Below are 115,343 nucleotides of genomic sequence, written 5' to 3'. Positions count from 1 at the left end.
GTTCCTGTGGGTCTGGCACGATTGGCTCGTGATTGTACGAGCCGATGCCGTAGGAATCCCCGTGGTTCCGGTAGTACATCGCGTTATCCTGGTCGCGGAGAATCGGCCGGTCTGGCCCGACGAGAAGTCGCTTCGCCTTCTCTCCGGAGACGTTCTCGTAGTTCTCGAACAGCGGGTGGTCAGTGATGTCGACCGCGCTGTCGGCCAGTTCATCCAGCGACTCCGTCATCGTGTACTGGTGCTCGACCGGCGTCACCGGCAGGTGGACGCCGAGCTTCTCGCCGAGCTGGCGGGCCCAGATGTTCGTCGCCACGACGACCTCGTTACACTCGATGGTGCCGTTCTCCGTGACGACGGCCCGCACCGAGCCGTTCTCGGTCTCCACGTCCTCGGTGCGGGTATGCGGGACGAATTTCGCACCCCGGTCCATCGCTTCCCGGGCCAGCGCGTCACAGGCGACGACGCCCGAGACCTGGCCGTCCGTCGGGGAGTAGTAGCCGCCCTTGATCTGGTCGGCGTCGACCAGCGGGAGGTGGTCGGTGACTTCCTCTGGGGACAGCAACTGCGGGTTTTCGATGCCCCAGGCCTTCGCGTATTCGACGCGGCGCTGGAGGAAGTCCATGCGCTCCTCGCTCCGGGCCACCTCGATGCCACCTGTTTCGTTGTACGCCTGGTGTCCGTCAGCCCCTTCGAGGTCCGAGTACAGCCGACGGCTGTAATCCGCAAACTGGCTGAGGACCTTCGGTTCCGCGGTCTGGAACATGATTCCGGGGGCGTGCGTCGACGATCCACCCGTAGTCGGCATCGGCCCCTGGTCAACCACGACCACGTCTTCGCGGCCGAGGTCTGTCAGCTGGTACGCGATGTTACAGCCGACGATTCCAGCACCGACGATAACGGTATCGGCATGGGTCGGCAGGCTATCGGTTGGCTCCATGGCTCTGGATAGAACGTGCTATGGCGTGGCAATATAGTTACCGCCTAACCCCTCTCCTTTGCAAAATAAAACCGAATTGTCACGTAGTGTTTCAGAATAACAGGAGTACCATTGTTAATAGATTTGGGCCCCCTGTGGTGATTGTCGCCGTCGTTCAGAGACTCCAAGTCGCGTCCGACAGACAGATTGTACTGTCACGTTATGTATTCATAATCCAGCAGAGTGTCCCCAGCGGTGCGTTCACCCCATCGACGGCAGCGTATCAGCCAGCGCTTCTGTCCTGAAAGAGAACCACAGGACCGCGCTATCGGCCCGGTGCAGCGCCCACTCCCAGCGTTTTTGTCCGCGCGCCGCCGGCCCTTGGTATGGACTACGCGCCCGTCACGCACACGACGACTGACCGACAGCTCGGACGATTGCCGTCAGGGCGAGACGTGTCTGTGACTGTCCACCGGTACGTCGGCGGTTCCGGACCGACTGTGTATATTCAGGCGGCGCAACACGGCATCGAACTCAACGGTCCAGCCGCGTTGCGACGGCTCCACGACCGCCTGACTGACGTGGCCATCGCTGGGAGGGTGCTTGTCGTCCCAGTGGTGAACCAGCTTGCGTTCGACCACCGGTCATACATGACCCCCGGTGAGTACGACGTGATGAACCCGAACCTGAACCGCGTGTGGCCGGGCGACGAGTGCGGGAGCTTACAGGAGCAGTTCGCCGCCCGACTGTGGGAACTCGTCAAAGGCGCCGACGCGGCAGTCGACCTCCACACAGGCACGGCAGATATGCTGGAACACGTCAGATGCCGGGCGGGCGACCCGGCCGCCGAGCGCCTCGCCGAAGCGTTCGGTACGTCCTACAGGCTCACCGACGTACCCGATGACACAGACGATGACGGGTCCGGAAGGACGTTCCGGGCTGCGACTGCAGCAGCCGGGATTCCAGTTATCACTGCAGAACTGTCGAACAGTCGTCGGATTGTACAGGACGCGGTTGCAGCGGGTGTCGACGGGATACAGAATCTTCTACGCGAGCGTGGCGTTCTCCCTGAAGAACCCGAGTCGAGAGCGTCACAAACGGTACTCCGAAACGATGCGGAGCCGGTCACCGCGTCGGAATCGGGGCTGTTCGAATCCCGGCCAGACATCACCGTCGGCGACACTGTCGACGCCGGGGAGCGACTGGGAACTGTATACGAACCAGCCTCCTTCGAGCAACAACAGGTCGTTCCAGCGACAGAACGAGGAGTGATATTCTCGATTGCCAGGGAGTCCGTCGTCGTGAAGGGGGAGCGTCTCGCGGGTATCGCGATACCGGGATAACCGGCTCACCACGAGGGCGCACCGACGAGTTCTGTTTCAGAGATGTGGTGGTAGCCGTAGTTCTGTGGGAGTTTATAAATGGGTTCGGTATTCCACACCCATCTCTACACCATAACGTGTCATAGTCACTCAATGACATGGGACTCCACACCGCTTTCACGGCGCTCGCGGAGGTTATCGATGCGTACGAATCCCGCGGTCGGTCCATCAAGACCGTCGAAGCATCGCCTGCCGACATCGGTGGTGCAGTCCTCGATGTGACGGTGGCAATGCCGGTCTCGTTGCGTTCCGGTGGCGGCGCTGACGAGAGTCTCACGCCGGAGACTGCGAGGTTGACCGAGAGTGGTGACCTCGAGGTCACGTTCTCCCCACCGGCTGCCGAACTCCCGTCGACTTCCGGTGTCTCACTGTCGATATGCGACGCTTCGGCGACGGTCACCAACGATGGCCTGCTCCTGACGGTGCATCTAACAATCGACGCCACGGATGCACCAGAGGGGGCAGCCAGCGCCGACTGCGGGCCTGACCGGGCAGGCTCCAGCGACACAGCGACCACCACACCACGTTCGGCCGGGACCGTCGAGGGTGACGATGACCCGGTCGATGGGTCGGCCGTCTCGGCTGCAGAGTCTACCAGCGACGGAGAAAGCGGGTCACAGGAAAACTCACTGGCAGGCGACGCGTCTACGGCGGATGCGCAGTCGGGTCACGACACCGACTCTGAACCCGACCCATACGCCGCCGTCCGCGACGACTCCGTGCCACCGTACGAGGACACCGACTACCTGCAAGCACTGTACGACGGATGCGACAACTTCAGAGAAATCGCCGACAAAATACAGATGGACGTGTCCTCCGAGACAGTCCGACGGTACATGATAGAAGCGGATATCCACGTCCCGAACACGTACGACACCTCCAGTGACGACGAGGAAGACCCGTCGACCGAATCAGGTGCCTCGGACGAGGACGCGACTCAGTCCGGAGCTACGGATGAGGACGAACAGGTCACTGTGGTCAAGCCTGTCTCGGCTGAGTCATCCGGTCCCGCCGACGAGTCAGTCGGAGAACTTCCCGACGAACAACTGGTCACCGACGGGATCGGACTCCCGGCTGAGGTCCAGTTGCGAGACGTCGCGGACGCGGTCGTCGAGTCAGACACGGTGTATGAGGTGCAGCGATGTCTGGGGCTTGACCGCAGCCAGGCCCGGGACCTGCTTGAGGAGCTCAATCTGTTAGACCTCGTCCTGTGCCGACTGGCAGACGAACCGGAGCATACTGTCTCCTACAGCAGAGTGGCGAGTCGAATCCGGCAGTGTGCGCCACATAGTGCGTGATGACCGCGGTTTCTTATAAATGGGTTCGATGCCCCACCCACAGAGAAAAGTACGGGTATGTGTTATATATGGCAACACATGGCCCTCGGAACTCACGCAGTCTCAAACAGTCAGGGTGTCCAGACGCTGCTGACGAGCGCCCGATTCGAACTGATGCCGTTCGAGAGCTTCGACGAGGAAATCACCCACCTTCCCGACGACGCGACCATCGCAATTACGACCTCGCCACAGCTCGGTATCGAGAAGACCGTCGAAAAGACGGAGCAAGCCGCTGCAATGGGGTACGATGTCGTGCCGCACGTCGCAGCCCGCTATGTGGAAGACCGGGCGCAACTCGAAGCAATAACCGAGCGACTGGACCAGGCAGGCATCACGGACATTTTCGTCCCTGGCGGTGACCGCGAAGAACCGGCCGGCGAGTTCGAGTCGGCGCTCGACCTGCTCGAAGCGCTCGCGGACACCGAGTACGACTTCGAGGAGGTGGGCATCACGGGCTACCCCGAGGGGCACGACTTCATCGACGACGAGACGCTGGCGGAGTCGATGGCACGGAAAGCACCGTACGCAACGTACATCGTCACGCAACTCTGCTACGACCCGGATGCTGTGTTGGAGTGGGTCGAAGAGATCCGTGCTCGCGGTATCGAACTCCCGGTCGAAGTCGGCATCCCGGGGGTAATGAACTACCAGCGACTGATGCAGATCTCCCAGAAAGTCGGTGTCGGTGACTCGATCAAATTCCTCAGAAAGACCACAGGCATTCTCGGATTCGTCAAGCAACTGGTCGGTTCTCGCGGGACCTACGAACCAGACGAACTCATCGACGGCCTCGCGCCATACGTCGGAGACAACGACTACAACATCCGGGGCATCCACATCTACACTTTCAATCAGACGCCCGACACGGAGAAATGGCGGCACAAGCGTCTCGATTCCTGACCCCGACTGATTGCCCGGACTCGGACGGCCTCCCGACAACCACCTGTTTCCGACCGTATTGTAGTCTCTGACAGCGGATAGTGGTGTGTCCCGATAACCACACCGCAGTACAACGAGAGGCGACGTGGATATTCAGCAGACACATCTGTCCAGCGACAGCAAAGCAGGACTGAGTGACGTGTCAAAGCAGCGTAGCGCTACGACAGTTTCAGTGAGCACCGGGACGGCAGTCAAAGAATAAAATCGGCGGACGACAGCGAAGTGCGCTGGCTGCCGGGACAGGCGGAGTCCGGGAGTTAGTCGTCGCTTTCAGCTTCTTTGCGGGCGTTGAGCTTCGCCTGCTCACGGGCGCTGGGATTGACCGACTCCTTGAACGGCACCTTCGCGGCGGTGGCGAACACCGGTTCGCCGGGTTCCTCTGCGTACTCGTCTGGGAGATGAACCTGGAACTCTAAGTCCAGTTCCTCGTCGTAAATCTCGTCGTTGAGCGGCGTATCTGTGACTTCCTGAATCTTCTCGGCCGGGACGAACCCCATCCCGATGTTGGTTTCGAGGTCCGGGTTCCACCACGGGGACGTGAGGTAGCCACACTCCTCGCCCGTGTCCGGATCAGAGATAAGCCAGAAGTCGGGGGCGTAGTCGCGGATCGGCTCACCGGCAATCTTCAGACCGATAAGCTTGTGCTGGAACGGGTAGTTACCGTTCTCGATCTGTTCTTTCTGCTCTTCAAGCACCTCTTTCCCGATGTAGTCGGCCTCCTTATCGTCGGGAACGTGATAGCCGAGATTGACCTGAAACGGAGAGGTCTCGTGGTCGAGGTCCTGACCCCAGGACATGATGCCAGCGGCAATCCGGCGGTGGTGTCCCGGCGCGATCTGGCGACCACCGTGGTCTTTGACGGACTCCATAACTGGGTCCCATACCTTCTCAGCGTCCTCGTGGGCGTTTCGGACGTAAATCTCGAACCCTTTCTCACCGGAGAAGCCGGTCTGGCTGATGAGCACGTCGGCCCCGTTGATTTCGCCGTCCATCAGGCCGTAGTACGGGACATCTTTGACCTCGTCGCCGACGACATCGACCATCACGTCAAGCGCTTTCGGACCCTGTATCTGCATCGGTGCGACGTCGATCTCGTCGATTTCGACGTCGAAATCGTTGTCGACGTTGACACCTTGGAGCCACTGCATCAGCGTCGAGTCCGAGATGGAGAACCAGAACTCGTCTTCCTCGGGACGCAGGAGGACGGGGTCGTTCAGGACGCCACCGTCCTCGTTACAGAGGATGACGTACTTCCCGTCCATGGCGTCCATACCTGTCACGTCGCGTGTGACGACGTAGTTCGTTAGCGCTTCGGCGTCAGGCCCTTTGACACGAATCTGGCGCTCTACGGCAACGTCCCAGAGGGTGACGGTGTTGGTCAGTGCGTCGTACTCCTTCATCACACCGCCATCTTCGGGTTCGATGAGGCCGCGCGGGTGATAGAGACGGTTGTAGACGGTTGCCCGCCAGGCACCCTCCTCATTGAATGACTTGTGGAAGAACGGAGACTTTCGAACGCGCGTCGACACTAACATCTCGATGTTGGGGTCACCAGTCTGGCGGAGGTTACGTGGGACGGTCCGGTCTGACTGGTCGACACTGGGATGGTTAGGATGTTCCTCGTTACCGGTCATGCCTCTGAAAGAAGATGTGAAATGCTAATAAAAGATACTGTTACTTGCTTCTGGGATTTATATACGGGGTAGAGTTGACTGGCAGCGACGATGCTCTGAGCCGTTGTTTTACACCTCCTGAGCACGAAACCGTATAATACGGCTGAGGCTGGAAAGTACGGGACGAAACGCCCGGCACAGCGCAGTCGTTGTGACTGCTCAGACAGAGATCATTCCGAGCAACTGCTTGTTCGAGTGTAGCTCACGATAGCGAACTCGCTGTGTGTCGTTCGGTCGGTCTCAGTCCAGCACGACCAGTCGACTGTCGGAAAGACGACATCGCCATCGAAAGGGGCTGATACTTCCGTCAGAACTAGCTCGTCAGCCCGTTGGAGAAACTGTTCGTACACTGTCGCCCCGCCGATGACGTACGTCGTAGATGCACCACTATCGGCCGCTGCTGACAACGCCGACGTCGTCGAGGTAACGGCCGTAACACTGTCCGGAAGGCGATTCGGTGTCGTAGTCAAGACGATGTTCAGTCGCTTCGGCAGCGGGCCACCAAGGTCACGCTGAATACTCTCGAAGGTTCGCCGCCCCATAATCACGGGATGACCGACTGTTGTCTGCTTGAAGTGTGCCAGGTCTTCGGGATACTGCCACGGAATGTCGCCGCCAGCGCCGATCACGCCGTTAGCTGCGACGGCAGCGATCAACGAGACTTTCATACATACCACTTTGTCGGGCTCCTAGGAATAAGTCCGTCCCGGTCGATGAGTGAGGTCACCGCTCGGAACTCACGCATCAGTTTCGCTGCCCGAGTTGGAGACACAGATGCAAGAATTCTACCAGGTCTTGAGTATCGTACTTCCACCGTTTGTGACCAGTAAGATGCTGTCACAGCAGTGCTAGCCCGGACCGTGATAGCGCATCTCGCGCGCCACTTATGGGGGTCAGCCATATAAAATGTTGCATGGATACGATTCACCTGTCGCCCGGACCCGCCGCTGCTCAGGCGTTTCGCCTGGGAATCGTTGCGAGCGCTGTCGGTGGGCTCGCCGGAATCGCGACCCTGTACTGGCTAGACGTTCTGACGCCACTGTTTGCTGGATACGTGCTCGTTCTCCTGTTCCCCGTGTATCTCGTCTTCGCCGCGACAGCGTTGAGCGTGTGGTTGGGATACAACAAAGATGCGACAGCGTTACGGCCAGTCTATCGGCAAAAAGATTCGAGCAGGCAATCGAAGTAGCTTCTAGCAGCTAAAGGGATCTAATATTCGCCCGATAGATGTCTTTTTGCTGTTTTTAGACAGAAACTGTCGGATTTGCTTTCAGATGTGAGTCGATATGAACAGCAGAAGTTGCTACTGGCAAAGCCGCGGGAAGCCCTTTCCGAGCACCCACTGATCTCCGACTTTCGAACTCACTTCTCTCGGTCTATTAACGTCGCCGCAATGAGGTTCCGCATCCCACGGCGGAGTCTGCCGCTCATCGCTGTCGAGGATAGTCCGATTTCGTCGGCGACTTCGTTCAGCGAGATATCTCTGGGCTCTCCGAAATAGCCGTTTTCGTACGCAGTTGTCAGGGCGGTCCGCTGTTCGTCAGTCAGTCCGTACGACGACTCGCCTCCGGTGTCCGTGTTTCCGTATATTTCGATTATATCGAGTGAGATATCGTTCTCGTTTGCATATTCCCAGATCGTATTGAGCGCGTCGCGGTCCGGGAGCAGGAGTCGGACGAGCCACCCGTTGCCCTTCGTCTCTGTATGAACGAGAAAACCGTTGACATCGGTAACAACGGAGCTGATGAGTTTCGTTTCAGGAGTGTGTTCGATGTAGTATATACCAGTCTGGTCGGTCCAGTCGACAAGATCGTAACTCTGGACTGTCGGGTCGGCATCGAGCATCTCCTCGAGTCGTTCCCTGTCGTGATACTCGATAAGGAACGGAAACACAGTGGATCCCGGGTCGGTGTTCCCCTGTGTAATAACGCGGATGGTTATCTCTCCAAGGTTCTGTAAGGTCGGAACCAGCGCGAGGCGTTCGTGTTCGATGTGTATTTTGGTCGTTATCGACATTGTGTGGGACGGGACTGCTCTCGAGGCGTCAAAGATCAATACGAGCTGGACGGCTGAACAGCAGCATCGGTGAGTTACTGTGTATATGCTGGGTCTCTACGTCAATGTTTACATACACAGGTGCACACACGAGGGCAAAAATATAAATCTGACTGTACTCCGAGCGAGGACAGGCCGGGCTGAGTAGTGTGTTTTCACCGTTGAGAACGGACATGGAACCTGTCCTGGGAACAGACCGGACGGAAACTGGTCGAAAACTGTGTGGCACAGATTTACTCAATGCAGCGACAGCCGCTCTACTGACAATATATATTAATAATCATGTTAAACCGTCCGTAATAAATGCCCGTGATTATCCACCAAGGGCCTTAGGATGTTGTGGCCAATATAGTATATTGAAATGAGCACCCAACAAAACAGGACAACAGAGAACAGCAAGTTCTCCACCGACGATTTCTATCTGCCGGCAGTCGCACTGCCACCGAACTTCGGGCGCATCGAGTCGGTCGTTTCCGACCTCTTTGATTTCCACGGTGTCGTGTTGATTCCGGACAGTTACAATAAGTAATTCCCCAACCCACCGGTTTGCATTCTATCCGAAAAAGAACCAGCTACGACTACTTAGTCTGCCAGTTCGTCGGCGACCGCTTCGACAACTCCGATGGGAACGTCGTACTCGTCGGCTACCGCTTGTGCCTGGGCTGCCGAGAGCGAACCGTCCCAGCGACTGCCTCCGTGCCGGATTCCCGAGGCTGTGACGGCATTAGCGTTTTATCACTGATGGACAAGCTGACTGCGTCCCATCGGGTGTAGTGACCCATCGCATCGAAGTATGCTTTCGTCGCCCGTCGTTCGTCGTCCCGGAACTCGGCAGTCAGAAGCCCCTCCTCACCGATCAGCGGGCCGGCTTTGACAATACCAGCCGGGTTGATAAGCATACTCCCGCCCGCAGCGACGTTGAATCCGAGTTCCTCCGCCGAGAACCCGTCCGGCACGGCGTCGCTCATGTACGCCGAACACGCGGCGACGAACGACTGGGTTTCGAAGGCATACTCACGCATGGCGGGATAGATATCACAGGTATCCACAGCGTCGCTCGTCTCCGCTCGGGTCTTGTCCCCCGGATGCCCGTGCTGTTCCCAGAAGCCGGGCCAGACGGCGGCGTGTATCTCCTCACCCATCGCGGTTAGCGCCGCCTTCGAGAGTGTCATGTGGTTCTCATAGCAGATGAGCCCACCGAGTCGGCCGACAGCTGTTTCGTACGTAGCCAGACACGACGGATCGCCACGGCCCCAGATGGCACGCTCCTCGTGGGTCGGCATGAGTTTCCGGTGGCGACCCACCAGCTCCCCGGTACTGTCGAAGTAAAACAGCGAATTGTAGAGCGTCTCGCTCCCCTGCCGGTCGCTGATTTCGTTCGTCCCCAGCACGAGCGTGAGGTCGGCTTCCGCGACGGTCTCACCGAGGATATCAATCGCCTCGTCGTCGACGTGGAGGCTATTCTTCTGAAGATCCACCATCAGGTCAGTCCATCTGGGGATGGAAACACTGCCCCGCCAGTATGGATACCCTGGGAAGTACGTCTCCGGAAAAACGACGATGTCTGCGCCGTCCCGACCCGCCTGCTCGATATACCGACACGTCTTGTCCAGCGTTCCAGCCTTATCATGGTAGACGGGCTCTACCTGTGCGGCCGCAAGTGTGAAAGACTCAGATGGCATTCGTCTGTGATGTGTCTTCCAGTGACAAATCAATTGAGCCGACAGCCCGGAACGCGGGCCGCGAACGGCGGAGTGCATCAAGTCGTAGCCTACTGGCGTCCGGGCTCCGGGGCCTGCCATGCAACGATGATACCGGCGACAGCGACCACGCCAGCCAGTAAAAACGCCGACGCAAATCCGGCTCTGTTCACCACGGCGCCGCCGGCAATCGGTGCAACGAACGCACCCGCGAGGCCGATACTCGTCTGGAATGCGACCGCCGTTGCAGCGACCCGCAGGTCAACGACCTCTCGGACGTACGTAAACGAGAGGCCAAGCGTCAGTTGGACCGCAAAGCCGATCAACAGAAGGACGGTGACAAGCAACGCCAGCGAGCGAAGCTGCGTGAACCCGAGGAGCAGCGGCGCAGCAAGGCCGAACGAGCACAGCACAACCGGTCGCCGCTTGCCATCGAAGACCCGATCCGATATGAGTCCACCGCTGATTCGAGAGAGCACCCCCACAGCGGGGAACACGGCAACAACGAGCCCACTCACGGCCAGCGAGAAGTTTAGTTCTTGCGTGAGATACGACGAGCCCCAGCTGTTCACAAACAGGTATAGCGCGTAACCGAGGAAGCCGAGAGCCCCGACGAGCCAGACACTCGGGCTCCGCAACACTGCCCCGAATTCTCGCAGAGACGGGGCATCACCCCGACTTCCGCCGTGCCCGCGACTCGCTGGCCAGAAGACGGCCAGGCCGGCGATTGCAGGGCCAATGAAGGCCAGAAGGACAGTCGGCCAGCCGAACCGCTGGGCGATGAGCGGCCCAGTTCCCTGTCCGAGTGCGAAGCCAACCGGGCCGCTGGCGGTGAAGATGCCGACTGCTGTCGCGCGGTGAGAGTCCTCGACAGCCCGGCTCACCATGTCAATACCGGCGTTCCAGACGACGACGTAGGCGGCTCCGCCCAGTGCACGGGATGCGAGGATTGACTCGTACTGGCCGCGCCGGCCGGCTCGCCATCCCCACAGCCCGGCGATGACCAACATGCCTACCGCAATGGCCATCGCGGTTCTCGAATCGGTCCGATCCAGTACAGCACCGGCAGGAAGGCTGACGACGACAGCAGTTCCGAACATGACTCCGACGAGGAGTCCAGCGGCTGTCGGTCCGACCCGCAGTGATTCCTGAATGAGCGGCGTGACGCTTGCAGGGACGATCTCGTATGCGGCCAATCCCATCGAAATCAGGCTCGCACCTGCCACAAGCCACCACGTCGAGTTGGCTGTTCGGACGGCTGTCTCAGCAGTGGGATCCGACATATCGGAGTCAGTCGCCTGTGGTGTCATGCTATCGGCAGAGCGCGTTTTGTCATCGCGGTGTAGTATCGGTATCGGAACTGGCAGTGAAAAAGTCGGGGCAATTCGAATAGCGAACAGTTAGCAGGCGATTCTCGGGCAACACGGGAAGACCTGCTCTGAAGGAGCAGTACCAACGAAGACTCACTATGTGCGGATGAGAGAACGGGCGTATTGAACTATACGACTTGAACTAATCGAGACAAGGCAGTGTTACCTAATGCGGCGGATTATGAGTCTACGGTCCGCATACCGCCAGCGTACACACGGTAGTAATTTATGTTATTTGCCCACATTTAGTTCGAGAGAGAAATATTACCTGGAGAAGTTTCGATTGGTTTTGGGGCGAACTCAGGAATTAAACCAGAGAAGGCATCTATTATGCCGGGTTTAGGAATAAAGTTGCCGCCGAAAGGGCATCGATACCAAGTATTTGTTTGTATCACTGAACGAGGCAGTATTGTATTTCGGGCTATCCGTCTATCGTACTGTACTCGTAGTATTGACTTCGAACTTCGATCTCGTTTTTCGTATATCTGAGTATTTCCAGCAGGTTTGCCATATATCTGGACGTGAATCTATCTCTGGGACCAGTAATACCGAGGGACACCATAACATCCTGTTCGTCGTTGAATATTGGTACAGCGACACCTCGAACACCTCGGAGATGCTCCTCGTCGTCTATCGCATAGCCCTGGTCGCGGATTTGCTCAAGCGCCGCTTCAAGCTCTGACCGGGATGATAGCGTGTTATCAGTCCCTCTCGGAAGCCCATGTTCGGCAACGATTTCGTTTCGTTTGTCCACCGGAAGATGCGCCAGAATGGCTTTGCCCAGCGATGTCCAGTGCATCTCTGTGTGGTTCCCGATAGGGATTTCGTCGCCCGCAGCCTTTCCGCCAGAACTCCTGTAGAGGATGACCCGCTGGCCGTTCTCCTCGATGCCGGCACCAGCAATCTCACCCGTTTCTCTGCTGAGTTCTTCGACTTTATTACGGAGCAGCCGACCAATATCCAGCCGCTGCCGAACACTGCCACCGAGCTCCAGAAAGCGGAACGACCGACGATACTGCCCGGACTCCTTAACGACGTAATCGCGTTGAACTAATGTGTTGAGATGAATGAAGACAGTGCTCGTGGGGATATCGAGGTGAGACGCCAGATCGGAGAGACCGACCGGTTCAAGTTTTCCGAGAGCACCGAGGATGTCCAGCGTCGTCTCAACCGCGCTGATTGTTTTATTGTTCTGTGAAGGCATAGATGCGCTTTTTTCTGCAGAATAAAATAGGTTCCGGCGAGCGGCAAAATATTTCCAATGGTGTTGGAAGCCAGTACTGCACCCCGAAGCGATCCAGTCTAACAAGGGTACGGATGTTATTTTCTACAATTTCTCCCATTGCGAAGAATGGCAACATACCACACGACCACAACGGTTGTGATATCCAGCACCCGATTTCAAAGTTACAGGGTCTCTGGCGTTGGTTTATCACACCAGCCTGCTCCTGGCGAGCACAACAGGTAGTTTTCAATCTCATTGAAAGAGAGTGGCAGCGCTCCGAGGTCCCATTTGCTCCGACGGAGTAGCTCTCTACTCCGTGTTCCGCGTTACGGTACGAGGTCGCACTACCGAGTATCCATTTGCAGCATGACTCAAAACCGCTAGCTACGCAGTCATACCGGATAGTACTCCACAGTGCTCGCCAGGTTTCGATGTGATTGGTCTGCCTGCCCCTGCCGGTACTACCAACATTTATTAATGATGATTGCGATGCTTATGTTACTCGGTATGAGCGAAGTTACACTATCAAGCGTCAGCAAGGTATACGACGACGACGTCCTTGCAGTCGAGGATCTTTCTCTGACCGTGGAGGACGGGGAGTTTATCGTCGTTGTCGGGCCGTCCGGCTGTGGGAAGTCGACCACGCTTCGGATGATTGCGGGGCTCGAAACGGTCACCGATGGTGAGATTGCTATCGGCGGGGACGTAGTCAACGACGTTCGTCCACAGGACCGGAACATTGCGATGGTGTTCCAGAGTTACGCGCTGTACCCGCACATGACCGTGCGTGAGAACATGTCCTTCGGGCTACGACTGTCGGGTGAATACGATGATCAGATCGAACAGCGCGTGACCGAGGCCGCCGAACTGCTGGAAATATCGGACCTCATGAACGATTTACCGAAGCAACTCTCGGGTGGCCAGCAACAACGTGTCGCGCTCGGGCGGGCTATCGTCCGGGACCCGGAGGTGTTTCTGATGGACGAACCGCTGTCGAATCTCGACGCGAAGCTCCGGACCCAGATGCGCACCGAGATCCAGCGAATCCAGGAAGAGCTGGACGTGACGACGATTTACGTCACGCACGATCAGACGGAAGCGATGACGATGGCCGACCGGATCGTGATTCTCAATCAGGGTGAGCTCCAGCAGGTTGCGCCGCCGGAACGCTGCTACGATAAGCCCAACAACAAGTTCGTCGCGGGATTTATCGGCTCACCATCGATGAACTTCTTCGAAGTGAGTGTGACGAACAGCGGCGGGCGCGCGACGGTCCACTCAGGAGCTGTCGAATTCACAGTCGACGTCGACATTCCGGATGGGGAGTACACGCTGGGCGTCCGCCCCGAAGATTTCGTTGCCGAGGACGCCGGCACGTACATCGAGACAGCCGTCGACGTCGTAGAACCCATGGGGTCTGACAATTTCCTCTATCTGGAGACTGAAGGCGGGTCGAAAGAAATCGTAGCCCGAGTCGATAGCGAATACCGCCCAGAACGCGGCGACGAAATCGCGTTAGGGTTTCATACAGAGGATATGCATCTGTTCGATTCCGATGGCGAACGAGTGGAACTGACTCAGCTTCAGCGGACAGAATCAATCTAATATGTTGTACGATACTATCGGCCGGAAAGAGAGCGAGTGGGCCGGAATGACTGCGAGTCAGATCCGCAGAGTCGGTGAACAGTCGGGGTCTGTTCTCGTTATTCCCGTTGGCAGCGTCGAACAGCACGGGGATCACCTCCCGGTCGTCACCGACACACTTCTGGTCGAGGCGATGGTCGACACTGCCATCGAGCGTCTGGACGACGTTCCTGTCGTGATGACACCGCCAGTCTGGAGCGGGTTCTCACCACATCATCTATCGTTCGGTGGGACCCTGTCACTCGAGTTTGCGCACTTGCGGGCGACACTTGAGGATATCGCGCACGCCGGCATCCAGAACGGATTTGATGCGGTGCTGTTCGTCAACGGTCACGGCGGGAACAGTCCGCTCATCGATGCCGTCGTGAGTACCGTGGGCATCGATACTGATGCGGAAGTGCTCGGGACGACGTACTTCCATCTGGCATCAGAGAGAATCGAGGAACTCCGGACGACCGAGACGGGGGGAATGGCCCACGGCGGTGAGTTCGAGACATCCCTCATGCTTGCGCTCCGACCAGACCTCGTGGGCGACCCGGAGGTCCGCGACGGTATGCCGCTGGACGAACACTACAGATGGGGCGGACAAGACCTGCTCGACGGGGGTACCGTCGCCGTCTATCGGTCGTTCGACGAGTATTCCACATCCGGAGCCATCGGGACGCCGAAGCAGGCGAGCGCGGAAACAGGCGAACGAATCCGCTCAGTTATCGGCGAGGAACTCGCGGCCCTCATGACGGCGATTCACGAACACAATGCGTAACCAATGATGGACACAACACAAAGAATTATGTACATGGAAATAGGTGACATTAATGATGCAGCCCGATAACAACGACAGGTCTGTCGAGGACAGTATCGACCGTCGACGACTTCTTCAAGCACTCGGCGCAGGCGGTGCCATCGCCATCGCGGGGTGTAGCGGTGACGGTGGGAGCGGCGGTGACAGCGGTGATGGTGACAGTGGAAGCGGTGGTGACGGCAGCGGCGGCAGCACGCAGAGCGTGCAGTTCCTCACGATGGGCGTCGGAGACAACATCAAGCAGTTCTTCGAGGAGAACAACACGGCCTTCGAGGACGAGCATGACGTCGACGTGGAATTTACAAGCGTTACGTGGGACAACGCGCGGCAAACCGTGAACAACCGTGTCGACGGCGGCGAAGCGCCCGATGTCAGTCGCTGGCCGGCGCGCTGGATCCCACAGCTCGTGGGGAAAGACGCGCTCGAACCGCTTGACGACATGATGGACGGGGAGTTCGGTGAGCAGTTCTACGACGGCGTGGCCGAAGGGACGATGTACAACGGCTCCCACTACGGCGTGCCGTGGGCCGCCTCGAACAAGTGCCTGTACTACAACAAAGACGTCTTCGAGACGGCTGGGCTCGACCCCGAAGACCCGTCGCTCGATTCGTGGCAGGATATGCTGGATGCCGCAACGCAGATTCGCGACAGTGATGCGAGCGTCCCAGCACTGGGCCTTGCGGGGGCGGACGCAATCGAAACTGGGTCGCAGTACTACCACTACCACTGGTCACACGGCGCCGACCTCGTGAACGACGACGGAATGCCCGTCGTAAACTCAAGCGGCGCTGTCGACGCCCTCTCGTTGTACACCGACCTCCACCTCGAACACGGCGTCACTCAGTCGTCACCGCTTTCCTCGACTCGGCAGGACATCCGGCAACTGTTCGAAAACGGGGACCTCGGGATGGTTATCGGGCACGTGTACACGGGACTCAACATCACCTCCGCGAAAGAAAACGGTGATGTCGACTTCGACTACGGTATCGTGCAGGTGCCGCGTGGCCCAGAGGGCCGGTACAGCCTGTTCACTATCGACACGCTCGCCGTCCTGAGTCAGAGCGAGCACAAGGACCTCGCCCGGGACCTGATTCGGTTCTATTTCGACGAGGAGCGGCGGTTCCAGTACTCGAAGCAGAAAGGGTTCCTTCCCGTCGTTGAGGCCGTTGGCGAGCGCTCGTACTTCTCAGAGTCGAAGAACTGGGGACCGTTCGTCGAGGCGGGGCAGTACGCCCGCGCCCGACCGAAGCTCGGTAATTTCAGCGAGTTCAACGACCGGATGGTCCAGGCCATTCAGGAAGCACTGGCGGATCGGAAGTCACCGCAAAAGGCGCTCAACGATGCCCAGAGTGATCTCGAAGATGCTATGGAGTGACAGACAGGGATGAGTCTGGCAGAGGAATACACCGAGGCGTCCGATGACTCACGGCTCGAACGAGGGTTGGCGTACGTTCAGCGCAACAGCCGCGCGTACCTCCTCATCGCTCCCGCAGCGGTGTTCCTGCTAGCCGTCGTGGGGTACCCGATTATCGAGACGTTTCGGCTATCGCTGTACCAGTCGCCGGCTGACTCGAACATTGAGACGTTCGTCGGGCTCCAGCACTACGTCGAAATATTCAACAGCGATATCTTCTACCGCCTGCTCTGGCAGACCGGGCGCTGGGTCGTCGTCGGCGTCGCGGGCAAGACACTGCTGGGACTGCTTATCGCCGTTCACCTCAAGGGCGACATTCGCGGTCGGAAGTTCTTCCGAACGGCGTTTCTCATTCCGTGGGGCATTCCCTATGCGATCTCTGCCGTGGTGTTCCGGTGGATAGAGCACCCGCAGTTTGGCTACCTCAACGCGATCTTGCTGAAACTCGGCGTCGTCGAACAGGGTATCGGTATCCTCGGGAACCCGAGCATCGCGTGGCTCGGCGTCGTCGTGGCTGATATCTGGATCGGGACGCCGTTTATGGCGATTATTTTCCTCGCGGGGCTGCAGTCGATACCGCAGGAGCTGTACGAGGCAGCCGCCATCGACGGGGCCGAGAAGTGGCATCAGTTCCGGTATATCACGCTCCCACAGCTGAAAAGCGTCGTCCTGATTGCCACGCTGCTGTCGACGATATGGACGTTCGTCAGTTTCGACGTCATCTGGACGATGACCGGCGGGGGCCCGATCAGTTCGACGGCAACGCTCGTTATCCACATTTATCAGGTGGGCCTCCAGAACGGGAACCTCGGCCGCGGAGCCGCTTACAGTGTCATCGGATTTCTGTTCCTGTTCGTCTTCGCCATTATCTACCTGCGCATCTACACGCGCGGAGGTGACGAGCTATGACGATGGCAGGCCACGACCGGAGCAGTCTCCGCAAAGTCCGGCTGTACGGCGTGTTGATCGGACTGCTCGGACTCATGATGTTGCCGTTCTACGCGATGTTCTCGAGTACGCTCAAGCCGGAGTCAGAGATATTCGCTGCGCCAGCGACGCTGGTCCCCAGCGATCCCAGCTTCCAGGCCTATCTGCAGGTCTGGACACAGACCGACGTGTTGCTCTGGGTCGGGAATAGCTTCATCATCTCCGTGGGGACGGTCGTGCTGACGCTTCTGCTGGCGATACCGGCCGCGTACTCGTGTGCCCGGAACGACTTCGTCGGGAAGCGAACCTTCCTCCTCTCCGTGCTGGTCGTGCAGATGTTCGCACCGGTCGTGTTGATCGTCGGCCTCTTCGACGTTATTACCCAGATGGGGCTGTTCAACACCTATCTCGCTGTAATCGTCCCGGCAGCGGCATTCACGCTACCGTTCAACGTCTGGATGCTGTACGGGTATTTCAAGACGATACCCGTCGCGCTCGAAGAATCTGCGCGTATCGACGGCGCGAGCCAGGTACAAATCCTGACGAAGATTGTGCTCCCGCTCACGAAGCCGGCGCTGGTCGCCAGTGTCACCTACACCTTCCTCTATGCGTGGAATCGGCTACTGTTCGTGCTCACCTTCCTCACTGACAGCGCGAAGTACAACATCCCACGTGGGGTCTTCTCCATGGTCGGGGCGCTGCAGACCGACTGGCGGATGATGCTCACTGTGTCTGTCATCGGCATTATCCCGCTCTTGATTCTGTTCGCCTTCCTGGAGGAGTATATCGTGGCTGGCATGACGGCTGGCGCGGTCAAGGAGTAACCGCCTCTACTTTTATTATCGCCGCGATAGTTGTCCGTGTATGGAATTTGCGATGTGGGCCTACCCGTGGGACCTTCTGGACGAAGGGCCAGCCGAAGTGGAAACACGACTGCGCGGCGTCGGCATTGACGAACTGAACCTCGCCACGAACTATCACACGGTGCAGGCGTTTACGCCGCACAGTCCGGAGCGGCGGACGCTGTTTGCCCGGGCGAGTTCGTATTTCGAGCCCGGCTCAGAGTACGAGAACCTCGAACCGGTTCCGTACGAAGGGATGGACGGAGACTGGGTTGCGGACATCGCCGCCGGTTTGTCTGACCTGACGCTCAATTCCTGGACAGTCGGCTGCCACAACTCCCGGCTCGGGATGGCCAACCCCGAATACACGCTGGAATCTGCACACGGTGACGACCTGATCTTCGGCCTGTGTCCCTCCCAGCCCGCGGTCCAGACGTATCTCTCGGCGCTGGTTTCGGATCTGGCGTCCCGCGATGAGTTCGCTCGTATCGAACTGGAAACGTTCGATTACTTCTACGGAACGGGTTTCGGCTGGCATCACCAGAAGATCCACGCGCAACTGGGCACACTCGGCGAGTTCCTGCTTGGGTTGTGTTTCTGTCCACAGTGTCAGGAGAATGCGACGGCCGAGGGCGTCGATACTGAACGAGCGCGCGAGACGGTAGCCGACGCGCTGGACGATATCGTCGCCGGCGACGTGTCACACGAGCATCCACCGGAGGAGTGGCTCGCGGACCACAGCACCGTCGCCGCGTACGTCGATCTCCGCGAACGGACGCTGGCATCGCTGTACACCACGCTGGCTGACGCCGCGGGAACGACACCGCTTGGCTACTACGTCGGCGCACCGGAACCCGGCCGCGAGTGGATCGTCGGGGCCGACCTGCAAGCGCTCTCGAACCACGTCGATTACTACTGTCTGCCGGCCTACGAATCCACAGCTGACGCAGTCATAGAGGCGTACAACGCCGTTGAGACAGTAATCGATGACGTGCCACTCCACGTCGGTCTCCTGCCGGGCCACCCGGCCATCGACGACGAGGATACCGTGGTCGATATCGTGGAGACCCTCGACTCGAAGGGAGTGCCGCGGCTCTCGTTCTATAACTACGGACTGCTTCCGGAGCAGTCACTGGAGTGGGTCGGAACCGCTGTCGAGGCGGCGCGCGGATAGGGGCAAGCGGTACTTTGATATCGGTTCCCGAACGACTGGAGTGCATGGAGATAACCGGCGTGTCAGCGGTCACTGTAGATGTACCGTTGGCCGACTTGGATGAGCATCTCGGAATCGGGCCGTACGTGACAAATCACGGGAAACTACACTCGATGGAGCGCGTCCTCGTCCGTGTCGACACGAACGAAGGGATTAGCGGCTGGGGTGAAATGCGTGTCTTCCTGTCACCGGCGGCCACCGAGTCGATTATCGAAGACGGCGTCGGACCGATGATTGAGGGCCAGTCGCCGTTCGAGATCGAGCGACTCCGTCGACAGGTGTTCGTCGAGTACACGAACGTGGATATGTTCTTTGCGGCGGTCGAAACAGCCTGCTGGGACATTGTCGGCAAAGCCCTCGATAGACCGGTGTATGAACTGCTCGGGGGGTGGACAGCACCGACACAGGGTACTCAGCAACACCGGCAGAGCGTCGACGGCAACAGTCCTGCACCCGCTGACGTCCCCGTCGCGTTCTGCCTCGGCATCCTCTCGCCCGAGGAGTCCCGTATCAAGGCACGAGAAGCGCTCGAAGCTGGCTTCACGGTTCTCAAAACAAAGGCGGGGCGGGACTGGCGACAGGATGTCGAGCGAATCAAAGCGATGCATGACGAAGTCAACGGGCAACTGGAGTTCCGACTCGACCCGAATCAGGGCTGGACGCTCGACCAGGCAGTTCGAGTCGGCGCGATGCTTGAGGATACGGGAATCTACCTGCAGTACATGGAACAACCGATTCGGGTCGATGCACACACGTCACTAGCTCGGCTCCGGCAACGACTCCGCCAGCCGATCGCGCCGAACGAGGACACCTATATCTCGCATAATCTGCAGTCGCTCGTGGAGACTGGCGCGATGGATGTCGGCGTTATCGACCTGACTCCGGCTGGCGGTATCAGCGGGATTCGACAACAGGCAGCAATCCTCGAAGACGCTGGAGTCCCCTTCACGCACCACTGTGCGTTCGACCTGGGGATTCGGACTGCGGCGATCCTTCACGCGTTCACCGGTATCCCGGGCTTTTCACTGCCCCCGGATTCGACGTATTACGGCTGGGAGGCAGATGTCATCAAGGCTCCGTTCAGCGTCAGCGATGGCTGCCTCCCAGCCCCGGAGGGTCCTGGCCTCGGTATCACTGTGGATATGGCCGCCGTCGAGGAGTATCGAATTACATGAGCGGACAAGAGCAACATTCAAGAGGACAGGTTACGTGGGAGTTCATGTCATGGTAGAGTTATCACTAGCGGACCGACCGGCCATTGTGACCGGCGCGTCGCGGGGTATCGGGCGCGAGATCGCGGCTCGATTCGCCGAAGCGGGTGGCAATGTCGTCGTCTGCTCGCGCACCTACGAGGACGTTGAAACGGTTGCAACGGACCTCACCGACACACACGAGGGCCGCGTTGTTCCGGTCGAGTGTGACGTCACAGACCGGGGGGCAGTGCGGGACCTCGTCGACACGACCATCGAGGAATTCGGGGACGTTCGCGTTCTTGTGAACAACGCTGGCGGCGCAGACGAGTCCGCCAATCTGTTGCACCGGTGTGACGAGGAGACCTTCGAGTCGATGGTCGACCTGAACCTGAAGAGCCAGTTCATCCTGAGCAAAGCGGTACTGCCGGCGATGGTCGCCGCTGGCGGCGGGTCGATAATCCACATGGGCTCGGTCAACGGCCTGTTCGGTATCGGGCTCTCGGGCTACTCAGAGGCGAAAAGCGGACTGCTGGCGCTTTCCCGAAACATCGCCGCCCATTACGGCCAGCACGGGGTCCGCTCGAACGTTATTTCAGCGGCGACCATCGAAACGGCGAACAGGCGGGCAGAGATGGCAAACACAGAGGAACGGACCGGAGAGACGAGCGCACGGGAGCGCTGGCTCGACCAGTATCCGCTCGGTCGGTTCGGCACACCGAGGGAGGTCGCTGATGCGAGCCTGTTCCTCGCCTCCGAGATGTCGAGTTTCGTTACCGGTGAGAATCTGGTGCTTGACGGCGGATTGACGACGAGCCTGCCGACATCATTCATAAATGAGATCTACGACGCGGACGACCAGCCGACAGCTAAGTAACAGCCATGGAAGAACTAACAACTGACGACGCACCCGAGAGTATCGGCCCGTATTCACAGGGAATCGCTAGCGGCGACCGCATTTACGTTTCCGGACAGGGCCCAGTCGACCCGGACACTGGCGAGGTAATCCAGGGCACGCCCGGCGAACAGACACGACAGACACTCCAGAACGTCGCGGCGGTGCTACAGGCCGGTGGCGCGTCGCTCGACGATGTCGTGAAAGCGACGGTATTCGTGAAGGATATGCGGTACTACGACGAGGTGAACGAGGTGTACGGTGAGCTCATGTCACCACCCTATCCCGCTCGCAGTGCCGTGGAGGTCGTTAAATTGCCAGTGGATATCGACGTCGAAATAGAGGTTATTGCAGAACGGTAGTATGTCGCATCTGGTAGTGTTCGACCTCGATGGGACGCTCACTCGGCAGCGCGGTGGGTTCGAGCTATTGCACACCCTCTATGGAACGACATCCGAGGCCGAGGCGCTGATAGACCGGTTCGAGGCCGGAGAGATTACGTTTGCAGAGTGGTGTCGAGGAGCGGTCGATGTGTGGCGTGCGAACGATGTCACCAGGTCGGACATCGAGCGCGCGACCCGGGCAGTTAAGCCGAAAGCGGGTGCTGTCGACCTCCTCAAACACCTCCAGCAAACGGATTTCGGGTTTGGAATCCTCAGTGCTGGCGTCGCAAACCTTGCGACACGGTTCGAACCATATGACCCGGCGTTTATTCGTGGAAACTGGCTTCGATTCGAGGATAACCGGATTTCGGGTATCGACGTCGGTGTCGGACCCACTCAGAAAGGAGAATTATTGAGAGAGATTCGAACCAAGCAAAAACCCACGTCGATCACCTATATCGGCGATTCCCACACCGATACTGAGGCATTCGTCGAGGCAGATACCGCGGTGTTGTTCGACCCCGACGAACGCGTTCCCGAAACAGCAATCGACGCAGCGGATACAGTCATCGAAGACTCGGATATGAATACGGCACAGAGGCATATTCCTAGCGTGTAGGCTTATACCCTCCTGTGAGAGATGTTTATCTCCAAATATTCATATTCTGGATTCAATTTTACAATATTTGATTCTGCAGCTGCAGTATGCCGTTCCATAGGGCATAGTACACAGCCAGAGCCTCATTCAAAAGAACAAATCGGGTTCGGCGTAAAATCGGACCGCTGTCGACGTTACTCACTGTGGGACGTGACTCAATCAGCCGGCTCCGGGCAGATGCCACCCAACCAGTAACATCGCGTCAGGTGTTCGCTGTCGCAGTGCCAACATCTAGCAATTTGGAACGGGTTTCGACGGTCCTTTTACCGTCGGGTGGTGACCGACAGTCGAATGAGTCGCTATCGAACGACCGGTTGCTTTCTCCTTCTGGCTGCGATCTGGGGCACCGCCTTCATGGCGACAGACGTCGGCCTCGCCGACCTGCCGCCGGTACCCTTCGCTGCCGCACGCTTCGACATCGCCTCCGTTCTCCTGTTTGCCGCGTTGGCTGTCACAGGGTCCCTCGAACGGCCACAGACCCGCGACGACTACGTGTACGTCCTCGCTGGCGGAACACTTATGATCGGAATACATCACGTATTCCTGTTTACCGGGCAACAGTACGTCACCGGGGCTGTCGCTGCCGTGCTGCTCGGCCTCGTTCCCGTCGTGACCCCCGCGTTGACGAAGCTCGCGTCCAGCGATGACACGTTCACCGCAAATACCGGTGTCGGGGTAGTACTTGGGTTCGTCGGCGTCATCGTCATCGCTGACCCTGACCCGGCGAATCTTCTCAGCAGCACTATCGGAATCGCACTCGTGTTCGCGTCGGCGCTGGCGTTTGCCATCCCGGCCGTCGTCACGCACGACACCAGCCCGTCGATGTCATTTCTGGCCACGCAGGCGTGGTTGATGGCTATCGGGGCCGTTGTCCTCCATGTCACCGTGCTCGCGCTTCCCGGGCAGTCGTTTGCAGACGCATCGTGGACGCCGTCCGCATTCGCAGCGCTGTTGTATTTGGCTGTTGTCGCTGGCATCGGTGGCTTCCTGCTGTACTTCCGCTTACTCGACCAGCTGGGTCCTATCGAGATGAGTTTCATCGAATACGTCATTCCGCTGTTTGCTGCGCTTGCCGGCTGGATCGTGCTCGACCAGCAGGTCACGCTCGCTACCGTCGGCGGATTTGCGTGCATCCTCATGGGATTCATTGCGGCAAAGTGGACGGCGTTGCGAGCGGAGCTTCGTCGGGTCGTCGAGCCGAAAACCAGTCGACCGGCCGACTGACCGAGACCAGTCTGCTGAACAGCACTGACTGGGCCATACTGCTGGATCGAGAAAATCGACAGCGAAGCGGAAAACGGTAAGTATGGCCGTCAGACAGGAGTGGCAGCGGCGTCGCACTTCTGAAAACAAGCGAACTACAATCGGTATTCTGCTATCTTTTCAGCGATTCAGCAGTAGCACTTGCCGTTTGCCGATAAACATGCCTGTAAACGGAATGTTCTAAGCGAAGACCGCATCATAGCCGGTTGCACATACTGGCGATGCTGACGGGTTTTTATAAGATCGCCCGTTGCCGTATGATATGATACGATCCGCTCGGACACTGTGGAGCCGGTATCGATCCATCCCGCTCATCTGGCGCATCTTCGTCGCTTTCGTGGTGGGAACAGGTGCCGGTATCGCGTTCGGGGAACAGATGGCCGTAGTCAGACCAGTGGGCGACCTCTTCCTGCGGCTGCTCAATATGCTGGTCATCCCGATTATCGTCTTCACACTGCTGACCGGCATTCGCCAGCTCTCCCCCGCGAAACTTGGGAAGATTGGTGGTGCGACAGTCGCGCTCTACGCCCTGACGACGACCCTCGCAGGCATCATTGGCCTTGCGGTTGCAAACGTGCTTCAGCCGGGCCGTGGGGTCGAGTTCGGCGGCGGTGAAGCGCAATCGAAAGCGCCGCCGTCACTGCTGGATGTGATTCTCGGTATCGTGCCGAACAATCCCGTTGCGGCGCTCGCAGAGGGGAATTTGCTGGCGACGGTTTTCTTCGTCATCGTGTTCGGAATCGCGCTGACGTACGTCCGCTCTCAGCAAGACGCGCTCGCAGAGCGTGTCGATTCAGTGTTCGAGGCCTTTGAAGTGGGTGCTGAAGCGATGTTCGTCATCGTTCGAGGGGTGCTCGAATTCGGCGTACTCGGCGTATTCGCGCTGATGGCGTCCGGAATCGGCACTGAAGGCATCGGCCTGTTTTCTTCGCTGGGCGAGCTCGTGTTGGCAGTCACAATCGCAATCGTCATTCATATCGGCTTCACCTATCTCGTTTTCTTGATGGGCGTGGTCGCAGATGTCTCCCCGATCGCGTTCCTCAGCGGGGCAAGAGACGCGATGGTGACCGCATTCGCAACTCGGTCGTCGAGTGGAACGCTCCCTGTCACGATGCGTAATGCGGACGAAGACCTGCAGATCGCCGAGCGGGTGTATTCGTTTACGCTTCCAGTCGGTGCAACGGCGAATATGGATGGGGCCGCCATCCGACAGGCAATCACCGTGATGTTCGCTGCAAACGTCGTCGGACAGCCACTGGTACTTACTGAACAGGTCTTTGTCTTGATAGTGGCTGTCCTCATCAGTATCGGAACCGCTGGCGTTCCGGGAGCAGGCATTGTCATGCTCACTGTAATTCTCACACAGGTTGGCCTCCCGCTGGAGGTCGTTGGGTTCGTCGCCGGCGTGGACCCAATCCTGGGGCGGATTGCGACGATGAACAACGTCACCGGCGACCTCGCGGTTTCGACCGTTGTGGGGAAGTGGAACGACGGACTCGACCGTAGTGAGGGCGTCTGGTCACAAAACCTGAGCGGCGTCGCTGAGTTCGTTCCCGGCGACGATTAGGGCTCCGGGGAGAGCGATTGAAACAGAACCTAATGCTGGTACAGTTGTTATTCTAATCTATACGCCCCGCGACTGGACTGACAACAGCAGTATGAGCGTTGCTCGGGCCGGATACGCATTTCAGAAGCGTTTGTCGGACCGATTCGTAGTATCACCGCAGTCTCGGAAACCACGCCGTAACAGTTGCAGTTTACTTTGTTCGTTTCCGTTCCTGCGTCGGGTGGTCTGTGACGTACACTTTCGTCTCGTCCGGAACGTCGTCAGTGACCCAGGAGTTCGCCCCGATGCTGACGTGGTCACCAACAGTAATAGCGCCCAGTACTTTCGTGCCAGCGCCGATGACGACGTGGTCGCCGATGTCCGGGTGTCGTTTGTATCCCTTCTTTAATCTGTGTTCGTCGCTCTCGTCTGCTTCGAAGTGGAGTGCGCCAAGCGTCACGTCCTGATAGAGGCGGACCCACTCCCCCACGGTGGTGGTTTCACCGATAACGACGCCGGTTCCGTGATCGATGAAGAAGTGATCGCCGATCTCGGCGCCGGGGTGGATGTCGATGCCGGTCTCAGTCTTGGCGTATTCGGTGAGTTCGCGAGCGTACTCGGAGGCCTCGGCCTCGTAGAGGGTATGTGCGACCCGTTGTACGAGTATCGCCATGAAGCCCGGATAGGACCGGATTATCTCCATGTACGTCTTCGCCGCCGGGTCGCCTTTGAACGCGGCCTCGACGTCTTTTTTGAGTCGCCTGCGAACCGCCGGGAGTTGCTCGATGACGGCATCGACTGTTTCAGCGGGGTCCGATCCGGAGTACGGTCTGATACCGGCAAAGAAGAGACCGCCCAGGGTGTCGAGTCGGTCCAGAACGGCGAGTTCGTCCCGGACCAGTTCAGCGGCGTTCCAGCAGGTCGGGAAGAATAGTCGTTTGAGGATGTCGACTTCCGGCCTTCGGTGTTCCCGTCGCGGGAACTCCATCTGTGTCTGGGTCGGGAACGGGTCTTCATCTGCCCGATACGCTGCGAACAGTTTCTCGTGCGCGTCGCCCGTGTAACAGTAGTCCATATCGAGTTGTTGCCCTGAACCACCTTAATCTTGAAACAACAGCTATCTTTTCTCATACATGTTGTGTTCTCGCTTGCGCAGTAACACCAGAACTAACCAGAATCCCAGACTGAGAGGTAACTATTTGATACTGGCTTATCATCGACTCTGTATGAACGGCGAGTGCTACTTCTGTCATGGCATCGTATCAGCACCCGAAGAAGGCCATATCTGGCTGCGTGAGCACGGCAGCCACGAAGTGTACATGCACGAACAGTGTGCCAGTGGCCACAACGCCATCGAAGGAGGGCAGAGCCCGGCCGGTGAACTCCTGATTACGTGCCCGGAATGTGGCGAAGTCGAGACAGTGTAACAGCCCACGCGGACACCCTGTAGATGGACATCTGTCCTACGGGAGTGTAATATCGACGCCGGACTGGAGGCTAGCTGCTTTCACTGTATTGTACATCAACATCGCAATGGTGAGCGGGCCGACCCCACCGGGGACCGGCGTGATGGCGTCCGCCTTCGCTTTGGCGCTCTCGAAGTCTACGTCCCCGACAAGTTTGTATCCCTTGTCCGTGTCAGCATCAACCCGATTGATACCGACATCGATGACTGTCGTGCCCTCCGAGAGCATCGCTCCGTCTATCATTTCTGGAACGCCGGCGGCGGCGATCACGATGTCGGCGTTGCGAGTCTTTTCGGCGAGAGCGTCGGTCCGTGAGTGACACACGGTCGTCGTCGCGTTGCCGCCCGGTCCGTACTGGATGAGCAGGTTCGCCATCGGTTTGCCGACGATGTCTGAGCGGCCGACGACGACAGCGTCTTTCCCCGCCGTCTCAACGCCAGTTTCGGCCAGTATTTTCTGTATTCCGTGGGGCGTGCAAGGCTTGTATCGTGCGTTCCCTGCGACGAGCCGGCCGACATTTTCGGGGTGGAACCCGTCGACATCTTTCATCGGGTCGATGCGCTCCAGCACGTCACGCTTGTGCACGTGGTCGGGGACCGGCATCTGGACGAGGATTCCGTGAACAGCCGGGTCCGCGTTCAGTTCGTCGATAGTCGCAAACAGTGTCTCAGCCGGTTCGGCCGGACCGATTTCGTGATGGAACCCCTCGATGCCGATTTCCTCGCAGGCCTGTTGTTTCATCGAGACGTACGTCTCACTCGCGCCGTCGTCGCTCATCAGCACAGTCGCCAGCCCCGGTGTGACGCCCTCGCTGACGAGCGTGTCAGCACACGCTGCCACGCCCTCTGTGATCTGGTCACCGATCTCGTTACCGTCGATTATCGTTGTCATTATTGCTGTGTTCGTTCTCAGCCCGGAATCTCCCGGGAAGGTGTTCGGGAGTGGAATCGCTGCTGTCAGTCAGCAGCTGGAGACCGGGCAAGCGTTCGATATCCGTCTCAAACCCAGCGGGTATAGTGGGTGATGTGGAATAGTCCAACCGTTGAAATACCATCGGCTATTCGTCCAGCGACCAACCACAATCGGTCGACGATTCAACAGCATATCGGCCGGAGGGGCAAGGGACCGAAAGTTTTTGTCCTGACCCATGCTTGGTCTAGACAACCATACCGGGAGGCATGTGCCTCTCGTTCGGGAAACTGCACTATGACTGATATCCGGTTCAGCACCGACAGAGAATCGTTCCTCGAAACTGCAGAACGGGCCCCCGACGGCGCTCGCGTGCCGGTCGAAGCTCGCCTCACAGTCACCGATCCGTTCGAGGCGTATCGCCGCGCCCGCAGCGGGACCACAGACGGGTTCTATCTCGAAACGACCGGCGGGCAGTCCGGCTGGGGGTATTTCGGCGTCGACCCGGTCGAGCAAATCGAGGTCTCCGCAGGGGCGACATCCGCACAGGACGGCAGCAGTCCGAGCATCGACGCCATCGACGAGCTACTCGACCGCGAACACCTAGAGCGGGGCGACTGTACGGTTCCATATCCGTGCGGCGCGTTCGGCTGGCTGTCGTACGACGTCGCACGGGAGCTCGAAGATATCCCGGAGACGACTGTATCAGACGGTCTCCCACGGCTCCAGTTGGGCGTCTTCGAGTGTGTCGCCGCGTGGGAGGAGCCACATGACGGAGAGATCGAACTGTACCTGACGGCCTGTCCCGTCGTCGACGAGTCGGCCGAGACGGCGTACGAGCGTGGCCGCGAGCTGGTCCGCGAACTGGCCGAGGCCGCCGTTCACGGCGAGGGGCACGTCCAGCCCCAGCCGACTGCGGCAAGTCAGGCCACGTTCGAGAGCGAGTGCGGCGAAGCGGCGTTTGCGGACCGCGTCCGGCAGATAAAACAGTACGTCAGGGACGGCGACACGTTCCAGACAAACGTCTCACACCGGCTGACCGCCCCGGCGGCCGTCCACCCGGTCAATACCTTCGACGCCGTCCGCCGGGTGAATCCGGCCCCGTATTCGGCCCTGCTTGAATTCCCCGGAGTCGACCTCGTCAGCGCCAGCCCGGAGCTGTTGCTGGACGTCGACGGCGACCGGCTGCTCACGGAGCCGATTGCCGGGACGCGCCCGCGCGGCGCGACGCCGGCTGAAGATGAGGAACTCGAGGCGGACCTCTGCAGTGACGAGAAAGAGCGGGCCGAACACGCGATGCTGGTCGACCTCGAACGCAACGACCTCGGAAAGGTCAGCCAGTACGGAACTGTGGATGTCGCCGAGTACCGCCGCGTCGACCGCTATTCGGAGGTGATGCACCTCGTGTCTCTCATCGAAGGGGAACTGCGCGACAGCGTAAGTATCGCCGACGCGGTCGCTGCGGTGTTCCCCGGCGGAACCATCACCGGCGCGCCGAAGCCGCGGACGATGGAGATTATCGATGAGGTGGAACAGACCCGACGGGGGCCATACACCGGCAGTATTGGGGTATTCGGCTTCGACGACCGCGCGACACTGAACATCACCATCAGGACACTGGTCCATTACGACGGCGAGTACCGGCTCCGCGTTGGGAGCGGTATCGTACACGACTCGGAGCCGGAGGCGGAGTATCAAGAAACGCTGGACAAGGCCCGGGCGCTCGTCACCGCCGTCGACGAAGCGCTGGGCGAGCAGGGGTCCTTTGCGGTCGAGTCCGGGACCGAGCCGATGGAGAAGATGCGATGATACTCATCATAGATAACTACGACTCGTTCGCCTACAATCTGGTCCAGTACGTCGGCGAGTTCGACGAGGTAACCGTCCGCCGGAACGACGCTATCGACGTGGACGGCATTCACGAACTCGACCCGGACGGAATCGTCGTCTCTCCCGGTCCCGGGACGCCAGCGGAGGCCGGCGTGTCAATCGACGTTTTCGCTGCGACAGAGTATCCGGCCCTAGGCGTTTGTCTTGGCCATCAGGCGCTCTGTGCGGCCCACGGAACCCCCGTCGGCCATGCACCGAGTGTGGTCCACGGGAAACCTTCCGAAGTCCGTCACGACGGGACAGAGCTGTACGACGGGGTCGACGACCCGTTCGAGGTCGGGCGGTATCACTCGCTGGCCGTCGAGACTACTGCGCTGCCGGATACGCTCGAGGAGACGGCTCACACTAACGACGAACAGGGGGTCGTGATGGGCGTCCAGCACACTGAGAAGCCACACATCGGCGTTCAGTTCCACCCCGAAAGTATCCTCACCGACGCGGGGAAACAGCTGGTTGAGAACTTCTGTACGGGGATCGCTGAGGGGTGACCACACGGCGGGAGTAGGGCCTACTTCTCTTCGGGCGGGTCCACGTCGTGATGGGTCTGAATATCAGGCAGTTTCCTGACGGCACGTCTGAGGAGTGACGTGTGGCCACGCTCGTCTCGAAGCCAGGTCACAGTCAGCCCGCCGGCTGCCACGAGTGAAATGACGGCGAACGGACCGCCGGTTAGAACAGCCAGCGCCTGTAACGTCTCAGCGCCACCGAGAAGCAACACCGAAACGGCGACCGCTCCCTGAAAAATCCCCCAGAAGACGATATGCGTCGTTGACGGTGCCACGCCCCGTCGCGTCGCCAGTACTGAGACGACGAGTGTCGAGGTGTCCGCTGATGTGGCCATGAACACGATGATGAGCGCGAGAAACAGAAACAGCAGGAGCAGACCCAGCGGCAGCGAGGACAACAGCGGGAATCCAGCGACGGCTTCTGAACCCCCGCGCTGTGCGATAGCGGCGAGAATATCGGCCCGACCCGTTTGCTGGATGAACAGGGATGTGCCACCGAGCAGCAGGAACCAGACCATCGTCGCCACCGAGGTCGCGACGACGCTGGTGAACACGACAGTCCTGACCCGTCGACCGCGGGAGAGGGCGGCCACGAACAGCCCCGCAAACGGAGCCCAGGAGAACCACCACGACCAGTTCCAGACAGTCCACTCCGCGACCCACGCCCCACCGGTGTGGAGACTCAGCGGAACAAACTCCACGATGTAGGTGCCGAGTGCCTGTGTCCCTTGTTGGAGGACGAACGACCGTGGCCCCACAGCCACGATGAGGAGCGTGAACAGACCGAACAAGACAACGTTGAGGCCGGCAATCCGACGGATGCCGCGGTGAATCCCGGTCGCACTGGAGACGACGAATATCAGCGTCAGTCCGCCGACGAACAGGACCGGTCCGACCTCGCCGGCCGCCACACCCCACTGGTAATTGATGCCAGCGAGGAACTGCTCGCTCACGAGTGCGACGGAGGTGGCGATGCCGCCAATAGTGGCAAAGACGGCCAGCGTATCGACCAGTTTGGTCCAGACCGAATCCAGCCCGTCAGTTCCCAGCACCGGTGCCAAGACCGTCGAGACCCGGAGCGGTGCGCCTCGCGTGAACGCGAAGTACGCTATCGGAACGCCGATGACGGCGTACGCGCTCCAGGCCGAGACGCCCCAGTGAAAGAGGGTGTACACCAGCGCACCGTTGATAGCGTCCTGCGACCCGGCGGCGGCCCCGATGTACGGCGGCGGTTGGGTGAAGTGAAACAGTGCCTCCGTCGGCCCCCAGAACACCAGTCCGGCCGCGATGCCGGCCGTAAACACGAGCGTGAAATAGGTCGGATAGGTGTAACTCGGCTCCGTCTCCGGACCGCCGAGTTTGATATCGCCCCAAGGCCCCAACAGCAGGAACAGGCAGTAACAGACGGAGAGAAAGACGGCAGCGAGAAACAGTGGGCCGCCGCCGCGAAGGGCTGTGGCCGCAGCAGCATCAACAGCACCTGTCGTCCGTGCGGGGAATGCGACCTGAAGCCCGAAGAACGCGGCGAACACGAGCACCGGGAACGCGAGGATGGCTGGTTCGTGCTGGGTGAGAAATCCCCGGACAGCCTGCCGGACGTCGGTCTGTCGGACACGCAGGAAAACATCGGCTGCGGCTGGCGCAGTCGTGTCTTCGGAGTACGGGAGCAGCGCAATGTAACACAGCCCCGAGGTGAAAAACACGAGGGCGACGGTCAACCAGACCGGGCCGGTCACGGCTTCGCCGACGAGCGTCGGAAAAAAGAAGCCCGCAAGCACGAGCGCCCCAGACGCGGCACACAGTGGGATCAGTAGCCGGCCGACTATCTCCGCAATGCCACTTGCGTCCGAGGTGGCCATGCCTCGATATTCAGTATCGAAAACATATATTACTATCCCAGAACGCTGTCGAAGCTGTCGACCGTACCGGTCGAGACTATCGTCGCTGGAGTGGTGGCCGGGTCACTCGGAGTTGGCAGGGTCGCTGTCGTCGGTCCCGATGCTGGTCAGCAACGAGTCCGTTGACCCGCGGCCCAGCACCGACTGTCCAAGAAGCCGTCCGCCGATGGAACGGGGATTGATAACCTCGTCAGCGCCGACGGCGCGGAACTTTTCGACGTGCTTCTGGTCAGTCGCCGCTGCGACCGTACGGATGTCCGGATTGACGTTCTTCGTCGCGATGACGGCCAGTACATCGCGTGCGTCGTCGTTGCTCCCCACCACAACACCACTTGCAGTTCCGACGCGGGCATCTCTGAGAACAGCCTCGTCGGTGGGGTCGCCGGTGAGCAGGTTCACACCTTCGCCCTGCAGCGACGCGACCGTGTCCTCGTCGGGCGTAACAACGACCACCTCAGTTTCGTCGCCCAGTTCCTTGAGCAGCGATGCCGTAACGTCTCCGTGTCCGAGAACCACAACGTGGTCCTCGAGGAGTGTGAGTTCTGATGCGGTCATGACTCCGAACGCTGTCGCCATTCGTGATTCGATAGCTGGCCCGATGAGCGCGCCCACGGCGACGGTGAACGCGCCGGTCCCGAACAGAATGATCGAGAGCGAGAACCACCGTGCCTCCGCCGTTACGGGGGTGATGTCGCCGTAGCCGACCGTCGCGATGGTGACGATGACGTAGTAGACGGCGTCCCCCCAACTGTCGAGTTCGAGAAACTGGCCCCGTAGCCCGTAAGCGCCCACAGTTCCGTAGAGAATGACCCCGAAAATCGCTGACAGCGACGCAATCTGAATCGGCGAGAGGTCGAGCGGCTGGTCGAACCGGTGTCGGTTTCGGAGTAACAGCGGGTACGTGACCAGCGTCATCACCAGCAGGGGGATGTCCGTGGGCTGAAACGTGGCAAGCGGCAAGAACGCCAGCCCGAGAAGCACGACAGCTGCCACACGCCAGGCAAGCCGTTTGCGCCGCTGGAGTCCGACTGTCAGGATGCCGAGTAGGAACGCGAACAACACGCCGCCGAACCGGACGGCGGGTAACGGAAGGGTGGCGACTGTGCTCAGTGGACCATGCATCGCAAGCGACGCCCGACTGAGATTCGAAAGCCCGGTCACGAACGCGAGGAGCGCAACCATGCCGGTCAGGACGACCGTCGGCTTCGCACCAGATAGCTCGTCCCATTCGACGAACGGAACCCTGTCGGCCGGATAGAACACGTCCTCAAGTGTCCGGTCCGACGAGTCTTCTGGGACGTTATCCATTGTCACAGTGTTCTCGGAGTCGACATAAAAAACACGCGGCGAGTGGACACCGAACTCAAGGCAATGGGCTCCGTACGATGGTGTCAATGCGTCGATTGTACGGTCCCAGGTGTCGCTGTTCGTCAGGAGTACGTAAACGGAGTTGGAACCGACGCACGCGGAGGTCGGGCAGATGAACGCCGCCGTCCTGTTCGGACTGGGGACGATGATAGCCTGGGGGTTCTGGATCGCGTTTGGCAACGTCGCATCGAGCACAATGGACCCGGAAACCGCGGCGTTTGTCTCCTATGCAGCCGCGACGGTCGTCACAGGCATCTACGTCGCGGTCTCTGACGCGTCGCTCGTCGTCACGAATCGAGGGCTGTTGTTCGCCGGCGCGGCCGGTGTCGCGGCAGCCGTCGGCGTGGTTTCGACGTTCGTCGGCGTAACAGTGGGATCGACATCGGTGGTCTCTACCATCGGCGGGATGTACTTCATCACTGCTGCAGTCATCGGCGTCATCGCCTTCGGAGAATCGATGACCCTGACCAAAGCCGCGGGCATCGGGCTGGCGCTGACCGCGATTATCGTCATCAATCAATGACGGGACACAACTGGTAAGCGCCCGAGAACGTTGTGTGAGCGTGACCTACAACGGCAGGGATTTATACAACGAGGGCAGGTTTGTCCGAGTATGAAGCGAACAATCAGCACCGACGACGCACCGGCCGCAGTCGGCGCGTACAGTCAGGCCACGTCGAACGGCGACCTCCTCATCACCGCCGGACAGCTCCCGCTAACGACAGACGGCGAACTGCTCGACGACGAACCAGTCGCCGACCAGACACGGCAGTGTCTCCACAACGTCGAGGCGATTCTGGAGTCGGACGGGCTCTCGCTCGACGATGTGCTCAAGACCACTGTCTATCTCGACGACATCGACGATTTCGACGCATTCAATGAAGCCTACAGCGAGTTCTTCGAATCGGACCCACCAGCGCGGAGCGCCATCGGCGTGGGTGCGGTCCCGAAGGGAGCAGCGGTCGAAATCGAGGCTATCGCCACCACCGACTAGCCAAGGGGGCCGGTTCGTATCTTACCGTAGCTCCATCTGCTCGGCCCGCTCAGTAGCCAGCGCGGTCAATTCGTCGACACTGCTGTCCGAGCGGTCCGCAAGGACGCGGAGCAACATCCCGAGCTGTATGGCCGCTGCCTCGCGGAGTTCCGCGGCCTCCTCGGTGTCGTTGCCGAAGTAGTACTCGTGGCGGCCGTCCTCGTGGATGATACCTGTGTACACCGAGCGCAGGTCGGATTCGGTTATCGCGGCTGACGCCTCCGTCTTGACTTCCTCGAATCGCGGGTTCATGGTTTCGCTTGTGACACCGTTCCGCTCCCTCATTGTTTCGACGGACTGAACTGACCATCGCTCTCTCATCAGTCAAGAGATACGTAATGTTTTGAAGCGGGAAACGATCCCAGTGTATCCGATCACTCGGCCGGGGTTTTTAGTCGTTCAGCACGACGCACAGAGTATGACACAGGAAACCACGGCCCTCGCTCATTCGACCGTCGTCCGCGTGTCGGCGGAGAGCCAGTCACAGAGCGGGAACCGGGTTCGCTCCGCGGCACGGGCGGCGGCGGACTCGGTCCCGGTCGTCAGGACGGGGCCGACGGGCATCACAGCGGCCACACCGCTGGTGATGATTACGAGTGACGGGCAAACAGCCTTCTACGGCGACCCGTCGCCAGCGACCGTCCGCGACCTCGTCGATGAACTGGAAGCGGGGACAGTACCGACAGCTGCCGCAGACGCGGTCACCGAACACGACCCCGATACGACGTCGCTTCCCGTCCCGGAGCGGGGGCCGCTCTCTGTCGGCCGCCGTGACGTGCTGGGGCCCTGTGGCTGGGTCGCCCCGCTGGACCCGGCCGACTGGTCGTTCGTCTCGACTGAGCAGACCGCCGACGCTGCAGCGGGAGCCGGGCTGCTGGGCCGAGGCCGCGGGGACGCCGCCGCCGATGAACCGATTGCCGAGACGTGGGAAACAGCCAGCACAGCCGACGGTGACCCGGTGGTCGTCTGCAACGCCAACGACGCCAGCGGCCTCCCGACGGGCGACGGCACCCTCCTCTCTGGCGCACCAATGGCGGTCCTCGACGGTATCGCGGCGGTCGCCGAGCACGTAGCCGCCGAGGACGCTGTCATCTACGTAAACGAAGCGCAGACGGCCTTGCAAGCGGACCTTAGAGAGGCCATAGACGCGGTCGCCGACACGCTGCCAGTCGTTCCGCAACTGGTGGCCGGCCCGGACGAGTTCCGCGCCGGCGAACCGACTGCGGCGCTCGAAGCGCTGGAAGGGGCCGACCGCATCGAGCCGCGGCTCCAGCCGCCATCGCCAGCCAAACACGGGCTGTACGGCCGCCCAACGGTCGTCCACACCCCGCGGACGGTCGCGCAGGTCCAGCGGGCCGTCGCCGACCCCGGAGGCCTCGACGCCGACGCCGCGGACCCCGGGACGCGGCTCATGACCGTCACCGGCGACGTGGCCGCACCGGCGACGGTCGAACTCGGGTCCAGCGCCAGCCTCTCGGCGGCCCGCGAGGCAGTCGAGATGGACGGCTCGTTCAAGATGGCCTGCGTCGGCGGCGTCCTCGGTGGCATCACCCGGAACCTCGATGTCCCGCCGACTGCCCAGTCGCTACGGACGGCCGGGCTCGGAACCGACGGCGTCGTCGAGCTGTTCGACACCGACCGATGTGCTGTCGAAACGGTCGGGAAGCGGGCCCGGTTCGCGTCAACGGAGAACAGCGGCCGGTGTGTCCCCGGTCGCGAGGGGACAAAACAGCTCGCTGAACTCCTGCGTGACGTGTACGATGGTTCCTTCGAGAGCGACAAAATACGCGAACTGGGCCGGGTGATGCGGCAATCGAGCAACTGCCAGACCGGCGCACACGCGCCGCGGCCGGTGACCACCGCCATCGACGAGTTCGAACCCGAGTTCCGCGCCCACACGAACGGCCGCTGTCCCAGCGGCACCTGCACGGAGAAACTATGAGCACAGACAGATCGATTCCACGAGTGCCCGACCTACACGACCCACAGCCGGAGACGCCAGTCACCCGCGAGTTCGAGACCGGAACCGCCAACGACCCCGACGTGGGGACCGACGCGGACGAGCCGACGACGCTCACCGTCGACGGCGAGCCGGTCACTGTCGACCCCGGCTCGACCATCATCGACGCCTTACAGGACCTCGACGACGAGGTCGTCAGCGTCGACCCCGGTGCCGAGGGCGTCGAAGACGACGCGGACGTGCCGGCGCTGTGTTACTACGACCGCGACGGCGACTGCAGCGACGAAATCGGCCCGCGCAGCGAGTGTCGCACCTGCATGGTCGAGACCGAGCAACACGGCCTCGTCCCGTCGTGTTCGTTCCCCGCCGAAGACGGCCTCACCGTCTCGACGGACACTCCAGACGCCGAGGAGGCCCGCAGCGTCAACCTCGACCTCGTGCTGTCGAACCACAACCTCCGGTGTACCACCTGCAACGGCAACGGCCGCTGTGAGCTGCAGGACGCCGCCATCAGCGAGGGCGTCGATCACCCCCGGTATGGCGTCTTCGACGAGCGCGACCAGTACGAACCCATCGACGACACCTCCTCGTTCATCCAGATAGACCGCAACAAATGTATCCTCTGTAACCGCTGTGTCGACGCCTGCAACGACGTGCAGGTCGAGGGCGTCCTCCGAATCGAGGGCCACGGCGAGGACACCCGCATCGGCTTCCAGTCCGACGCCGAGACGATGCACGACTCCGAGTGTGTCTCCTGTGGCCACTGCGCGACGGTCTGTCCCACCGGCTCGCTGACCGAGAAGGGCATCGACGGCGCGGCGACGCTCCCGCTGCCGGGCTTCACCCAGCGCAACTCCATCGGGACCGTCATCGAACACGAGGACGCCGAGACCATCGACGACACCACCGCCCCCAACCGCGGGTTCGAGCCCGGCGACCCGAGAGCAGAAGAGAAGACAGGCCTCGCCAAGTTCGCCTCGCAGGCCAAGCGCCGGGCCGGCGACATCGCCAAGGACTACGGGAAGAAAGCCTTCCTCGCCGGCGAACACACCGCCGAGAGCATCGCGGCGAACACGATGCCCGAGGGCCGCCTGTTCGACATCGCCAGCGCGGTCAGCGATTACCGCCTCTCGAAAATAGACAAGGAAGAGACCACCTGTGGGTTCTGTGCCGTCGGTTGCCGGTTCGAGATGTGGGGCAAGGACGGCGACTCGCTCGGGGTCGTCCCGGTTGAGGACCCCGACGACGCGCCCGCGAACAACTTCTCGACCTGCGTGAAAGGGAAGTTCGGCCACGAGTTCGCCAACAGCGAGCGGCGGGTCACCGAGCCGCTGGTTCGCAACGACGACGGCGAACTCGAACCCACGAGCTGGGACGAAGCCCTCGACTACGTCGCCGAGCGCTTCACCGAGATTCAGGACGACCACGGCATCGACGCGCTGGGCTGTCTGGCCTCCTCGAAGGGGAGCAACGAGGAGGCGTACCTCGTCCAGAAGTTCGCCCGGCAGGTGCTTGGCACGAAGAACATCGACAACTGCGCGCGCCTCTGTCACTCCTCGACGGTCGCCGCGCTCCAGCAGACGCTGGGCTACGGCGCGATGACCAACCGCATCAACGAGGACATCGGCGAGGCCGACGCCTACCTCATCAGCGGCTCCAACACCACGGAGTCTCATCCTGTGCTCGCCACGCGCATCAAGCAGAACGTCCGCGACGGGGCCGACCTCGTCGTGTTCGACCCGCGGAAGGTCGGCATCGCCGAACACGCCGACCAGTACACCCGAACCAACCCCGGCTACGACGTGGCCTGGCTCAACGGCCTGATTCGCTACATCATCGAGAACGACCTCCACGACGAGGACTTCATCGAGCGCAACACGAAGAACTTCGAGGAGGTCAGGGAGAAAGTCCAGGCCTTTACCCCCGAGAAAGTCGAGGAACTGGCGGGCGTGTCGCCGGAGGAACTCGCCTCGGCGGCTGAGACGCTCGCCGCGGCCGACAGCGTCGTGTTCGGCTGGGCGATGGGGATGACCCAGCAGAGCCACGGCACGGAGAACCTCATCGCGATGGCCGACCTCGCGCTCGTGCTTGGTCAGGTCGGCAAGCCGGGGGCCGGGCTCTCACCGTTCCGCGGCCAGAACAACGTGCAGGGCGGCGGTGGCGACATGGGCACGCTGCCGGGGAGTCTCCCGGGCTATCAGAACCCGGCCGACGACGAGGTCGGCGAGAAGTTCGCCGACGCGTGGGGCGAGCGACCGCCCGAGGAACCCGGACTGAAAGTGCCGGAGATGCTCGCCGAGGCCCACGCGGGGAACCTCCGCGGGATGTACGTCGTCGGCGAGAACCCCGCGCTCTCCGAACCGGACATCCAGCACGCCGCCGAAGCGCTGGAGGACATGGAGTTCCTCGTCGTCCAGGACATCTTCATGACCGAGACGGCGGAGTACGCCGACGTGGTGTTGCCGGCGGCCACCTCACCGGAGAAACACGGCACGTTCACCAATACGGAGCGGCGCATCCAGCGGGTCCGTCCCACGTCCGAGCCACCGGGCAAGGCCCGTCAGGACTGGGAAATCACGCAGGCCTTGGCCCGTCGGCTCGGCTACGACTGGGACTACGACCACCCGCGGGAGGTCATGGACGAGATCAACTCGCTCGCGCCCATCTACGGCGGCGTGACGTACGACCGGCTCGAATCCGGCGAGAAACACGGCCTGCAGTGGCCCTGCTGGGACGAGGACCACGAGGGCACGCCATACCTCTACGATTACGAGGAGGGGAACTTCAACTTCGAGGACGGGAAGGCCCGCTTCGTCCCGGCGGACGGCGGCCACCCCGGCGAGATACCGGACGAGGAGTACCCGCTGACGCTCACCTCCGGGCGGGTGCTGTATCACTGGCACACGGGCCAGATCACCCGCCGCGTCGAGGGGCTGATGAGCCACGTCGGCGAGAGCTTCGTCGAGGTGCATCCCGAGACGGCCGATAAGCTCAGAATCGCTGACGGCGAATACGTCCGCGTCGAGTCCCGCCGGGGCGACATCGTCGTCAAGGCCCAGGTCACCGACCGCGTCGGCCCGGGGACGCTGTTCATCCCGATGCACTTCGCGGCGGGGGCGGTCAACAAGCTCACCGGGGAGACGTTCGACCCGACCGCCGGCATCCCCGAGTACAAAGTGTCGAGCGTGCGGGTGGAAGTGCTGGGGCCGGAGACGGACGAGACGGTGCTTCGGACGCCAGATGCCGGCGGAAAACAGGTCCGGAAGCGAGGCGCTGGCGACGACTGAGGCGGCGCGGCTGCTTGCAGCCAACACATTGAGATGTGCGTGGTGTTGTGACATCCCCCGACAGGTGCGGCAAATACAATAGTACTTAGTCCGTATCTGGTTCTATATTCTTCTTTTGAATATAATTTGTCCTGTAGTAAACCCAGTACCGATATTTGCTAAGTAAATAAGCAAGGAATGTTTTGATGTGTGTCCAGATAGTGTTACTTTAAGAGAGTTTATTTTCTTTTGCCTCACCACTTACTCACGCGGTCCAACAGGTCGGTCCGCGATTTCGTCAAGGAGGTCGACGAGCGACTCTGTGGCCAGTTCCAGCAGCGTCTCCCCGCGGCCGGCGCTGCCCTCGCGCGGGTCGCCGACGACGCCGTTCTCCGTGAACTCGTCGGAATCGAACGCGAGATTGACGCCGCTTTGCCACTCTCCCCAGCGGTCGCTGCCGCCGTCTGCGGCCTGGTCCAGCCGATCCTCGTGGACAGTCTCCGGGTTCGTGTGCTGGAGCAGCGAGGTTTCCAGCGGTCCACCGTGGCCCATGTCGGCGCTGTGGTCGCCGACCGCGTTGAACCACGTGAACGGGACAGCGAAGGCCTCGTCGTGGCGGGTTATCCGACCCGACACTTCACGCAATGCGTCGATGTTGCCGCCGTGGCCGTTGACCAGCACCACGCGGTCCCAGCCGTGGCTGGCGAGGCTCCCGACGATGTCCCGGACGTAGGACCGGAACGTCGATTCGGAGGTCCATAGCGTCCCTGAAAAGGCCCGATGCTCCTCGGCGACACCGACGGGAACTGCCGGTGCGACGACGACTGGGTTGTCGTAGCGCTCGGCACTACGTTCGGCCACCGCCTCGGCGTCGAGCGTGTCCGTTCCGAGCGGGGCGTGTGGCCCGTGTTGTTCTGTACTCCCGACAGGAAGCAGCGCCAGATTCGTCTCCACATCCGCCACATCAGTCCAGGTCTCCGTCTGCAGTTCCATGGTCACATCTCTACTCGGGGCGGAATAAAGCCATTCTCTCAGAGGGTGGTCCAGCCGGGCAGCCGACTTGCGTATCCGGTTGACATCCGGACACGGCGTTAATAGGTGTTGTCACAGATGTTGTGGTAGCACGGCTATCAGGGCTCGGGTTCGATTCCGATGGCTATCATCAGCGGTCCGCCCGACGCATGAAGAGCCGGCAGGACCACATGCAGAGACCCCAAAACGCCCGGGGGATCTACTCCCCAGACGACGCAGACAGCTCTCTCTGTGCCTCGGTAAGTGGTGTGCTATCGTACCCCGACAGACGGAGAGTCAGGTAGACCAGCGAAACCATGACAGTGTTTTCGAGCACACTGACTCCCAGATGTAGCTCGGGTGGGAAAGTCACTGTGACGAGAAGGGGCGGGTGATTCATCGAGGCATGGAACAGGGCGACGAGCCAGAGGTTGCCCGTCAATGCGTACACGCTCCCGTAGGCCAGCCCCATGAGCGTCAATCCGATGAGTCTGCCTGCGAGCGCCGAGCTAACACCGTGCCCCGATGCGAGGAACCACCGCGGGAGGTGAAACAGGGCGAACAGGGCCGCGGCGAGGCCGATGCCAGACAGCACCGCGCGCACAGTCGTCCCGCCGACCAGCCTTGTGAATTTCTGTTGCAGGTACGCACGGAAGAGAAATTCTTCCGGGATAGCGGTGAACAGAAGCGAACTGAAAAGCGCTGCGAGATACAGCAGCGGGTGGGCAGCGGTTCTCGACAGTGAGGCTTCGAACCCGGAGACGCCACCCAGTGCGAGGGCGAGCGCAACAAGGTTGTACAGTCCCCAGAACGCGGCGACGACTCCAATGGCGGGACCGAATGTGCGAACAGGCGGGAACAGAGAGCGCGGTGAGACGGACTCGATACTGAGCGCACCGGCCGTGAGTGCAACGAGACCGACACCCCACATCATTCCCAAGATAGGGGGCGGCGATGCGCCGGGGGAGATGGTCACCAGTCCGGCGAGGACGGTAATCACAAGGAAGTACGTTGCAACGGGAATCAACGGCCCGCCGCTGAAGCTCGGCAGGCCAGTATCAGGGCGCAACATCAGGTCGGCATCTGATGGCCGAGCCAAAATGAACTTCTATCTCGGATTCCGGTGCGAATTCGTCGAGCATAACTGTTCAACGTGTGAATTGGTCGCGGCCTGTGAGGCTGACGTTTAAAACTGGTTTTTAGTCTCTGATAGCTTTAGTATGCTCCCGCTCAACGGATCAGACGCCGGCGACCGCCTGCGACTGGTCCCGGCTGCCAGCGCCCTCCCCCCTATCGGTTTCCGAGGATCGGAATCCGTCCAATCCGGTTGTCCACACGACAACGGACATAGCCCGTCGACCCCGTTGTCAATTGCGCGACTCACAGTGCGTTTGGAGTCCAGTTTGGAGCCACACCACAGACCGAACGCAATCATGAAACGACGTGTACACCGGTTAGACTTGTTCTGTATGAATTTTCGTCTGTCTGTTGTCACAGCCGACGTGTGCTGTGATATGTCGCACCGAGTAGCCGAGCAGTTCCGTACGGCGCTCGATACTGTACCAGTGTTCCCTAAGCGCCCGGCGCTCCACGTGCCGGCGGTACTATCGCGACAGGTGGTCCGCGGTGCGTGATCTGACTGTACTGCTGTTGGCCGTCGTCGCAATCGCGTCGCTCACTGGTAGCATCGCAGTTCTCGCAGTAACAGGGCCGACGGACGCCCGTCCGGATAGGGGAGGTCTCAAGTCAGTATCGATGGCAAACGGTTCCGCCGGCCAGTTCACCGAGCTCCACGCGGCCGGTGTCACGGGTTCGAACGTCTCGGTCGGGATTGTCGACCCAACTGGATTTGATACGGAGTCGAAAGCGATCGCCGGGCACGTCGCCGAGACGCGGGCCTTCGGTGCCGGTCCGGCAGACGAGACCGGCGAGGCCCATGGGACCGCGACAGCTGTCGTCGTGTCACGGACCGCACCGGACGCAGACCTGTATCTCGCCCGGGTCGACAGTGTCGACAGTTATCAGCAGGCAGTCGACTGGCTGGTCCGAGAGGACGTCGATGTGGTCGTCGCACCTGTTTCGTTCTACGGACAGCCGGGCGATGGAACCGGCCCCGTCGCTCGGAGCGCGACCCAAGCGACGGAGCGTGGGACAGTGTTCATCGCCCCGGCCGGTAATCTCGCGGAATCCCACTGGTCAGGGCAGTACGCCGTCGATACCGTCCAGAATCAGACGGTCGCGTTTACCAACGGGAGCAGACAGAATTACATCCGAGGTGGGACCAAAATCGCGGTCTGGCTCTCGTGGGAACAGGCCCACACAGACGAGGATTACACGGTCGAACTGTATCGAACGAACGGCACCGACGCCCGTCTCGTCGCGCGCTCACAGCCCTACCGCGGCGACGACGTACCAAACGAACGAATCGTTGCTGATGTCAGACCCGGCGACTACTATCTCGCGATTCGCGGGCCGGCATCGCCGACTGGTGCACGGTTGCGGCTCGTTTCACCGACGCACGAGCTCCAGCACGCGTCTACTCGAAACAGCATCGTCGCTCCGGGGACGGCCCGCAAAGCGATTACTGTCGGGGCATACAACAGCCGAGTCGAGCAGCTCGAACCGTTCAGTTCCCGAGGCCCGACGGTCGACGAGCGGACCGGTGTCGACATCGTGGCCCCAGACAGGAAGTTCGCCGCCGCCGCACCTGACGGCTTTGTCGGCTCTTCGGCCGCAGTCCCATACGTCGGCGGGACAGCGGCCCTACTGCTTGAGGCAAACAAGTCGTTAACGCCCCACGAAACAGAACGCCTACTGGAACGGACCGCCAGAGACGTGGGACAGCCGGGACTCGACAACGAAACCGGCCACGGGGCGGTCCGTCCAGTTCGTGCAGTCCGAACTGCACAGAACCGCACTGACGGTTAAATATCGTTTTAACCCAGCCACAGGCCTTTGAGCGTCCCGTGTCATATATCCGATAGTGGCGTTATGTCGAGCCTCATCGAAAGAATACAGGAGCGGACCGGTACAGCTGACGAGTCACCGCGAGTACTCGATGTTGCAGAGAACGAAACCGACGACGTACTCGATGCGCTCGCCTCGGACACCAGCCGGTCGCTGTTCCGTACGCTGTACGACGACCCCGGAACGCCGTCGGAGATAGCGGACCGGTGTGACACGTCGGTTCAGAACGTCCACTACCACGTCTCGAACCTCGAAGACGCAGACCTCATCGAGCCGGTCGAAACGGTGTATTCGTCGAAGGGTAACGAAATGACCGTATACGGTCCCGCGAGCGACCCGATTGTACTGGTCGGTGACCGTGACCTAGCGCCGCGCATCCAGCAGTCGATGAGCAATGTCGTCACGGGGATAGGACTAATCGGCTTTGCGAGTCTTTTCGTCCAGTGGGGTGCAGAACGACTGGCAGACACAACCGCCGGAGCCGAGGTTTTGGCTCCGGCAAGTCCGAATGCAGGGCCAGTCGGTGGAACCAGCACGCTCGCATGGTTCGTTTTCGAAGTCGTCGAGCCGGGCGTGCTGTTTTTCTGTCTCTGTCTCACCGTTCTCGGTATCGCTGCGGTACTGGCTGACAAATAACTCTGGGCGAACTGTGTCGTAAGAAATCCACTCCCGCTGTGGTCGGTTTGAGCGCAGGGACCCATAGCTCACCGGCACTGCTGTCAGAGTCATTTCAGTGGGAGCGAACGTCCGACCAGAAACGTCGCCTCGGACAGTCTCGATATCGTTTCAAAATCAGACGGGGAGACGACTGTTGCGGCGTCAGTTCATGATGGACCGCAAGCACAGCCCCACGCCGGCGATGGCGAGGACGCCGCCGACGGCGATAGCGCCGGCACCGATTTCGAAGTCCCCGTCCTGTGACTGCTGTGCGGCCGTGTCACCGGTAACTGAATTAACCCCATCGGAGGCCGCGTCCGTAGACGAGTTGGCGCCATCGGTAACCACCAGCGTTCCGATTGCGTCGGGCTGGCCGGTCGCGTCAGTCCCACGGTACAGCGACAGGTCGTAGTCGGTTGCAGCGAGTTGCGAGTAAAGGGCGACCTCCGAACCCGACTCGACCGCCACGGCATCGGCATCCGCCGCGGTTTCGAGAGTGGGTTCGTCGTGTCCGGCCGCCGTAGTGTCAAACAGGAGACCGACACGATCATCCCCGTTCCCGTCGCGGACGGTCGCGTTAATCTCGTAGTTGCTGGCCGGGCTGCCAATAGAGATAGTGGCCGCGTCAGCGCTTGTGAGAACGATTGAAATCCGACCGGTGTCGCCCTGCTGAACGTTCGATACCGACTCCTCGAAGCCGAATTCGGCAGTCTCCTCGACCTCGAACTCTTCGGTTGCCGTCTCGTTTGCTTCGATGAGGAGGGTCCCGGTGGTTGGCGTGGCGTCGGTTTCTCGGCTCTCGAACACGCGATAGGTGTACGCTGCGGGAGCAAGCGTCGACGAGAGGTCAGGCTCTGTCGCAGTTACGGTGAGCGAGTCGCCGTCGTCCGCGACACTGAGGGTCTCTGAGTCTGTGCCGGCGGCCGCGGTGTCGAAGAGAACCAGCACTTCACCGTCATCATCCTCATCACTAACAGTCGCGTTGATCTGATAATTGACCGCCTCACTGCCGACGGAGAGCGTTTTGTCGCCGCCGTCACTCATCGAGATCGGAATTTCGGCTGTACCACCCTGGGGGACCGTGACGACCTTGTCGTCGGAGTCAGTCTCTGTCGGAGTCTGGATGTCCGGTACCGGGTCGGTGCAGTTGCCGTCGCACTCAGCGACGGTTCCAGTCCGTTCAAACAGCGTATCGCCGTCGACATGGGCAGAGAGTTCGTAGGACGTGTTCGCCGGCACGTTAGACATGTCGAACTGGGCGACGAACGTCCCGTTGGGCTGCACGCTGACCTCTCTTTGTTTAAGAAACGGGGACGACGCATCTTCCGACACAAGTCTGACCGTCATCTCCGTCCCGGATTCCAGCGTGGTCTCCCCGGTGACCACCTGTTGTTCGTCGGCGTACAGCGGCAGGCTGTCCTCTGAGACCGTGGCTTGCTGCTCCGCAGCGGTAAGGCCTGGACCCGTCGCCGCCACGGCAATAAGCATCGCGGCCAACGCTACCGACCGAACGCTCACAGAATCACCTCCCGAGGTCTGAGCATCTCTGCGTACGTTTGAAAGCGATGCTGCCAACAGTACCGCATCGCAGGTGGAGGGCAATTCGCTGGCATACGGTTAGCAATTATGAGGGGATTGAAAAACTGCCTTCGATAGCTTAAACTCGCGTTGAATTCGGCAGTGCCGGTCCGGACCGGTAGCCCATCGAGGCCGTCCTGATACGAATAGTACTATTTCTGACGGCTCCTCGGCGGCGATAATTTGCGTGATATTCACAGACACACTAGTTTTGTACTATGAGACGGCAGGACGCGGAAAGTTCTGATAGATTCAGTATTTTTATGGTAATTTCGGTATTGTTGACTAGTATGCGAACGGTCCTCGCAAACCAGCTCTCCAACGTCCGGGTCGTGAGTACCGATGGCCGCGAAGTCGGCACACTGCAAAACATTACCGTCGACACGGCCACGGGAGAGCTTCAATCGATCGTCATCGACAGCGACGTGCAGGAGATATTCGGCGTTGAGCGGGATCCTGACGGGGATGTTCGATTACCAGCATCCCTCATCGAATCGATGCGGGACCACCTGACCATTCAGCCGCCTGCACAACAGGGTGTCGCAGGTAGCGGGACTGTGGACTCGTAGGCAACCCGTCAACTGTTTAAACAGTCCGGAACGAATGCAGTGTTAGCCGACTGTATTCAACTGTCGTTGGCTGATGGGGAGGCGTGCCTACGGGACTTAGAGTTGATTTTGCGAGTTCGATACGCTCTGTGCTGTGATTCTATAGAATGGGCAGTCAGCGACTTCGATACGTAGCGACTGGCATCGGTGAGACAGGCGACAGGTCACCGTAACATCGCGTCAGCGTACTCACCCGCCGTCTGTCGGGCCGTTTCGAGTTCCGCAGTGTCATCCAGCATCACCGCGCGGGTCCGGGCACCGTCGATGATCGTCAGCAGCGAACGGGTAACGTGTTCCGCGTCGACATCGTTGAATACACCCTCGTCGATGCCGTGGTTGATGACCGCCTTGAGCAGGTACCGAATATACTCGTCGTTCTGGCGGAACCGGTCGCTGAACGCTTCCTTGTACGGTGCTTGACTCCGCATTTCTAGCAGTGCGACCGAGAGGTCGGGGTTTTCTTGGAGTTTGACCAGTAATTCATCAAGCAAGATGTCCAGTCGTGCTTCGGGGTCCGTCGTCTCGACATCGTGAATCGAATCAACGAACTGCTCCAGCAGATAATCGAGAAAGGCCGCCAGCAGGTCGTCTTTCGTGTCGTAGTAGTAGTGCACTGCAGCCGTCGATTTGCCGTACTCGTCCGCGATCCGTTTTATTGTGAGGTCAGCGTAGCCGTGCTCACGCAGCGCGCGGTAGGTCGCTTGCATTATCTCCTCGGTCTGGTCCGAGAAGGTCCGGTCCGATGGTCCAACCATTGTGTACCGGTTTCTCCTAAGGTTGGATAACCGTTGTGACCCGCATACTATTGCGCGGATGGATTATTAACTAGTTAATCTGATTGTCCCTTTTCTGTCCCTGAGAGTTGTTTATATCTCCATTTTCTGGCATCACAGCGTTTTTGACTAATCGGTTAGTAAGCTCAATCACAGCCGCCATGGATGACGATACAGCTACCGAGATTCTTGGGGCGACGTTCCGCGCCCTCTGCCAGCACGGGTGTGCCGCGCTCACGGTCAAAGACATCGCTGCCGAGGCAGACCGGAGCAAAGCGACGGTTCACTACTACTACGACAGCAGAGAGAACCTCTGTGGGGAGTTTCTGGATTTCTTGTGCGAGCGGTACACTGCAAGGATACTTGACGTGGACGGGAGTACACCGCGGGAAGAACTCGACTCGCTGTTGGATACAGTTCTCACTGATGAGCGACAGACGCCCGGTCAGGAGTTCAGAACGGCAATACTCGAAATAAAGGCACAGGCCCCGTACAACGACGCCTTCCGGACACAGCTCGCCAAGTTCGATGCCGTTCTCTTCGACCGGTTCCGTGAAATCATCGCGGCTGGCATCGAAACCGGTGAGTTCGATAGCGCGGTCGAGCCGGCCGTCACAGCGCAGTTCCTCGTGACCGGGATTACCGGAGCGCATGCTCGACACGTCGCTACGGACCGCTCGATAGACCAATTCAGCGAGGCAATTACGCGATGCGTTGAGACCGATTTCCGAGCGGAGACGCCAGTGGAGGCGACCCGCTGATGGGTGTTCGAAGTCGCGTTAGTGCCCTATTCAAGGGCCCCGAGGAGTTCGATCTCACGTCGGGTGGCATCGGGAAGCCGCTGTTCTTCCTCTCGATGCCGATTGTGATTACTAATCTCTTCCAGACCGCGTACAACCTCGCAGACACGTTCTGGCTCGGCCAGTACAGCACGGACGCGCTGGCGGCGATTAGCTTCGCGTTCCCGATGGTGTTCCTCCTCATCTCGCTTGGGATGGGGATATCCGTCGCCGGCAGCGTCCTCGTCGCGCAGTTCACCGGCGCGGGCGAGGAGCGCGACGCCGAGTACGCCGCCTCACAGACGGTCACGTTTGCCGTCATCGTCTCGTTCGTTCTCGGCATCGCGGGCTATCTTGGCGTCGATACGTTTCTGAGTCTGATGGGGGCGTCCGCAGACGTTCTCCCCATGGCGACCAGTTACATGGAGGTCATCTCACTCGGCCTGCTGTTCATGTTCGGCTTCTTCGTCTTCGTCGCGCTCATGCGGGGCTATGGGGACACGATAACGCCGATGCTCGTCATGTTCGGTTCGGTCGTGCTCAACATCATCATCGACCCGTTTCTGATATTCGGCTGGACAGTCGTCGAGAACGCGCCGCTCGTCGGGACGATTTCGTTCCCCGAACTGGGCATCGAAGGGGCCGCTATTGCGACCGTTTTTTCACGGGCGCTGGCGCTGGTTGTGGGGCTGGCGATCATGTTTCGAGGGAACCGCGGCGTCCAGATTCACCTCCGCGATATGGCTCCGGACCTCTCGTATCTCCGCCGCCTCGTTCGCATCGGTCTGCCCGCGTCCATCGAGGGGACGGGCCGGGCGCTATCGATGAACCTGCTGCTTGTCATCGTCGCGATGTTCCCGGACACGGTCGTCGCCGCCTACGGCATCGGAACGCGCGTGTTCTCGGTCGTTTTCCTGCCGGCGATCGCAGTTGCTCGTGGCGTTGAGACGATGACCGGGCAGAACATGGGGGCCGATAAACCGAACCGGGCAGCGAAAGCGGCCGGCCTCGCGGCGACGGTGCTGTTCGGTGTGCTCACCCTGGCTGGCGTTCTCGTTTGGTTCACTGCCGCACCGATAGCAGACCTGTTTACGACGGACGCCGAGGTCGTCGATATCACGACGCAGTTCCTCCGCTACGTTGCGCTGTCCTTCGGGTTTATCGGGATTATGCGGGCCTACACCGGAAGCTTCCGCGGTGCCGGAAGGACGCTCACCGCCGCAGCGATATCGGTGGTGATGCTCGGCGTCATCCGCTTCCCGATCGCGTGGTTCGCCGCGGCCCCGATGGGTGAATCCGGCATCTGGCTGTCGTTCGCTGTCTCGAACGTCGCAGGGGCGCTCATCGCCTACGGCTGGTATCGGCGCGGGACGTGGCAAGACAGCAACCTCACCGAAGCCAAGGTGGATATTGACGAGGCAGGCATGGAGATATCAGCGGACGGAGACTGACAGTCAGAGACGACAGGCCGTGTGACACCGCGCAAGTGAACCAATGCTTTCAGGGGGGCAAGCGTTACTGCTGCTATGCCCGCAGAATCGAATCCCAACCAAGGCCCCTCATCTCCGCTGTTCGCGGCTATCTACGACCCTGTCACGGCGCTCGTTGAGCGGACGCTCTTACGGCCACATCGTGAGTACCTGGTGGCGAATATGGATGGCACAGTGCTGGACCTCGGCGCGGGAACCGGCGCGATGTTTCCATATTTCGATCGGATTGCGACCGACTCGACAGCGTTTCACGCTATCGAGCCGGACCCGCACATGCGGCGGCAGGCAGAGGAGAAGGCAAACGCGCTGGCCACGCCGATTCGTATCGAGTCGGCACCAGCAGAAGCCCTCCCGTACGACGAGGGCACGTTCGACGTCGTCATCGCCTCAATGGTGTTCTGTACGATTCCGGACATCGAATCCGCGATGAGCGAAATGACCCGTGTACTCAAGCCCGGCGGCGAACTGCGGTTTTTCGAGCACGTCATCGACGACGGATGGCGCGCCCGGATACAGTCGGCCCTCGCACCGCTCTGGAAACGACTCGCTGGCGGTTGTCATCTCACCCGGCAGACGGGGTCGCGACTCGCCGCGGCCCAGTCGTTCGATGTCGTCGAAATCGAGCGGCTCAATCTCGGTGTCACACCGGTCCGCCCGTTTGTTCGGGGACGGCTCCGCAAGCGCTCGGTGTCTCCGGCGGAGTAACTCGGCGGCGATTAACTCTGGCTCTGTGTGACAGACCCCTCCTCGTTCGGCTGGATAACGACGAACCCGTCGTCGCCGGTGAACTCCATCTGTATCGATTCCCCGGAGGTCTGTCCGATTTCGAACGTCTTGTTCATCTCGATAGACGGCGAGAGGTTCGAACTCCACGCGACGGTCGCGTCAGGGTCGGTGAACACCGGCGGTGTCATCACCAGCGGGTCGCCGTGTGTCGTCAGCGCGACCTCGCCGGGCCCGGTGAGGTAGACGTTCGTCAGGCCGCCGGCAGCCATGCCAGAGAGACTGCCGACAGTGTTGATTTCGTAGTCGACAGTTGATTCGAACGCGAGCACGTCAGTGCCGTTGACCGATATCGATTCTCCGTCATCGAGGGTCAGCACCTGTACCTTCTTGCCGTTCTCGGCTACGTAGAGGTGCCCGCTCCCCTCGGCTTCCATGACCGGCGTCCCTTCACCGCTCACGGCCTCCTTGACAAAACCCGTGATACCGCCCTCCGCCGAGGACTTGCCGGTGAACGTGACCTCACCGGTGTACGCGACCATCGATCCGGCTTTGACCATCACTGTGCCGTCAAGCGGGATATCGAGCAGCCTGTTGTTCTCTTTCTGGAACCCATCGCCGCCGTCTGCAGGGGCGTTGGAGCGGACGAATTCCTGTAGATCCATAGCTACGTCGAGACACTGAATAGGCCAGACTCATAGGCTTCCTGAAAGATTAAAACGCATTTTGTGCGAAGAGGTACCACATAGATGTGGGCAGACAACACTCGAGAGGGGCGGAGCCGAATAGCGGTATATCCGAATAGCTATTCCGTATCGCTATACAGACGTTTGAGGAGGTCAGTAACGCCAGCTTTGGTTTTGAGATAGCGCCGCTCGCCATCGGGCGTCCGGACAGCGTAGTCGTACACGACGCTGTCCGGGACGTACCACCGGTCGCCGTACTTCGAGAGTATCTGGTCGGTCTCCCCACCATCTGTGACTTCAGACGGTTCGCGGCCGGGTGTCTCGTCACTGGTGGCCGCGTACTGACCCTCGGTTTCGACTTCAGATTCAGACGGCGTTTCCGCCGCCGTCTGTCGAGTGCTGTCGCCTGCGATACAGAGGTCGCTGGACAGTGGGTAGTCACCGGGCATCCCGGCAGCGTGGTCCTCTGAGCGACCGGCCTTCAGCGCTTCGCGCATCAGGATGTCCTGTGCGCTTATCACGCGCTCGCCGTCAGCCGGATAGCGCTGGTGGTACTCGCCGTCGCTATCCATCTCCCACAGCTTGCGGTTATCCGCGAGAACGAGTTCGAGATTGAAGCGGAGCTGTCGCTGGATTTCGGGATTCGCGACAGGTGTGACGGCTTCGACACGGTAATCGAGATTGCGAGTCATCCAGTCGGCACTGCCGATGTAGTATTCCGGCTCGCCCCAGTCGTCTTCCGGGCCTGGCTCGGCCCGTGCGCCGTTCTCGAAATAGAAGATACGGGAATGTTCCAGAAAGCGGCCCACGAGCGAGTAGACAGAGACGTTTTCGCTAATGCCCTCCAGTCCGGGTCGGAGGCGACAGATGTCGCGGACGATGAGGTCGATGTCGACGCCGGCCATCGATGCGCGGTACAGTTCGGCAACGATGGCAGGGTCTTCGAGGCCGTTGACCTTTGCGACAATACGAGCAGGGCGACCGGCCTGCGCGTGCTGGGCCTCCCGGCGGATACACCGGGTGAACTCCCGGCGCATCGTTACCGGCGCGATGAGGAGTTCTCGAAACTCCTCGTCCAGCGACGGGCCAGTGAAGAAATTGAACACTTTGGTCAGGTCGCGGCCGATATCCCGGTCAGCAGTCAACAGCCCGAGGTCGACGTAGCCCTTCGCGGTTTCTGAGTGGTAGTTCCCGGTCCCGATGTGAGAGTACAGCTGGACGCCGTCATCTTCCTCGCGAACCACGAGCGCAGTCTTCGTGTGTGTTTTCAGACCAACCGTCCCGTAGGCGACGTGGATACCGTTTTCCTCAAGTTTCCGCACCCATTCGAGGTTGTTCTGTTCGTCGAAGCGGGCCTTCAATTCGACCATCACCGCGACCTGTTTCCCGTTTTCGGCGGCCGTTATCAGCGACTGGATTATCTGTGAGTCGCTTGCCGTCCGGTAGATAGCCGCTTTCACTGCCAGAACATCGGGGTCCTCTGCCGCTTCCGAGAGGAATCGCTGGACGGTGTCGGTAAAGTCGTGGTACGGATGATGCAGCAGGATATCCCCGTCGCGAATACGGCTGAACACGCTCGCACCAGTCGACTCGGACGCGTTGCTCGGTTGCTGTCGGTGGCTGTCAAGCCGAGGATGGGGCTGTGGCGTCCACTCGTCGAGCGAGAGGTCCGGCCGGTCGAGGTCGGTCAGCTCAGCGAAATCTCGGTAGTCCAGCGGTCCCGGGAGGTCGTAGATTTCGCGTTCGTCGAGACCGAGTTGTGTGGCGAGCGTCGAGCGAATCCGGGAGTCCGCGTCTTCGGAGATCTCCATTCTGACGACCGACGCGAAACGCCGCTGTTCGATGACATCCTCGACCATATCAATGAGGTCCTCAGCGATTTCCTGATTTCGGCGGACCTCCGCGTTGCGAGTCAGTCGGAACAGAGCCGTGTCGACGATTTCGACGTTTGGTAACAGCAAATCGAGGTTCGCGCGGATGACCTCTTCGAGTGGGACGTACCGCGTTTCGTCCCCAAGCTGGACCAGACGGGGTCTGTTCGGCGGAATCTTGATCCGGGTGAACGTCGGGTCCTCGGCGTTTGGCTGTCTGGTGAGAACAGCGAGTGACAGCGACCGGTTTGAAATAAACGGGAACGGGTGCGCCGGGTCGAACGAAAGCGGGGTCAGTGTCGGTAGCACAGACTCCTCGAAGTAGGTGCGCAGCTCCGACTGCTCCGCGGCAGTCGCGTCATCGTAATCCAGAATTTCGATGCCTTCCGCGGCAAGCGCGGGGCGAATCGCATCGCGGTAGCAACGGGCCTGCGTCGCAAGCATCGGTCGGAGCGTCTCGTGGACTTCCTCCCATTGCTCTCGTGGCGTCCGCCCGTCCGGCGCTGTCTCGGTAACGTCGGCCTCTATCTGTTGTTTGAGGCCGCCGATACGTTTCATCGTGAATTCGTCGAGGTTGCGGGTGACGATGGCAAGGAATCTGACCCGTTCCAGCAGCGGATTCCGTTCGTCCAGTGCCTCGTGAAGCACGCGCCGCTGGAAGGCGAGCGCACTCAGTTCACGGTTGAGATACAACGACGAGTCGGTCAGATCGACATCCGCCGGCTCGTAGGCAGGAACATTCAGTCCTGAATCTGGGTCCATGGATTACACAGACGTGGGTGGGGCGCGTTCCGGATCGACAATACTGTCGGCCGAGCGGTCTTCGTGAGTTGTTTCTGGGTCGACAGTTATGAAGTCGCCTGTGGAACACTGGTACGCCGTCAGTTGCCCGCCGTACACGCACCCGGTGTCGAGACCGACCGCGTTGGGTGTCTCGAACGGCTCGGAAAGCACCGTGTGACCGAAAAATATGCGAGGACGGTCACGGCGCGTTTCGAACCAGTACGGGCGGTCGTAGCTCCCGTCGGGGACAAGAGACCGCATGTTCAGCAGTTCGGTCAGTTCGTGTTCCGCGATGGGCTTGCGATGGTCGACGCCGCCGTGGACCACCAGCGAATCGTCCCACGATATCGCCGCCGGGAGCGAGGCGATCCACGAGAGGTCGTCGTCAGTCAGCGACGGTATCGATTTGCGGCCGTCGATGAGTTTCTGTTCGTTGTTTCCTCGAACCGTACGGAAGTTCGGCGTTTGCCGGACGATATCGATGACACCGGCGCTGTCCGGACCTTTTCGAACGAGGTCACCGACAAAGACGACGAGTTCGTCCGTAGTGGGGTCCAGCCGGTTCAGGAGTCGTTCGAGCGCCGGGCGGCAGCCGTGGATGTCGCCGACAACGTAGATTTCCTCCCATTCATCGCTGTTGATTCGCTGGTGTGATGCGTCGAGATCCGGGTGAAACGTCGGTGATGCGACCATCTATATGGAGCCGTTGGTGGTACGTCAGTGAATCTGGTATAGGTACTTTATATGTTGTCTATATAGCTGTACGGGAGCGAATATATGCCCGCTACCTGCTGAGAAACTGACCGATTACCCCTCAACAGCATCTTTTGTGTTTTCGGCGTCCAGTCCGAACAGTAACCCGGCTAGAAACAGCAGTTCGTTACCCTGATAGTACTGTTCGAGCACGAAGTTTACCAGCCCGATATCCGGCGTGGTCGCCCCCAACAGTACCAGAACGAGCGCGAACGCCGCGGCGAGGCCGGCAATCAACCGGACGACGATGCCTGAGAGCAGCCCCACCACGAAGACGACAACAGCTGTGAAGAGAGTCATAGCCCGCTCCAGCGTGTCAAAACCGTTGATCGGACTGGGATTCGCATAGAGCACACAACGCTTCCGCCGTACTTAGTTCTACCAGCGGCAGGCAAAACAGAGCCGCGTCGCTCGATTTCGGCAACGATAGACGCCAGACAGCCCTCGCCCGGGTCGAAGTATGAGTCGTAGTCAGCAACGAGAGCAGAGACGGTCACGTCTTGCTAGCCGTCGGGGAGCGGCCCAGCGTCACGAACCCAGCGTGGCCGACGGCGTGCGTCCGGCGCGGTATGCCCACAGAAGTCGCCCTGCAGCAACCAGTACTCGTGGGTACTACCACCACCGATCAGAGTGAAGAGACGTCGTCGACCGACGAGTAGCCGCGTCTGGTCACATCTGTTTGCCCTGCCGTAGCTGGTCGCCTGCGGCTGAGTCACAGGTGTACCGATAACTCCGTCGGGAGTAACGCGCTCGAAAGCGGGTCTCGGCGGAGCCTGTGCCACAGCCCGTAGGCTTCATGTCTCGGCCACAAGTAGCAGAGCTATGCCGACCTGGGACGAGCGATACCGAACGGGCACGTACCCGCAGCGCCCGGACCCGCATCCGGTGTTAGAACGATACTTGCCGACCTTGCCACCGGGTCGGGCACTTGACATCGCGACCGGGACTGGGCGGAACGCGGTGCCGGTCGCAGCAGCCGGGTACCGCGTCGATGCGGTCGACCAGTCGCGTGCGGGGCTACAGATTGCCCGCGAAAACGCACACGCCGCGGGCGTCGAAGACAATATCGAGTGGATACAGGCAGACCTCGAGTCGTTCGCATACCCGGCGTCGACGTACGACCTCATCACGGTCAGCTTCTATCGCCCCGTCGACCGCCTCCCCGATATCATCGAGGGGCTGGCCGACGGCGGCTGTCTGTTCATCCAGCACCACCTCCGGACGACCGACGACGTGGACGGCGGCCCCTCTGGGGACCGATACCGGTTTGCTTCCAACGAACTACTAAGGGCCGGACTCGGATTGACTGTGTTACACTACGACGAGCGGACCACGACGACGGACGGAACGACTGCCGCCACCGCGCAACTGGTCGCCAGAAAGACACAGGGCAGTCGACAGTCGTATCCAGACATCGCGGAGTGAGTTGGGAAGCGACCGCCGCCGACAGGACACGGACGCAGGGCGGACGAAGCCGTTCGGGACCGACACTTTCCGTGGTGCGGTCGACCCCACTCGTATGGACTCACAGCGAAGGGAAGCGAGGCCCCCCAGTCGGCACGAACTGTATCGAACCAGTGTACCGAGGCGTCCACAGTCAGTCATAACTCCACGCACGGAGAGTGAGCGATGACGGCGACTGACTTCGACGCCGTCCGGGACTACGACGACGACCAGTTTTCGGCCGTCGAGGTGTTCCGCAGTGACCGACTGAAAGTCGTCTGTGGCTACTTCGAACCCGGACAGTTCATCCCGGTCCACGCGCCCGGGAGCGACGTAGTGATACACGTCCAGTCCGGGACCGGTGTCGTTCGTGACGGGGACACGAATCGGACAGTCGAACCGGGCGACGTGGTAGTCGTCGAGGCTGATACCGACCGCGGCGTCAAAGCGGACGTGGACAGTCGGCTGGAAGCGTTGCTGGTGACCGCGCCGCCGCCGAGCGACGCCGAGCACGAACCGGTTCGGAGAGGGCTCAGGCAGAACGAATTCGACCCATAAGCCAGATCAGAGGGTGGTGCTATGGACGCCCCACCAGAATGCGCCAGTCGGTGGGAACGACGGCAGCGTCACCCGCCGCGGGGTCCACAGAAACGGCATCGACGGCATGCGTCACAACTCATCGATGATTTCACTGGCGAACGTCGTTATCGCCGCCTGTGGCTCCGCCGCTCGAAGGCCAACGATAACGTGGTCAAGGCCATAGTCATTGAGCCGCCTGAAGTACTCCCGGAACCATTCGACGCCGGCCCGGTATCCCAGATGGAGCGGTTCGGGTTCGGCCGTCGGGTCAGCAGCGAACGCAACCTGAACGGCAATCGTGAACGGCTTCTCGGGTGCGTGACTTCGCCACGTGTCGAGATACGACTCCAGGGTCGACTCTGGGAGGTGATAGAATATCCAGCCGTCGCCGTTCTCGGCAATCCACTCCGTGGACTGTCTGGCGTTCCCGGTCGGAAAGACCGGGAGCGTGTCCGTCGTCGGCTTCGGGAGGACATCCAGTTCGCCGTCGATGTGGCCCCAGGAGCCGTCGAGCGTGGGGTATTCCTCACGCCAGAGGGCACGAAGCGCGGCAACGCTTTCGCGGACGAGATGCCCCCGGTTGTCGGGGTCGACACCGAACGCCGGATACTCCGGGTCGCGGTCGCCCGAGGCAACACCAAGCACGAGACGGCCGTCGGAGAGCCGGTCGACAGATGCGGCCGACTTCGCCACGTGGATGGGATGGCGAAGCGGGAGCACGATACTCGCGGTACCGAGCGCCACCGACTCAGTGTGAGCACCGATGTGAGACAGCAGCGACCATGGGTCGAAGGCCCCGCCTGCGTCCCCAAATCGCGGCCAGTACGTCGGCACATCTCGTGCCCAGAGCGCGTCGAAACCAACCGCTTCGGCGTGGCTTGCGAGCCGGAGTTCCGCGTCGATATCCGGCGTCGACTCCTGTTCGCCTGTGAGCGGGAATCCGAGACCGAACGAGAGTCCATCCTGCTCGTACAGTCGGCGATAGCCGGCGTTCGCGTGGTCCACAGCAGTCATCAGGGTCCTTTCACGCTGGAGCCGTATTTGCACACGGGTGGGTTGCCCACTACGGCCCGTCGTCAGGGGTATCAACCGTCACTGTTCCGCCCCGTTCGTTTCGTGGGAGCTGCCAGTCGATATTTTCCGCGCGCTTCGGGAACGACGGCTTCGCAACGACTTCCAGCGTGCGGTCGGCGGCCGCCGACGTAACGGGCGCAGCAATCATCAGTCGGGCCACGTCGGCCCGCGAGACGCTGCCCCAGAGCTTCGCTCCGGGCTCGGCGACGGAGACGGTGTCAGTTCGCGGCCCGTTCGTGAGCAGGCCCGGTCGGAGGACCGTGTGCCGAACCGGGGCCTCGCGGATCGCGGCCTCGGCTTCTGCTTTGGCTCGTTGAATCGGCTGAATGACGACATCAAACGCCGCTGCGAGCGGACTGGCTGGCTCGTCACCGACGCCGATAGCGGATTCCATGACGAACGCCTCGACGCCGGCGTCGACAGCCGCATCGAGCAGATTGATCGTCCCCGCGCCGTCGACGTACTCGTCCCGGGACCAGACGTCCGTGATGTTCGAGCCGACCGCGCTCAGGACGACATCAACGTCAGAGAGCGCATCGGTCAGCGCAGTCGGGTTCAGCAAATCGTCGACGACAACCTCGTCAGCGCCGGCCGCCTGCAGGTCGTCTGTTTTTGCCGGTGTGCTGGTCAGTGCCCGGACCGTCGGCACGCGCGAACTGAGCAATCGGAGCGTCGCTCGCCCGGTTCCGCCGCTGGCTCCGGCGACAAACACGGTCTGCACATCAGAAGGGTCCATGTCACAGCTAGGGGCTGCCCGTACATGATTGGCCGGGCCTGTGTCACCTGTCGACTTGCTCAGTCGTCACACGGCGGCGTCTGCTTTGGGGCGGTGTCCTCGAACCGACGATAGAGCCTGCGCAGTTCCATCCGAATCGTCACACGCTCGATGAGAGCAAAGCCCGCAACGACGACGAGGAAGCCCACGAACGTCCACAGCGACACCGACGAGCCAAGTAGTACCCATCCCATGAGCGCGGCGAAGATCGGGACGACATACGCGACCAGATTCGCGCGAACCGGGCCGATGCGTTTGATGAGGCCGAAGTAGATGGCGTACGCGACCGCTGTCGACGGGATGCCCACAGCGACGATGCTCGCAATCGTTGCAGGCCCGATGCCGATCACGGCTGTGGGCGGCTCCCCGACCAGCAGGCTCGCAATGTGGAGGAGTACCGCACCGACGGCCATCGCCCACGCCGTCAGCGGTGTACTGTCCATCTGCGGGCTGACACGCTGGAGGAGGACGCTGCCCAGAGCAACGGCCGCGGCCGCACCGAGGACCAGAAGTTGCCCGATAGCGCTCGCATCAGTGAACGTCGACGGCGACGGCTGCACGATGATGATGACGCCGCTCAGCGCGATTCCGATACCGACCGCACCGAGCCACGACAGGCGGTCGCCCAGCAGCCACCAGGCGAACACGGGGGCAAGTATCGGGTTCAGGCCGTACATAACAGACGCCGCCGCGGGCGTCGTCGTGCCTTGACCGAGGAACAACAATCCGTTGTTGAGCGCGATGAGGAACAGCGCCGCCATCCCGATGCCCACGAAGTCGCCGCGAGTCTGCGGTAACCACGTCGACCGGGGCCGGGTAGCGACGATGTAGCCAAGCAGCGTCACCGCTGCCAGGTCAAACCGGAGGCCGGCAAACAGCACCGGTGGCAGCTCACGGAGTCCGGTTTTTATCGCGACGAACGAACCGCCAAACAGTACCGCAAGCAGGACAAACAGCGCACTGTCACGATAGCGGGCCGGGATTGAGGGGCGCTCAGTGACCGCGGACCGCAGCATAGGCCAGGTCAGTTGGACCACCCATTAAAACGAAAATATCTCATTACCTGTTCAATGGGTCGAAATGTGAAGAGGGCTGTGGGAGACGTGGTGTCACGGACCGACAGCCGATTTGGACTTCCCGACCAGGAAACGCCGGCGTCGACTCAGTCCCACGCGGCCGGCGCGAAGTCCGGGTCAACGCGTCGGTCGACAGTATCGATACTGTCGATACGGTCGATTTCGGCGTCCGTCAGCGACAGGTCGAGGCTCGTCAGGTTGTCGGTGATGTGAGCTTCGCTCGTGGCCTTCGGAATCGCCGTCACGCCCTTCTCGCGGAGCCAGGCGAGGCTGACCTGCGCCTCGCTGGCGTCGTGGTCGTCGGCGATGGCTTCGATGACATCGTGGCCGAACACCTCACCGCGTGCCAGCGGGGAGTACGCGACCAGTTCGTAGTCCTGTTCGGCCGCGTGCTCGCGCAGCTCCGACTGCTGGAGGAACGGATGGACCTCGACCTGATTTGCGAACACCGGCGCGTCGAGGACGTCCATCGCCGTTTCGACGTGGTTCGGTTCGAAGTTCGAGACGCCGACGTTGTCGATGAGGCCGCGGTCGACGAGTTCATCGAACGCCGGGAGTGTGTCCTCAGGTTCGTACTCGCGTGCCGGCCAGTGGACGTACAGCAGGTCAACAGAATCGACACCGAGTTTGTCGAGGCTCTCCTCGGTCGTTTCTATCACGTCGTCGTGTGAGAGATTCGAGATCCATACTTTCGTCGCCAGAAAAATATCGTCACGCTCGACGTCAGCCGCGGCAATTCCGTCACCAACGGCGCTTTCGTTGTCGTAGACCTGTGCAGTGTCGATATGTCGGTAGCCGGCTTCCAGAGCCGTCCGAACGCTCTCAGCACACTGTTCTGCGTCGTCGTTCTGCCAGGTGCCGAGACCGAGCATCGGCATGCCGCTCGCTCGCGGGCCGCCTGTCGGGGACTGTTGTTTCGTCATATCCGATATCCGGTGCTTGCGACTTTAAGACGTTTTGAAGACGGCGTGGAAAACCGCCTGTGTAACGGGGGCGCGGGCATTCAGAACCCATAGGTCCCGAACAGCCAGAGCGCGGCGACGGGCGACGCAGCGAGGAGAACGCCGAGGACCACCGTCCCGAGGACCGCGTTCAGCCCTATCTCGGCGAGCGGGCTGTCGTATCGCCACAGCTGAACGACGACGTAGACGGCGGCGACGGCCGCGCCGCCGAGCGTCAGGAACGGCGGAACCCCGAGCCCCGGAAACTGTACCGCCTGTAGTGGGTTCGAGCCGCTCGAAACCGCGAAGTCGATGCCGACGGCGACAGCGCCGACGGCGGTGGCTGCGACGACGTACGAGACGCCGGCGACGGCGTGGCGGAGCGCCGCGGTTGGCGAGAACGGCTCGCCGGCGGCCGGAGCCGCGTAGCTCCCCAGTCCGGCGTAGGGGAACGGAACGGTCAGGACGGCAACGGCGACGGCGTACGGGAGGACCGACGAGACGGCGACGATGAGTACTGCTACGGTCAGCGCGTACGTGCGGGCGGTCGCTTCCCCGAGCACCAGCGGCGGGACGAGAGTTACGGTACCCGCAACCAGAGCGAACAGACAGGTGGGGAGAGAGTAGGGCCGGAACCGTCCGACGTAGCGCTGGAGGGACACGTCGGAGCGGTTCCGTACCCAGCTGTATAGGTGTTGCTACCCCACGTAGAAAGCGGAACGAGGCCCCGGCATCATCAGCCAGACTGTTTATACGGCCGGGCAGATTTGACCCTGTATGACAGACTTCGGACTACAGGTGCGGATGCTGGTGGTCGGTGCGATTCTGTTCGCGTTCTACGTGTTCGCCGGCACGGCGCTGTCGGTGCTGTTGGGCCTGCCGCTCGTCCCGGTGCTTCTCGTCGGCATCCTCGTCGTGCCAGCGATCCAGTACAAGCTCGGGAAGTGGCTGGCGCTCCGTGGTGCGGAGGATATGCCGGACGACCAGCGGTTCGGCTACGTTCACCAGATGGTTCGCCGGCTCTGCAGAGACATGAATGTCGAGGAGCCACGGCTGATGGTGATGGACATGGGCGTCCCCAACGCCTTTGCGGTTGGGCGGAAGGGTGCAGGCGTCGTCGTCGTGTCAAGCGAACTGATGCAACTCCTCGACGATGACGAACTGGAAGGTGTCATCGCACACGAACTGGCCCACATCAAGAACCGGGACGTCATCACGATGGTCGTGGGCCAGTCCATCGGGATGCTCGTCGGCTACGTCGCCTACTTCGCGGTGCTGTTCGGCGGCGAGCGCAACATCGGCTCCTGGCTCCTGGCGATGGTCGCCTCCTCGCTGGCGAACGGGCTGGTCGTGGTGTTCGTGCTTGCCATCTCCCGCTACCGCGAGTACGTCGCCGACGCGGACGCTCGCCGCGCTATCGGCACCGGCGAGCCGCTGGCCCGGGCGCTCGAAAAGATTTCTCGCGGTGCCGAAGGACGCGAATCGACAGTCGAGGACAGCATGAACGCCCTCTGTATCTTCAACGCCGACAAGGGGCTGTTCGAGCGGCTGTTCTCGACCCACCCGCCGACGGAGAAGCGCATCCAGCGGCTCCGCTCTTGAGCGCTGACGGGTCTACCGTCTTCTTCGAATCACCGACACTGTCTCGGAGGTCTCGCGGTCTGATTGTGTTAGCGAATGTCGACAGAGAGATAGCTGCTAACTGGCCGTTTATCAGCATCGAGCCGAAAGTAACGCTATGTCCGACACGATGCAAGCGGCGGTTGTGCCTGAGCCAGGGGCAGACTTCGAGGTCGTCGAGCGGGACATCCCCGACCCGGACGACGGCGAGGTACGAGTCGCAGTGGACGCCTGTGGCATCTGTCACAGCGACGTGTACGCGAAAGAAGGGACCTATCCGGGCGTCTCCTATCCGCGGGTTCCCGGCCACGAGGTGGCGGGTCGCATCGACGCCGTCGGCGACGCTGTCGACGCCTGGGACGTGGGCGACAGGGTCGGCGTCGGCTGGCACGGCGGCCACTGTTCGACGTGTGATCAGTGTCGCCGGGGGAACTTCCTCCAGTGTGAAAACGGCGACATTACCGGGCTAAGCTACGACGGTGGGTACGCGGAGTACATGACCGCACCATCGGAGGCGCTCGCGAAGATTCCGGAATCACTTGATGCGGCGGCCGCGGCACCACTGCTCTGTGCGGGCGTGACAACGTTCAACGCGCTCCGAAACAGTGATGCGAACGTCGGTGACCTCGTCGCCGTGCAGGGTGTCGGCGGCCTCGGTCACCTCGGCATCCAGTATGCACACGCAGCCGGCTTCGAGACGGCCGCCATCTCCCGGACGCCGGAGAAGGAATCGCTAGCGAAAGAGCTGGGAGCCGACCACTTCATCGACGCGGCGGAGACGGATGCCGGCCAGCGACTGCAAGAGCTGGGCGGGGCCGACGTGGTGCTGGCGACGGCACCATCGAGTGACGCGATCAGTTCAATCGTCAGCGGAGTCGGTGTCGATGGCTCTGTCGTCGTCGTCGGTGTTCCCGGCGAGCCAGTTGAAGTGAGCGCACAGCAACTCGTCCAGAGTCGGGGCGCTGTCGAGGGCTGGGCCTCCGGACACGCACGGGACTCACAGGACACGCTGGAGTTCAGTTCGCTCCGCGACATCGCGCCGGAGATAGAGACCTACCCGCTCGAGGACGTTAGTGAAGCGTACGGGCGGATGATCGACAACGAAGCGCGGTTCCGAGCCGTGCTTGAACTGTAATCAGGCAGGTCCAGTACCGGCTGGAGCGGGGCTCTGGCGTACGGTCATAGTTACGATCCCGCTTCCCGTCGTGATTTACCGGAGAGCAACGCCTTTGTCCGTGGGTCAAGAACCCGTATTCAATGGACGGCACCGCCGACGACCGCGTCTATTACGTCATCAGCGACCTTCACATCGGCGGCGACGAGCAGCTAGAGGAAGTGGAATTTCTCGACGAACTGCTCGATTTTCTGACCCGGTTAGAAACCACCGACGAGGACGCCGAGTTGCTCATTAACGGAGACGCGTTCGGGCTATGGGAGTTTACCGGTATGTCGGGACTGGAGAAGTTCGACGCCCTCGAAGAGACCTATCCGACCCTGTTCGAGCAGTTGCGAAAGACCGGCGAGAACATCGAAATAACCCTGATTCCGGGGAATCACGACCACGAACTCGCAGCCTACGACGAGTACGTGGAGCGGTTCGCGGCGTACAACGTCACTCTCGTCCAGTCGAAGTCGGTTACCCGGCCGGTTGGTGACAAGGCCATCCACCTCGAACACGGTAATCAGCAGGACCCAAACAACCGTATCGAGGACTGGGGCGACACCAACGTGACGCCGCTTGGCTACTACTACAACACACTTGTCACGAGCCGGGCCGGTCAGCTCTCAGACCGGGGCCGGTACAACTGGCTCAAGGATGTCCAGGCTGTGACGCCGACGGAGCGGGTTCCGGTGTGGATGCTCTCGAAGTACTTCTATCGCGAGATGAACCCCTTGCTTCGGTATGCGCTGGTACCGTTCCTCTTGCTGTTCAATATCAGCGCACTCCTGGCGATTCTGGCAGCGCTGAATCTCCTCGGCGTCTGGTCCGCGCCGGTCGAAACGACGACATCGTTTCTGGGCCAGTTCGGTACGGTCGGCACCGCCATCTGGGTGCTGCTTGTCGTGAATGCGTCGCTCGCCGGCCTTCTGCTGCTCGTTGGCATCCCGTTGTATCTGCTGCGCCGGGACATCAAGAAGACAATCAACCGCTTCGGGGTCTTCGAAACTGACCTGACAGTCGACACCCAGACGCCATACAGGGAAGCCGCCCAGGAAGTGTTCGAAGAAAAGGAAGACGTTGTTGTCTTCTGCTACGGCCACACACACCGGCCGAGCGTACAGTCGGTCGACGGCGGCTTGGTCGTCAACACCGGGACCTGGCTCAAACGCCTTCACCGTCGGGACGGCATTATCGGGCTTCTGCCCCCGGTGTTTTACCCCTCCTACCAGCTCTGTGCGGTGCGCATCACCGCCGAAGGCAGGCAGGTGGTCGTCGATTACGAGGAGGTTCAGAAACCGAGTCCCAGCCCGGAGGAGTTGACACTCACCGAGCGGCTGCTGACAGTCGGTCGGAGACCCAACCCCGAGCTTCCGGAGCGTGCGGTCGTAGAAACCGAGCAGTCGGTGCCTCCGCCGGAGCCTGCTGAGTGAAAATTAGACCGAACGAAGCGCGATGGCTGCGGCAGTGAACCGATAGAGCGGAGTCTCGGCACCGCATTGTTGCTGAGTCTACTGAGAGGGGTCGTTCATACCTTCGTGTGTGATTGAGACCTATCGAGCGTCTGACGCCGGGTAAGCGTTCGCTCCCGAAACGGAGATTCGTGCAGAAAAGTCTATTACATACGACTGTAATGGCTACGTATGAGCAATACCGCGGACGATGGTCAGGCTGACGGGTCGCCACCGTCCACGGCAGAGTTCACACCGGAGCGAGTGCTCTCGGTGTTTCAAGACCGGACGGACCAAGCGAAGCCGTTGACGGCAACCGATGTGATGGACGCGCTCGGCTGTTCCCGGAAGACGGCACACAACAAGCTCGACATACTCGTGGAGCGAGGGGAGCTGGAAACGCGAAAAGTCGGCGCACGGAGTCGGGTCTGGTGGATCCCGTTCTCCCAGCTCGTCGGCCCAGGCACGGAACCACAACGGGACCGCGAGCCACCAGTCGAGCACAGTATCGCCGATGCGGACCTACCGGGGACGGGGGATACACTAGACGACCGACGTACGGCGTTGCGGGCCGCGTACGATTATCTTCGTGAAAACCCTGATACCGATGCCGGAAAACTCATTACCGAGGTGTTTCAGGAACACCCGGCGGGCTACAAAACCGCTGACGAGTGGTGGGACGCAATCGGACCCGCTCTAGAGGACCTCCCACAGGTTGACCTGGCTGCCGACCACGAGCACGTCTGGCACTACGTCGGTGGGTGAGTTCATCGATGCCAGAGGAAAAGCCGACGGAACAGTCGGACGTAGCAGACGAGACGGAGTCAGAGACAGAGGAGGTGTACGCCTCTCGCAAAGAGCAGCGGTATCCTATCTCATCGTACACCCCGGTCGCATACGACAATCTCGAAGCGGCACCGGAGAGTGATGCCCATCCGGACACGGGAACAGGCGGGCGGTTCAGAGAACTCTCGTTGCCGAAGGTGCCGAAGCTCCGCCACGTCGTCGGCCCCAGCGCAATCATGCTCGGGGCGTCGCTCGGGAGCGGTGAAACGCTGTTCTGGCCGCATCTGGTCGCCAGCTACGGGTGGGGACTGTACTGGCTGTTCCTCGTGGCTGTCAGCCTCCACTTTATCATCAACACCGAGATACAGCGGTGGACACTTGCGACCGGTGAGAGCGTGTTTCGGGCGTTCGAGCGGGTTCATCCGGTCCTCCCGCTGGCCATGCTACTGGGCGGGTTCGTCAGTCTCGGCTGGCCGGGCTGGGCCGCAAGCGCCGCACGAATCGGGGCCGAAGGGCTCGCACTCGGTACGTATGACTTCGCCGGCGTCGACATCGTCGGCTGGCGACTGTTCGGTATCGGGCTCATGGTGTTCATCTGGATTACCTACCAGGTGACGCCGCTGATGTACAATGTCGTCGAGAGCCTCCAGCTTGTTCTGGTGGCACTGTCCATCGCGTTTACACTGTTGCTGTTCGTGCTCATCGGGTCAGTGGACGTGCTGTTTGGCGTTCCAGGAAGTCTGACAGAAGTCGGGGACTACTCGCCGGTCGGGACCATCGCCGTGCTGGTCGGGGCGCTGGCCTACGCCGGGGCTGGCGGCTACCTCAACCTCTCACAGAGCCTCTGGATACGCGAGAAAGGGTATGGAATGGGCCGGTATCAGGGCCGGATCAAGAACCCCTTCGCCGGCGACGACCCCGAAACCGTCCACGAAGACGGGTTCACGTTCACCCCGGACACGCAGAACCTCAAACGCTGGCGGGGCTGGTGGCGCGTGACACAGCTCGAACACCTCTTGACCTTCCTGCTTGGTCTCCTTCTGGTCACGACGATACTGGTCGTCATCGCCGTGTCGCAGGCACCGGGGACGACGAGTGACGCAGTAGATATGTGGCTCATCGAGATCGCGCCATCGGTCGGCGGGGTCACGACGAGCGTCATCTACGTCACGCTGTTTCTCGCCCTGTTCACAACCGAATACGCGATCATCGAGTCGTTCGTCCGGAACAGTTCCGATATTATCTACGAGCTGTACGGCCGAGAAGCGGGCTGGAGTCTGCCGCGGCTGTTCTGGGGATTGCTGACTGTCTTCTGTGGCTGGGGCGTGCTCATTCTCAGCCTGCCGATATCGATATCCGACCCCTTCGGACTCCTGGTCGTTGGGGCGGCGATGTCCGGGTTGTTGATGTGGCCCTACATCGTCATCGTACAGCTCGTCAACACGGTCCGGCTCCCGGAGCATACGATTCCGGGCTGGGGGCGCATCGTCGCGATGTGGGTCGCTGCCGCGTTCTTCGGCTATTTCAGCGTCCTCTTGATTGGCACGGGGCTGACGACACGACTGGGATTGCGGGTGTTCACCGTCCAGCCAGCCGTACTCGGCAGTGGACCGGGAGGGTACGTCCTCTGGGCAGTCTTCCTGCTCGTCCAGCTGTACACGATGTATCGAGTCGGACGTGCGAAGGTCGCGGCAGACGGAACGGTCGCTGATGCGGCCGCTGCGAAAGGGTGGTTCTCGTGACCGACGAACTCCGCGTCCACTTGCACTATACGATGCGAGGATCGTACCCGCTTCGGCTGGTCGACGTGTTGTTCTGTACGGAACGAGCCTACTTCGTCGAGTACGATTATCTTACCCCCGTCGACCTGGTGTTCGGATCGCCGGGTCAGCGGGCCGCCGCGTTCGCCTCACGGGTGGTCGAAGAGGGCGTCCCGGCGGCCATCGAGACAGCCGAACAGGTCGACACGCAGTCATACGACACACTCGACAGTGTCGATATCCACACTGGTGGCCGAGTCGGTCGGCCGAAAATCACAGCACGGCCCCGAACAGACTCCGCAACGACTCTTCGCGTCCACGGCCAGTTCGACGCCGAACCGTTCACACAGGCGCTTCGGTCAACGGTAGACGGGCACGACGTCACCGTCAGACAAAGGGACGGTATCGGGTTCTGACTGCAGACGGAGGTATCACCAGGCACCCGGTTACCGTATCGCCGCCGCGACCATCTCGATTGGGTGGGGCGGTTCCGCGTCGCCGTCGCCGAAATCGTCTATCTGAGACCGACAGGACGCGCCGGGTGCGACGACCTGTTCGGCCGGCGAGTCATCTATCTGGCCCAGCAGGAGGTCAGCGATGGCCTCGCTCATTGAGTAGTGTTCGGCCTCGTAACCGAAGGAGCCGGCCATGCCACAACAGCCCGAATCCAGCGGGTCCACATCGTAGCCGGCCCGCCGGAGGACGCCGACGGCGTGATGGTCCTTCTTCGTCGCCTTCTGGTGGCAGTGGCCGTGGTACGCTAGCGAGTCGCCAGCGTCACCGAAGGAGATAGCCTCCCCTAGCCGGTACGTGTCGATGTACTCGCAGACGCCGTACGTGTTCTCTGCGACGGCGTCGACGTCGTCGCCGGAAAGGAGGTCCCGATAGTCGACCTGGTACATCACCGCGTCGGAGGGTTCGATAGTGACAACGTCCCAGCCCTCACGGATTCGCGGCGCGAGCGCGTCCACGTTTGCCCGTGCCGTCTCGCGAGCGTGGTCCAGCATACTCTTGGAGAACGCGGGCCGACCGCTGTCTGTCACGTCGTCTGGCATGACGACGTGGACGCCCGCCGCCTCGAGCACTTCTACGGCCGCTTTCCCGACATCGGGGTGGCTGTAGTTCGTGTACGGGTCGGCGAGCAAGAGCGCCTTCCGGTCGGCTCTGCTCGCCGCGACAAGCGCCCCGCCGCGGTCGGCCCACCAGTCCCGGAACGTGGTCCGGTGGAAGGCGGGCAGGGTGCGCTCTTCCGTGATGCCGACCGTTTTCTCCATGAGACGGCCCGCCCCCGGCAGGTCCATCAGCCAGTTCGACACTGGAGCGAATGCACTCCCGAGCGAGAGCACCGTCTCGACGTTGGCGAACAGCCGATCTCGCAGTGAGATGCCCTCGCGCTGGTGGTGTTCGTGGACCACCTCGGCTTTGAGCTTCGCCATGTCGACGCCGCTCGGACAGTCCTTCTTGCAGCCTTTACAGCCGATACAGAGGTCCAGCACCTCGGTGACGAACTCCTCGTCGGTGGGGTCGTCGGGGAGGTCACCGTCCATCGCCGACCGGAGCATGTTGGCCCGGCCGCGGGTGCTGGTGATTTCCTCCTCGGCGGCGCGGTATGTCGGACACATGACGCCGCCGGTGGTCTCCTGGTGGCCGGTACAGCCCGCACACCCGTGACAGAGTTCCACCATCCCCTGGAACCCGTTGTCGTTGTCCCACTCCAGCGTGGGCTCGAAGCCCGCGTCGAAGGCGTAATCGGGGTCGTACCGGAGGTCGTCGGCCGGGTCGTGGTCGCCACAGATGTTCCCCGGGTTCAGCCGCCAGTCGGGGTCGAACGCCGATTTCAGGTCGCGGAACGTTTCCCAGAGGTCGTCGCCGTACAGTTTCCGGTTCCACTGGGTCCGGGCGCGGCCGTCACCGTGTTCGCCGGAGACGGAGCCGTCGTACTGGACGACGAGGTCCGTGATGGCGTCGGAGATGGCCTCCATGGTCTCGATACCGTCCTCGGATTTCAGGTTCAACAGCGGCCTGATGTGCAGGACGCCGGGGCCGGCGTGGGCGTAGTAGGAGGCGAAGGTGTCGTGCTCGTCGAACAACTCCCGGATATCGGCGACGTACTCCGGGAGGTTCTCGGCCGGGACCGCCGTGTCCTCGACGAACGGCCAGTGCTTGTCGTCGCCCGTTCGGGACAGCAGAATCGGCAGCCCGGCTTTGCGCATCTTCCAGAACTTCGCCTGCCGGTCCGCGTCGTACGCCTCCAGCGCGTCGACAGCGTGAACAGGGGCGTCGGTGACGGAAGCGGCCCCGTCACGCGGCGATTCTCGTGCTTCGTAGCCCGGAAGCCGGTCGGCGAGCAGGTCGGCGACTTTCTGGGCCCCGTCGTCTGGCGAATCGGCGTAGAACTCGACGAGCAGCGTCGAGTCGGTCTCCTCGGGGAGCATGCCGACAACGTCAGCGAACTCCGGCGTCTCCGCCGCGAGGTCCAGCAATACGTCGTCCATCACCTCGACGGCCGAGGGGTCGTGGTCCAGAATCGGGTCGACATCCCGCATCGCCGAGATGATATCGTCGTAGGTCAGCATGGCGACGGCCGTGGCCTCGGGGACGGGTTCCAGCGAGACCGTCGCCTCCGTGACGACCGCCAGCGTCCCCTCGCTCCCCGCGAGCAGACGGGCGAGGTTGACCTCGCCGCGCTCTCTGGCGTTGTCGACCAGTTCGTCCAGGTTGTACCCGGAGACGTTGCGCTTGAGGTCCGGATACCGGGCGTCTATCGCGTCGGCGTCCTCCGAGATGATCTTAGCGACTTCGGCGTAAATCCGGGTTTCAAGATCGGCGTCGGGGCCGGCCTCGGCCGCTCGCGCTTCGAGGTCGTCGACGTCGACCCAGCCGAAGGTCGTCCGGGTGCCGTCCGCGAGGACGACCTCACACTCTTCGATATAGGCGTCTGTCTTGCCGTATTTCAGCGAGTGCGCGCCGGTCGTGTTGTTCCCGATTGCACCGCCGAGAACGCTCTTGTCCCCCCACGCAGGGTCCGGCGCAAACTTCAGGCCGTGGGGTTCGAGTCGGTCGTTGAGTCGAGCAATCGTGATGCCTACCTGCGCACGGACCTGTTCGGCCTCCGGGTCAACCGACAGCGGTTCGTCCATGTGCCGCTTGAAATCGAGGACGACCGCCTCGTTTACCGACTGTCCGGCGAGACTGGTCCCGCCGCCCCGTGGGAGGACCGGAATATCCTCCTCGGCGCAGTACTCCATCACCGCGACCACATCGTCGGTCGAGACCGGCGAGACGACGCCGATTGGGAGCTGTTCGTAGGCACTCGCATCGGTCGCGAACAGTTCCCGGGTGTACGCGTCGAAGCGTACGTCGCCGTCAACGCGGCGCTCTAAGGCCGCAACGAGGTCCGGCCGGTTGACGCTGTCGCCCTGGTAGTCGTAGTTCGCGCTCGGGTCTGTCGCCGGGTCGTGCTGTTGGGGGGGTCGGGAGTCGTATGCCATGAGTAAGAACGGAAGAGGAGTCGAGTTAGAACGCGCCCGGTGCCACGACGTAGGCCAGGATGAGCGTCAGTATGCCCGTGAACACGCCGTAGTACAGTACCGGAATCAGTTCGAGGCGGATGACGCGTCCCTCCTCGCCGATGAGGCCGACCACGGTGAGAGCGGCCACGACGTTGTGAATCGCGATGAGGTTACCGATTGCGCCACCGACCGCCTGTGCGGCGACGATGATCTGCGTCGGCGCACCGATCTGCTGGGCAGCCTGGAACTGGAACAGCCCGAACAGGATGTCGCTGACCGTATTCGAGCCAGCGATGAACGCGCCGAACGCACCGATGAAGCCCGAGAAGAACGGGAACATCTGGCCGGTCGTGTTCGCAGTAATCTCCGACAGCAGTCCGAGCATCCCGGAGTTGATCGGCGCAGTCTCCAGCACGACGGCACTGCCGGTCCGTTGCATGATCATAACCGTGGCAACTGCGAACCACAGCGCGACGACGGCTGGTGCGATGTTTCGGAGTGCCTCACTCCACGAGGCTTTGATACCGTCAGTGTCCATCCCGTGGAGCGCGTAGGTGATCACCGCGACCAGCACGAAGAGGCTCCCGGGGAGGTAGAACAGTTCGACGCCCTCCGAGAACGGCGTGCCGAGGATGTTGTTCCACATAAGAACGCCGGTGGTCGCCAGGAACTCCTGAACCGGACCGACGACACGAGTCACGACGAGCAGCGCAGCCACGAGGAGGTACGGCAGCCAGGCCATCCCCAGCGACATATCCTGCGAGTGAGATTCTTCGAACGTTGCCGTGCCACCGTCGGCTGCAACCGTGCCTTCCCGGCTGTCGCCCGTAGTGGTGCCGACACCCTCTCCGGGTTCGATGCTACCGATCCAGTGGTCCGGCCACTGGTCCTGTGGACCGAAGTCCCACTCATCGTCGGGAAGGAAGTAGCCAGCTCGGAGCGTCGTCGTAACGACGAGGAGCCCGACCATCGCACCCAGCAGTCCCGGGAACGTTGGACCGAGGAAGTACGCGGTCGCGACGTAGGGAATTGCGAAAGACGCCCACGCGAAGAGACACAGCGGCAGGACTTCGAGCGCGGGCTTAATCGACCGCTCTTCGCCGAAGAAGCGGGTCATCATCGCCACGCCGATAAAGGGGATGGCGATGCCGACGATAGCGTGGATTATCGCCGCCCACACACCGATTTGTGCGACGTACGCGCCGACGCTCTCGAAGCCGCCCTGCTGGACCACCTGCTGTGCCGCACCGGTCCCCTCAGCGAACACCACGTCGCGGAGACCGATAATCAGCGGCGTACCGACCGCGCCGAAGGTGATTGCGAGGATGTTCCCCGTGAGCGCGACGACCACGGCGGCGAGCGGCGGGAAACCGAGGCCGACCAGCAGCGGGCCGACGATAGCCGCTGGCGTCCCGAAGCCGGCTGCACCCTCAATGAACGACCCCATGAGGAAGACGAGCAGGATGACCTGTACGCGCCGGTCGTCGCTAATCGAGGAGAACCCAGCATTGATCACCTCGAAGGCACCGGACTGTTTCAGCGTGTACAGGAGGAGTATCGCCCCGAAGACGATAACAAGGATTCTGGTCGCTGTCAGCGCGCCACGTATCGACGCGGCGGCGATGAGCGTCGGCGACATCTGCCAGCCGACGAAGGCGGCGATAGCCGCCACCGCCCACGCGATTGGCATTGTCCGTGTCGCAGGCTGGTACAGGCCAACCATCAGCACCGCAATCGTCGCTAGCGGGAGTAGTGCCATGAGCACCAGTGTGTGCTCAGACATCGCGCGTCACCCCCGAGAAACGATGGCGGGCTCTCATTTCGGAACCACCTCGGTACACAGCTCTATCGCTCGAAACCTTCCGAGACAGCGGTTTCTGATGGAATGCATCAGTCACGTCGTCTAGCAGGGAGTATATATACCTATCTACTGTTTACATTATAGTCTATTCAGATTAGCGTCGAAACGGGAGCGAGAGACGTTGATACAACAAAAATCAGGGAGTGTTTTGTACAAACCTCCGAAATCGGATACAGTCGTGTGTATCCGGTATAGCAGTTCTTTACGCCGGGATTTCACTCGACTGTACTCTTGGTGAAGCGCCATACAGTCGTCTGTATTTGACGGTTTCAGAGCGACATTCGCGGTCCTGTGGATGGGGTTGGAGATCGAGTCGCAGTGGCGCTCAGCGTCGGGGTCGTCATAGCCACTGTCGAGCGGAGCTGGCGCGCGCTCGCGAACCGGACACGCAGCGCTGAGCTACACAGAGAGGTATCTGAGGTGCACAGCGGTACTGTAGAGAGTCCCTCAGCGAACAGTCGCGGAGACGAGACCGTATCGCGTTCGCTCGTCGTACGGATTGCCGCTTGGCGAACGCCGTTACGGCGGAGGTGGAAACCACGAGTATGACACGCGTCACAGTCTGGAACGAGTACGTTCACGAGCAGGAACACGAAGCAGTCGCAGACCTGTACCCCGATGGAATTCACGGCGCTATCGCCTCAGCCCTGGAAGAGCGCGGATTCGACGCGGAAACCGCGACACTCCAAGAACCCGAGCACGGTCTCACCGAGGATGTACTGGCAGAAACGGACGTCCTTACCTGGTGGGGACACGCCGCACACGACCAGGTCGCTGACGAAGTGGTCGCCCGGGTGAAAGAGCGGGTCCTCGACGGCATGGGACTCATCGTCCTCCACTCGGGCCACTACTCGAAGATATTCCGCGAGCTGATGGGGACGACCTGCAGCCTGAAGTGGCGCGAGGCCGCCGAAACCGAGCGGTTATGGGTCGTCGAACCCGGCCATCCAATCGCCGATGGGGTCGGCAAGTACATCGAACTCCCGGAGACCGAGATGTACGGCGAGCGCTTCGACATCCCCGCGCCGGACACGCTCGTGTTCAACTCCTGGTTCGAGGGCGGCGAGGTGTTCCGGTCGGGCTGTTGCTACCGCCGCGGCGCAGGTCGTATTTTCTACTTCCGGCCGGGCCACGAGACCTATCCGATTTACCACGACGAAGCTATCCAGCAGGTCCTCGCCAATGCCTGCGAGTGGGCCGCGGCAGGGGACGGACCGGAACCGTCGTTTGGCAACGCCGACCCCATCGAAGACATCGACGAAAGCGACGAGCGGTCGGTCCACTGATTTCAGCCTCGCGTACAGCCGAATCGTGTGTAACAGGTGTTTGATTTCGTTCTATTACATTGTATACGCACAGCAATGGACTCGATGCGGTCACTGTGGAAACACGGGCTGTGGTTTCGCTCGCCACCGTTCAGCACTTCCTGTGTGCTCTACATCGAGCTGTATTCCCGTCTGAAGTGTCGATTCGGGGCGGTCGAACAGCGGCTCAAACGATGTCCCGACCGGCGACAGCACTCGCCATCGGTACGCGCCCCAGTGCGTTCCGACTCGAATACGACACCATCGCCAATAGAATCGGTAACGACAGCAGGCACGGCACAACACCGGTCAGCCTGCTCGTGATACGTATATACCGTCCTGCTGGCGAGTCGGCAATCAAGGACCTGTGTTCTCACGTCGCAGAACAGCAGGGTCCGTCGAGACACTCGTTACAGCGTTCAGCATCGAGAAACACGTCATCGAACGCAGCGATGGCGTCAGCGGGACTGTCAACATGGTCGATACGCCAGAGGGCGTTTTCAGTCACGGTACACGTGGCGTTCCGAAGTCGTACCCTCGGATACTCCTGAAACAGGTCCATCACTTGATCAGCACCCGCAGCGAACCTGAGGGTGAACGCGACCTCCTTCATACCAGCTTCACGGCTCTGTGATGTCATAGTGAATCAGTGGATAATGCTAGCTGTCGTCTTCAGAACCTCAGACCGGCTGTAGTGGCTGGTATCGGTCGCAGTAGCGTAGAGTACGCACTTGGGTAGAGTCAGGAGATGTGAGGTTGCCTATCGTCGAATACAGTCTGTGTTCGCCGGCCAGTGTCCAGCGACACAGTGTCCGGTGGGTAGTAGTGAGATAGGCCTGCCCGAACTCGCTTCGAGGCCTATGCTTCGGGGCCGAACATCTCGTCCGCGTCGGCGGGGGTATCGAAGTCGTGGAAGTGCTCTCCCTTCTCCTTCGTGAGGATATTCAGCGCTGCGGCCGCGCCGTCTCCGGCAGAGATGACGGCCTGCCACTCCTCGGCTCGGACCATACCCCCCGTCGCGTAGGCGTCGTTGACGCTCGTCTCCATCGTCACGTCCACGTCAACGGTATCCTCGTCGGTCATGTCACAGCCGAGCGACGCAGCGAGGTCACGGTTGGCCCCCGTCGCGAGGACGAGATACGCCGCTTGGTACGTGTCATCTTCGGTGGTGACCTCGAATCCGGCGTCAGTTTGCTGTACGTCGGTCACCTCTGTACCCTGCTTTCGGTCGACGCCGAAGCTATCGACCTGTGACCGGGCGGTTTCCATGAACGCGGAGCCGTCTTGGGACCCGACCCCGAGATAGTTGAACAGGTGTGCTTTGTGCATCCACGTCCCGTCAGTGTCGAAGACCGTCGTCTCCAGTCCGTTTTTTTGTGCGAACAGTGCCGCACTCAGGCCGGCGGGGCCGCCGCCGACAATGTGAATGTCTGTCATATTTCTACATTTCTATTCGCTCACTGGTAATTGTTTTCATCCAATGAAAACGGCCAGTCGGATTTGGTGCGCAGTATGAGAACGGTTTTGCACAGCCGACCCGAAGCACGCCCATGCGCGCAGCCATCTACCGTGGCCCTGGTGAGATTACCGTCGAAGAGGTCCCCCGACCAGAGATTGAATCGCCGACCGACGCGATTGTACGCGTGACCCATACCGCTGTCTGTGGCTCCGACCTGTGGTTCTATCGCGGCCAGAGCGACCGTGAGGAAGGGTCACGCGTCGGCCACGAACCGATGGGTATCGTCGAGGAGGTCGGCGACGATGTGCGCTCTGTCGAACCCGGCGACCGGGTGTTCGCCCCGTTCGTTATCAGCTGTGGCCGGTGTGAATTTTGTCGGAAGGGCCTGCATACGTCCTGTGTCAACGGCGATTCGTGGGGCGGCGAAAACGGCGGCGGGCAGGGTGAGTACGTCCGAGCGCCGGAAGCCGACGGGACGCTGGTCCGCGTTCCCGACCGTCACGCCGACGACGAGGACACGCTGGAAGCGATTCTGCCCCTGACAGATGTTATGGGCACCGGCCACCACGCGGCGGTGAGCGCCGGTGTCAGTGAAGGCGACACCTGTATTGTTGTCGGCGACGGTGCCGTTGGACTGTGCGGGGTGCTGGCGGCACGCCGCTTAGGTGCAGAACGCATCATTGCGATGGGCCACCACGAGGACCGCCTCGAACTCGCCGAGTCGTTCGGTGCGACAGAGACCATCGCCGCACGCGGCCAAGAGGCCGTGGACGCCGCGGACGACCTGACAAACGGCGGGGCAAACCACGTCCTCGAGTGTGTCGGTGCGGCTTCAGCAATGGAGACTGCCATCGATGTCTGTCGCCCGGGCGGGACCGTCGGCTACGTCGGCGTCCCGCACGGGCTCGATGACTCCGGGCTAGATATGTTTTCGCTGTTCGGCGATAATATCGGGCTCAACGGCGGCGTCGCACCGGTTCGTGCCTACGCTGACGACCTGCTGGCCGATGTGTTGCAGGGCACGCTTGACCCGTCGCCGATCTTCACGAAAACAGTCGATCTCGACGGTGTTCCCGAGGGATATCGGGCGATGGACGAGCGCGAGGCGATCAAGGTTCTCGTCAAGTTGTAGTCGGTCTGTGGTGACTGACAGTCATGCGAACCGCGGGATGATTCGCTAAACGGTACGGCTAGTTCTAGACGACTCACACGGCCGAAGCTCCGGCACAAACGATGTGCTCCTGTGGCGAGTTCCCCGTAATCGACAGACCCAGCTAGACGAGCTTTCCACACGAACGACAGCGCGGGCGGTCAGCCGAGGGGTCATACGCCAGCGCAACGTCGTTGCAATGACGGCAGTATCGGTCGGAGCCAGTGGTGTAGGAATGCGTGTTCCCTTCGTGTACTAACATATGTGAGATGATGGCATGGTGGTATAAATTCTTTCTGGACAAACAGACTGTTATACCCTTATATACCATATATACTGGCAGTGATTGCTATAGTTGTAGACCATTCATCCAGATATGTGGGTATCGATCTCAATACAGTTACGCAAGCCGGTTCTAAGAGTGTGGGGGAGAGCGGTTAGATTTCGCCGTTGATGATGGCTGCCACTCGCTGTCGGTCGAACAGTTGCTCCTGGTCCGAGGTAGTACCGAGGCCGTGCCACTCGCCGAACGTCTCAGGGTAGAACTGTTTGGCGGCGGCTTCCGTCTGAAACAGATTAATAATTGGTCCCTGATACGAAGTCCCACCGCGGTAGAGTCGGTCATTCTGAACCGCTGAGAGTTGCTGACCAATAGGGTCTTCTCGCATCGTGGCCATTCGGTCCTCGAACTCCTCGGTCGAAACGTGCGAGAAGCCGTACTGGAACAGGAGGATGTCGGGGTCGACATCGAGGAGTTGCTCGTAGTCCCACTCGGCGTAGCTCCCGTCGATAACTTCGTCGAACGCACCGCGCATCCCAAGGTCACGGTACTGCTTGTGCCCGTTTCCATCGTGGACGGGATAAGCGTAGAACGACCCGCCTTCGAAGTCGGAGTTGATCGAGAGCAGACCGACTGTTGGCCGTTCGTTTTCAGGCGGCAGCCCGTTATTGATTTCAGTGAGCAGCGAATCGTGGAGGTCAGCAAACGCCGCGTAGCGTTCGCGTTCCTGGAACGCATCGGCGATTCGGTCGAAGGCCTCGTACAGCGAGTAGTACCGGTAATCGTGCCAGTCGTCGTTCCGTCGCCGGATGCTGTTCCCGACGATCGGGCCGATGTTGGTTCTGACCTCAGTGAAGTCCGAATCGGACCAGGTGTCGTCAAGCACCCGGACGAAGTTCGGGTCAAACAGGTGGACATCAGAGTCCATCTCGTAGAAGGCCTCTTTGCCGATACTCCCGTCGCGCATCAGTTGTGGAATATCATCGAACGTCACGTCGACGTTCGGGATGGCGTCGAAGAACGCCATCGGCCAGTTCTCAGTGAATATCAGCCCCGCAAGACCCTCAAGTTGCCCCAGCGCGATAGCCATGTCCCCGTAGGTGCTGAAGTAGGCCATCCACCGCTCAGGAGCCGAGTCGAACTGTACCTCGCCCATCGGCTCCATCGACACCGTGTACGAGTCCGCTGCAGTCGGTGTCGTCGCGTCGGGGTTTGCAGTAACTGTCGACGCGTCACTGTCTGTCGATTCCGGCGTCGACTGTGAGTCGGCATCGCCGGTACAGCCGGCGAGCAGCCCACCACTGATGACCGCCCCGCCGTATTTCAGATAGTCTCTGCGCGTTCGTGCGTCGGTTGTCGTGTCGTTATCACTCATGCTTCAAATGCTCCGTTGATGATGTCTGCGACCCGCTGGCGGTCGAACAGCTGTTCCTCGGGCGGAATCTCAGGGTACGGCCCCGAAGTGTAGGTCGGCCACTCGCCGAACTGCTCGGGATACAGTTGCTTAGCCGTCATCTCCAGCTGGAAGAGGTGCAGTATCGGGCCCTGATATCTCGCCCCCTGTGGGTAAATCCGGTCGTTCTGTACGGCCGTAATCTCCGACCCGACCGGGTCAGATTTGAACGCTTCCCGTCGCTCCGGAAGGCTCGTACTCGGTTCGAACCCGCCGAGGTGCAAGATTACATCCGGGTCGGCCTCAAGTAGGGTTTCGAAGTCGACCACAGAGTTCGTTTCGACCGACCCCTCGAAGGCGTCTCGTGCCCCGAATGGGCGGGTATGCGCGGTCAGGAATCCGGGGTTGTCAAGCGTATAGGCGTAGATCTCGTCGAGGTCAGCCGCGGCGAGCATCACTGCCGACGGCCGCTCCGACTCGGGCGGCAGATTCGCGTCGATAGTCGAGCGCATCTCGTCGTGGATCGCCGCAAGCGCCTCGTAGCGGGCCTGTTCCTGAAACGCCTCGGCCACGAGTTCGAACTGCTCCCAGAGGGTGTAGTACTCGTAGTCAGCCCACCCGGACGGGGGTTCGGCGTGCCGGTCGCTCAGTGAGTTGCCGAACCATGGTGAGACGTTGGTGGCGACCTCCTCGAAGTCCTCCCGGTCCCAGTTGTCCTGTTTGGCGATCCAGGCCGGGTCTGCCAGATGGATATCGCTGTCCAGTTCGTACAGTTTCTCCTTGCTCGGCTTCCACGAGGAGTACAGTCCGGTCCAGTCCAGCGACACCCCCGGAAGTCGGTCGACGAACTGGTTCCAGAGCCCGTTATAATATTCAGGGGCGTGCATTGCCGTGACGGTATCCCCACGCCCCAGCGCGAATGCCATGTCGGCGTGGTGTGTGAGCCGCGTAAAGACGGTCTCCGGTGGCGAGTCGAAGGTCACCGCTCCCATCGGTGACATCGACACAGAGTACGAACCGTCGACCGTGTGGGTGTCCGTCTCCGCTCCGGACGCCGTTTCTGTGGCCCCCTGCTCGGCGTCACTGGTACATCCCGCAAGCAACCCGGCGGTGAGAACCGTTCCCCCGTACTTCACATACTCTCTCCGCGTCGGTGTCTCGGCGTCTGTAGCGTCGCCAGCCATTGTTTTAGGCTGACCTAAAAAACATATAATTGTTCCGATTTGCCGACCCAGAACAGTCGATAGCAAACGCCGTCTAGCGTCCGTTTCAAGATTCCGTCATTCTAACCGCGGTGGCAAGGTGGTCTCTGTAGCTCTATTCGGCAACGACTTCCTCAGCACGGTCCGAGTCGGCAGAATCGTCACCAGCAGTGTGTTCGTCACCGTCGTGGCGGGGACGGATCGGATTCACGCGTGGGCCGTGTGGCGTGGCCGTGACCTCTGCTTCGATCTCGAAAACGTCCGCGAGTAGTTGTTCGGTGACGACATCCTCTGGCCGTCCCCGTGCCTGAATCTCGCCGTCTTTGAGTGCGACCATCCGGTCGGCGAGGCGAGCCGCCTGCTCGATATCGTGCAGGACGACAACGATGGTAATGTCACTCTCGTCCCGGAGCGTTTCGATTATCTCCATCACCTCAAGCTGGTGGTGCAGGTCGAGAAACGTCGTCGGCTCATCGAGCAACAGCACGTCGGTGTCCTGTGCAAGGACCATTGCGATCCAGGCGAGCTGTTTCTGGCCCCCACTGAGGCTGCCGACTTCGCGCTCACGGATGTGTCCACAGCCGGCCAGATCAATCGCCCGCTCGACAGCAGCCTCGTCTTCTTCGGTGACGCTGTCGAAGAACCCGCGGTGTGGGTAGCGACCGTGATACACCAGATCCTCGACCGATATGCTGCTCGGCGACGTACTCTCCTGAGAGAGGAGGCCGAGTTTTCGGGCAATCGCTTTGGTCTCAAGCGTCTGGATGTCTTGTCCGTCGAGCAGTACAGATCCGGCGTCGGGTTGGAGCTGATTTGCGAGCCCTTTCAGCAACGTGCTCTTGCCGGACCCGTTCGGGCCGACGAGCGCTGTCACGGCCCCCGGTTTAGCGGAAATCGACTCGCCGTCGATGACCGGGTCATCCGCACTGGAGTACGAAAGCACCACATCGTCGCCGACCAGCGGCCGGTCCCGGCGGGCTGACTGGGGCCCAGCAGCGGTGTCGTTGGTCGAGGCGATACCGTCCGAGTTCGAGTTGTTCTGTGGCATTAGATCTCACCCATCTGTTCCTGTCGCCGCATCAGATAGAGGAAGTACGGGCCGCCGACGACGCCGGTAACGACGCCGACCGGAACCTGCGCGGGGTTCAGGGCCAGCCGCGCACCGACATCTGCGACGACCATCAGCGCCGGCCCAACGAACACGCAACCGATGAGGAGCCGGCGGTAGTCGCTCCCGACGATGAGTCGGACGATGTGAGGCACTACGAGGCCGAAGAACCCGATGATTCCCGCGACGGAGATCGCCGTGCTGGCCGCCAGAATGGCGACTCCAGAAAGCAGGAACCGAACCCGCTCGACACTCATCCCGAGCGAGCGCGCGGTCTCCTCGCCGAGCAGGAGGAGGTTCAGTTGGCGTGCGCCGGCCAGCGCGAGTAGTGTCGCAGCCATCGTCGGGATGATAGCGATTCGGAACTCTTCCCAGCCGACGCCGGTAAGCGAGCCGGTAATCCATGCCAGTGCTGACTGAACAACGCCCAGATCGTCGGCGAAGAAGAACAGTCCCCGCTGGAGGGAGGTAAACACCATGTTGACGATGACACCGGCAAGGACCAGTCTGACCGGGCTCGTTCCGCCCTTCCACGCGATCATATACACAAGCAGGAACGCGATGGAACCACCGACCGCGGCAAACAGCGGGAGGAACGGGGCGAGACTACTGAACAGAACGAGGGTTAGCAGTACAGTGAGCCCCGCTCCGGAGCTCACGCCCAGGACAAACGGACTTGCCAGCTCGTTTCGTGTCACGGCCTGGAATATCGCTCCGGAGACGGCGAGACACATCCCCGTAAGCACCGCGACGATGACCCGCGGCATCCGGATGTTCCAGACGATGAGTGTCCGTTTCGGTAGTTCGGGGAGCTCGGCACCGAGGAAAAACGACTGCCACGCCTGAACACTGAACCACACCTTCGGATCGAACACGGCCTGCCACGCCTGAAGGATTGTCATCGAATACGCCCCGAAGCTCACCTGGAGCAGGCCAGCCCCAAAGGCGACGGCAATGCTTGCGACACACAGTCCGAACAAGGACCCATCGAGGGTGTCGAGCCAGGATCTGGCTTGCGACCACGCATCGGTAGCGCCCTGTGTCTCACTGGCCATTACTCGCTCACCTCCGCACGTCCGTCGCTCGCGTCGAGGTAGTCCCGGATTGTTTCGTCGTCTATCGCATCGAGGACAGCAGTCTGATCGAGCCCCGAAACGACCGCTTCGGGGTCAAGGTAGCCCGCTAGTGTTTCCTGCCCTGTTTCGGTCCGGGCGGCTATTTCGTCGGGCGTGATATACGACGACCGGCGTTCGTCGATGACCGCCTCACGGACCCGCTGGAACCGCTCCGACTCCGGCGCAACGGGGGCGTCCTCGGCGTACCGGTCGTCGAAATAGTCGACCCAGGTCGCTCGATCAGTCCATTCGTCGTCTAGCTCGGCCTCGCGACGGACCCAGTCCACACCGTCAGCGACAGCCTCCCACCAGCCGTCGTCTATTCGCACATCCGCGATCACCCGGCGGGCGACCCGCGCGCCCCGGCCGGCTGCAATGATCGCCTGCATATCCGCTTCGTCGGACGGTGACGCCACGTAGAGACCCGGAACCGGTGTCGTGCCGTCCGCGTTGGCATACTCACGGTCGAAGGTTTCGCGTTCCTCGCCGTCGTGTTCGTACGTCTCGAACATCGCCGCGTCGTCGTCTAAGCCACGCATGTACTCGCCGTCGTAGCGGGTCGCCGCGATGACACGACGAGTCGTGGCCGTCTCCCCCGCCTGCGTCTGGACTACGAACCCCTCCCCCTCATCGGTTCTGTCAAGCGATTCGACCAACTCGGAGACGACGGTACAGCCAGCGGTCTCAGCATGGTCCTGAATGCGGTCGTACAGCGTGTCGATGTCAATACCGGCCGGGAAACCGAGGTAGTTTTCGAGGTAGGCACAGCGCTTGAGCGACGACCGGCCACAGTCGTAGATTGCCGTATCGAGGTCCGCTCTGGCCGTGAACACACCCGCCGCACACCCCGCCGGACCGCCCCCGACAATAATGACATCCCGGTCGAAGGTCGTCCCCGTTCGGTTCCCGACTGTCACCATAGTCACGACGCTCCGTTCGGTATCCGTGATATCGACAGCCGGCGCGGCAGTTCAGCGGTGTCGATCAGTGCGTCCAACATACTGTTTAGGGCAGCCTAAATGGATAAAGCGTTTTCGAATTTTAGGCAGACCGAACAATATGTGTGTCGTTCACAATTTCCACCAGAGCGGCACGTCCGGTGTGGTCGCTCGAATAGGACGATTTCTCGACCGACGAGCGGCCAGCGGGAGCAGACTCACCGCTAGTAGCGTCAGTTGCCGGTCGCCACTCGAAGTTCGGGAAAGTATCGACCGTGGAAATCAAACGGGGCTGCGTGGGGAAGCGATGCTCTGGCGCGCTCTTCGAACGTCTGGCCGTCGAGTACGAGCAACCGGGACTGGTCGTCTGCCGCGTTCAGCGCAACGACCAGCACCACGCCGTCATCCTCGGTGTCGCCGTCTGGTGCGGGAACAAACACCGGCTCACCGAAGTAGTCCCCACCGTCGTCGAACGTCTCGACAGCACCAGTGTCAGTGTCGAGTTTCAGCACACGACGGGCCCACTCGGTAACGGGGGTGTCCATCCCCATCGCGTACACGTAGCGGTGCGGGCGACACCACCGCGACGGTGAGACAGTCGGAAGTGCGCTGCCGTCGGGGTACAACATCTCTCGCGCCACCGTCGCGTCGGCAGGGCCGTAGCGGGTCACGCCGCTCCCGGTACCGAGAGCGACAGTGAACCGCTCGATGCGGCCGACGATAGCTCCCATCTCGCCCGCACGAAGGTTATCCAGATACAAGGAGTCGATAGTCGTCGCGTCGGGTACTGTTTCGAGATCGAACACGAGTTCCCTGCCGCCGGCTCGCTCGAACGCGTTGACGTGGTGGAAGCCGAACACGGCGTCGGTGACCGGCTCGGCCACGACCGTCCCGGTAGTCCGGTCCATGACGATGATTCGAGTCCCGCGGTCGGGGTCCCACTCGAACTGCTCGATGAAGGGCGCCTGCCGGCCGGGCTTGAGAAACCGTCGCGGGTCGAGTCGGAGCGGGAACTCCGTCAAGACGACGTACCGGGGCGTAAGCGCGAAACTGTGCATGTACGCCGGCCGGTCGGTGTCGACGCTCCCGACGTGTCGTCGGGTCCCGTCGGGCGACATTGCGGTGACGTGGTACTGGCTGGTCCGTCCGAACGCCGTTTCGACGTTGACAAGGACGCCGCTCGTCGGGTCGCGTTTAACATGGGCACAGGAGAGGTGGCCGGTCGGCACGTCGTCGTCGTGTTCGAGGTGACCTGTCGTTTCGAGCGTGTTCGGGTCGAAACGAACCTTCCGGGGCGATTCAGTCAGTGCGAGGTACTCGTCGCCGAACCGCTCGGCGATGATGTTCGTGTTATCGTAGGGGTCGGTCAGGAACGTAGCCAGCCGCGAGCGAAGCGTCGTCTCGCCCGTCGCAAAGCCGCCCTCGAAGTTGCCACTCGTCGCCGCCCTGTACGCGTCCGTCCGGAGGAAGCGGTTCCGATAGTGTACCGCGTCAGTGTCGGGGTCAAAGGTAAACCGGTACAGCATCGCGAACCCGTCGAACCAGTGGTCGACACTGCTACCGTTCGGGAGGGAGAACGCGCCGGGCCCGTTCCGGATGAGGCTGCCGCGGAGCCAGTCCGGGAGGTCACCGGTCACGGAGATGGATGCCGCCGTCTCATCATACAGGGAGTGGAACCCGGGGTGAGAAGCCATACCGGTACATTGGGTGGCAGCGGCTAAGGCCTGACGCCCCTGCTCAGGGGCATCACTCGCGGGTCGTGTACGCGTTCCCGCTGACGACGACGCAATCGTCCCGTGGCCCGTACGGTCGGTACGATGGCGAGTCCGTCCGGCGACGACGGAGCGACCGGAGCACGTCGGCTTTCACCCACGCGAAGCCGACCACGATTACGGCGAAGCCAGCGATGGTCACCGGGCCGAGTGTCTCACCGAGCAGGAGCCAGCCGCTGATGGCCGTCACTGCCGGAACCACGTAGGACACCAGGCTGGTTTCAGCGGCCCCGACTGTGCTGATCAGGCGGAAGTAGAGGAGGAACCCGATTGCGCTGGCCACGATGCCGAGATACGCGATTGCGGCTATCTGTTCGAGCCCGACCGTGACGGTTCCCAGCTGCTCCGATGGCAGCCCCACGCTGACAGCGTGCAGGATGCCCGCCCCGAGCAGCGTCATCCAGGCCTGCAGGCTCACGAGCGGGAGCGAACTGGTGTAGCGCTCGGTCAGGACTGCGCCGACGGCGAAGGCGACAGCCGAACTGATGAGCAGGGCGACACCGAGCAGCCGACCGCCGACCGCTCCCGGTGTGGGGTTCGCAATGATGACCACACCGATGAACCCACAGACGGTGCCGATGAGTTCGTGTGGTCGAGCCCTGTAGCTCGGTATCAACGTCGATGCGAACGCCGGCGTCACGACCGGCGTGAGACTGAGCAGGATTGCGCCGAAGGAACTCGGGACGTACTGCTGGCCGAGAAACAGAAGCGCGAAGTGTGCCCCGATGAGGACGGTGCCGCCGATGAAAATCAGCGACCAGTCATCGCGAGTCTGTGGACGCAGCGCCCGCCCTCGCCAGAGAGCATAGCCAAGCAGGACGACTGCAGCGATGTCGTGTCGGACAGCTGCCAGCAACACCGGCGGGACGCTTTCGAGACCAGTCTTGATCGCCACAAACGAGAGTCCCCAGATGAGTGCGAGCGCAGCAAACAGCAAGCCGATATATCGTGTCGAGCGTGTCATTCCAGTAGAGACTATCCGTATGTGCTGGAGGAGTATGAAGCTTCTATCGCCACTGTGACGCACACACACGGCCTCTACGGCCCTCCCCGTTGTTCAGAAATTCCCGAAAACAGTGTGTGTCCGCAGTACTATTGCGGCCACTTGTACCGAGACGTATCGTTCTTCTCGGCTCCGGAACACAGAGCTCTCATTCGGTCACCGGACAACCGTTCAGTATACTGTCAGCAACAGCAAAACGAGGATGATGCCCACGTCAGCAGTCCGACGCAGGCAGGGGTCAGCTTGACATCGTGTCGAAATGCCAGCCCGGGTCGGTCCCGGTCTTGTCGATGTACTCGGACCGACACGCGGGACAGCAGTCAGGAACCGCGGATTTGGACCTGGGAACGTACACCGCGCCGTCGCACTCCACACAGGCGTCTGCGACGACAGTCACGCAGTCAGAACAGAGATTGAAGTCGTCGACTGTGAGGTCTCGCAGGGGTTCGAGTTGTTTGTCCAAGAGGTACTCGTCGATAGCCGCCTGACAGTTTTGGCACAGTTGCATAGCGATCCAACTTGATGCATGATACCGTGACACAAATAGCTGCTGCCTGGTTATCGATTGTGAAGTTATCGGTGGATGGGTATTCGATGACGGCACCACCGAGAAGTGACAGATACGAAAAGAGCTACGGGGCACGGAACACGCGAATGGTGTCCCGGGACGTGGGTTCGCGGATTAGCTGCGCGAACCCGAGTTCCGAAAACACCTGCTTCCAGTTGCGGTGATACAGCGGGAACTCGTCGTCGACGTAGCTCACCGCAGTGTCTTCGCGTCCACGCTCGGGGCTGTTCCCCTCGTTTTCGGCGATGATGAGGAGGTCCCCGGCGATACGGGCGATCTCTTCAAACACCCATGCGTCATCGGGGTGGATGTGCTGGAGGGTTTCGACCGAGTAGACGACATCGAAGGCGTCGGCCTCGAATTCGGTGACGATGTCTTCGAGGGCACCGGTATGGAACGTCCCCGAATCCGCGAGCCGAGGGTAGTGCTCAGCCATCACGTCGAAGGATTCGTCGTTGATGTCGATGCCGGTGAGATTCCCGTATCCGTTGGTCTGCAGATGCGCCAAGTGGCGACCCGAGCCACAGCCCAGTTCGATGATTCGGGCGTCGTCGTGGACGTAGTGGTCGAGTACATTGACCAGCGTCTCACTCACCTCGTTCGGTCCGAGTTCAGCGTAGTACTCCGGCGAGAACTTCCCGGAACGGGAGGCCCAGTCGTTGCGAACGTCGTCCGGGTCCATACCTACCGTTCACCGTTGCGGAATAAATGCACCACGAAGTGCGTGCCGGACAGTCGATGGACGCAAGCAAGGACCATCCTTACTGTGATACAGGTGACACTCTATCCAGACTGGGAGCGGGTAGAACTGCCGGTGACGGGCTATGACTCGTACTGGAGCAATCGGTCAGCCCGTGTTTCAAGCTCCGCCTCGTCAATCTCACCCGATGCGTACTGTTGTTTGAGCGTTTCCAGTGAATCCGGCTCGACGGTCGCCTCCCCCTGAAGCTGTACGTACAGCAGAGCACCGACCGCGATAGCAGCGATGATAAATGCTGCGAACAGCAGCCACCAACCGCCCGGGGTCATGCCCATACCCATTCCCCCACCGTGGGGCCCCATCGGTCCGTGCTGGAGTAGTGCAGTTGTTAGTGAAAGCATCTGGGACACCTCTGTTTGTAGATACGAATCTTATGGCATAATTACGTGCGCTGTTTCCCATAGACTGAGAACACAGCGCGGGCGAAAAGCGGCGGCTTCTCCCCTGGGAGAGGAGTCTGTTCCCGGGAGTGTCCGTGGCTCTCAACACCGGTTTCACCCGACGCGGAATTCACGGCCGTGCCAGTCATCGATTCGAAGTTCATACGGCGTCGTCGTGGCTGTATCGTCCCAGCTAACTGGGTTCGGGGCGAACTGTGTGTTGCTGGCCAGCGAGGCAAGGGCCGGCTCTACCTCGTCGTACGTCGCCTCCACCAGTTCACCCGTGACCACGACGCTCCGCCACACCGATTTAGGTTCGGTTTCCTCGTACACGGTGAACCCGACGGTGGCGTCTGCAGTCAGATGCTGGTGTTTCTGGCTATCGTCGCTCTCTGACAGATGAAACGCCAAGCTATCCGTCGCTGGATCGTATCCGAACGCCACCGGGACCGGATACGGGGCCCCCCCAGTTGGACTGGACAGTGCCAGCACGCCGATTCCGTTGTCGGTGAGGACATCAACGACCGCGTCGTCACTTAGTTCTTGCATCCCGAATACAACGTTATCTGGCAACTACTTGGGAATTAGACCGCATTTTCACTCGGTGGGAACGTGAGAGTTACTTTTCAAATAATGGGTAACAGAACAGGTATGGGCACAGACTCGACGGGGGCGTTCGCCGAGTGGGACGAAGAACGGTACAGCACCAATATCGAGCGGTTCGACGAACAGCACAAGCGCCTGTTCGGGCTACTGAACGACCTCCACACTGCAATGAACGAAGGCCACTCGGAGGAGGAGGTCGGTGACATTCTCCGGGAACTGGAACGCTACACCGAGTACCATTTCGGTGACGAAGAGGAGTTCATGCAGAACTGTGGCTACGCCATGGACTGCAGCGACTGTTTCTACAACCACCGTGAAATGCACGAGGAGTTCGCCGACAAAGTGCGAGAACTCCGCGAGAAACACGAAAACGGGGAGTACGTCACGATGGAGGTCCTGACAGTCGCCCGAGACTGGCTGGATGCGCACATCGCCGCCGGCGACGAAGACCAGAACTACGCGGACTACTTCCAGAACGAGGTCAGCGATGACTACGAGTACGAACCCGGGCAGCTATATCAGGACCGCACGGCATCGGAAGACCCGGTCCCAGTTGACCGGCAGAGCGAAGCCGACGGGGTGCGCCTCGACAGCGACATCTACGACGGGGGCTCGCTTTCGGTCCCGGACGGGTCAGTAGCGGCCTGGTTCGAAGATGTCGTTTCGGAGCACGGGGATCGGACCGCGGCGCTCGTCCGAGATGACGGCGAGTTCGTTGAACGGAGTTTCGATGAGCTGGCCGAGCAGGCGAAAGCAGTCGCTGGCGGACTCCTCTCGACGGAACTGCGTCCGGGGGACCGGCTGGCAATCAGAGCACAGTCCCAGTACGAGTGGTCCGTTCTGGACCTGGCCTCTCACTTCGCTGGACTGGTCCCGGTCGCGCTCTACCCGTCTGCGAGCGACGACCGGGCAGCCCAGATTATCGAACGGACTGGCGCAACCGGACTTGTGGCAGCGGGAGACGTGACCGAAGACCTCGCACTGGCCGTCGAAACCGTGCTTGCTTTCGAGGACCTCCCGACAGCTGAGGCGAGAGTGCTTCCCGGCCTACAGACGGACGGTGACGAGGTTGCGACAGTTGCGTTCGACGTGGCATCCCCTGCGGAGAAGGCCGGTTGCGCGCTGACACACCGAAATCTACTGGCGGCCGCAGAGAGCCTCCGAGAGGCGCTTCCCACAGGCCCCGGAGCGACCGGAACGTGTTCGCTCCCACTGGCACACATCTATCAACGCGTCGCGACGTACTACCTCTGGGCGACCGGGAGCGCCGTCGCCTACCTCGGGACCGATGAGTTCGTCGACCAGCTCGCGGCTGTTGCGCCAGATGTGCTCGTCGGTGTCCCGAAGATGTACCAGCAGCTCTACGGAACGATTCAGGACCGTCTCGGCGATATGGGCTGGATGAAACGGAAGGTCGGCGGTCGAGTAGCGTCCTACGGAGAAGGAGTCGTCGAAGGACAGGGGACGCCGCTGAAATACAGAGCCGCCAATCGCCTCGTCTACAAGCCGCTCCGACAAGACGCGGGGTTATCGAACCTCACTTACGCACTCTCCGGGACCGGCCGGCTGGACGACCATCTGCTGTACTTCTTCCGGGGGCTGGGGGTTCCGATATGCGAGCTCTACGGCTCCGTCGGCACAACCGGTGTGGGGGCACTGAACCCGGCAGACTCCTACGTCGAAGGGTCGATTGGGGACCCGATGCCGGGCGTTGAAATCGCCGTCTCCGAAAACAGAGAGCTACTGGTCCGCGGCCCGACCGTCCTCGGCGGCTTCCTCCACGACGACCAGACCGGCGCGCAGACGCTCCGAGACAACTGGTATCACACCGGCGAAGTCGGTGAAGTGGGACCGGACGGCACGCTTTCGCTCGGTGAGTGAGAGCGGCCGTGAAGCCCGTGGCAGTGCAGTCAAGCGGTGCCGCGGTCACACGGGTCAGACGAGGCGAAACCCGAGCGCGACAAGCGGCACAAGGACGAGTAGGTATCCGGCCGCCGAGATCGCCCAGTCGCGTCTGATGTCTGGGACCCGGGCCGACGGCAGCCGGGAGCGTGGGAGGACGGCGAAGACAAAAAAGCCGACCATCAGCGTGTAGAGGACGGCGGCAGCGAGGACCGCTGCGACTATCGACGGCCCGCCCAGCAACCCTTCAGTGGTGAAAAGGACCCAGACGAACAGCGGGCCAGTGAGCCAGCCAGCAATATAGTGGACCACGCTCGCGAGCCGCTCGGGGGCGTTCTGCGGGGCGCTATCGGTCAATACACCGGAGGCAATGAACGGCGGCGTTTCGCCTTCCGGCAGTCTGGCCATCACTAGGTCCATCACAACCGTCGCGACGACACCAGCAGCCACGCCGATACCAAACCGGAGTGACACCGTAAGCGCCGTGACAAGAGGTACCGACTCCATGTACTATTGAGTGGACGGACCCGTATTCTGTCTGACGGTTCGGGCCGACAGCGGTACCGATTTATTGGGTGCAAAAGCCTCTAAGGCCGTCCGTCGTAAACAGCGCATGCGCACACAGGATGCGGGACACCGGGCGGCGGCAGTCGCCGCCATCGCTGACCGCGAGTACCGGCGTGCCGGCGACGAATACACGCGGGCAGGCTGGCGTGTTCTTGCGGACCCGCGGGACGGTATCGAGCCGTTCGCGGCCGACGAGAAGGGGTGGGTCGGTGACGGGCTTCAGTACCTCGCGACGAGCGCGGTCTGTTACCGCGTCGCCGGACAGGATACGCGCGCCACACGTCGCGGCGTCGAGGGCGTCGCCGTGGCCAAGGATGTGACCAACGGGCTCGAACATCCGGTTCAGCACGCCTGTCTCAAGGAATTCGTCGCGGACTTCCGGGCGGTCGGGGGCCTCGACGGGGTCGAGACGGCATACCGCGAGGCTGAGGCGGCATACAACGACGCCGGAAGTGCTGTCGACAATCCGCAGGCGTGGGGGACGACGCCCCTGTTCGAGGCCGCTGCGACCCTCATCCAGCATGTCGCTCGTGGCCCGGCTAACGGCGAGATCGCTATTCCCTGGGAAGACCTCCACGGCGCGGACCCAGACGACGCCGGCAGCTTCCTCGCACAGCGAGCCATCGTCAAGCGCCAACGGTTCTCGACTCTCGTCGAGCAGGTGATCAACGACGGCTTCCTCGCCACTCCTCGTGGAACCACGGAGTACGACACTGACCACCACCGCTGTCCGCACTGTGACTCAACAGATGTGAACTGGGTCGCAGAGAGCGTCGTGTGCCTGCGGTGTTCCCGACCAACAGCCGAAACAAACTAAGACACATCGTCTTCCCCCTGAGTATGACGAAACCTCGCAACGCCTCAGCTATAGTTTGATTTTTCAATAGCCGATGCTATCGTTATAATAGTGTCTACTGATTTGCCGCTTGTTCTGGCACTAGTCAGCCTATTCTGAACAGATTTGTATTTATCAGGCCAGCAAGAATTGACGGATGGAGAAAAACACCTATACAAGGACGGCGTCAGTCACGTTGTCGGTTCGGACGACTCGGGCAGTGAAGCCGAATCAGCACGCGCTTCCATCAGCAATCGGCGACTAACAATGTGGTCGACGACAGTGGTGCTGTCGAGAATTTCTGTTTCACCGGCGTGGGTTTCTGGGTCACCGGCGTACCGCCGTATCTTGAACGAATCCATCGCATTCCGGTTCTCCGAGACTGGTTCGATGACTTCGAGATGCTCGCCGGTGACGGAGTTGCGGTAGGTTTCGCCCGTGGCAAAGCCGACAACAGGGACATCCGCCGGCCATTCCCACGAAAACTGCCGAAGATACTGGTCGAACTGCCAGACGAGATGTGCCGGGTCGAGATCGTCGTCAAGCGCACCGACAGTGGCCGATTCAAGTGTCCGGTCCCAGTAGTCGACGACGCATTCCTTGAGGTCGTCTTGCAGACAGTCTTCGACCAGTTTCTGCTCAATCGGATAGCCGATCTCGATGGCAACGATGGCGTGTCTGTCAAGATGGGTGAGACAGCGCTGGCATTCGATCTCGAACACGGACAGGCCGAGCGGGTTATCAGCAGTCAAGTGCGCCAGTTCGTTCCCGCAACTGGGACACCAGAGAAACAAGACCCCGTTGTCCGCACCGGAGAGTTCGCCGAGCACGGTCAGATCATCGAAGGTAGTGTCGGGGTCTGTCATCCGGGTCTCGGATTGCGACTCCGGAACGGGCTCTGCGGCATCGTCCGCGTACTTGGCCAGCTTCCGGTCTTTCAGTAGCGACTTGATAACCGAGTCATGCGAGGAGTGCGACTCTGTATCACGTATTTTCTCTATCTGTTCTTTCGTCCAGTCGCGTACGCGGATAGTTGCCATTTATCACACATCCAGACCAGACTGCAAAAACATTTTCCTTTTATAATGAAGGTTAATCCTCCGAGCGACCACCGAGAGGGTCGTTACTGACTGGTGGCAGTGATACGGCGCTTGATTTCGGCGTTCGAGACACGGATCTGATTGGCAGCGAGCCGATGAGTGACGAGGTCAAGGAGATCAAGCTCCGACAGTAACCTCCGTGCGTGCGTCTGGCTCAACTCAAGACGCTGGGTTACCTCGTCCAGCGAAGTGGCCTGTGTAACGGTCTGTGCGAGCTCAGCCACGGTGACGTCCCGAGAGATACCGAGTCCATCGGCGACGAGATTGTCGTCGCTGTCCTGCGAGTCCGCCTCAGCGAGCAACTCAGCGACAGATCTGGCTCCCAGTCCGTCCGAACTTTCGGCTTGACTGGTGTCGCTCGGCCTGTCGTCAGAAGGGTCTGAGCCACCAGACGGATCAGAATCGGTATCGGAATCATCTTGCACGTCTGCGAGGGTGAGTCCGCCTGCCTGTGGCGTCGTGTCAGTCGGGTCATGGATATCGTACTCTACCATGTACCGACGGACCGTTTCGGAGGTCACATCGGCGTCAAGCGCCTCGGTCATCTCCGGGAACGTATCGCAGGCGTCGTAGGCCGCCCGGAGTGCCTCGGGGTCTTTGTATGCTGGCACGGAGTCCGACTGCGAGAGGGTGTCCGCCAGTTCGTTGGACGTGTCATTCTCCCCCTCTGATGGAACCGGTATGTCGGTTCCGACGGGGACGGTAACAGTCACGTCAATCTCAATCCGTTTATCAGTTACATCGAACTCCTCCGCGTCGACGGATACGTCATCGTGAATCGAGAGTCCACCGAATACCGGCGTTGCGAGCGTCAGGTCGGCGCTGATTTCATCGTTATCCGCGGTCGTCTGACCCTTCACTGAGACCGACTTGACCTCAGTGTCAGACGAGTCGAGGCATTCGAGTACCTGCGTGAAAGTCTCAAAGGCGTCACTAACTACCATATGCCACTCACGCACACAGCCCCACTATTACATATGGGAACCAGAAACATTTGCTACAATATACTGGGTAGACAAATTTGGCCCCTCATCTACGCTAGAGTGGAAATCCCGTGTGTACAGAATGTGCACATTGGCGGTGGAATCAGAATCCCAACCATTGATATACACCCTTAGGGTGTAAATATGTGCGCTGTCGGAGAGGGTCCTTCAGGAGGGATCAGCGGACTAAATTTACACACTTAGGGTGTTATTGAATTGGGTCAAATGACAACAGATGTGAACTACACCGGTCCGACAACGTGGTTATAACCGTTCCCAGAGTTCGGCACTCGCATCGCCGACGGCGGTCATGTCCGAATCGTCGACACCAGCGACGCCTGAGTTCTGGTCGTACACAGGTACCCCGTCGATAATCGTCCGGGTCACATCCCCACGGCTTGCGGCGCTGACAACGTAGTAGGGAGCACTTTCGTCCAACACAGGGTTCGGACCCAGATCCAGCGTGACGAAATCACCGCATTTGCCGACCTCGATACTGCCGACAGCGTCGTCCATCCCCAGCACCGCCGCACTGCCGATTGTCGCCCATTCGAGCGCGGTCGCCATGTCGAAGCCGCTCGGGTTGCGCTGCTTGAGTTTGTGTATGCCGACGGCCGAACGCATGGTCTCGAACATATCCGGATCCCACCCGTCGTCACCGAGTCCGATTGTCAGCTCGTGGGCTTGCATCGTTTCGACATCGGCGATACCGACAGCGTTGTTGATGTTAGAATAGGGGTTGTGAGCGACGCTCACGTCGTTTTCTGCGAGGATTTCGATTTCGGACTCGGTAGAATGGACGCAGTGGGCGGCGATGACTTCGGCGTCAAAAAAGCCCATGTCTTCTAACGCTGGTACCGGTCGTTTGCCGTAGTCGGCAATAGATTCGTGAACGTCGACCAGCCCCTCTTCGAGATGTATCTGGATAGGGCGGTCGTCGTCGGTGGCCCTGTCGACACACTCTCTCACGATGTCTTCGGTGTTGGTGAACAGCGTGTGGAGGCAGTAGTGGCCAGACACGGAGTCGTACCGGTCTTCCGCTTCGTCGATGAATCGCGTATTCTCCGCGATTCCGTCTCTGGCCTGGGCCTCGGAGTTACGGGCTGTCGTCTCGAAGGAAATCATCCCACGAATCGGCGTCTGTGACACCCCCTCGGCAACGGCATCGAGACCGCCCGGCAGCGTGTTCGGCCCAGAGTAGTTGTCACAGAAGGTAGTGACGCCGCTCTGAAGCATTTCGGCGCAGGAACCCAGTGCGGACAGGCGAGCGCCACGTTCGGTAAACGCCTCGTCGACGTTCCACCAGATGTCGACAAGCGCTTCGTAAAAGCTCTCAGGTGACGCAGCGAGGGGCGCGCCGCGAATCGGGAGCGCGTACATATGAGTATGGCAGTTCACCAGTCCCGGGATGACGACTTCGTCAGTGGCGTCGATCACGTCGGCCCCCGACGCGTGGCCGTCCTCGATAGCGACGATGTCACCGTCCTCGACAACGACGTGTGCCTCCGACCGGACCGTGCGCGCATCGTCCATGGTGATGAGCGTCCCTGCGTTCAGTATCACAGGTTGGCGGTAACCGTCAATCGACTAAAAGCTACTCCGCCCCAGAACAGCCTTAGCAGCCACCGTAGCACAACAAGCGTGTGCGACGGATGTGGCGTCTCACACACCAACTGTTTTCGTCATTCGCCCGGGCTGTTACAGCATGACAGACATTCACATCAAAGATGCACAGGTGGTAACGGCGTCGGGCGTCCGGAGCGGTGAAATCACGATATCCGACGGGACGATAGACGCTGCCGGTCCCGTGTCGTCGGTCCCAGCCCCCAGTGACCCGGATGCTGTCATCGACGCTGACGGCATGGTCGCGCTTCCGGGCGCTATCGACGTACACACGCATATGCACGACGACGAGCTGTTTCCGGACGGGATCGACTTCGCGTCACAGACCGCGAGTGCGGTCGCCGGTGGAGTGACGACGGTCATCGAGTTACCGACACAGACCCCGATCACAACCCCAGATGCACTGCAGGAGAAAGCAGAGACGTGCTCCGCGCTGGCCCACGTCGATTTCGGCCTCGTTGCGGGCAACGTGCAAGACCCTGAAATCGACGTGACCGGCATCATGGACGCCGGAACAGCAGATTTCAAGACATTTACCGCTGACCCGTATCTGGCTGACGACGAAACCATCGCCCGGCTCATGCGGCGTGTCGGCGATGCCGGGGGAACAGTTCGTGTTCACTGCGAGACGCAAGGACTGCTCGACGACGCACGGTCGACTATCGACGGCGACGAACCCGACGTGTACATGGACTCACGACCGCTGGAGGCCGAACTTGACGCGATCTCTCGGGCGGGCTATTTCGCAGAATACGCCGACTGTCCGCTACACGTCGTCCACATCTCAAGTGGGAGCGGTGCGCGCGAAGCCGGGCGCTTCAAATCACGAGCCAACGTTCCAGTTACGCTCGAAACCTGTCCACAGTATCTAGCCTTCTCGAAAGATGACGTTGCCGACAGGGGACCGTTCCTGAAGGTCAATCCCAGCCTCAAATCCGACACCCAGCGGGAGCGGCTCTGGGATGCAGTACAGGACGGGACAATCGACATCATCGGCACGGATCACTTCCCGACCTACCGCGAGACGCGCGAAGCCGGCTGGGAGGATATCTGGGAGCCCTACGCCGGGCTCCCGGGCGTCGAGACGATGGTCGAGTTCCTCGTCAGCGGCGGCGTCCACGAAGGCCGGATATCTTGGCCGCGGCTCCGCGAACTCGTGTGTGCGGCACCGGCCCGGAGCGCTGGGATCTATCCGAAAAAAGGCTCGCTACAGGCCGGAACAGATGCGGACGTGGTACTCATTCGGACTGAAGAGTACGAGGTCACTGCCGACGACCAAACGTTCGTGGGAGACTGGACGCCATACGAAGGACAGCACTGGAACGCGCGTGTGGACACAGTCATTGCCGGCGGTGAGGTTGTCGCAACGGATCACAAGGTCCACTCAACGGCGGGTCGTGGGCAGTTCCTGGACCGCCCGCTGTAACAGTGGTATCATCGTCTGATATGACAAGCGAGTCACGCATTGATGTGTGGTGTGTGAGCTATGTGTGATGGTGTGCCAGTCACGACAGAGGCGATTCGCCTCACAATCGAGTTGGAGCCACAGTACGGTTTTATGCCCGGTTGTACTCAGGATGTGGTATGGGCATGACGCAAGTCACAACCCTCGAGTGTACACTCTGTGGGGCGGAGTACGACCCGAACCAGATCATCTACACCTGTCCCGAACACGAGGGCGTGAAGGGGATACTTGAAGTAACGTACGACTACGATGCGATTGACGACGCGTTCGACGGTGACCTCGGCGGACCGATACCGAGCCAGTGGAAATACGAGGCCTTCCTGCCAGTCGCAGCGGACGCCGATATCGTGACGCTCAACGAGGGCGGGACAGACCTCTTCGACGCGCCGAACCTCAGCGACGCGCTAGGCGTCGAGACGCTTGTCAAAGACGACGGGCGGAATCCAACCGGCTGCTTCAAGGACCGTGCCAGCGCTATCGCTGTCACGAAAGCCAAACACGCCGGTCGGGACATCATCACCTGTGCCTCGACCGGGAACGCCGCCGCGTCGCTGTCGGGCTACGCCGCCCGCGGGGGGATGGACTGCCGTATTTTCGTTCCCGGTGACGCTCCGACAGGAAAGCTCGCACAGCCGCTCGTCTACGGTGCGGACGTACTCGCTGTCAACGGCAGCTACGACGAAGCCTACGACCTCAGCGTCGAGGTCACCGAGAAGTACGGCTGGTACAACCGCAATGCGGCGATCAATCCGTTTCAGGTCGAGGGCAAGCGCACCGTCGGCCACGAACTCGCCGACCAGTCCGTCGCTCGCGGGCACGTCCCGGACTGGGTCGTGTTCTCGATGGGAGACGGCTGCACGATAGCCGGAGCCTGGAAGGGGTTCAAGGAGTTCTACGACCTCGGCTACGTCGACGACCATCCGAAGATGCTTGGCGTCCAGGCTGAGGGGGCGTCAGCCATCCACGACGCCTTCCACGATCACGGGGACATCGACGAAATCGCCGAAACGCTGGCCGATTCAATCGCGGTCGGACGGCCGCGGAACACCATCAAAGCCTGCCGCGCGCTGGAACAGAGCGGCGGAACGAGCGTGCTGGTCTCCGATGAGGAGATTCTAGAGGCCGAAACGTTACTTGGCAGCACCGAAGGGATCTATTCCGAGCCGGCGGGAGCAGCGCCAATTGCCGGCGTCCAGACGGCACTCGACCGGGGTATCATCGAACAGGATGAAACCGTCGTCGTAGTGTCCACTGGTTTCGGCCTGAAGGACACGAAAAGCGCCGAGAAGGCGACCGGTGGAGTAGACCGAATCGACCCCGAAATCGCGGAGGTCGAAGGCCTGTACGGCACGGCCGATGAAGCCGCGGCCGACGACTGACGCTATCGACGGTTGCCCCAACACTGACCAGCACGCTGTCGTTTTACAATCAGACTCGACACACTGGCAAGCCAAGCAGTTGCAGTTCGAAACTGAAGCAGGTCGCATATGCGACAAATATCACCTGTTCGCGAGACATACGAATAGGTATCCCGGGTAAAGTTAAACACATATATTGGTATAAGGATTCTAGTAGGTGGATTGAAAAGACAGGCGGCTGGATGGCGTCCTATGAGCGGTCCGGAGGGAGAACGGCAGTCAGTCGTACTGTACGATATCGAGGATAAACCGCCGTTAGGGAAGGCAATCCCGCTCGGCATCCAGCACGTGCTTGCGATGTTTCTGGGCAACGTCGCGCCCCCGCTCATCCTCGCCGGGGCCGTCGGCTCCGTTACAGGGGAGACGACGTTTCTCGTCCAGATGGCGCTTATCGTCGCCGGCATCGCAACTATTGTTCAGGCGTACCCGGTCGGCCCCGTCGGCGCGCGGCTTCCGGTGGTCATGGGAACCAGTTTCGCGTTTCTCGGCCCGCTCATCGGCATTGGGAACCAGTTCGGTCTCGCCGCCGTCTTCGGCGCGTCGCTGCTTGCTGCGCCGGTCGAAATCATCATGGGCGTTTCGTTCGACCGGTTCAGGCGGTTTTTCCCGCCGCTGGTCACCGGCATCGTCGTGATGCTCATTGGACTGACGCTTATCCCCACGGGAATGAACTACGCCGCGGGCGCGTCGGCCGGCCCGTCAGCTGAGGGATACGGTTCCTTCGTGAACCTCGGCCTGGCGGGGCTCGTTCTGATTGTCACGGTCGGGCTAAACCAGTTCTTCGAGGGGTTTCTCCGCGTCATCAGCGTGTTCGTGGGCATCATCGTTGGGTACGCTGTTGCGCTCGCGCTGGGCGTGGTCGACCTCTCGGCCGTCGCCGCCGCCGGGTGGGTGACGGTCCCGGTCCCGCTCAAGTACGGACTCGCCTTCGAGCCAAGCGCCGTCGTCACCGTGGCGTTCCTCTACATCATCACCGGCATGGAGACAATCGGCGACATCTCGGGGACGGTGTCGGCTACCGGGCGGGACGCCACCCGTGAGGAAATCCGGGGCGGCCTCGTCGCCGACGGCGTGATGAGCGTTTTCGGCGCAGTGTTCAACGCACTCCCGAACACGTCGTTCTCGCAGAACGTCGGCCTGGTGAATTTCACCGGCGTCGCAAGCCGCTACGTCGCCGGCATCGGGGGCGTTGTGCTCCTGGCACTCGGGTTTGTCCCGAAGGTCGGCGCGGTCGTTTCGGCGATGCCTGACGCAGTGCTGGGCGGCGGCGCACTTATTCTGTTTGCGATGATATTCTCCTCGGGAGCGCGCCTCATCACCCAAAATGTCGAACTCGACCATCGTAACTCGACTATCCTCGCAATGTCGATGGCGCTGGGCCTTGGGGTCGCGTTCCGCCCCGAAATCCTCCAGAACTTCCCGTCGGAGGTCCAGACGCTGTTCGGGTCCGCGCTCGTCACCGGCGGGATGGCTGCCCTCGTTCTCAACATCGTGTTCCCGGGTGGGAGCGTCGGGACGGGGCCGACCGAGTACACCGCCGGGCTGGAGCCGAGTCAGGCTGACCCGGGGACCGGCGCGCCGCCGGTCGACGACTGAGCCTACAGGTAGCCGTCGGCGAACTCGTCTATCAGCAGCCGCCGGTCGTCGCCAAGCGGGTAGAGAATCGGACACTGACAGCCGGTCTCGGCGTACTCGCGGACCTTCTCGCGGCACTGTTCGGGCGTCCCGCTGGCGGTGAGCTTGTGGACCACGTCGTCCGGGATGAGGTGCATCCCCTCCTGGATGTCTTCGTGGTCGGCCGGCCACCCGCCGATGGTCTCGCCCACCTCGTCGATGAGGTCCTGGCTGACGCCGCTCGCTTTCATGATGTGGGGCTGTTGCCCGAGGTACTGCGTGATGAGTTCGCGGGCGTTGTCCAGGGCCGTCTCCTCGTCGTGGTCCATCGAGCAGACGACCAGCTGTGGCCGGTCGATGTCCTCCAGCGTCCGGCCGCCGCGCTCGGCACCGGTCTCTAGGGCGTCGAGGGCCTTCTCGTTGTACTCGGGGCTGACGAGGTAGTTCAACAGCGCGCCGTCAGCGAAGTGACCGGTGAGTTCCAGCATCTTGAACCCGGTCCCGCCGACGTAGACGGGCACGGTGCGTGGCCCGTCGTCGCCGTGAACGACGTCCAGTTCCACGTCGCGCATCTGGACGAACTCGCCGTCGTAGGTGACGTTCTCCATGTCGAGCAGGTCTTGCGTCACCTCGACGCATTCCCGCATCGCCCGCAGTGCGCCGCTGCGGTCGATGCCGACCTTCTCGGCCAGCGGATCCCACCAGGCCCCGATACCGCACATGATGCGGTCCGGGCCGGCGAGTTCCTCCAGCGTGCTCATCGACTGCGCTATCAGCGCCGTGTTGCGCGTCCAGTTGTTGATGACACCGGTCCCGAGTTTGATGTCGTCGGTGACCGCAGCGTACGCCCCGAGTGGGGACACGGCGTCGCGTGCGAGTCGCGATTCTGCTTGCCAGATCTCGTCGATGCCCTGCTCTTCTGCGTACTGCACGAGTTCCACGTTCTCTTCTAGCGAGTGTTTGTCCTGTAAGTAGAGACCGACACGGTCGCCTCTCTCGAAGACCTGATTGGCGCTCATGAGACATGCTGAATTCTCCGAATATGGATAAATAGATTGGCCACACACACGGTCTGTGGAAGGTGTGGCCGCCGATACTGGCGCGCGTCGCGGACCGGTTAGTCCGTCTCGCGGCTATAGGACTGCAACAGCGCCGACGGGACCGCGAGCTGGTCGCTTTTCGTCCGGATGACGGCGTAGGCCAGCACAATAATCGTCGCCAAGTAGGGGTACGTCCCCATGATCTGTGGCGTCATGAGGAACTCGACGATTGGGTTGATGACCCCGGCGAGCGGCGCGTCAGGACCCAGCGTCAGCGAGATGGACTGCGAGCGAATGCGCAACGCGTCGAGCAGTCCGAACAGGTACGCCCCCACGAGCATCCGGCGGGGCCGCCACTGGGCGAAGATGACCAGTGCGACGGCAATCCAGCCCCGGCCCGCGGTCATGCCGGGGACCCAGAGCTGCGAGAAGGCCAGCGAGAGGTGTGCGCCCGCCGCGCCAGCAAACCCGCCACCGATAAGCACCGCGAGATACCGCAGCCTGAACACGGACACGCCCATCGTGTCCGCCATCTCCGGGTCCTCGCCGACGGCTATCATCTCCAGCCCCAGGTTCGAGTGGTGCAGGAAGTACCAGACCACGACCAGCAGGCCGAGTGCGAGGTAGTCCGTCGCCGTGCTCCGGAAGAGCGCCTCGCCGACGACCGGGACGCCGACGAGGTACTGCCCGACGAGCGGGAACGTCATCTGCGGGAAGCCGTCGATGGACTCCTCGACCCAGCCGGACCCGAAGAAGGTCGTGAGACCGGTCCCCAGGAGCGTCAGCATGACGCCGCTGATGACCTGGTTCGACTTCAGCGTGATACAGAGGAAGGCATGCACCAGCGCCAGCACCATCCCCAGGAGGATGCCGACGCCGAACCCGAGCCAGTGGCTCCCAGTGAGGACGGTCGTGATGAACCCGCCGAGCGCGCCGACGAGCATCATCCCCTCGACGCCGAGGTTGAGGACACCCGCCCGCTCACTGATGAGTTCCCCCATCCCGGCCAGCAGGAGCACGGTCGCCGCCTGAACGGTCGCATCGAGCAGGCCGGCGATGAACGTCACCATCAGTCGTCACCTCGCTGTGGCTGGGCAGGCGTCTCTGTTGGCCCGCGTTTGATGTCGATACCGACACGATAGCTCTTGAAGAACTCCGCAGTGATCAGAAAGAGGATGACGAGCGCCTGGATAATCTCGACCAGCGCCGCGGGCACGCCGAAGGCCACCTCCATGCTCGACCCGCCGACGAACAGCACAGCGAAAAACAGGCCGGCGAGCAAGACCTTGAGCGCGCTGTTGCGCCCGAGCAGGGCGATCGGGATGGCGGTGAAGCCGTAGCCGGGTTCGAACCCGGCACGGTACCGCCCCTGTGCACCGGCAATTTCGCTGATGCCGCCCATGGCCGCGAACGCGCCCCCGACGACGAACACGAAGAGATACACGTAGAACTTGCTCATCCCCGCCTGTCGGGCGGCCTCGTGGTTCGAGCCGACGAAGGTAATCTCGAAGCCGAGCCGCGTTCGCGTCATCAGGACGTAGGTCACCACGACCATACAGACGGCGACGAGCAGGCCGGCATGGACGCCGCTTACCAGTTCAGGAATCGTCGCGGCCTCGGAGAACCGCTCCGATTGTGGAAAGTTCCCGGTGCCGCCCTGCATCGGCCCGCGGAGGAGGTAGCTCTGGAGTTCGAGGGCGACGAACGTCAGTAGTAGCGACGTGATGATCTCGTTGACATCCCACTTCGCACGCAGGTACGCCGGGATGCCAGCCCAGATACCGCCGGCTACGGCCGCGGCGACGAACATCAGCGGGACCAGTGCCAACCCCGGGAGCGAGACGTTCAGCCCGATCCACGTCCCGGCAAGCGCACCGGCGACGAGCTGTCCCTCAGCCCCGATGTTGAAAAGGCCCGCCTTCAGCGGGAGATACACCGCCAGGCCAGTGAGAATCAGCGGTACCGCCTTCGTCAGCGTCTCGGTGAGTCCGAACTCGGTCACGAGCGTGTCGACGAACATCGTCGCGTACGCCGCAACAGGGTTCACGTCGAGGACGACCAGCGCGATGGCGCTGACCGCCAGCGCGGCGAGAACCGTGAACACGGGCGTCCCGTACGCCAGCCAGACAGGAACGTCTTCGCGCGCGTCGACGGTTACTGCGACGTTCATCAGCTCTCACTCCCCTGCGTGACTCCGGGCGAGGGCGGCGATGTGTCCACTTCGCCTCCGTCGTCGCCACCACCGCCGGTCATCTCCAGACCGATCCGTTCCCGGTCGGCCTCGGCCGGTGTCGTCTCGTAGACGAACTCACCCTCGTAGACGACGAGAATCCTGTCGCTCAAGTCAAATATTTCGTCCAGGTCCTCCGAAAGCAGGATAATACCGGTGCCTGCCTTCCGCTGTTCAAGCAACGTTTCCCTGATGAACTCGATTGCCCCAACGTCGACGCCACGGGTGGGTTGGTTGGCGACGAGCAGGTCCGGGTCGCGGTAGATTTCTCGCGCCAAGATTAGCTTCTGGAGGTTCCCTCCGGAGAGGTCGCCGGCCTTTGTCTCGGTCACGTCGCTGACACCTCTGACATCGAACTCATCGACCAGCGTTTCGGCGTAGTCACGGAGTGCCCCGTAGTCAAGGAACGGCCAGTCGCCGAACCCGCCGTCTCTGAAGTCCTTCATCGTGGCGTTGTGCATCACCGAGAGGTCCTCAGCACAGCCGTACTGGAGCCGGTCCTCGGGGACGAACGAGACGCCGCTGTCGACGAACGTCTTCGGTTTCGCGCCGGTGATATCTTCGCCGTTGACCAGTATCTCGCCGGCTGTCACGTCACGGATACCAGCCATGACCTCGGCGAGTTCTTTCTGTCCGTTGCCGCTTACGCCCGCGATACCGACGATTTCGCCCTGTCGAACCGTCAGGTCGACGCCGGAAAGAGCTTCGATATTTCGGTTATCAGTGGCCTTGACCCCGCGTGCGCGAAGGACCGGCTCACCGAGGTCGACCGCTTCCCTGTCTATTTCGAACAGGACTTCACGGCCGACCATCATCTCCGCGAGGTCCGCCCGGGAGACTGACGACACCTCGGCGGTCCCGACGTTTTGCCCCTCCCGGAGCACCGTTACCCGGTCGACGATAGCGTCGACCTCGGTGAGCTTGTGGGTAATGAAGATTATCGAGAGTCCTTCGTCGGTCAGGCGTTCGAGCGAGTCGAAGAGCCGCTCGGCTTCCGTCGGTGTGAGGACCGCCGTCGGTTCGTCGAGAATCAAGAGGTCGACATCACGGTACAGCGCTTTGAGTATCTCGACGCGCTGTTGCTGGCCGACATCGAGCTCCCAAATCTTTGCGCTCACGTCGATATCGAACCCGTACTGGTCCGCTAACTCCTGAATCCGTTGTTCGGGCACGTCGAGGCCTAACGAAAACTGCCCGGCAAGCGCTTGGACGAGACTGTTGTTTCGAACTGCCGCCGGAAGCCAGCTGTCCTCCGCATCGCTGCGGAACGCTGTGGCCGGTTCACGTTCACCGAGCACGACGTTCTCGGCGACTGTGAGACGTGGTATCAGCATGAAATGCTGGTGGACCATACCGATACCGGCGTCGATGGCGTCCTGTGGCGACTCCAGGTCGAGTCGCTCGCCGTCGAGGTAGATGTCGCCGTCATCCTGCGAGTAGAGCCCGTACAGAATCTTCATCAGTGTACTTTTTCCCGCACCGTTTTCGCCGAGGAGGCCGTGAATTTCTCCGCGCTCGACGGAGAGGTTGACGTGGTCGTTGGCGACGACCCCGGGGAACTCCTTCAGAATCCCCTCCATCCTGAGCGTGGTGTGTTCGGACATGCTCTCTGGTCTTGGGCGGGTATCAACAATGTAGTGGCATAATTGTTTCCAAAGGTAGCTATATTCGCCGTCCAGACCGTGAAATGCCGGACATTTGCCAAGTATCAGTTGTTGTGTGCTAGCGGCTGTTGTCGATCTGGGTTGCGTTTGTCGACGCCGACAATAGTATTGTCATATAATCCAGATAGTTGCCAGATATAGCTATATTAGTCCAGTTCTACAGCAGATATCTGGATAGTAGGGTAGCGAAAGCTGCGTGAACGGAACAATTTAAGTCACTGATTCTGCAATGGCTACCCGATTAGTCAATGGTTGACAAGAGCCACACTAGATCGAGACGAGAGTTACTGGCAGCGCTTGGGGCAGCAGGAATTACCGGGCTGGCCGGTTGCAGCGGTGGCGGTGATGGCGGCGATGGCGGCGACAGCGGGGGCGGGACCGGCACCGCCGACGGGGGAGCCGCTGCGGGGACCGCGACCAGCAGTGACGATATGGATTCGGTCACCGCCGCGTGGGTGTACAATTCCGAGGTCGGCGACCTCGGGTGGTCCTGGGCCCACAACGAGGGTCGGAAGGCAGTCGCAGCAGAGTACGAGTGGTTAGAGACCGAGTACACCGAGGCTGTTGCCCCCGCTGATTCCGAGCGGGTGTTCGAGCAGTACGCGCAGGGTACTGCCGATATCATCTTCGGCTGTACGTTCGAGTATCAGGACCCGATGGCGTCCGTGGCGGAGCGATACTCCGACACCTATTTCGAACACAACACCGGCTACCTGACGATGGAGAACATGGGACGGTACATGGGCCGGATCTATCAGCCCCGGTATCTCGCCGGGCAGGCAGCAGGGACCGTAACCGAGACAGACACGCTGGGATACGTGGCGGCATTCCCGATCCCGGAGGTCATCCGTGGAATCAACGCCTACGCGCTCGGGGCCGCGTCTGTCAACGACAGCGCGACGCTGAAAGTCAGATGGACGAACTCCTGGTTCGACCCCCCGACAGAGAGCGAGGCGGCGAACGCCCTGCTGGACGAAGACGTCGACGTAATGGCCCAGCATCAGGACTCCCCTGCAGCGCTCAGAGCGGCCTCCGATGCAGGCATCTGGGCGACCGGCTACGATGCTCCGATGGGTGACATCGCCGGCGAGAACTATCTCACCTCCCCGATCTGGCACTGGGAGGAGTTCTACGGTCCGACTATCGAGTCTGTCAGGGACGGGACCTGGGAATCCGATGCGTACTGGGAAGGCATCGAGTCAGGCATCTGTAGTCTGGACGACTGGGGGCCAGAAGTGCCCCAGGAAACGAAAGATACCGTCTCGGAGTCACGGTCAGCGATACTCGACGGCGAGCTGGACATCTGGGCCGGTTCGGCGTTCGAAGGCGAGAGCGACGAGTTCCTCTTCCAGGAGATGAGTAGCTACGTCGACGCCGTCGAGGGTGAGGTCCCGAACTGATCCCGACACCGGTTTCGGGCTGTGGTAATCGCTTGGGTATTACTGTGGTCCGCAGGCACATATAACCACGTTCGTAGGACTATTCTGGATTGTATGATATTTTGTCCAACTGTAACCAGATCTATTCGTTCGCTGCAAGGTCAAGAATGGTATCGTTTAAGTAGGAGTTTCCGCTACCTCTACCCAGTTCAGTAATGGTGAATACCAACCGAACGATATCGCGGCGGGAGATCCTGGGCGCGCTTGGGGCAACAGGAGCAACCGCACTAGCCGGCTGTAGTGGCGGGAGCGGCGACAGTGAGACGACTGACGGGACAGCGACCGGCGGCGATGGAAGCTCCGGGTCGGACTCCGTCACCGCCGCGTGGGTGTACATCTCAGAGGTGGGCGACCTCGGGTGGTCCTGGGCCCACGACGAGGGCCGGAAGGCGGTTGATGAAAAGTACGACTGGCTGGAAACCGAGTACACCGAGGCTGTCGCGCCGGAAGATTCGGAACGCGTGTTCGAGCAATACGCGCAGGGCGACGCCGACATCGTCTTCGGGACGACGTTTGGCTACCAGGACCCGATGTTCAACATTGCGGAACAGTATCCCGACACCTACTTCGAGCACGCGACCGGCTATCGAACCCGGGAGAACATGGGGCGGTACATGGGTCGGATCTACCAACCTCGGTATCTCGCCGGGCAAGCCGCCGGGATGGTGACCGAAAACAACACCATCGGCTACGTCGCCGCGTTCCCGATTCCCGAAGTCATCCGTTCTATCAATGCGATGGCGCTCGGTGCGCGGTCGGTGAACCCGGACGCGACGTTCAAGATTCGGTGGGTCAACGCGTGGTTCGACCCACAGACCTCGAAACAGGCCGCCAACTCACTCATCGACGAGGGCTGTGACGTTATCTCACAGGAGCAGGACTCCCCCGCCCCGGTCAGGGCCGCAAACGAGGCGGACGTGTGGGCCTCGGGCTACAACGCGCCGATGGGGGAGTTCGGCGGCGACAACTACCTCATTTCGCCGGTCTGGAACTGGGAAGAGGTCTACGACCCGACCATCTCCGCGGTCCGGGACGGGACTTGGGAATCCGACGCCTTCTGGGGCGGCATGGAGACGAACCTCCCTGCGCTCGACGAGTGGGGTCCGGCGGTCCCGCAGGAGGTCAAAGACACCGTCGCGGAAACGGAAGAGAAGATCGTCAACGGCGACCTCGACGTCTGGGCCGGCTCGCCGTTCGAGGGCGAGAGCGACGAGTTCCTCTTCCAGGAGATGAACAGTTTCGTCGACGCCGTCGACGCCGAAGTGCCGGAGTAGCGCGGTCCGGTTCGCGGTTCGGTTTTCGCTTCGCGTCGTCACGGACCGAGAAGCTACCGACCAGCGCGCAGAGCGTGTCAGTCAGCTATTCGTCGGCGCGGTCGAGTTCGGGACGGGTCCCACCGCCCCACTCCTCGTAGGAGCGAAGCACCGCGCCGTTGCGAGCGCCGGTCTGCTCGCCGTCCCGGACGGCGATTTCGCCGCCGACGAGGACGTACTCCATCCCGTCGGTGTACTGGAACGGCTCCTCGTAGGTGGCGTTCGCGGACACGGAATCGGGGTCGAAGGCCACGAGGTCCGCGACGTATCCCTCGCGGACGTAGCCGCGGTCCCTGAGACCAAGGATGTCGGCGGGGTTGCCTGCGGCCTTGCGGGCCATCAGTGCCGGCGAGAGCACGTCCCGCTCTCGGACGTAGCGTTCGAGGATGCGGCCGAACGCTCCGATGGCCCGCGGGTGGGGTTTCCCGCCGAAGATGCCGTCGGTGCAGAACGTGCCGCGGTCGTCGGCGAGGAACCGCTCGATGTCTTCCTCGGCCATCACGAAGTCCGCCATCGTCACGTCCAACTCTTCCGCGACAAGCAGGTCACACATCGCGTCGACCGGTTCGCTGTCGACCTCCGCGGCGATGTCGGCAATGGTTTCACCCTGATAGCGCCCGCTTCCCGTCCGCGTAATGAGGATGTTATCCCACGAGCCGGCGGCGTACGCGAGGTTCTCCCAGTCGCCCGGCTGAGAGATGTCGGCGGCGATGCGGTCCCGAACTGCTGCGGAGTTGAGACGGTGACGGATGGCCTCCGAGTCACCCTGTCGCGCCCACGGCGGCAACAGCGCAGTGAGCATCGTCGATCCGGCCGTGTAGGGGTACTGGTCGAAGGTGACCCGCTGGCCACGGGCAACGGCATCGTCGAACAGGTCGAGGACAGCCTCTGAATTCCCCCAGTTCTGCTGGCCGCCGACCTTGAGATGGGAGACGTGGGCGTGACAGCCGCCGCGTCGGCAGATGTCCAGATACCGGTCGATGGACTCGACTACGCGGTCCGTCTCGTTCCAGACGTGTGAGATCATAAACGAGTCACGCTTGGCGAGAGTGTCCGCCAGCGCCACCAGTTCGTCGTCACGAGCGTAGGAACTCGGCGGGTATATCATCCCTTTGGACATACCGAACGCGCCCTCTTCGAGCGCAACTTCGAGCTCCTGTCGAATCGCGTCGAGTTCACCGGGCGCTGTGTCGTGGTCCGATTTTGGTCTATCCAGCCGGTGACCGGTGACTGGCCCGGCGGCGACAACGTGTTCACCGCTAAGTGGGCGGTCCTCGAATCCGGCCAGCATCGACCGGATGTTGCCGTGTGGGGCGTAGTACGCACAGTTGACGGCAGGTTCGGCGGATTCAAGTGCCTCAAGATAGCCGGAAACGGTGTGCCACGGCCACGTTTCGCCCAGCGTGCCGTCGAGCGATTTGACCCGTTGTGCCCATTCGTCGGTGAGGTTCGGCGGCACCGGCGCGACACTGACACCGTCTTGGCCGAGGACTTCCGTCGTGATCCCCTGTGTCAGTTTCTCCTTTGCCCCGGGATGTCCGAACAGCCGCAGTTCCGAATGCGCGTGCATGTCGATGAACCCCGGCGCGAGATACAACCCGTTGAGGTCAACGACGCGGTCGGCGTCCAGCGGGGCGTCGCTGATAGCGTCGATTCGACCGTCGGCGACACGCACGCTCGCAGTGAACGGAGGGCGACCGCTCCCGTCCAGCACCCGCGCGTCTCGAAACGCGATAGACGCGACACTCGGCTCGGTCATGTCTGCCGACTCGCGGAACGGTCGTTTGGCTCTTTCGGTGGTCCCGACCGTGTGTCACAGCGGGCGAGCGCGTGCCACACTGCGTCTGTCAATCTGTGTGGCACCACCCCGACGCAATCTTCAAGACGACACCGCGGAACAGCTACCCAATGCCATCGGTCAGTCTCGACAGCGAGCGGTTCAGACGGCGCTTCGATACGTTCAACGAGATCGGCGCGACGGAACGAGGCGGCGTGAACAGGCCGAGCCTGTCTGACGAGAACAAGGCGGCCCGGGACACGCTGGTCGAGTGGTTCCGCGAGGCCGGGCTGGAGGTCCGTATCGACACGATGGGCAACATCTTCGGTCGGCGGGACGGAGCGGTGGAGGACGCCGCGCCGGTCCTGTTCGGGTCGCACATCGATAGCCAGTACAGCGGCGGGCGGTACGACGGCGTTATCGGCGTCCTCGGTGGACTGGAAGTCATTGAGGCGTTCAACGACGCCGGGGTGACGACCGAACGCCCGCTAGAGGTCGTCGCCTGGAGTAACGAGGAGGGCGTCCGCTTTCAGCCGGATATGCTCGGCAGCGGCGTCTACTGTGATATTTTCGATCTCGACTACGCGTACGAGCGCGAGGACAAGGACGGGAAGCGGTTCGGCGACGAACTCGAACGCATCGGCTACAAGGGCGAAACGCCCTGTGAAGCCGACGACATCCACTGCTACTTTGAGATGCACGTGGAACAGGGCCCGTTTCTCGAACAGCAGGACATCCCAGTCGCCGCTGTCGAAGGCGTGTTCGGCTTTGCATGGCTGAACGTCACCTTCGAGGGGCAGGCGAACCACGCCGGCCCGACGCCGATGGATATGCGCCACGACGCCTTCGTGGCGACGGCGGACGTAACCCGCGCTGTGCGGCGAATCACAGCGACCGAAGGCACGGACCTCGTCGGCACGGTCGGCAGCGTCGACGTCTGGCCAAACGCCATCAACGTCATCCCCGAGACGGTCGATTTCACGCTTGATTTCCGCTCGTACGACGATGCCGTTGTCGATGCGGCTGTCGAACAGATCAGAGAAGAGATTGCCCACGCCGCCGAGCGCGAAGGCCTTGAATACGAGATCGAGGAAATCATGCGAGTCGATGCGGACCCGTTCGATCAGGACTGCCTCGACACGGTCGTCGAGGCCGCCGAGACGGTCGGCTGTGAGTACACACGGCTGGTCAGTGGCGCAGGCCACGATGCGAACTACCTCAACAAGATAGCCCCGACGAGCATGATTTTCGTCCCGAGCGTCGACGGGATTAGCCACCGCGAGAGCGAGTTTACCGAGTGGGATGACATCGTCACCGGAGCAGAGGTACTGCTGAACGCCGTGCAGGCGAAGGCCGCCGAATGAGCGGGTCCAGTCACAGAGAGTATCTGTCACAGATATGGCACATACCACACATTACCCCGCACGTCTGTCGTAGCTGTGTCAGTCTAGTGCCTTGTAGTGGGGCGTGGCCGTGATTTCTTCTGGCAATATTGCGATCACGCACCTGTGAAGCATACATATATGAGAGAGTGCTGTACAGTTGTTCACTAAGAGGCGCGTGTGCGTATCGCATACCGAAAACTGGAGGGACCTCTGTGGACATCGAACTCACAATCAACGGCGAGCGGACGACAGTCGAAGCCGGGTCGGCGGACGACCTGGCGACGGTATTGAGACAGCACGGTCACATCGGCGTGAAATGTGGCTGTGACGGCGGAACCTGCGGCGCATCGAAGGTGTTCGTTGACGGCGACGTCCGGATGGCTTGCGGAATGGCCGCAGTGGACGCCGATGGGAGTGAGATACAGACCGTCGCTGCGCTCGGGACGCAGGACGACCTGCACCCGGTCCAGCAGGCGTTCGTCGACAACTTCGCCGTCCAGTGCGGGTTCTGTATCCCAGGAATGGTTATTCAGGCGGTGGCACTACTGGATTCGAACCCAGACCCAACCGAGCGGGAGGTCCGGGAGGCGCTAGACGACAACGTCTGTCGCTGCACCGGGTATCAGAAGCCGGTCGAAGCCGTGCTCGACGCGGCAGAGCGAATGCGCGGGGCGCAGTCGGTCGCCGCCGACGGCGGCCACTCGGCCACTGTGCCGCCGAATGGGAACGAGTCGACCCGCTGCTGCGGAGGTGGCTGCGATGAGTAGCGACGACGAGACACCCACGGCCGACGGGGGGACGGCCTCGCAGTCCGAGGCTGTCGAGGATGGGCAGTCCGAAGAGCACCCGCTCGAATGGGACGAACCCGAGAACAACGACAAGGCACCCGACGAACGGGCCAGTGTCTCCCACCGGACAGAAAAGTACGACGACCGGAAGCTCGTCACCGGACAGGCGAAGTACACCGCCGACTACGAGGAACAATATCCAGATCTCGCGTATGCGGCGGTCGTCCGGAGCGACATCCCACACGGCCGCGTGACCGACATCGACACGAGTGAAGCCGAGGCAATGGACGGCGTCGACGCGGTCTTGACACCCGAATCCGACGCAGTGCCGGACGCAAAATACACCAGCGCCGGACAGTCCTATCCGGAACCGAGCCCGTGGGACATGCACGTGCTGAACGAACACGTCCGGTACATCGGGGACCCGATTGCCGCCGTCGCAGCCGAAAACCGGGCGACCGCGTCCGCCGCCGCCGAGGCTATCGAGGTGTCCTACGAGGAGGACGACTACGTCACTGACCCGGAGGAGGCCTTCGACGACGACGCGCCGCAGTTGTTCGAGGACGGCGAGGTAGAAAACGAAATTGTCGGCCACGACTACGACCGCAACCGGATGGCACATATCGGGGGCGAACTGGGCGACGTGGACGCGGCGCTCGACGGCGAGACCCATGTCCACGAGACCGAATGGGAGACAATCCGGCAGTCCCACGCCAACGTCGAGAAACACACCTCGTTGGCGTACACGAACGAGGACGACCGCCACGTCCTCATCACCAGCACACAGGTTCCCAACCACACCCGGAGACAACTCGCCCACCTGTTCGACATCCCCATCCGTGACATCCGCGTCCAGAAACCCCGCGTCGGCGGCGGTTTCGGCGGGAAACAGGCGATGGTCGTCGAGCCGATTCCGCTCTCGCTCTCGCTCGCCACCGACCGCCCGGTCCTGTACGAGGCCAGCCGCGAGGAGGAGTTCTACGCGATGCGGTCGCGCCATCCGATGAAAGTCAAAGCGAAGACCGCCGTCACCGACGACGGCGACATCGAGGCAATCGACATCTACGCGCTGTCGAACACCGGCGCGTACGGAAGCCACGGCATGACTGTCGCGGGCAACGTCGGCAGCAAGCCCCTGCCGCTGTACTCGAAGGTCCCCAACGCCCGCTTCGAGGCGGACATCGTCCACACGAACACGCCACAGACCGGCGCGATGCGGGGCTACGGCGCGCCACAGGGCACGCTCGCGCTGGAAGGCCATCTCGACGAGGTGGCCCGCGACCTCGGTCTCGACCCCATCGAATTCCGGCGGCGGCATCACATGGAAGTCGGCGACCTCGACGAGATCGCGGGGATGATGGGCGGCGAGGGGGCGAACCGCCGTATCCGCTCGTGTGGCCTTGACGAGTGTATCGAGCGCGGAAAGGACGCCATCGGCTACGACGACCTCGAACAGCCCGACGAGGACCACCTGCACCGCGGCATCGGGATGGCACTATCCGCACAGGGGACCGGCGTCGCTGGCGACGAACTCGGGGCCGCTCAGATAATGATGAACGAGGACGGGAGTTTCCACCTGCAGGTCGGCGGCGTCGACATCGGGACGGGCGCTGACACGGCGTTCCTCCAGATTGCCGCCGAGGTGCTGGGCTGTGACGAGGACGACATAATCGTCAAATCCTCCGATACTGATGTAACGCCCTTCGACTACGGGGCCTACGCCTCTTCGACGACGTACATCAGCGGCATGGCCGTCAAGAAGGCCGCTGAGGATGCGAAAGCGCGGATTCTCGACTGGGGATCGAAACTGCTTGGGGAGCCAGTCGAGGCGCTGGAAACCGGCGACGGGACCGTGTACAGCGAGGCCAGCAGCGATTCGGTCACACTCGAAGACATCGGCTACGAGGCCGCCTACGGCGACGACGAGCGCGAACACATCTTAGGGAAGGGGAGCCACTGCACCGAAGAGAGTCCCCCGCCGTTCGCTGCGCAGTTCGCCGACGTGACGGTGGATGAGACCACCGGCGAGTTCGAAGTTCATAAACTGGTCGTCGCCGTCGACTGCGGTGTCGCCATCAACCCCGGCATGGCCGAGGGCCAGATCGAGGGCGCGAATCACATGAGTTACGAGATGGCCGTCAGCGAGGGCATCACGCTCGACGACGAGGGACGGGCAGAGGTAGCTGATTTCGACGAGTACGGCCTGCCGCCGGCGACTGAGACGCCGCCCATCGAGTCCATTCTGGTCGAGACCCACGAACCGACCGGGCCGTTTGGCGCGAAATCGGTCGCCGAAGTCCCGACGAACACAGTCCCGCCCGCGCTGTCAAATGCCGTCCGGGACGCCGTCGGCGTCCGTGTCCGGGAGATGCCCATTACCGCCGAGAAAATCAAGGCACAGCTGGACGAGCGCAACCCCTGACTCGGGACGGAGTGCCAGTCACGGCAAAACCCGGTGTGGCGGCGTGCCATATCGCAAATCCGCGATAGCTATTTATCGTTCTGTTCGTCACGTACCTGACATAGCCAGCGAGCTGATGAGCCATATGGAAATCGAACTGGAAATTAACGGTGTGGAACGGACTGTCGACGCATCGAAATCCGATTCGCTTCTCGATGTCCTTCGACGGAACGGGTACACCGGCGCGAAGCGGGGATGTGACACCGGCGCGTGCGGCTTCTGTACGGTACACGTCGACGGGGAGCCGGTGAAAGCCTGCGTCGAGCCGCTGACGAAAGTGCAGGACGCATCCGTCGAGACAATCGAAGGGCTTGGTACACAGGACGATCTGCATCCGGTGCAACAGGCATTCGTGGAGAATACTGCGCTCCAGTGTGGGTTTTGCATTCCGGGAATGATTATGCGCTCGACGGCGCTACTGGAAGCGAACCCGGGCCCGACCGAACAGGAGGTTCGGGAAGCGCTCTCGGACAATCTCTGTCGGTGCACCGGCTACAAGAAAATCGTCGAAGCGGTGCTGGACGCCGCCGAAAAGATGGACAGCGGGACAGCCGTCGCCGCGGACGGTGGACGGGCACTCGATAGCGACGACGGCGTCACCACCGAGGCCACGTGTTCACGCACCGACTGCGGCTGCATGGAGGGCGAGCAGTGAGCGATTCCGACCGGGTCCAGGAGACAGGCGAGCAGCCCGACAGGACAGAGAGAGAGGCAGCGGAGTCTGCCGAAGCCGAGAAGGAGGCAGCGGCAGACATCGCACGCGAACCCGACCGGAAAGCCGAATCCGAGCGCGACGCGATTACCGTGAACGAAGAGAAAGACGACGCACGGAAAATTGTCACCGGGCAGGCCCGCTACACGGCGGACTACCGGGACCGGTTCCCGGACCTCGCTCACGGGAAAGTGATTCGCAGTGACATCCCTCACGGCTACGTCGAATCAGTCGACACCAGCGACGCCGAGGCGATGGACGGCGTCGACGCCGTCATCACGCCGTTCGACGACGTGGTTCCGGACAAGCTGTACTCCAGTTCGGGACAGTCCTACCCCGAGCCGAGTCCGTGGGATCTGAAAGTGTTGCGTGAACACGTCCGCTTCGTCGGTGACCCGGTCGCCGCAGTGGCAGCTGACGACCCGGAAACGGCCGACCGAGCCGCACGGAAAGTCGAAGTCGAGTACCAGGAACTGGACGCCGTCTTCGATCCTGAAGAAGCACTCGACGAGGACGCGCCCCAACTGTTCGAAGCCGACGACGTGGAGAACAAGCAGTCAGGCGCAGACTACAGCCGAAACGTCGAATCACACTTCGAAGGGGAACTCGGTGACGTTGACGCGGCGTTCGAACGAGCGGAGAGTGAAGACGACCGGCACGTCATCGAGACAGAGTGGGAGACACCGTACCAGTCCCACTGCGTTCCGGAACCGCACACGACCATCGCGTACACGGACGAGGACGACCGGCACACGTTCATCACAGCGACGCAGGTCCCCTTTCACACCCGTCGCCAGATAGCCCACTTGTTCGATATTCCCATCCGTGACGTGCGGGTGAAGAAACCGCGAATTGGCGCTGGATTCGGGTCAAAACAGGAGATGGCAATCGAGCCGATAACGTTCGCACTGCATCTGGCAGCCGACCGGCCGGTCAAACTGGAGATGAGCCGACAGGAGGAGTTCACCGCGCTTCGCTTTCGACATCCGATGCGGATGCGGATGCAGACCGCAGTGACTGACGACGGCGACATCGAGGCAATGGACCTCTATACGCTGTCGAACGCAGGGGCCTACGGGACCCACGGTATGACCGTCGCGAACAACGTCGGAACGAAGCCGCTCCCGCTCTATCCACGCGTCCCGAACGTCCGCTTTTCCGGTGATGTGGTGCATACGAACCTTCCGATGGGGGCGGCCATGCGAGGGTACGGCGCGCCGCAGGGCCATTTCGCCGTTGAGGCACACATGGACGAGGTGGCCCGCCGCCTCGACTTCGACCCCATCGCGTTCCGTCTCCAGAACGCGGTTCGGGAGGGTGACCGCGACCGAAGCGTCGCCATGCTGAAAGACGGTGACCGGTTCACCCGGACGATTCGCTCGTGTGGCATCCGCGAGTGCGTCAAGCGCGGCAAGGAAGCTATTGGCTACGACGACCTCGAACAGCCTGACGAGGACCACCGCAAGCGCGGGGTCGGCATGGCGCTCATCGCCCAGGGAAGCGGCGTCGCGGGAAAGGAACTCGGCGCGGCACAGGTGCAGATGAACGAGGACGGGAGTTTCCACCTGCAGGTCGGCGGCGTCGACACCGGCACGGGCGCGGA

At 61.3% G+C, this 115,343-nt stretch carries 101 protein-coding genes (2 of these 101 running past the window's edge); 52 read left to right on the top strand and 49 right to left on the bottom strand.

Going from position 1 to position 115,343, the window contains the following annotated elements:
* Window positions 1-937, bottom strand: the 5' end (the start) of a protein-coding gene (locus DVK01_RS12910) for an FAD-dependent oxidoreductase (RefSeq protein ID WP_121537033.1). 1,634 nt of this gene lie to the left of the window's left edge; the window shows 937 of its 2,571 coding nt (coding positions 1-937); its start codon is at window positions 935-937; its stop codon lies beyond the left edge, outside the window.
* A gap of 365 nt (window positions 938-1,302) precedes the next feature.
* On the opposite strand from DVK01_RS12910, the gene DVK01_RS12905 reads away from it, so the two are divergent.
* The 3 genes from DVK01_RS12905 to DVK01_RS12895 all read left to right on the top strand — a co-directional run bounded on the left by DVK01_RS12905 (window position 1,303) and on the right by DVK01_RS12895 (window position 4,535).
* Entirely contained in the window at window positions 1,303-2,259 is a 957-nt protein-coding gene (locus DVK01_RS12905; protein WP_121537031.1) for a succinylglutamate desuccinylase/aspartoacylase family protein, read from the top strand.
* Window positions 2,260-2,396: 137 nt separating this feature from the next.
* Window positions 2,397-3,596: a hypothetical protein gene (locus tag DVK01_RS12900; RefSeq protein WP_121537029.1), complete on the top strand. Its 1,200-nt coding sequence runs from the start codon at window positions 2,397-2,399 to the stop codon at window positions 3,594-3,596.
* Between the two features lie 78 nt (window positions 3,597-3,674).
* Entirely contained in the window at window positions 3,675-4,535 is an 861-nt protein-coding gene (locus DVK01_RS12895; RefSeq protein WP_121537027.1) for a methylenetetrahydrofolate reductase, read from the top strand.
* Between the two features lie 296 nt (window positions 4,536-4,831).
* Here DVK01_RS12895 and DVK01_RS12890 read toward each other — a convergent pair whose 3' ends face one another.
* Entirely contained in the window at window positions 4,832-6,208 is a 1,377-nt protein-coding gene (locus DVK01_RS12890) for a glycine cleavage system protein T (RefSeq protein WP_101351784.1), read from the bottom strand.
* 209 nt (window positions 6,209-6,417) lie between these two features.
* Window positions 6,418-6,915 carry a dihydrofolate reductase gene (locus DVK01_RS12885; RefSeq protein ID WP_121537025.1) on the bottom strand — a complete coding sequence of 166 codons (498 nt, stop codon included), beginning with the start codon at window positions 6,913-6,915 and terminating at the stop codon, window positions 6,418-6,420.
* A 245-nt stretch (window positions 6,916-7,160) separates the two neighbouring features.
* Here DVK01_RS12885 and DVK01_RS12880 point away from each other — a divergent pair, with 245 nt between their 5' ends.
* On the top strand, window positions 7,161-7,436 hold the full coding sequence (locus tag DVK01_RS12880) for a hypothetical protein (protein WP_101351782.1): 276 nt from the start codon (window positions 7,161-7,163) through the stop codon (window positions 7,434-7,436).
* A 173-nt stretch (window positions 7,437-7,609) separates the two neighbouring features.
* Here the strand turns inward: DVK01_RS12880 and DVK01_RS12875 are convergent, their stop codons facing one another.
* Window positions 7,610-8,263, bottom strand: coding sequence for a helix-turn-helix domain-containing protein (locus DVK01_RS12875; RefSeq protein WP_101351781.1), 654 nt, complete (start codon window positions 8,261-8,263; stop codon window positions 7,610-7,612).
* Window positions 8,264-8,663: 400 nt separating this feature from the next.
* Here DVK01_RS12875 and DVK01_RS22265 point away from each other — a divergent pair, with 400 nt between their 5' ends.
* On the top strand, window positions 8,664-8,831 hold the full coding sequence (locus DVK01_RS22265; protein ID WP_198560252.1) for a hypothetical protein: 168 nt from the start codon (window positions 8,664-8,666) through the stop codon (window positions 8,829-8,831).
* 115 nt (window positions 8,832-8,946) lie between these two features.
* Here DVK01_RS22265 and DVK01_RS12870 read toward each other — a convergent pair whose 3' ends face one another.
* The 3 genes from DVK01_RS12870 to DVK01_RS12860 all read right to left on the bottom strand — a co-directional run bounded on the left by DVK01_RS12870 (window position 8,947) and on the right by DVK01_RS12860 (window position 12,576).
* Window positions 8,947-9,984, bottom strand: coding sequence for a carbon-nitrogen hydrolase family protein (locus DVK01_RS12870; RefSeq protein ID WP_233562776.1), 1,038 nt, complete (start codon window positions 9,982-9,984; stop codon window positions 8,947-8,949).
* 89 nt (window positions 9,985-10,073) lie between these two features.
* Window positions 10,074-11,312 carry an MFS transporter gene (locus DVK01_RS12865; protein WP_121512508.1) on the bottom strand — a complete coding sequence of 413 codons (1,239 nt, stop codon included), beginning with the start codon at window positions 11,310-11,312 and terminating at the stop codon, window positions 10,074-10,076.
* 481 nt (window positions 11,313-11,793) lie between these two features.
* A complete protein-coding gene (locus tag DVK01_RS12860; protein WP_121537023.1) occupies window positions 11,794-12,576 on the bottom strand; it encodes an IclR family transcriptional regulator in 783 nt (260 codons plus the stop codon).
* 528 nt (window positions 12,577-13,104) lie between these two features.
* On the opposite strand from DVK01_RS12860, the gene DVK01_RS12855 reads away from it, so the two are divergent.
* From DVK01_RS12855 to DVK01_RS12800, 12 genes are all read left to right on the top strand, one after another.
* Entirely contained in the window at window positions 13,105-14,202 is a 1,098-nt protein-coding gene (locus DVK01_RS12855; protein WP_121537319.1) for an ABC transporter ATP-binding protein, read from the top strand.
* 1 nt (window position 14,203) lies between these two features.
* Window positions 14,204-15,004, top strand: coding sequence for a creatininase family protein (locus tag DVK01_RS12850; RefSeq protein WP_121537021.1), 801 nt, complete (start codon window positions 14,204-14,206; stop codon window positions 15,002-15,004).
* A 55-nt stretch (window positions 15,005-15,059) separates the two neighbouring features.
* Entirely contained in the window at window positions 15,060-16,418 is a 1,359-nt protein-coding gene (locus DVK01_RS12845) for a sugar ABC transporter substrate-binding protein (RefSeq protein WP_101351776.1), read from the top strand.
* A gap of 9 nt (window positions 16,419-16,427) precedes the next feature.
* Window positions 16,428-17,366, top strand: coding sequence for a carbohydrate ABC transporter permease (locus DVK01_RS12840; protein ID WP_101351775.1), 939 nt, complete (start codon window positions 16,428-16,430; stop codon window positions 17,364-17,366).
* Complete coding sequence (locus DVK01_RS12835; RefSeq protein WP_101351774.1) at window positions 17,363-18,208, top strand: carbohydrate ABC transporter permease; 846 nt, start codon at window positions 17,363-17,365, stop codon at window positions 18,206-18,208. The genes DVK01_RS12840 and DVK01_RS12835 overlap by 4 nt, the downstream gene beginning before the upstream one ends.
* A 40-nt stretch (window positions 18,209-18,248) precedes the next feature.
* Window positions 18,249-19,400 carry a hypothetical protein gene (locus DVK01_RS12830; protein ID WP_121537019.1) on the top strand — a complete coding sequence of 384 codons (1,152 nt, stop codon included), beginning with the start codon at window positions 18,249-18,251 and terminating at the stop codon, window positions 19,398-19,400.
* Between the two features lie 44 nt (window positions 19,401-19,444).
* Window positions 19,445-20,614, top strand: a complete 1,170-nt coding sequence (locus tag DVK01_RS12825) for a mandelate racemase/muconate lactonizing enzyme family protein (RefSeq protein WP_121537017.1) — start codon at window positions 19,445-19,447, stop codon at window positions 20,612-20,614.
* A 49-nt stretch (window positions 20,615-20,663) separates the two neighbouring features.
* Window positions 20,664-21,506: an SDR family NAD(P)-dependent oxidoreductase gene (locus tag DVK01_RS12820; protein WP_101351771.1), complete on the top strand. Its 843-nt coding sequence runs from the start codon at window positions 20,664-20,666 to the stop codon at window positions 21,504-21,506.
* A gap of 5 nt (window positions 21,507-21,511) precedes the next feature.
* On the top strand, window positions 21,512-21,886 hold the full coding sequence (locus DVK01_RS12815; RefSeq protein WP_121537015.1) for a Rid family detoxifying hydrolase: 375 nt from the start codon (window positions 21,512-21,514) through the stop codon (window positions 21,884-21,886).
* A 1-nt stretch (window position 21,887) separates the two neighbouring features.
* Window positions 21,888-22,526, top strand: a complete 639-nt coding sequence (locus tag DVK01_RS12810) for an HAD family phosphatase (protein WP_121537013.1) — start codon at window positions 21,888-21,890, stop codon at window positions 22,524-22,526.
* Window positions 22,527-22,856: 330 nt separating this feature from the next.
* Window positions 22,857-23,789, top strand: coding sequence for a DMT family transporter (locus tag DVK01_RS12805; RefSeq protein ID WP_101351768.1), 933 nt, complete (start codon window positions 22,857-22,859; stop codon window positions 23,787-23,789).
* Between the two features lie 301 nt (window positions 23,790-24,090).
* Entirely contained in the window at window positions 24,091-25,395 is a 1,305-nt protein-coding gene (locus tag DVK01_RS12800; protein ID WP_121537011.1) for a dicarboxylate/amino acid:cation symporter, read from the top strand.
* Between the two features lie 190 nt (window positions 25,396-25,585).
* Here DVK01_RS12800 and epsC read toward each other — a convergent pair whose 3' ends face one another.
* Window positions 25,586-26,449, bottom strand: a complete 864-nt coding sequence (gene epsC / locus DVK01_RS12795) for a serine O-acetyltransferase EpsC (RefSeq protein WP_101351766.1) — start codon at window positions 26,447-26,449, stop codon at window positions 25,586-25,588.
* 151 nt (window positions 26,450-26,600) lie between these two features.
* On the opposite strand from epsC, the gene DVK01_RS12790 reads away from it, so the two are divergent.
* Complete coding sequence (locus DVK01_RS12790; protein ID WP_121537009.1) at window positions 26,601-26,801, top strand: hypothetical protein; 201 nt, start codon at window positions 26,601-26,603, stop codon at window positions 26,799-26,801.
* 36 nt (window positions 26,802-26,837) lie between these two features.
* Here the strand turns inward: DVK01_RS12790 and DVK01_RS12785 are convergent, their stop codons facing one another.
* Complete coding sequence (locus DVK01_RS12785; protein ID WP_101351764.1) at window positions 26,838-27,731, bottom strand: bifunctional methylenetetrahydrofolate dehydrogenase/methenyltetrahydrofolate cyclohydrolase; 894 nt, start codon at window positions 27,729-27,731, stop codon at window positions 26,838-26,840.
* A gap of 315 nt (window positions 27,732-28,046) precedes the next feature.
* Between DVK01_RS12785 and pabB the strand changes: the two genes are divergently transcribed.
* Both pabB and DVK01_RS12775 read left to right on the top strand, forming a co-directional pair.
* Window positions 28,047-29,558: an aminodeoxychorismate synthase, component I gene (gene pabB / locus DVK01_RS12780; protein WP_121537007.1), complete on the top strand. Its 1,512-nt coding sequence runs from the start codon at window positions 28,047-28,049 to the stop codon at window positions 29,556-29,558.
* Window positions 29,555-30,127, top strand: a complete 573-nt coding sequence (locus DVK01_RS12775; RefSeq protein WP_101351762.1) for an aminodeoxychorismate/anthranilate synthase component II — start codon at window positions 29,555-29,557, stop codon at window positions 30,125-30,127. The genes pabB and DVK01_RS12775 overlap by 4 nt, the downstream gene beginning before the upstream one ends.
* A 20-nt stretch (window positions 30,128-30,147) precedes the next feature.
* Here DVK01_RS12775 and DVK01_RS12770 read toward each other — a convergent pair whose 3' ends face one another.
* Window positions 30,148-32,004 (bottom strand): BCCT family transporter, encoded by a 1,857-nt coding sequence (locus tag DVK01_RS12770; protein ID WP_121537005.1) that lies wholly within the window; start codon window positions 32,002-32,004, stop codon window positions 30,148-30,150.
* Window positions 32,005-32,106: 102 nt separating this feature from the next.
* Complete coding sequence (locus DVK01_RS12765) at window positions 32,107-33,351, bottom strand: NAD-binding protein (RefSeq protein ID WP_101351760.1); 1,245 nt, start codon at window positions 33,349-33,351, stop codon at window positions 32,107-32,109.
* Window positions 33,352-33,523: 172 nt separating this feature from the next.
* Here DVK01_RS12765 and DVK01_RS12760 point away from each other — a divergent pair, with 172 nt between their 5' ends.
* Window positions 33,524-33,934, top strand: coding sequence for an EamA family transporter (locus tag DVK01_RS12760; RefSeq protein WP_121512657.1), 411 nt, complete (start codon window positions 33,524-33,526; stop codon window positions 33,932-33,934).
* Between the two features lie 90 nt (window positions 33,935-34,024).
* Window positions 34,025-34,405 (top strand): Rid family detoxifying hydrolase, encoded by a 381-nt coding sequence (locus DVK01_RS12755; protein ID WP_121537003.1) that lies wholly within the window; start codon window positions 34,025-34,027, stop codon window positions 34,403-34,405.
* Between the two features lie 21 nt (window positions 34,406-34,426).
* Here DVK01_RS12755 and DVK01_RS12750 read toward each other — a convergent pair whose 3' ends face one another.
* Window positions 34,427-34,696, bottom strand: a complete 270-nt coding sequence (locus tag DVK01_RS12750) for a hypothetical protein (RefSeq protein ID WP_101351931.1) — start codon at window positions 34,694-34,696, stop codon at window positions 34,427-34,429.
* Between the two features lie 166 nt (window positions 34,697-34,862).
* On the opposite strand from DVK01_RS12750, the gene DVK01_RS12745 reads away from it, so the two are divergent.
* Both DVK01_RS12745 and fdhF read left to right on the top strand, forming a co-directional pair.
* On the top strand, window positions 34,863-36,386 hold the full coding sequence (locus tag DVK01_RS12745) for an NADH-ubiquinone oxidoreductase-F iron-sulfur binding region domain-containing protein (protein WP_121537001.1): 1,524 nt from the start codon (window positions 34,863-34,865) through the stop codon (window positions 36,384-36,386).
* Entirely contained in the window at window positions 36,383-39,691 is a 3,309-nt protein-coding gene (gene fdhF, locus DVK01_RS12740; RefSeq protein WP_121536999.1) for a formate dehydrogenase subunit alpha, read from the top strand. The genes DVK01_RS12745 and fdhF overlap by 4 nt, the downstream gene beginning before the upstream one ends.
* 240 nt (window positions 39,692-39,931) lie before the next feature.
* Here fdhF and DVK01_RS12735 read toward each other — a convergent pair whose 3' ends face one another.
* Both DVK01_RS12735 and DVK01_RS12730 read right to left on the bottom strand, forming a co-directional pair.
* Window positions 39,932-40,663, bottom strand: coding sequence for a creatininase family protein (locus tag DVK01_RS12735; RefSeq protein WP_121536997.1), 732 nt, complete (start codon window positions 40,661-40,663; stop codon window positions 39,932-39,934).
* A gap of 238 nt (window positions 40,664-40,901) precedes the next feature.
* On the bottom strand, window positions 40,902-41,753 hold the full coding sequence (locus DVK01_RS12730) for a type II CAAX prenyl endopeptidase Rce1 family protein (protein ID WP_121536995.1): 852 nt from the start codon (window positions 41,751-41,753) through the stop codon (window positions 40,902-40,904).
* Window positions 41,754-42,307: 554 nt separating this feature from the next.
* Here DVK01_RS12730 and DVK01_RS12725 point away from each other — a divergent pair.
* Together DVK01_RS12725 and DVK01_RS12720 are read left to right on the top strand one after the other, a co-directional pair.
* Window positions 42,308-43,609, top strand: a complete 1,302-nt coding sequence (locus tag DVK01_RS12725; RefSeq protein ID WP_121536993.1) for a S8 family serine peptidase — start codon at window positions 42,308-42,310, stop codon at window positions 43,607-43,609.
* A 63-nt stretch (window positions 43,610-43,672) separates the two neighbouring features.
* Window positions 43,673-44,284, top strand: coding sequence for a helix-turn-helix domain-containing protein (locus DVK01_RS12720; RefSeq protein WP_101351751.1), 612 nt, complete (start codon window positions 43,673-43,675; stop codon window positions 44,282-44,284).
* A 183-nt stretch (window positions 44,285-44,467) separates the two neighbouring features.
* Here DVK01_RS12720 and DVK01_RS12715 read toward each other — a convergent pair whose 3' ends face one another.
* Complete coding sequence (locus DVK01_RS12715) at window positions 44,468-45,823, bottom strand: BGTF surface domain-containing protein (RefSeq protein WP_342764904.1); 1,356 nt, start codon at window positions 45,821-45,823, stop codon at window positions 44,468-44,470.
* A gap of 350 nt (window positions 45,824-46,173) precedes the next feature.
* On the opposite strand from DVK01_RS12715, the gene DVK01_RS12710 reads away from it, so the two are divergent.
* Window positions 46,174-46,452, top strand: a complete 279-nt coding sequence (locus DVK01_RS12710) for a PRC-barrel domain-containing protein (RefSeq protein WP_101351749.1) — start codon at window positions 46,174-46,176, stop codon at window positions 46,450-46,452.
* Window positions 46,453-46,655: 203 nt separating this feature from the next.
* Here the strand turns inward: DVK01_RS12710 and DVK01_RS12705 are convergent, their stop codons facing one another.
* The gene (locus DVK01_RS12705; protein ID WP_101351748.1) at window positions 46,656-47,246 is read right to left on the bottom strand and encodes a TetR/AcrR family transcriptional regulator; all 591 of its coding nucleotides are present in this window, start codon (window positions 47,244-47,246) and stop codon (window positions 46,656-46,658) included.
* 179 nt (window positions 47,247-47,425) lie between these two features.
* Between DVK01_RS12705 and DVK01_RS12700 the strand changes: the two genes are divergently transcribed.
* From DVK01_RS12700 to DVK01_RS12690, 3 genes are all read left to right on the top strand, one after another.
* The gene (locus tag DVK01_RS12700) at window positions 47,426-48,025 is read left to right on the top strand and encodes a TetR/AcrR family transcriptional regulator (RefSeq protein WP_121536989.1); all 600 of its coding nucleotides are present in this window, start codon (window positions 47,426-47,428) and stop codon (window positions 48,023-48,025) included.
* A complete protein-coding gene (locus DVK01_RS12695) occupies window positions 48,025-49,494 on the top strand; it encodes an MATE family efflux transporter (protein WP_101351746.1) in 1,470 nt (489 codons plus the stop codon). The genes DVK01_RS12700 and DVK01_RS12695 overlap by 1 nt, the downstream gene beginning before the upstream one ends.
* A 75-nt stretch (window positions 49,495-49,569) precedes the next feature.
* A complete protein-coding gene (locus DVK01_RS12690) occupies window positions 49,570-50,238 on the top strand; it encodes a class I SAM-dependent methyltransferase (RefSeq protein WP_121536987.1) in 669 nt (222 codons plus the stop codon).
* 11 nt (window positions 50,239-50,249) lie between these two features.
* Here DVK01_RS12690 and DVK01_RS12685 read toward each other — a convergent pair whose 3' ends face one another.
* The 4 genes from DVK01_RS12685 to DVK01_RS12670 form a co-directional block, all read right to left on the bottom strand.
* Window positions 50,250-50,921, bottom strand: coding sequence for an AIM24 family protein (locus DVK01_RS12685; protein WP_101351744.1), 672 nt, complete (start codon window positions 50,919-50,921; stop codon window positions 50,250-50,252).
* A gap of 140 nt (window positions 50,922-51,061) precedes the next feature.
* Window positions 51,062-53,575 carry a polyphosphate kinase 1 gene (gene ppk1 / locus DVK01_RS12680; protein ID WP_121536985.1) on the bottom strand — a complete coding sequence of 838 codons (2,514 nt, stop codon included), beginning with the start codon at window positions 53,573-53,575 and terminating at the stop codon, window positions 51,062-51,064.
* A gap of 3 nt (window positions 53,576-53,578) precedes the next feature.
* Window positions 53,579-54,289, bottom strand: a complete 711-nt coding sequence (locus DVK01_RS12675) for a metallophosphoesterase family protein (RefSeq protein ID WP_121536983.1) — start codon at window positions 54,287-54,289, stop codon at window positions 53,579-53,581.
* Between the two features lie 114 nt (window positions 54,290-54,403).
* Entirely contained in the window at window positions 54,404-54,649 is a 246-nt protein-coding gene (locus DVK01_RS12670) for a hypothetical protein (RefSeq protein WP_121536981.1), read from the bottom strand.
* A 522-nt stretch (window positions 54,650-55,171) separates the two neighbouring features.
* On the opposite strand from DVK01_RS12670, the gene DVK01_RS12660 reads away from it, so the two are divergent.
* Window positions 55,172-55,774, top strand: coding sequence for a bifunctional 2-polyprenyl-6-hydroxyphenol methylase/3-demethylubiquinol 3-O-methyltransferase UbiG (locus DVK01_RS12660; RefSeq protein WP_121536979.1), 603 nt, complete (start codon window positions 55,172-55,174; stop codon window positions 55,772-55,774).
* Window positions 55,775-55,978: 204 nt separating this feature from the next.
* Window positions 55,979-56,350, top strand: coding sequence for a cupin domain-containing protein (locus DVK01_RS12655; RefSeq protein WP_101351739.1), 372 nt, complete (start codon window positions 55,979-55,981; stop codon window positions 56,348-56,350).
* A gap of 111 nt (window positions 56,351-56,461) precedes the next feature.
* On the opposite strand, the gene DVK01_RS12650 is transcribed toward DVK01_RS12655, so the two are convergent.
* The 5 genes from DVK01_RS12650 to DVK01_RS12630 form a co-directional block, all read right to left on the bottom strand.
* Window positions 56,462-57,385 carry an LLM class oxidoreductase gene (locus DVK01_RS12650; protein ID WP_101351738.1) on the bottom strand — a complete coding sequence of 308 codons (924 nt, stop codon included), beginning with the start codon at window positions 57,383-57,385 and terminating at the stop codon, window positions 56,462-56,464.
* A gap of 49 nt (window positions 57,386-57,434) precedes the next feature.
* A complete protein-coding gene (locus tag DVK01_RS12645; protein WP_101351737.1) occupies window positions 57,435-58,181 on the bottom strand; it encodes an NAD(P)-binding oxidoreductase in 747 nt (248 codons plus the stop codon).
* Between the two features lie 59 nt (window positions 58,182-58,240).
* Window positions 58,241-59,236 carry a DMT family transporter gene (locus DVK01_RS12640; RefSeq protein ID WP_101351736.1) on the bottom strand — a complete coding sequence of 332 codons (996 nt, stop codon included), beginning with the start codon at window positions 59,234-59,236 and terminating at the stop codon, window positions 58,241-58,243.
* Window positions 59,237-59,382: 146 nt separating this feature from the next.
* Window positions 59,383-60,174 carry an aldo/keto reductase gene (locus tag DVK01_RS12635; protein ID WP_121537317.1) on the bottom strand — a complete coding sequence of 264 codons (792 nt, stop codon included), beginning with the start codon at window positions 60,172-60,174 and terminating at the stop codon, window positions 59,383-59,385.
* Window positions 60,175-60,299: 125 nt separating this feature from the next.
* Window positions 60,300-60,899, bottom strand: coding sequence for a hypothetical protein (locus tag DVK01_RS12630; protein ID WP_121536977.1), 600 nt, complete (start codon window positions 60,897-60,899; stop codon window positions 60,300-60,302).
* Between the two features lie 115 nt (window positions 60,900-61,014).
* On the opposite strand from DVK01_RS12630, the gene DVK01_RS12625 reads away from it, so the two are divergent.
* The 6 genes from DVK01_RS12625 to DVK01_RS12600 all read left to right on the top strand — a co-directional run bounded on the left by DVK01_RS12625 (window position 61,015) and on the right by DVK01_RS12600 (window position 67,429).
* A complete protein-coding gene (locus DVK01_RS12625; RefSeq protein ID WP_121536975.1) occupies window positions 61,015-61,839 on the top strand; it encodes a M48 family metallopeptidase in 825 nt (274 codons plus the stop codon).
* Window positions 61,840-61,987: 148 nt separating this feature from the next.
* The gene (locus tag DVK01_RS12620) at window positions 61,988-62,992 is read left to right on the top strand and encodes an alcohol dehydrogenase (RefSeq protein ID WP_198560274.1); all 1,005 of its coding nucleotides are present in this window, start codon (window positions 61,988-61,990) and stop codon (window positions 62,990-62,992) included.
* Between the two features lie 122 nt (window positions 62,993-63,114).
* Window positions 63,115-64,449 carry a metallophosphoesterase gene (locus DVK01_RS12615; RefSeq protein ID WP_101351732.1) on the top strand — a complete coding sequence of 445 codons (1,335 nt, stop codon included), beginning with the start codon at window positions 63,115-63,117 and terminating at the stop codon, window positions 64,447-64,449.
* A 210-nt stretch (window positions 64,450-64,659) separates the two neighbouring features.
* Complete coding sequence (locus DVK01_RS12610) at window positions 64,660-65,232, top strand: helix-turn-helix transcriptional regulator (RefSeq protein ID WP_101351731.1); 573 nt, start codon at window positions 64,660-64,662, stop codon at window positions 65,230-65,232.
* 8 nt (window positions 65,233-65,240) lie between these two features.
* On the top strand, window positions 65,241-66,995 hold the full coding sequence (locus DVK01_RS12605) for an Nramp family divalent metal transporter (RefSeq protein ID WP_121536973.1): 1,755 nt from the start codon (window positions 65,241-65,243) through the stop codon (window positions 66,993-66,995).
* Window positions 66,983-67,429 carry a hypothetical protein gene (locus tag DVK01_RS12600; RefSeq protein ID WP_101351729.1) on the top strand — a complete coding sequence of 149 codons (447 nt, stop codon included), beginning with the start codon at window positions 66,983-66,985 and terminating at the stop codon, window positions 67,427-67,429. The genes DVK01_RS12605 and DVK01_RS12600 overlap by 13 nt, the downstream gene beginning before the upstream one ends.
* A gap of 30 nt (window positions 67,430-67,459) precedes the next feature.
* Here DVK01_RS12600 and DVK01_RS12595 read toward each other — a convergent pair whose 3' ends face one another.
* Window positions 67,460-70,504 carry an FAD-binding and (Fe-S)-binding domain-containing protein gene (locus DVK01_RS12595; RefSeq protein ID WP_121536971.1) on the bottom strand — a complete coding sequence of 1,015 codons (3,045 nt, stop codon included), beginning with the start codon at window positions 70,502-70,504 and terminating at the stop codon, window positions 67,460-67,462.
* Window positions 70,505-70,529: 25 nt separating this feature from the next.
* Window positions 70,530-72,308, bottom strand: coding sequence for an L-lactate permease (locus DVK01_RS12590; protein ID WP_101351727.1), 1,779 nt, complete (start codon window positions 72,306-72,308; stop codon window positions 70,530-70,532).
* Between the two features lie 623 nt (window positions 72,309-72,931).
* Between DVK01_RS12590 and DVK01_RS12585 the strand changes: the two genes are divergently transcribed.
* Window positions 72,932-73,672 (top strand): ThuA domain-containing protein, encoded by a 741-nt coding sequence (locus DVK01_RS12585; protein ID WP_121536969.1) that lies wholly within the window; start codon window positions 72,932-72,934, stop codon window positions 73,670-73,672.
* Between the two features lie 391 nt (window positions 73,673-74,063).
* Here DVK01_RS12585 and DVK01_RS22560 read toward each other — a convergent pair whose 3' ends face one another.
* Both DVK01_RS22560 and DVK01_RS12575 read right to left on the bottom strand, forming a co-directional pair.
* The gene (locus DVK01_RS22560; protein WP_233562775.1) at window positions 74,064-74,303 is read right to left on the bottom strand and encodes a hypothetical protein; all 240 of its coding nucleotides are present in this window, start codon (window positions 74,301-74,303) and stop codon (window positions 74,064-74,066) included.
* A gap of 245 nt (window positions 74,304-74,548) precedes the next feature.
* Window positions 74,549-75,127, bottom strand: a complete 579-nt coding sequence (locus tag DVK01_RS12575) for an FAD-dependent oxidoreductase (RefSeq protein WP_121512536.1) — start codon at window positions 75,125-75,127, stop codon at window positions 74,549-74,551.
* A 113-nt stretch (window positions 75,128-75,240) separates the two neighbouring features.
* On the opposite strand from DVK01_RS12575, the gene DVK01_RS12570 reads away from it, so the two are divergent.
* The gene (locus DVK01_RS12570) at window positions 75,241-76,281 is read left to right on the top strand and encodes a zinc-dependent alcohol dehydrogenase family protein (protein ID WP_121536967.1); all 1,041 of its coding nucleotides are present in this window, start codon (window positions 75,241-75,243) and stop codon (window positions 76,279-76,281) included.
* Window positions 76,282-76,736: 455 nt separating this feature from the next.
* Here DVK01_RS12570 and DVK01_RS12565 read toward each other — a convergent pair whose 3' ends face one another.
* The 11 genes from DVK01_RS12565 to DVK01_RS12515 all read right to left on the bottom strand — a co-directional run bounded on the left by DVK01_RS12565 (window position 76,737) and on the right by DVK01_RS12515 (window position 87,367).
* On the bottom strand, window positions 76,737-77,954 hold the full coding sequence (locus DVK01_RS12565; RefSeq protein ID WP_101351723.1) for an ABC transporter substrate-binding protein: 1,218 nt from the start codon (window positions 77,952-77,954) through the stop codon (window positions 76,737-76,739).
* Complete coding sequence (locus tag DVK01_RS12560; RefSeq protein ID WP_101351722.1) at window positions 77,951-79,156, bottom strand: ABC transporter substrate-binding protein; 1,206 nt, start codon at window positions 79,154-79,156, stop codon at window positions 77,951-77,953. The genes DVK01_RS12565 and DVK01_RS12560 overlap by 4 nt, the downstream gene beginning before the upstream one ends.
* A gap of 133 nt (window positions 79,157-79,289) precedes the next feature.
* Window positions 79,290-80,222, bottom strand: coding sequence for an ABC transporter ATP-binding protein (locus DVK01_RS12555; protein WP_121536965.1), 933 nt, complete (start codon window positions 80,220-80,222; stop codon window positions 79,290-79,292).
* A complete protein-coding gene (locus DVK01_RS12550) occupies window positions 80,222-81,337 on the bottom strand; it encodes an iron ABC transporter permease (RefSeq protein WP_101351720.1) in 1,116 nt (371 codons plus the stop codon). The genes DVK01_RS12555 and DVK01_RS12550 overlap by 1 nt, the downstream gene beginning before the upstream one ends.
* Window positions 81,337-82,317, bottom strand: coding sequence for an NAD(P)/FAD-dependent oxidoreductase (locus tag DVK01_RS12545; protein WP_101351719.1), 981 nt, complete (start codon window positions 82,315-82,317; stop codon window positions 81,337-81,339). The genes DVK01_RS12550 and DVK01_RS12545 overlap by 1 nt, the downstream gene beginning before the upstream one ends.
* A gap of 251 nt (window positions 82,318-82,568) precedes the next feature.
* On the bottom strand, window positions 82,569-84,029 hold the full coding sequence (locus DVK01_RS12540) for a carotenoid oxygenase family protein (RefSeq protein WP_101351718.1): 1,461 nt from the start codon (window positions 84,027-84,029) through the stop codon (window positions 82,569-82,571).
* A gap of 52 nt (window positions 84,030-84,081) precedes the next feature.
* Window positions 84,082-85,071, bottom strand: coding sequence for a DMT family transporter (locus DVK01_RS12535; RefSeq protein ID WP_121536963.1), 990 nt, complete (start codon window positions 85,069-85,071; stop codon window positions 84,082-84,084).
* Window positions 85,072-85,348: 277 nt separating this feature from the next.
* Entirely contained in the window at window positions 85,349-85,618 is a 270-nt protein-coding gene (locus DVK01_RS12530) for a hypothetical protein (RefSeq protein ID WP_101351716.1), read from the bottom strand.
* Window positions 85,619-85,742: 124 nt separating this feature from the next.
* Complete coding sequence (locus tag DVK01_RS12525) at window positions 85,743-86,360, bottom strand: bifunctional 2-polyprenyl-6-hydroxyphenol methylase/3-demethylubiquinol 3-O-methyltransferase UbiG (RefSeq protein WP_101351715.1); 618 nt, start codon at window positions 86,358-86,360, stop codon at window positions 85,743-85,745.
* 140 nt (window positions 86,361-86,500) lie between these two features.
* Entirely contained in the window at window positions 86,501-86,713 is a 213-nt protein-coding gene (locus tag DVK01_RS12520; RefSeq protein ID WP_101351714.1) for an SHOCT domain-containing protein, read from the bottom strand.
* Window positions 86,714-86,932: 219 nt separating this feature from the next.
* Window positions 86,933-87,367, bottom strand: a complete 435-nt coding sequence (locus DVK01_RS12515) for a pyridoxamine 5'-phosphate oxidase family protein (protein ID WP_101351713.1) — start codon at window positions 87,365-87,367, stop codon at window positions 86,933-86,935.
* A gap of 102 nt (window positions 87,368-87,469) precedes the next feature.
* Here DVK01_RS12515 and DVK01_RS12510 point away from each other — a divergent pair, with 102 nt between their 5' ends.
* On the top strand, window positions 87,470-89,305 hold the full coding sequence (locus DVK01_RS12510) for a bacteriohemerythrin (RefSeq protein ID WP_101351712.1): 1,836 nt from the start codon (window positions 87,470-87,472) through the stop codon (window positions 89,303-89,305).
* A gap of 54 nt (window positions 89,306-89,359) precedes the next feature.
* Here DVK01_RS12510 and DVK01_RS12505 read toward each other — a convergent pair whose 3' ends face one another.
* Complete coding sequence (locus tag DVK01_RS12505; protein ID WP_121536961.1) at window positions 89,360-89,833, bottom strand: hypothetical protein; 474 nt, start codon at window positions 89,831-89,833, stop codon at window positions 89,360-89,362.
* A gap of 106 nt (window positions 89,834-89,939) precedes the next feature.
* On the opposite strand from DVK01_RS12505, the gene DVK01_RS12500 reads away from it, so the two are divergent.
* Window positions 89,940-90,710, top strand: coding sequence for a hypothetical protein (locus DVK01_RS12500; protein WP_101351710.1), 771 nt, complete (start codon window positions 89,940-89,942; stop codon window positions 90,708-90,710).
* Window positions 90,711-90,919: 209 nt separating this feature from the next.
* Here DVK01_RS12500 and DVK01_RS12495 read toward each other — a convergent pair whose 3' ends face one another.
* The 3 genes from DVK01_RS12495 to DVK01_RS12485 all read right to left on the bottom strand — a co-directional run bounded on the left by DVK01_RS12495 (window position 90,920) and on the right by DVK01_RS12485 (window position 94,374).
* Window positions 90,920-91,768 carry a hypothetical protein gene (locus DVK01_RS12495; RefSeq protein WP_101351709.1) on the bottom strand — a complete coding sequence of 283 codons (849 nt, stop codon included), beginning with the start codon at window positions 91,766-91,768 and terminating at the stop codon, window positions 90,920-90,922.
* Window positions 91,769-91,851: 83 nt separating this feature from the next.
* Window positions 91,852-92,772 (bottom strand): hypothetical protein, encoded by a 921-nt coding sequence (locus tag DVK01_RS12490; RefSeq protein ID WP_101351708.1) that lies wholly within the window; start codon window positions 92,770-92,772, stop codon window positions 91,852-91,854.
* Window positions 92,773-93,075: 303 nt separating this feature from the next.
* Window positions 93,076-94,374 (bottom strand): amidohydrolase family protein, encoded by a 1,299-nt coding sequence (locus tag DVK01_RS12485; RefSeq protein ID WP_121536959.1) that lies wholly within the window; start codon window positions 94,372-94,374, stop codon window positions 93,076-93,078.
* A gap of 142 nt (window positions 94,375-94,516) precedes the next feature.
* Here DVK01_RS12485 and DVK01_RS12480 point away from each other — a divergent pair, with 142 nt between their 5' ends.
* The 3 genes from DVK01_RS12480 (at window position 94,517) to DVK01_RS12470 (ending at window position 98,913) form a co-directional block, all read left to right on the top strand.
* A complete protein-coding gene (locus DVK01_RS12480; protein ID WP_101351706.1) occupies window positions 94,517-95,860 on the top strand; it encodes a dihydroorotase family protein in 1,344 nt (447 codons plus the stop codon).
* Between the two features lie 158 nt (window positions 95,861-96,018).
* Window positions 96,019-97,278, top strand: coding sequence for a threonine synthase (thrC, locus tag DVK01_RS12475; RefSeq protein WP_121536957.1), 1,260 nt, complete (start codon window positions 96,019-96,021; stop codon window positions 97,276-97,278).
* A gap of 231 nt (window positions 97,279-97,509) precedes the next feature.
* Window positions 97,510-98,913, top strand: coding sequence for a uracil-xanthine permease family protein (locus DVK01_RS12470; RefSeq protein WP_101351704.1), 1,404 nt, complete (start codon window positions 97,510-97,512; stop codon window positions 98,911-98,913).
* 2 nt (window positions 98,914-98,915) lie between these two features.
* Here the strand turns inward: DVK01_RS12470 and DVK01_RS12465 are convergent, their stop codons facing one another.
* From DVK01_RS12465 to DVK01_RS12450, 4 genes are all read right to left on the bottom strand, one after another.
* Window positions 98,916-99,950, bottom strand: coding sequence for an LLM class flavin-dependent oxidoreductase (locus tag DVK01_RS12465; protein ID WP_101351703.1), 1,035 nt, complete (start codon window positions 99,948-99,950; stop codon window positions 98,916-98,918).
* A 98-nt stretch (window positions 99,951-100,048) separates the two neighbouring features.
* Window positions 100,049-101,041, bottom strand: coding sequence for an ABC transporter permease (locus tag DVK01_RS12460; protein ID WP_101351702.1), 993 nt, complete (start codon window positions 101,039-101,041; stop codon window positions 100,049-100,051).
* Window positions 101,041-102,141 carry an ABC transporter permease gene (locus tag DVK01_RS12455; RefSeq protein WP_121536955.1) on the bottom strand — a complete coding sequence of 367 codons (1,101 nt, stop codon included), beginning with the start codon at window positions 102,139-102,141 and terminating at the stop codon, window positions 101,041-101,043. Before DVK01_RS12455 ends, DVK01_RS12460 begins: the two co-directional genes overlap by 1 nt.
* Window positions 102,141-103,805, bottom strand: a complete 1,665-nt coding sequence (locus tag DVK01_RS12450; RefSeq protein WP_101351700.1) for an ABC transporter ATP-binding protein — start codon at window positions 103,803-103,805, stop codon at window positions 102,141-102,143. The genes DVK01_RS12455 and DVK01_RS12450 overlap by 1 nt, the downstream gene beginning before the upstream one ends.
* A 308-nt stretch (window positions 103,806-104,113) precedes the next feature.
* Between DVK01_RS12450 and DVK01_RS12445 the strand changes: the two genes are divergently transcribed.
* Window positions 104,114-105,265 carry a BMP family ABC transporter substrate-binding protein gene (locus DVK01_RS12445; RefSeq protein ID WP_121536953.1) on the top strand — a complete coding sequence of 384 codons (1,152 nt, stop codon included), beginning with the start codon at window positions 104,114-104,116 and terminating at the stop codon, window positions 105,263-105,265.
* Window positions 105,266-105,459: 194 nt separating this feature from the next.
* A complete protein-coding gene (locus tag DVK01_RS12440; RefSeq protein WP_121536951.1) occupies window positions 105,460-106,578 on the top strand; it encodes a BMP family ABC transporter substrate-binding protein in 1,119 nt (372 codons plus the stop codon).
* Window positions 106,579-106,663: 85 nt separating this feature from the next.
* Here DVK01_RS12440 and DVK01_RS12435 read toward each other — a convergent pair whose 3' ends face one another.
* Complete coding sequence (locus tag DVK01_RS12435; RefSeq protein ID WP_121536949.1) at window positions 106,664-108,376, bottom strand: amidohydrolase family protein; 1,713 nt, start codon at window positions 108,374-108,376, stop codon at window positions 106,664-106,666.
* A gap of 149 nt (window positions 108,377-108,525) precedes the next feature.
* Here DVK01_RS12435 and DVK01_RS12430 point away from each other — a divergent pair, with 149 nt between their 5' ends.
* The 5 genes from DVK01_RS12430 to DVK01_RS12410 all read left to right on the top strand — a co-directional run.
* On the top strand, window positions 108,526-109,758 hold the full coding sequence (locus DVK01_RS12430) for a Zn-dependent hydrolase (RefSeq protein ID WP_121536947.1): 1,233 nt from the start codon (window positions 108,526-108,528) through the stop codon (window positions 109,756-109,758).
* A gap of 233 nt (window positions 109,759-109,991) precedes the next feature.
* Window positions 109,992-110,546 (top strand): (2Fe-2S)-binding protein, encoded by a 555-nt coding sequence (locus tag DVK01_RS12425; RefSeq protein ID WP_101351695.1) that lies wholly within the window; start codon window positions 109,992-109,994, stop codon window positions 110,544-110,546.
* Window positions 110,539-112,989 (top strand): xanthine dehydrogenase family protein molybdopterin-binding subunit, encoded by a 2,451-nt coding sequence (locus DVK01_RS12420; protein ID WP_101351694.1) that lies wholly within the window; start codon window positions 110,539-110,541, stop codon window positions 112,987-112,989. The genes DVK01_RS12425 and DVK01_RS12420 overlap by 8 nt, the downstream gene beginning before the upstream one ends.
* 124 nt (window positions 112,990-113,113) lie before the next feature.
* Entirely contained in the window at window positions 113,114-113,683 is a 570-nt protein-coding gene (locus DVK01_RS12415) for a (2Fe-2S)-binding protein (protein WP_101351693.1), read from the top strand.
* Window positions 113,680-115,343: the 5' portion of a xanthine dehydrogenase family protein molybdopterin-binding subunit gene (locus DVK01_RS12410; protein WP_121536945.1), read on the top strand. Its footprint extends 817 nt past the window's final position; 1,664 of the gene's 2,481 nt are visible here — the first part of the coding sequence; it begins with the start codon at window positions 113,680-113,682; the stop codon falls past the right edge of the window. The genes DVK01_RS12415 and DVK01_RS12410 overlap by 4 nt, the downstream gene beginning before the upstream one ends.

Origin of the sequence: Haloarcula sp. Atlit-120R (assembly GCF_003665885.1) — an archaeon.
In the GTDB taxonomy this organism is placed as follows: Archaea; Halobacteriota; Halobacteria; order Halobacteriales; family Haloarculaceae; genus Haloarcula; species Haloarcula taiwanensis.
Note: the sequence above shows the minus strand (reverse complement) of the source record. Positions and strands in the feature narration are given on the sequence as shown.

Coding starts and splice junctions, on each gene's coding strand:
- DVK01_RS12905 (WP_121537031.1), top strand. CDS start 1,303: ATGGACTACGCGCCCGTCACGCACACGACGACTGACCGACAGCTCGGA.
- DVK01_RS12900 (WP_121537029.1), top strand. CDS start 2,397: ATGGGACTCCACACCGCTTTCACGGCGCTCGCGGAGGTTATCGATGCG.
- DVK01_RS12895 (WP_121537027.1), top strand. CDS start 3,675: ATGGCCCTCGGAACTCACGCAGTCTCAAACAGTCAGGGTGTCCAGACG.
- DVK01_RS12890 (WP_101351784.1), bottom strand. CDS start 6,208: ATGACCGGTAACGAGGAACATCCTAACCATCCCAGTGTCGACCAGTCA.
- DVK01_RS12885 (WP_121537025.1), bottom strand. CDS start 6,915: ATGAAAGTCTCGTTGATCGCTGCCGTCGCAGCTAACGGCGTGATCGGC.
- DVK01_RS12880 (WP_101351782.1), top strand. CDS start 7,161: ATGGATACGATTCACCTGTCGCCCGGACCCGCCGCTGCTCAGGCGTTT.
- DVK01_RS12875 (WP_101351781.1), bottom strand. CDS start 8,263: ATGTCGATAACGACCAAAATACACATCGAACACGAACGCCTCGCGCTG.
- DVK01_RS22265 (WP_198560252.1), top strand. CDS start 8,664: ATGAGCACCCAACAAAACAGGACAACAGAGAACAGCAAGTTCTCCACC.
- DVK01_RS12870 (WP_233562776.1), bottom strand. CDS start 9,984: ATGCCATCTGAGTCTTTCACACTTGCGGCCGCACAGGTAGAGCCCGTC.
- DVK01_RS12865 (WP_121512508.1), bottom strand. CDS start 11,312: ATGACACCACAGGCGACTGACTCCGATATGTCGGATCCCACTGCTGAG.
- DVK01_RS12860 (WP_121537023.1), bottom strand. CDS start 12,576: ATGCCTTCACAGAACAATAAAACAATCAGCGCGGTTGAGACGACGCTG.
- DVK01_RS12855 (WP_121537319.1), top strand. CDS start 13,105: ATGAGCGAAGTTACACTATCAAGCGTCAGCAAGGTATACGACGACGAC.
- DVK01_RS12850 (WP_121537021.1), top strand. CDS start 14,204: ATGTTGTACGATACTATCGGCCGGAAAGAGAGCGAGTGGGCCGGAATG.
- DVK01_RS12845 (WP_101351776.1), top strand. CDS start 15,060: ATGCAGCCCGATAACAACGACAGGTCTGTCGAGGACAGTATCGACCGT.
- DVK01_RS12840 (WP_101351775.1), top strand. CDS start 16,428: ATGAGTCTGGCAGAGGAATACACCGAGGCGTCCGATGACTCACGGCTC.
- DVK01_RS12835 (WP_101351774.1), top strand. CDS start 17,363: ATGACGATGGCAGGCCACGACCGGAGCAGTCTCCGCAAAGTCCGGCTG.
- DVK01_RS12830 (WP_121537019.1), top strand. CDS start 18,249: ATGGAATTTGCGATGTGGGCCTACCCGTGGGACCTTCTGGACGAAGGG.
- DVK01_RS12825 (WP_121537017.1), top strand. CDS start 19,445: ATGGAGATAACCGGCGTGTCAGCGGTCACTGTAGATGTACCGTTGGCC.
- DVK01_RS12820 (WP_101351771.1), top strand. CDS start 20,664: ATGGTAGAGTTATCACTAGCGGACCGACCGGCCATTGTGACCGGCGCG.
- DVK01_RS12815 (WP_121537015.1), top strand. CDS start 21,512: ATGGAAGAACTAACAACTGACGACGCACCCGAGAGTATCGGCCCGTAT.
- DVK01_RS12810 (WP_121537013.1), top strand. CDS start 21,888: ATGTCGCATCTGGTAGTGTTCGACCTCGATGGGACGCTCACTCGGCAG.
- DVK01_RS12805 (WP_101351768.1), top strand. CDS start 22,857: ATGAGTCGCTATCGAACGACCGGTTGCTTTCTCCTTCTGGCTGCGATC.
- DVK01_RS12800 (WP_121537011.1), top strand. CDS start 24,091: ATGATACGATCCGCTCGGACACTGTGGAGCCGGTATCGATCCATCCCG.
- epsC (WP_101351766.1), bottom strand. CDS start 26,449: ATGGACTACTGTTACACGGGCGACGCGCACGAGAAACTGTTCGCAGCG.
- DVK01_RS12790 (WP_121537009.1), top strand. CDS start 26,601: ATGAACGGCGAGTGCTACTTCTGTCATGGCATCGTATCAGCACCCGAA.
- DVK01_RS12785 (WP_101351764.1), bottom strand. CDS start 27,731: ATGACAACGATAATCGACGGTAACGAGATCGGTGACCAGATCACAGAG.
- pabB (WP_121537007.1), top strand. CDS start 28,047: ATGACTGATATCCGGTTCAGCACCGACAGAGAATCGTTCCTCGAAACT.
- DVK01_RS12775 (WP_101351762.1), top strand. CDS start 29,555: ATGATACTCATCATAGATAACTACGACTCGTTCGCCTACAATCTGGTC.
- DVK01_RS12770 (WP_121537005.1), bottom strand. CDS start 32,004: ATGGCCACCTCGGACGCAAGTGGCATTGCGGAGATAGTCGGCCGGCTA.
- DVK01_RS12765 (WP_101351760.1), bottom strand. CDS start 33,351: ATGGATAACGTCCCAGAAGACTCGTCGGACCGGACACTTGAGGACGTG.
- DVK01_RS12760 (WP_121512657.1), top strand. CDS start 33,524: ATGAACGCCGCCGTCCTGTTCGGACTGGGGACGATGATAGCCTGGGGG.
- DVK01_RS12755 (WP_121537003.1), top strand. CDS start 34,025: ATGAAGCGAACAATCAGCACCGACGACGCACCGGCCGCAGTCGGCGCG.
- DVK01_RS12750 (WP_101351931.1), bottom strand. CDS start 34,696: ATGAACCCGCGATTCGAGGAAGTCAAGACGGAGGCGTCAGCCGCGATA.
- DVK01_RS12745 (WP_121537001.1), top strand. CDS start 34,863: ATGACACAGGAAACCACGGCCCTCGCTCATTCGACCGTCGTCCGCGTG.
- fdhF (WP_121536999.1), top strand. CDS start 36,383: ATGAGCACAGACAGATCGATTCCACGAGTGCCCGACCTACACGACCCA.
- DVK01_RS12735 (WP_121536997.1), bottom strand. CDS start 40,663: ATGGAACTGCAGACGGAGACCTGGACTGATGTGGCGGATGTGGAGACG.
- DVK01_RS12730 (WP_121536995.1), bottom strand. CDS start 41,753: ATGTTGCGCCCTGATACTGGCCTGCCGAGCTTCAGCGGCGGGCCGTTG.
- DVK01_RS12720 (WP_101351751.1), top strand. CDS start 43,673: ATGTCGAGCCTCATCGAAAGAATACAGGAGCGGACCGGTACAGCTGAC.
- DVK01_RS12710 (WP_101351749.1), top strand. CDS start 46,174: ATGCGAACGGTCCTCGCAAACCAGCTCTCCAACGTCCGGGTCGTGAGT.
- DVK01_RS12705 (WP_101351748.1), bottom strand. CDS start 47,246: ATGGTTGGACCATCGGACCGGACCTTCTCGGACCAGACCGAGGAGATA.
- DVK01_RS12700 (WP_121536989.1), top strand. CDS start 47,426: ATGGATGACGATACAGCTACCGAGATTCTTGGGGCGACGTTCCGCGCC.
- DVK01_RS12695 (WP_101351746.1), top strand. CDS start 48,025: ATGGGTGTTCGAAGTCGCGTTAGTGCCCTATTCAAGGGCCCCGAGGAG.
- DVK01_RS12690 (WP_121536987.1), top strand. CDS start 49,570: ATGCCCGCAGAATCGAATCCCAACCAAGGCCCCTCATCTCCGCTGTTC.
- DVK01_RS12685 (WP_101351744.1), bottom strand. CDS start 50,921: ATGGATCTACAGGAATTCGTCCGCTCCAACGCCCCTGCAGACGGCGGC.
- ppk1 (WP_121536985.1), bottom strand. CDS start 53,575: ATGGACCCAGATTCAGGACTGAATGTTCCTGCCTACGAGCCGGCGGAT.
- DVK01_RS12675 (WP_121536983.1), bottom strand. CDS start 54,289: ATGGTCGCATCACCGACGTTTCACCCGGATCTCGACGCATCACACCAG.
- DVK01_RS12670 (WP_121536981.1), bottom strand. CDS start 54,649: ATGACTCTCTTCACAGCTGTTGTCGTCTTCGTGGTGGGGCTGCTCTCA.
- DVK01_RS12660 (WP_121536979.1), top strand. CDS start 55,172: ATGCCGACCTGGGACGAGCGATACCGAACGGGCACGTACCCGCAGCGC.
- DVK01_RS12655 (WP_101351739.1), top strand. CDS start 55,979: ATGACGGCGACTGACTTCGACGCCGTCCGGGACTACGACGACGACCAG.
- DVK01_RS12650 (WP_101351738.1), bottom strand. CDS start 57,385: ATGACTGCTGTGGACCACGCGAACGCCGGCTATCGCCGACTGTACGAG.
- DVK01_RS12645 (WP_101351737.1), bottom strand. CDS start 58,181: ATGGACCCTTCTGATGTGCAGACCGTGTTTGTCGCCGGAGCCAGCGGC.
- DVK01_RS12640 (WP_101351736.1), bottom strand. CDS start 59,236: ATGCTGCGGTCCGCGGTCACTGAGCGCCCCTCAATCCCGGCCCGCTAT.
- DVK01_RS12635 (WP_121537317.1), bottom strand. CDS start 60,174: ATGCCGATGCTCGGTCTCGGCACCTGGCAGAACGACGACGCAGAACAG.
- DVK01_RS12625 (WP_121536975.1), top strand. CDS start 61,015: ATGACAGACTTCGGACTACAGGTGCGGATGCTGGTGGTCGGTGCGATT.
- DVK01_RS12620 (WP_198560274.1), top strand. CDS start 61,988: ATGCAAGCGGCGGTTGTGCCTGAGCCAGGGGCAGACTTCGAGGTCGTC.
- DVK01_RS12615 (WP_101351732.1), top strand. CDS start 63,115: ATGGACGGCACCGCCGACGACCGCGTCTATTACGTCATCAGCGACCTT.
- DVK01_RS12610 (WP_101351731.1), top strand. CDS start 64,660: ATGAGCAATACCGCGGACGATGGTCAGGCTGACGGGTCGCCACCGTCC.
- DVK01_RS12605 (WP_121536973.1), top strand. CDS start 65,241: ATGCCAGAGGAAAAGCCGACGGAACAGTCGGACGTAGCAGACGAGACG.
- DVK01_RS12595 (WP_121536971.1), bottom strand. CDS start 70,504: ATGGCATACGACTCCCGACCCCCCCAACAGCACGACCCGGCGACAGAC.
- DVK01_RS12590 (WP_101351727.1), bottom strand. CDS start 72,308: ATGTCTGAGCACACACTGGTGCTCATGGCACTACTCCCGCTAGCGACG.
- DVK01_RS12585 (WP_121536969.1), top strand. CDS start 72,932: ATGACACGCGTCACAGTCTGGAACGAGTACGTTCACGAGCAGGAACAC.
- DVK01_RS22560 (WP_233562775.1), bottom strand. CDS start 74,303: ATGAAGGAGGTCGCGTTCACCCTCAGGTTCGCTGCGGGTGCTGATCAA.
- DVK01_RS12575 (WP_121512536.1), bottom strand. CDS start 75,127: ATGACAGACATTCACATTGTCGGCGGCGGCCCCGCCGGCCTGAGTGCG.
- DVK01_RS12570 (WP_121536967.1), top strand. CDS start 75,241: ATGCGCGCAGCCATCTACCGTGGCCCTGGTGAGATTACCGTCGAAGAG.
- DVK01_RS12565 (WP_101351723.1), bottom strand. CDS start 77,954: ATGAGTGATAACGACACGACAACCGACGCACGAACGCGCAGAGACTAT.
- DVK01_RS12560 (WP_101351722.1), bottom strand. CDS start 79,156: ATGGCTGGCGACGCTACAGACGCCGAGACACCGACGCGGAGAGAGTAT.
- DVK01_RS12555 (WP_121536965.1), bottom strand. CDS start 80,222: ATGCCACAGAACAACTCGAACTCGGACGGTATCGCCTCGACCAACGAC.
- DVK01_RS12550 (WP_101351720.1), bottom strand. CDS start 81,337: ATGGCCAGTGAGACACAGGGCGCTACCGATGCGTGGTCGCAAGCCAGA.
- DVK01_RS12545 (WP_101351719.1), bottom strand. CDS start 82,317: ATGGTGACAGTCGGGAACCGAACGGGGACGACCTTCGACCGGGATGTC.
- DVK01_RS12540 (WP_101351718.1), bottom strand. CDS start 84,029: ATGGCTTCTCACCCCGGGTTCCACTCCCTGTATGATGAGACGGCGGCA.
- DVK01_RS12535 (WP_121536963.1), bottom strand. CDS start 85,071: ATGACACGCTCGACACGATATATCGGCTTGCTGTTTGCTGCGCTCGCA.
- DVK01_RS12530 (WP_101351716.1), bottom strand. CDS start 85,618: ATGCAACTGTGCCAAAACTGTCAGGCGGCTATCGACGAGTACCTCTTG.
- DVK01_RS12525 (WP_101351715.1), bottom strand. CDS start 86,360: ATGGACCCGGACGACGTTCGCAACGACTGGGCCTCCCGTTCCGGGAAG.
- DVK01_RS12520 (WP_101351714.1), bottom strand. CDS start 86,713: ATGGGCATGACCCCGGGCGGTTGGTGGCTGCTGTTCGCAGCATTTATC.
- DVK01_RS12515 (WP_101351713.1), bottom strand. CDS start 87,367: ATGCAAGAACTAAGTGACGACGCGGTCGTTGATGTCCTCACCGACAAC.
- DVK01_RS12510 (WP_101351712.1), top strand. CDS start 87,470: ATGGGCACAGACTCGACGGGGGCGTTCGCCGAGTGGGACGAAGAACGG.
- DVK01_RS12505 (WP_121536961.1), bottom strand. CDS start 89,833: ATGGAGTCGGTACCTCTTGTCACGGCGCTTACGGTGTCACTCCGGTTT.
- DVK01_RS12500 (WP_101351710.1), top strand. CDS start 89,940: ATGCGCACACAGGATGCGGGACACCGGGCGGCGGCAGTCGCCGCCATC.
- DVK01_RS12495 (WP_101351709.1), bottom strand. CDS start 91,768: ATGGCAACTATCCGCGTACGCGACTGGACGAAAGAACAGATAGAGAAA.
- DVK01_RS12490 (WP_101351708.1), bottom strand. CDS start 92,772: ATGGTAGTTAGTGACGCCTTTGAGACTTTCACGCAGGTACTCGAATGC.
- DVK01_RS12480 (WP_101351706.1), top strand. CDS start 94,517: ATGACAGACATTCACATCAAAGATGCACAGGTGGTAACGGCGTCGGGC.
- thrC (WP_121536957.1), top strand. CDS start 96,019: ATGGGCATGACGCAAGTCACAACCCTCGAGTGTACACTCTGTGGGGCG.
- DVK01_RS12470 (WP_101351704.1), top strand. CDS start 97,510: ATGAGCGGTCCGGAGGGAGAACGGCAGTCAGTCGTACTGTACGATATC.
- DVK01_RS12465 (WP_101351703.1), bottom strand. CDS start 99,950: ATGAGCGCCAATCAGGTCTTCGAGAGAGGCGACCGTGTCGGTCTCTAC.
- DVK01_RS12460 (WP_101351702.1), bottom strand. CDS start 101,041: ATGGTGACGTTCATCGCCGGCCTGCTCGATGCGACCGTTCAGGCGGCG.
- DVK01_RS12455 (WP_121536955.1), bottom strand. CDS start 102,141: ATGAACGTCGCAGTAACCGTCGACGCGCGCGAAGACGTTCCTGTCTGG.
- DVK01_RS12450 (WP_101351700.1), bottom strand. CDS start 103,805: ATGTCCGAACACACCACGCTCAGGATGGAGGGGATTCTGAAGGAGTTC.
- DVK01_RS12445 (WP_121536953.1), top strand. CDS start 104,114: ATGGTTGACAAGAGCCACACTAGATCGAGACGAGAGTTACTGGCAGCG.
- DVK01_RS12440 (WP_121536951.1), top strand. CDS start 105,460: ATGGTGAATACCAACCGAACGATATCGCGGCGGGAGATCCTGGGCGCG.
- DVK01_RS12435 (WP_121536949.1), bottom strand. CDS start 108,376: ATGACCGAGCCGAGTGTCGCGTCTATCGCGTTTCGAGACGCGCGGGTG.
- DVK01_RS12430 (WP_121536947.1), top strand. CDS start 108,526: ATGCCATCGGTCAGTCTCGACAGCGAGCGGTTCAGACGGCGCTTCGAT.
- DVK01_RS12420 (WP_101351694.1), top strand. CDS start 110,539: ATGAGTAGCGACGACGAGACACCCACGGCCGACGGGGGGACGGCCTCG.
- DVK01_RS12415 (WP_101351693.1), top strand. CDS start 113,114: ATGGAAATCGAACTGGAAATTAACGGTGTGGAACGGACTGTCGACGCA.